Source organism: Salmonella sp. SAL4457 (assembly GCF_046548235.1).
Lineage (GTDB): Bacteria > Pseudomonadota > Gammaproteobacteria > Enterobacterales > Enterobacteriaceae > Salmonella > Salmonella enterica.
Map to the genome: position 1 here is coordinate 1 of NZ_JBGDZO010000005.1, position 114,078 is coordinate 114,078.

Consider the following 114,078-nt stretch of genomic DNA (forward strand, 5'->3'; position numbering starts at 1 on the left):
GTGACGCCCGGCGGGCGGTGATAGAGCGCAGTATCCGGCTGGCGCAGGAGAAATAAGACCCTGACGGCCCGGTGGCGTGGCGCCACCGGGCCTGGCTATCCCAACGATACGCTAAAGCCTGAAAGTGAAGCCCGTGTGCAGTATGATGACGAGCATCGTCTCTTATCAGGACATCCTATGAAACAAATCACCTTTACGCCGCGCCATCACCAGCTTACCAACACCAATACCTGGACTCCTGACAGCCAGTGGCTGGTCTTTGATGTGCGGCCTTCAGGCGCGTCATTTACGGGCAAGACTATTGAGCGTGTCAATGTGCATACCGGCGACGTGGAGGTGATTTATCGCGCCGTGCAGGGCGCGCATGTCGGTGTGGTGACGGTGCATCCTGCCGACAATCACTATGTGTTTATTCATGGCCCTGAAAACCCTGATGAGACGTGGCATTACGATTTCCACCACCGCCGGGGCGTTATTGCAACGCCGGGAGGCGTGACTAACCTCGATGCGATGGATATTACTGCGCCGTATACTCCCGGCGCGCTGCGCGGCGGCAGTCACGTCCATGTGTTTAGCCCGAACGGCGAGCTGGTGAGTTTTACCTATAATGACCACGTTCTGCATGAGCGCGATCCGGCGCTGGATCTGCGTAATGTCGGCGTGGCCGCGCCGTATGGGCCGGTAACGGTGCCGGTTCAGCATCCGCGCGAATACAGCGGTAGCCACTGGTGCGTACTGGTTAGCCGCACGACGCCTGCGCCGAGACCTGGCAGCGATGACATTAACCGCGCCTATGAAGAGGGCTGGGTGGGCAACCGCCAGATCGCCTTTATTGGCGATACGCTGTCGCTGACGGGCCAAAAAGTCCCGGAGCTGTTTATTGTCGATTTACCGTGTCATGAAAACGGCTGGAAACAGGCAGGCGACACGCCGCTGACGGGAACCGAATCAACGATGCCATCGCCGCCGTTGGGCGTAGTTCAGCGGCGTCTTACCTTTACTCACCAGCGTGTTTATCCTGGACTCACTAACGAACCACGCCACTGGGTCCGCAGTAATCCGCAGGCGACGGCGATCGCCTTTTTGATGCGGGACGATAACGGCGTAGCGCAACTGTGGCTGATATCGCCGCAGGGAGGCGAGCCCCGGCAGTTAACGCATCATGCGACCGGCGTACAGTCAGCGTTTAACTGGCATCCGTCGGGTAAATGGCTGGGACTGGTGCTGGAAAATCGGATTGCCTGCTGCGACGCACAAAGTGGGAGGATCGACTTCTTAACCGCCAGGCACGACAACCCGCCGTCTGCGGACGCCGTCGTTTTTTCACCGGATGGGCGACACGTCGCATGGATGGAAGAGGTGAAAGGGTTCCGTCAGCTATGGGTGACGGAAACCGGGCGATAAATCAGGGAGGAGGCATCTTCGCCGGGGGGATGACGGCATTGGTCATTTTCGTCTCCTCCTCGCTTTTCTCTACGCGCGATCTTACCGAACTGTCTTTGCGGAAGATGTCCCACGGCAGAAGGATCGTATCCATCACGGCGGTAAACGGCATATCCAGGATGGCCAACGATTTTGTGCCCCAGTTTGTCTCATCGTTACCGATCATCGTAGCGCTGGCGCGCGTGCCAGGATAAGTACCCTCTTTACCGCCGGTGTGCGACATGACGCTTGAACAACCGCTTAATAAAAGCATCCCATTCCATATTATCAGCGTTAACCACACGTTTTTTATCATCACTCATTCATCTATTGGTTGTCGTTATTTGCATGATGAGTTATAGCGATCCGTTGCTAAAAATAACATCACCAGTACGTGGCACTGTGGCGGTAATCGCACTTTAACAATCAGTGCTGTCCCAACCAGTCTATGCAATAGCCAATAAACTGCAAAAAAAAGTCGGATTAAAATACTTGAAAAGTACGTATTCAGACCCATTTATAAGACGTAGTGAATAGAAGGGCACGCCTGATGGGTGTTCTGGCAATCCTGGCCTGTCCATGATGGAAGGTCTGACATTCTCGCTGATTTCAGGAGTTTATGATTATGCGTAACTTTGATTTATCCCCGCTGTACCGTTCTGCCATTGGTTTTGACCGTCTGTTTAACCTGCTTGAAAATAACCAAAGCCAAAGTAATGGCGGCTACCCTCCGTACAACGTTGAGCTGGTAGACGAAAACCACTACCGCATCGCCATTGCCGTTGCCGGTTTCGCGGAAAGCGAACTGGAGATTACCGCCCAGGATAATTTACTGGTGGTAAAAGGCGCTCATGCGGACGAGCAGAAAGAACGTACTTACCTGTATCAGGGCATTGCCGAGCGTAACTTTGAACGTAAGTTCCAGTTAGCGGAGAACATTCACGTTCGCGGCGCAAACCTGATCAACGGGCTGCTGTATATCGAACTGGAGCGCGTGATTCCGGAAGCGAACAAACCGCGCCGTATCGAAATTAACTGATTCCGTCGGGTCGCGTCGCGCGGCCTGTCATCCCATGCTCGCCGTCAGGGAGCATATTCGCACGTAAAGTGTGAAGGTAAAAACTCGCTTCTTAGAAGGAGAAATGATTATGCGTAACTACGATTTATCCCCACTGCTGCGTCAATGGATCGGTTTTGACAAGCTGGCCAATGCGCTGCAAAACAGCGGCGAAAGCCAGAGCTTCCCGCCCTATAACATCGAAAAAAGCGACGATAACCATTATCGCATTACCTTAGCGTTAGCCGGTTTCCGTCAGGAAGATCTGGATATTCAACTGGAAGGCACGCGCCTGACGGTGAAAGGTACGCCGGAACAGCCGGAAAACGAGCCCAAATGGTTACATCAGGGCCTGGTCATGCAGCCTTTTAGCCTGAGCTTTACGCTGGCTGAGAATATGGAAGTTTCCGGCGCGACGTTTACCAACGGCCTGCTGCATATTGATTTAACCCGTAACGAGCCGGAAACCATTGCGCCGCAGCGTATCGCCATTAACGAACGCTCCGCATTAAATAGCTAATAAGCTCCTTGCCTTGCCCCGCCAGAGATGGCGGGGCTTTTTTGTGCCACGAAAAAGGGTAAGACGCTGCCGAAGTCAGGACGTCTGGGCGGTTTTGTAACATGAGAATGTGCGCCATGCTGTATATATGCCTTAACGGTTCAGTCATAATCCCTATAAATTGAAATGTTACTCACAGGGAAGAAAAGATGAGTGATATCGCATTGACGGTCAGCGTTCTGGCGTTGGTGGCGGTTGTCGGTTTATGGATCGGCAACATTAAAGTGCGCGGTGTCGGCTTTGGTATTGGCGGTGTTCTGTTCGGCGGTATTATCGTCGGCCACTTCGTCGATCAGGCTGGGGTGACGCTGAGCGGCGATATGCTGCACTTTATCCAGGAATTCGGCCTGATCCTTTTTGTTTATACCATCGGCATACAGGTGGGGCCGGGGTTTTTCGCCTCGCTGCGCGTTTCCGGGCTGCGTCTCAATCTGTTTGCTGTTCTGATTGTGATTATGGGCGGGTTGGTCACCGCGATTCTGCATAAAATTTTCGCTATTCCGCTGCCAGTGGTGCTGGGGATTTTCTCCGGCGCAGTCACCAATACGCCTGCGTTAGGGGCGGGTCAGCAAATCCTGCGCGATCTGGGAACGCCAGTGGATCTGGTGGATCAGATGGGGATGAGCTATGCGATGGCGTATCCGTTTGGCATCTGCGGTATTTTGCTCACCATGTGGCTGATGCGGCTGATTTTTCGCGTTAACGTCGAGGCGGAGGCGCAGAAGCACGAATCCTCTCTCGCTAACGGTCATTCATTAATTCAGACAATGAATATCCGTGTCGAGAATCCGAACCTCAATAATATCGCTGTTCAGGATGTGCCGATCCTGAACAGCGATAAAATCATTTGCTCACGCCTGAAACGCGACGACACGCTGATGGTGCCGTCGCCGGGGACGATTATCCAGGCAGGCGACCTGCTGCACCTCGTCGGCCAATCTACCGACCTGCATAACGCGCAACTGGTGATCGGCAAGGAAGTGGACACCTCGTTGTCGACGCGCGGCACGGATTTACGTGTCGAGCGTGTGGTCGTCACCAACGAAAAAGTGCTCGGCAAACGTATCCGCGATTTGCACTTTAAAGAGCGTTATGACGTGGTTATCTCCCGTCTTAACCGCGCGGGCGTTGAGCTGGTCGCCAGCAGCGACGCCAGCCTGCAGTTTGGCGACATTCTCAATCTGGTGGGGCGTCCTGCCTCGATTGATGCGGTAGCCAATGTGGTCGGCAACGCGCAGCAAAAACTCCAGCAGGTGCAGATGCTGCCGGTGTTTATCGGCATCGGATTAGGGGTTCTGCTTGGGTCAATCCCGTTGTTTGTGCCGGGATTCCCGGTCGCGTTAAAACTGGGGCTGGCTGGCGGGCCGCTGATCATGGCGCTAATTTTGGGGCGTATAGGCAGCATCGGTAAGCTGTACTGGTTTATGCCGCCGAGCGCCAACCTCGCGCTGCGTGAGTTAGGCATCGTTTTGTTTCTGGCGGTCGTTGGGCTGAAATCCGGCGGCGATTTTGTCGATACGCTGACGCAGGGCGAAGGATTAAGCTGGATTGGCTACGGTATTTTCATCACCGCTATTCCGCTGATTACCGTCGGTTTGCTGGCGCGGATTTTTGCCAAAATGAACTATCTGACGCTGTGCGGGATGCTGGCCGGTTCGATGACCGATCCGCCAGCGCTGGCATTTGCCAACAATCTTCATGCCACCAGCGGCGCGGCGGCGCTCTCTTACGCGACCGTCTATCCGTTAGTGATGTTCCTGCGTATTATCACGCCACAACTGCTGGCGGTGATTTTTTGGGGAATGGGTTAGCGCCTGATGGCGCGTTGCTTATCCAGCCTACGCACTGTGTTAAATCCAGGCTGGATAACGCGCGCCGCACCGGTCACACTTCTGCTCTTCTTCTTATCTCCTTCCTCAATGAACGTGCTAATCAGCGTAATGGCAATGAGCATAATTCCATTTTATTTCAGTTGGTTATCAATCTTCATCGCCTTTTTTTTCGTCGCGACGGGTGGTTTTTCAGCTTTTAATTCGGCAATAATGCCTTTCCTGGCGGTGGCGTTGAAAAAGGTCGCAACTGAAATGAAAAATAGCGGGAATGAGCGCGGTTGCGCCGAAACGCGTCACCAGTGAACTACAGTTATTTTGCAATAAGATTCCCTTGCTGCGGGATAATGTGAAGCATATCAGCAACAACGTGAGTGGTATTCTGAAAACGAACGGGAATACATAAGAACGTAAAAGGAGTCGTCATGAAGATTTCCCGCCTCGGAGAAGCGCCGGATTATCGCTTCTCACTGGCAAATGAGCGCACCTTTCTGGCGTGGATTCGCACCTCGCTGGGATTTCTGGCGGCAGGCGTCGGTCTTGATCAGCTCGCCCCGGATTTTGCCACGCCGGTGATCCGTGAACTGCTGGCGCTACTGTTGTGTCTGTTTGCGGGCGGCCTGGCGATTTATGGCTATCTACGCTGGTTACGTAATGAAAAAGCGATGCGCCTGAAAGAGGATTTGCCTTATACCCATAGCCTGTTGATCATCAGCGTTATTTTGATGATTGTCGCGGTGATAGTGATGGGGCTGGTACTGTATGCCGGATAGTCGTAAAGCCCGTCGGCAGAACGATCCGGGACTGCAACCGGAGCGTACGTCGCTGGCCTGGTTTCGCACGCTGCTGGGATACGGGGCGTTAATGGCGTTAGCCGTCAGGCACCACTGGCATCAGGCGGGGTTCTTGTTCTGGGTGTCAATCAGCGTTCTGGCGATAGTGGCGGTGATTCTTTGGCGTTATACCCTGAGTCGTAATTTGATGGATGTCGCGCATAGCGATTTTTCCGAAACTCATGTCATGCGTGACAAATTTTTGATCTCCCTCGCGGTGTTGTCGCTCGCAATCCTGTTTGCTGTTACCCATATTCGCCAACTTATTGCATTTATCGGGAATTTTATATGACAGGACGTCAGGACATTGTCGTGAGTGATGACCAGATTCAGGTCGTCGTAAATCGCCAGAATAGCCAGCGCCCTCAGCAACTGTACCGTAACTTACAACGGCTCGGCATTCGCAATGTCCATTTTATCCCATTGTTGGAACATGACCGGAACGGAATGTTGACCGAGGATTCATTGTGTTCAGCAGACTGGGGGCGGTTTTTAAATAGCGTATTTGATATTTGGGTACGTGAAGATATTCAGAGTATCTCGGTCCGCCTTTTTGATGAGACGCTACAGCAGTGGTGCGGCGGCAGGAATAGCGCTGAAGCGCCGGACATGGCGCCGCTAAGCGCTGAATGTCAGAAGTGCTTTTTATTACGATTTTGCGGCGGCGGATGCCCTGAGCATCGGGATAGCCAGGGGAAAAATCAGCTTTGCGAGGGCTACCAGACCTTTTTTAACTACTCCTCGCCGCATATGCGGGTGATGCGGGATTTACTGAAACAGCATCGCTCGCCGGAGGAGTTGATGGCGATGCTGCGTTAACGTTACAGGCCTGATAAGCGTAGCGCCATCAGGCGATGGCGTGCCGGATGGCGCAGCCGTCTTTCCGGCACTGAGCGAGTATTAGCGTCCTTTCGCCAGGTATTGTTCCATTTCATCTTCCGGCACCATGCCGCCCCCGGTTGCCCATACCAGATGCGTCGCGTTGCCGAGCTGCGTCTGACTGAATCCATGCCTTTGCTGATACGTGGCGGCGGCGCAAATGCGCTGTGGCCCGGCCATCCCCGCCAGAGCTGATGGCTCCAGTCGAATTCCTTCCTCCTGCGCCAGCCAGCCCAGCATGTCGTACATTGTTTGATCGTCTAAGGTATAGAGGCCGTCAAGCAGACGCTCCATTGCCCGACCAACAAAACCCGAAGCGCGACCTACCGCCAGGCCGTCAGCCGCCGTCAGGTTATCAATACCGATATCTTGTACTGAGATGGCATCGTGCAGACCGGTATAAACGCCGAGTAACATGCAGGGGGAATGGGTCGGTTCGGCAAAGAAACAGTGGACGTTGTCGCCAAACGCCAGTTTCAGGCCAAAGGCGACGCCGCCAGGGCCGCCGCCAACGCCGCACGGCAGATAAACAAACAGTGGGTGACTGGCGTCAACGACGCGTCCCTGTTGCGCGAATTGCGCTTTCAGGCGCTGGCCCGCTACCGCATAGCCCAGAAATAGCGTGCGAGAGTTTTCGTCGTCGATAAAGAAACAGTTTGGATCGGATTGCGCTGCTTTTCGGCCCTGCTCAACCGCCACGCCGTAATCATCTTCGTATTCCACGACCGTCACGCCGTGGCTACGCAGCTTTGCTTTTTTCCAGGCGCGGGCGTCGGCAGACATATGTACCGTCACTTTAAAACCGATGCAGGCGCTCATGATACCGATCGATAGCCCCAGATTGCCGGTTGAACCGACGGCGATACTGTACTGGCTGAAGAATTGTTTACATTCCGGCGAAAGCAACACGCTATAGTCATCGTCGGTGGTTAACAGACCCGCCTCCAGCGCCAGTTTTTCCGCGTGCGTTAGCACCTCATAGATGCCGCCGCGCGCTTTAATGGAACCAGATATTGCCAGGTGACTGTCTTTTTTTAACAGCATTTCACCGTCGATCGTTTGCCCATACTCTTTTTCCAGCCGTTTTTGCATGGCCGGAATAGCGACCACGTCAGATTCGATTATGCCGCCAGCGGCAGCGGTTTGCGGAAACGCTTTTGCCAGATACGGCGCAAAGCGCGCCAGACGGTCATGGGCGGCGTTTACGTCCTGCTCCGTCAGGCCGACATACGGTAGACCTTGTGCAAGAGAGGTGGCGCCCGGGTTAAACCAGGTGGTTTCTTTGAGGGCGACCAGATCCTCGACCAAAGGATACCGGGCGATGAGCTTTTGTATGTTTTCCATAGTACGTCTCTTTACGATCAGATGATAAAGGAAAGCAGGAATGTGCCAGCCAGTGCAACGACAGATGCGATAAACGTGGCCGTCGTATAGTATTTAAACGTTTCATTCAGCGTAGCGCCGCAATACTGCTTGACCAGCCAGAACAGGGAATCGGTCACGATCGTGCAGCCAATGGCGCCGGAACCAATGGCAATCGCAATGATCTCCGGGCTGACGTCAGGATAGAGCGGCAGCATGGGCGCAACAATCGCGGTGGCGCCCATCATGGCTACCGTCGCAGAGCCGACCGCCGCGTGCAGAATCAGCGCTACCAGCCATGCCAGCAGAATCGGGTGCATATGCATATTTGAGAGGATCACCGCCAGCGTGTCCGCCAGCCCGCTACTTTTGAGAATGGCGTTGAACGCGCCGCCCGCGCCGATAATCAGCAGGATGTTCGCAATGGCGCCAAAGCCGTTTTCGGTGTGGGTAAGTAGTGTGCCCATACCCATATGCTGGCGCAGACCGAGTATGTAATACGCCACAAAGACAGCGATAAACATTGCGGTGATCGGATTACCGATAAACTCCAGCAGCGTATACAACGTGCCGTCTTTCGCCATATTCAGTTCAGCGACGGTTTTCACCAGCATCAGGCCAATCGGCAGCAGAACGGTAAACAGCGTTGCGCCCAGCGACGGCAGGGTGTTTTCGGCGCGCACTTCAAGATCCGCAAACTCTGTCGGTACGGGCTTGAACGGCAGACGATTACCCAGAAACTTTAAGAACAGCGGGCCGCCGACCAATGAGGCCATCAGTCCGACCAGCAGACCGTAGACAATCACCGAGCCGATATCCGCCCCCAGTTTATTTGCGACAAACAGCGCAGCCGGATGCGGCGGTACCACGCAATGGACGGCCATCAGCGCGGTACACAGCGGAATGGCCAGCTTCAGCAGCGAGGTATGGGTCTTTTTAGCGATAGAAAACGCCAGTGGGATGAGCAACACGACGCCCACTTCCACGAACAACGTGATACCGCAAATCAGCCCCACCAGTACCATGATCACGTCAGCAGAGAGCCAGCGGCAGCGCTGGAGCGTAAGCCCGATGCGTTCCGCCGCGCCGGAAACCTCCATCATTTTGCCGAGGATGGTGCCAAGACCGATAACGGCGGCCAGAAAACCGAGCGTACCGCCTATTCCGTTTTCTATCGCCGTGACCATCTCCAGCGGCCCCATGCCCATCATCGCGCCGACAAAGAAACTGGCGAGCAGTAACGCCAGGAAGGGGTGGAATTTAAACTTCACGATGGTCAATACGATTAACACGATGCTGATCAGCAGCGTGCTCACTACCCAGATTTGAGCGTGCATATCTCACCTACCCTGTGATTAATCTGTTCTTATTGGACAGAAAAACAGCGCCCCCTGACAAACGATATAATTTGCCATTCACATGATGTAAATTGAATCAACTATGTGATTTCCATCTAATATTGCCTTTATTTTGCGATATGGTTCATTTTACTTCATCTATGTGCGGATTTTTTCAGCGCGTTTTTTTACACTTCGGGAAATTAAAAGATGACTGAGGTTGCCATGGAACCCCTTCGCAATACCCGAAACCGCTTACTCAACGGCTGGCAGTTATCCAAACTCTATACTTTTGAAGTCGCGGCCAGACACCAGTCCTTTGCTCTGGCGGCAGATGAGCTGTCGTTAAGCCCCAGTGCGGTAAGCCATCGTATCAATCAACTGGAAGCCGAGTTGGGAATCCAGCTATTTGTCCGCTCTCACCGTAAAGTGGAGCTTACCCATGAAGGCAAACGGGTATTCTGGGCGCTGAAATCGTCGCTGGATACGTTGAATCAGGAAATCCTCGATATCAAAAATCAGGAACTGTCCGGCACGCTGACCGTGTATTCCCGTCCCTCTATCGCCCAGTGCTGGCTGGTACCCGCGCTGGGAGACTTTACCCGTCGCTATCCGTCAATTTCTCTCACTATGCTGACCGGCAACGATAACGTTAACCTACAGCGTGCCGGCATTGACCTGGCTATCTATTTTGACGATGCGCCGTCGGCGCAGCTCACGCACCATTTTTTAATGGATGAGGCGATTTTGCCCGTTTGCAGCCCGGATTACGCCCGTCGTTTCGCCTTGCAGGACAACCTGAATAACCTGCGGCACTGTACGCTCTTACACGACAGACAGGCGTGGAGTAACGATTCGGGCACCGATGAGTGGCACAGTTGGGCGCAGCATTTTGCAGTAAATTTGCCGGATTCATCCGGCATTGGCTTCGATCGTTCTGATTTAGCGGTGATTGCCGCGATGAACCACATTGGCGTGGCGATGGGGCGTAAACGGCTGGTGCAAAAGCGTCTCGACAGTGGTGAACTGATTGCGCCTTTTGGTGACATGAGGCTGAAATGTCATCAGCATTATTATGTCACCACTCTGCCTGGCAGGCAGTGGCCGAAAATCGAGGCATTTATTCGCTGGTTGCAGGAACAGGTGTGAAGATTTATTACGCTTTGTCGCTACACCTGCCGGGAGTGAATATGCTAAATACGTGCTATCACCGTGGTAAAAATTTTAGGGGGCGTCGTGTTTAAACCGCTTATTGCCTCTCTCATGCTGACCAGCGCGGTTGTCTATGCGAAACCGATGCCTTTGACGGCGGCGCGCTATGCGCAGCAGCTTGGCGTTGGGATGGATGTTGACTGGGCGCGAACGGAACGGGGTATCCGCGAGTTTGATCCGCTGGTCGTGCGGGATTTTAAGGCAAAAGGGTTAACGCATGTCCGTATTCGTGTGGCAGGCGCGCCGACGGAAGCGCGCCTCATCCATTTGCGTAAGCTGGTAGAGGCCTGCGAATACTATGGCGTCATACCCATTATTGCCTATCAGGCGGATGCGTATAAAACCGATCCCAGCGCCAGCCATGAAAAGGAGCTGATCAACTGGTGGAGCGTGGTCGCGCGCTATTTTGGTCAGACATCCCCGCTTCTGGGGTTCGATCTCATTTATGAGCCTGCCGACAAACTCAATCATAATATGGCGTCGCTGAATCGCGTATATGACAAAACCATCCGCCTGATTCACGCCATTGACCCACAGCGGATGATTTTCGTTGCCCCCCGCATGCGCGCCGCGCCAGAGGATTTGTCGGCGCTTAAACTGCCGGCGCAAAGCCAGAACTATGTACTGGCGGAGTGGCACATCTTCCCGTGGGGGCCACTGAAAAGCGGCGGTAAATATCCGTGGACGTCAGGCACGGCGGCGGAAAAAGCGGCGATTCGGGCACGGATCAACGCTGCGGTTCGCTGGCAGCATAAGACCGGCCATGCAAGCTGGGTGGGCGGATGGGCGCCGGGAGAGTCGATAAAAATGACGCCGGTCGCTTCACAGTTCGCGTTTGCCCGTTTTATGGCCTGCGAGCTGAAAAAAGCGCATATTCCGTATGCGATAAACGCGGACACTCAGTTTTATGACGGCGAAGAAGGAGCGTGGCGTCCGGCGCAGGAGTCCCTGCTCAATGCGATGATCGCGCCGGAATGTGAAACGCCCGGCAAAACGCCGGGCGAGGGAAACGTTAAACCGTCTGTCCCTGATGCGATATCCGTGACGCCAGCGGCAGCCAGCACGCCAGGATCAGCAATCCCATAAGGGTCATCAACAGTCCCAGACTGCCCTGACCGTTTTGCGGCAACATTGCCGAAAGCCACGCCAGTACGCCGGAACCAATATTTTGCAGCCCGCCGACCAGCGCGCCAGCGGTGCCTGCGAGGAACGGAAACGGCTCCATCGCGCCGCTGGTGGCCAGTGGAAATAACATCCCGGCGCCGAAGAAAAACAGCGCAGCGGGGATGAGTAGCGTCCAGACGTTCATCACGCCAAACCAGCCGGGAATCCACATCATAAGGCCTGCCAGCAGACAGCAGATAACTGACTGCCACATCAGGGTTGAGAAGCGTTTATTCGGGCGTCCGGCAAACCAGGCGCCGAAGAACGCCGCCGGAATCGGCAGAATAAACAGAATGCTTACCACCATACTGCTGAGACCTAATACTGCCCCCATCAGCACGCCGGAACAGGCTTCAAAGACCGCAATGCCAGCCAGCCCGCCGATTAGCATCAGCAGGTAACAGTTAAATGCGCCGTTACCAAACAGCGTTTTATAGCTGGCGATCAGCCGTGTGCGCGGCGCGCCGGCGGGGCGGGTTTCCGGCATCCAGCGCGCCATGCTGAAGGTGACGCCAGCGCAAAGCACCAGCAGGAAAGCGTAACACGCGCGCCAGTTCCACAGGGTGTCCAGCAGACCGCCAATCAGCGGCGCTAACAGCGGGCTGACCAGAATCCCCATATTTAACAGACTATTGGCGTGACGAAGTTGCGTTCCTTCATACAGATCGCGCGGGAGCGTTCTCGCCATTACTCCGCCAACGCCGGTTCCCATCCCTTGCATGGCGCTGGCGGCAATCAACACCGTCAAACTATGCGTGGTCATGGCGATCAGAGTCGCTACCATAAAAATAGACATGCCGACGAGGATTACCGGGCGGCGCCCAACCCGGTCGGAAAGCGGGCCGTAAAACAGTTGCGAGACGCCGTAGGTCAGGAGGTAAGCAGCCATTACGCTCTGGACGGCGCCTTCCCGGACGTTTAGCGCTTGTGCCATATCGGCGATGGCGGGAATATAAATGGTTTGCGCCATCTGCCCTACGGCCACCAGTAACACCAACATCAACAACAAATTGACGTTTCTCTGCCTTTTCATTTCGCTGATTACTTTTCAAAAAAAGAAAAAATAAGAATAACTTGCTGCGCATTCCCATAAATGCGAGAGGAATCTATCACACCAGAAAAAGAAGGCCAGACAGCAACCAGCAATGGCAGACGAAGGAACGGCAGGATATGTAAACAAAAGCGGCAACAAATGTTGCCGAGAATGTGTTACGTCTGTGGCTGTTATTGGGCAATCATGACAGACGGAGTAAAATCGCCCCGAGGGCAATCCCGCCTGCCGCCACCAGACGTAGCCCGGCCACTTTCTCTTTAAGCAACAGCCAGGCTATCAGCGCGCCGAATAAAATCGACGTCTCACGCAGCGCGGCGACCACCGCCAGCGGCGCCTGGGTCATGGCCCATAGCGCCAGCCCATAAGATCCCATAGTGCCAATCCCGCCAAAAATGCCTTTTTTCCACTGTTGCGCCAGATAACGCGACGCTTCCCGCCGCCGCGCAATCATCGCCCAGGTTAACAGGCAGGCGCCGTTGAGAAAAAATGACCATAGCGTATAGCCCAGCGCCGTTTCGGAGAGCCTTACGCCGGCCCCGTCCACCAGCGTATATCCGGCAATAAAACAGGCGTTAGTTAATGCCAGCACGACACCACGTTGAGAGCTGGCGCGGCCATTACAGGCCATCCCAAGTATCGCCATGCAGATCACTGCGATGCCGACCCAGGCCATCGACGACAGGCTGTCGCCAAGAAACAGAACGCTAATGAGCGCCACCAGCAGCGGCGCGGTGCCGCGCATAAGAGGATAGGTCTGGCTCATGTCCGAGACCTGATAGGTTTTCGCCACCAGGACGGTATACACCACCTGGAGCGCGGTAGAGGCCGCTAAAAAAGGGATACTGGCGTGAGCTGGCTGCGGCGAGAAGGGCAAAAGGATCAATGCCATGACCGCCGCGGAACCGCTGACGCCGATCGCGGCGTAGAGCTTATCGTTTCCCGCTTTGACAATGGCGTTCCAGCTGGCATGTAGCAGCGCGGCGAACAGCAAAATGCAGAAAACGGAAAGGGTCATAGCGTCAGGCGTCGTTGAGGGTGTCATAAAAACGTAACATACCCGGGAAGCGAAAGACCAGCGGATAAGGTGAAAGGGGAGCGGTTGCCCGCTCCCCTTCGGTGCGGCTTGAATCTGAATTACTTAAGGTATTTCAGAACAGCATCAAGCAGTTGCAGTGCTGCAACAATGAGTTTCAGGATAAGAATGGTGATATCCACTACGCTCATACGCGTCTCCTGTGGTTAAGGAGCACTGCCAGCCGACGTACCTTTCCGCTGCCTGTTGCCAGCTGTTGCGCACGCGATCCCTTTTGCGAGGAATAGTGTGCGTGTTGACATAACACAGTGTGCTCACGAGGGGGTTAAGGCGCTGACGGCACCACCCGTTTCAGCCAGGACTTCGTTGCGCCGGTTTACGATGCGGCCCCCGCATAACACATTGTGTCAAAGACATTATAGTTAAGCACTGTATAAATGAACAGTAATTTATAGACAGAACGGAGCTTCTGATCCATACTCAAATTCATCAAAATTCGCGCCGAAATTGCGCGTTCTGCACAGAACGCGTATACTTCTGCTGTTGACATAACACAGTGTGCTTCGCGGCTACCACCCGCATTACGCTGTAAGAACCTCGCTTCGGCGAGGTTTTTTGTTTTCCGGCATTGTGAAACGCGTAATCATCAATCCCGGCGATTACCGGAGGGCGCTACGCTTATTACGCCTATACTCAAAACGTGTAAATTCGTAGAAAAATGTGATCGCTGACGCATTTTTGTGCAGATGAAAATTTTTCCGTTGTCATGCTGAAAGCGCTGTGCTTGTATAAAACGTGTTAATAACAAACAGACAAGGCCCCTAATGAACCCTTCCATGCTGAACGCGACCCTACTAACAACTGCGCCATCTCGCGCAGTGGTCGTCGTGCGTGTGGTGGTGGTCGTCGGCAATGCGCCGTAGGGTCCGGAACACACACGATTCCAAAACCCCGCCGGCGCAAACCGGGCGGGGTTTTTTGTTTAAGACACCTTCCCGGAACGTCGGCTCAGAATAAAAGGAATGGAGCATGGCAAGTTCGGGCACAACATCTACACCTCAGCGCCTTACGGGCGCGGAATTTATTGTTCATTTTCTGGAGCGCCAGGGGATTCGTATCGTCACCGGCATTCCTGGTGGTTCGATCCTCCCCGTTTACGACGCGTTAAGCCAAAGCACGCAAATTCGTCATATTCTGGCGCGCCACGAACAAGGCGCGGGGTTTATTGCGCAGGGGATGGCGCGAACGGAGGGTAAACCTGCTGTTTGTATGGCCTGTAGCGGGCCGGGCGCGACCAATCTGGTCACGGCCATTGCCGATGCGCGCCTGGATTCCATTCCGTTAATCTGCATTACCGGGCAGGTTCCGGCGTCCATGATCGGTACTGACGCGTTTCAGGAAGTGGATACCTACGGTATCTCTATCCCCATCACCAAGCACAACTATCTGGTCAGAAATATCAATGAGTTGCCTCAGGTGATGAGCGATGCTTTTCGTCTGGCGCAGTCGGGGCGTCCCGGCCCGGTGTGGATAGACGTTCCTAAAGATGTGCAGACGGCGACAATTGAGCTGGATGCGTTGCCGTCGCCGGCGGAAAAATCACCCCCGCCGGAGTTTAGCGCGGAGAGTATCCGCGAGGCCGCCGCAATGATTAACGCGGCGAAGCGTCCGGTGCTGTATCTGGGCGGCGGCGTGATCAATGCGCCGACACGCGTGCGCGAACTGGCGGAAAAAGCGCAACTGCCGACGACAATGACCTTAATGGCGCTGGGAATGCTGCCTAAGGCGCATCCGCTGTCGTTAGGAATGCTGGGGATGCACGGCGCGCGCAGTACCAATTTTATTCTGCAAGAGGCCGATTTACTGATTGTCCTGGGCGCGCGTTTTGATGACCGGGCGATTGGCAAAACGGAGCAGTTTTGTCCGAACGCCAAAATCATCCATGTGGATATCGATCGCGCCGAGTTAGGCAAAATTAAGCAGCCGCATGTGGCTATTCAGGCGGATGTCGATGATGTACTGGCACAGTTAATTCCCCATATCGAGGCACAGCCGCGGGAAGCATGGCATCAGTTGGTGGCGGACTTGCAGCAAGAATTCCCTTGCAGTATTCCCCAGGAAAATAACCCGCTTAGTCACTATGGGCTGATTAATGCGGTCGCCGCCTGTGTGGACGACAACGCGATTATTACCACTGACGTAGGTCAGCATCAGATGTGGACCGCGCAGGCTTATCCGCTCAACCGTCCGCGTCAGTGGCTGACTTCCGGCGGGCTGGGCACCATGGGGTTTGGTCTGCCCGCGGCGATTGGCGCGGCGCTGGCGAATCCGGGCAACAAGGTGCTGTGTTTTTCCGGCGACGGTAGTTTGATGATGAATATTCAGGAGATGGCTACCGCCAGTGAAAACCAGTTGGATGTGAAAATTATCCTGATGAATAACGACGCGCTGGGACTGGTACATCAGCAACAGAGTCTGTTCTATAAACAGGGCGTTTTTGCGGCGACCTATCCGGGAAGCATCAACTTTATGCAGATTGCCGCCGGGTTTGGTCTGGATACCTGTGATTTGAATAACGAAGCCGATCCGCAGGCGGCGTTGCAGGCTATCATTCGTCGTCCTGGACCGGCGTTGATCCATGTGCGCATTGATGCAGAAGAAAAAGTGTATCCGATGGTGCCGCCGGGCGCGGCAAATACAGAGATGGTGGGGGAATAAGCCATGCAGAAACAATCACATGATAACGTTATTCTGGAGCTGACCGTTCGCAACCACCCTGGCGTGATGACCCACGTCTGCGGGCTGTTCGCCCGACGCGCTTTCAACGTTGAGGGTATTCTCTGTTTACCGATTCAGGGTAGCGATCAGAGCCGCATCTGGCTTCTGGTCAATGACGATCAGCGGCTTGAACAGATGATCAGTCAGATCGATAAACTGGAAGACGTGGCGAAGGTGGTACGAAACCAGTCCGATCCCACCATGTTCAATAAAATTGCCGTCTTTTTTGAGTAAGTTATTCACTTTCCGAATCAGGCGTGATGACTTTGACGGAACCATTCCGACAGTGAGCGGCATAATCTGTCGGTAATGGGCGATCGCTAATCAGGACATCAAAGGCAGAAAGCGGACCAATGCTGGCAGGCGCGACCTCATCAAACAGGGCGTGACGCGCCAGCAAAATTTTGCGCAGACCGCGCTCCATCGCTTTACGTTTGGCGGCAAGATCATCCGGGTTAAACCAGCTCACGCCAAAATGTTCATGTACGCCGCTGGCGGAAATAAACACTTTGCGCGGATTGAGCGAATCCAGCGCCGAAGGATTATTGGCATCATAAAAGGCATCGCTCTTGGCCCGATAGGTGCCGCCGCACAAAATCGCCGTGGCATTAGGCTTTTCATTCAGCGCGATAAATACCCGATGCGAGTAGCAAATCCCGGTAAAGGTAATATCATCCGGTATCATGCTGATAACTAATGGCATTTCCGGACCGTTATCAAAAAAAACCAGATCGTTTTCACGCACCAGGCCGGCGGCCAGGATCGCAACGGGAAGGTCGTCCCGATGATGCGTTTTTTTCGCCGGCAGCGGCATATTGGTTGAAGACGCAGGCTTATTTACCATAACGATATAGCCGCCGAGCAGCGTCAGCGGTAAAGGGTCATCATCCTGGCTGAGATCGCGGCGAATGGTCATCACCGAAACTTCCAGCATCCGCGCGGCGTCTTTCAGATGGATTCGATCGGTCTTTTTCAGTAACTCCATCAAGCGTCGGATACGTTCTTTTTGCTTGGTCTCCATTCACCCTCTCCGCAAATCATGTTGTTATGTTCCATCAGTAACATTTATGTGTTTCTGAGAACATTACAGTGTGGCACTACTATACGTCCGGCCGTCAGGAAATAAAAGTGGGTTTATTCGCGTTTTATAACAATAAATAGTTAATTTTCAGTAAATTGTAACCCTAAAAATGATTTAATGCGCGTATGTTCCGCCAGGGGTTGTTCACGAAGTAAATGGCAAAATGATCCTCTAATCGCGATCATAGTCACAAATGATACGGAAGTAACATGATAATGTTATTTTAATATCATTGTCGTGTGACGATTTCTGAGAGGGAGTAAAATGGATATCGCGGTTATTGGCTCTAACATGGTGGACCTTATCACCTACACCAACCAGATGCCCAAAGAAGGGGAAACTCTGGAAGCGCCGGCGTTTAAAATCGGCTGCGGCGGAAAAGGGGCGAACCAGGCCGTGGCGGCCGCTAAGCTCAATTCAAAAGTATTGATGTTGACCAAAGTGGGCGACGATATTTTTGCCGACAACACCATTCGTAATCTCGAATCCTGGGGGATCAATACGACGTATGTAGAAAAAGTACCGTGTACCAGCAGCGGCGTAGCGCCGATTTTCGTCAACGCCAACTCCAGCAACAGCATTCTGATCATCAAAGGCGCCAACAAGTTTCTCTCGCCGGAAGATATCGATCGCGCGGCGGAAGATTTAAAAAAATGCCAGCTTATTGTTCTGCAACTGGAAGTTCAGCTTGAAACGGTTTATCACGCAATAGAATTTGGCAAGAAACATGGGATTGAAGTGTTATTAAACCCTGCGCCAGCATTACGGGAATTAGATATGTCTTATGCCTGTAAATGCGATTTCTTTGTACCCAATGAAACCGAGCTGGAAATATTAACCGGTATGCCAGTGGATACCTATGACCATATTCGCGCAGCGGCACGTTCGCTGGTGGATAAAGGGCTGAACAATATTATCGTCACCATGGGTGAGAAAGGCGCGCTGTGGATGACGCGTGACCAGGAAGTCCATGTTCCGGCGTTTAGAGTGAACGCTGTCGATACCAGCGGCGCGGGCGATGCCTTTATCGGCTGTTTCGCGCATTACTACGTCCAGAGCGGGGATGTGGAAGCCGCCATGAAAAAAGCCGTCCTCTTTGCCGCTTTCAGCGTCACCGGGAAAGGCACCCAATCCTCTTATCCAAGTATTGAGCAATTTAATGAGTATCTTTCGTTGAACGAATAACAATCACCCTGCACTGTTAAAGGTAGCACTATGAACGATAAAAACATCGTTCAGATGCCCGACGGGTATCTGAATAAGACACCTCTGTTCCAGTTTATTTTGTTATCCTGTTTATTCCCATTATGGGGATGCGCAGCCGCGTTAAATGATATTCTGATTACGCAATTTAAAAGTGTATTTTCGCTGAGCAACTTTGCTTCGGCATTAGTACAAAGCGCCTTTTATGGCGGTTATTTTTTAATTGCTATTCCGGCCTCGCTGGTCATTAAAAAAACCAGTTATAAAGTGGCGATACTTATCGGCCTGACGCTATACATTGTCGGCTGTACGCTCTTTTTCCCGGCGTCGCACATGGCGACCTACACCATGTTCCTCGCGGCGATTTTCGCCATTGCGATTGGCCTGAGTTTCCTGGAAACGGCGGCGAATACCTACAGTTCGATGATCGGGCCGAAAGCCTACGCCACGCTGCGGCTGAATATCAGCCAGACCTTTTATCCGATCGGCGCGGCGGCAGGCATTTTATTGGGTAAATATCTGGTCTTTTCCGAAGGGGAAAGCCTGGAAAAACAGATGGCGGGCATGAATGCCGAGCAGGTCCACAACTTCAAGGTGCTGATGCTGGAAAACACTCTGGAACCCTATAAGTACATGATTATGGTTCTGGTAGTGGTGATGGTACTGTTCCTGCTGACGCGTTTCCCGACCTGTAAAGTCGCGCAAACCGCGAGTCATAAACGCCCCTCGGCGCTGGATACGTTACGCTATCTCGCCAGCAACGCCCGTTTCCGTCGCGGTATTGTGGCGCAGTTCCTGTATGTGGGAATGCAGGTGGCGGTCTGGTCGTTCACTATCCGTCTGGCGCTGGAGTTAGGCGATATCAATGAGCGCGATGCCTCAACCTTTATGGTCTACAGCTTCGCCTGCTTTTTTATCGGCAAGTTTATCGCCAACATTCTGATGACACGCTTTAACCCGGAAAAAGTCCTGATCCTTTACTCTGTGATCGGCGCGCTGTTCCTGGCCTATGTGGCGCTGGCGCCCAGCTTTAGCGCGGTATACGTGGCGGTGCTGGTCAGTGTTCTGTTTGGCCCCTGCTGGGCGACCATTTATGCCGGAACGCTCGATACCGTCGATAACGAGCATACCGAAATGGCGGGGGCGGTGATCGTGATGGCGATTGTCGGCGCGGCGGTGGTTCCCGCGATTCAGGGCTACGTGGCGGACATGTTCCACTCGCTACAGCTCTCATTCCTGGTTTCCATGCTGTGCTTTGTTTACGTTGGCGTTTACTTCTGGCGCGAAAGCAAAGTGCGCGGCAACCTGGCTGAAGTCGCCGCGTCCTGAGGAGATCAACCATGACAACACGTATTACATTATGGCGGGAGCTTTTTAGCGAGCAGCCGCGTATCTTGCTGGAAAATGATGATTTTACGGTTACGGCGTTTCGTTACGCCAGCGGCGTGGAAGGACTGAAAATACAAAACAGCCGCGGTCATCTGGTGATTCTGCCCTGGATGGGGCAGATGATTTGGGACGCGCAGTTTGACGGTCATGATCTGACTATGCGCAACATGTTCCGCCAGCCGAAGCCGGCTGCGGAAGTGGTGGCAACGTATGGTTGCTTTGCTTTCCATTCCGGACTATTGGCGAATGGCTGCCCGTCACCAGAAGATACACATCCGCTGCACGGCGAGATGCCCTGCGCTGCCATGGACGACGCCTGGCTGGAGTTAGAGGGCGACAGTCTGCGCGTGACCGGGCGCTACGAGTATGTGATGGGGTTCGGTCATCATTATCAGGCGCAACCTGCGGTGGTAATGCGTAAAACAAGCGCGCTGTTTGATATTCAGATGACAGTGACTAACCTGGCTTCAGTCGCCATGCCGCTACAGTACATGTGCCACATGAACTATGCCTATGTGCCGAACGCCACGTTCCGTCAGAATATCCCGGATACCGCGCTGAAGCTACGCGAGTCGGTGCCGGCGCATGTCAAACCCACGGCGCAGTGGCTGGCGTTTAATCAACGACTTTTGCAGGGTGAAGCCTCGCTGGCAACGCTCAACGAGCCTGGCTTTTACGACCCGGAAATCGTGTTCTTCGCCGATGAACTGGACAAGTACACGGATACCCCGGAATTCAGTATGATCGCCCCGGATGGCACCACGTTCGTGACACGTTTCGCCAGCGCGGAGCTAAATTACATGACCCGCTGGATTCTTTATAACGGCGATCAGCAGGTTGCCGCCTTTGCCCTGCCCGCGACCTGTCGGCCTGAAGGTTTTCTCGCGGCGCAGCGAAATGGAACCTTGCTTCAACTGGAACCGCAGCAAACCCGGACGTTCACCGTCACGACAGGCATTGTCTGACCGCTCAAGGCTTGAACAGCCGCGCGCTTATCGTTAAGGTAAGCGCGTTTTTTTTATCCATCAGGACAGAACCCATGATCACCGTTGCCCTTATCGACGACCACCTTATCGTCCGCTCCGGCTTTGCACAGCTACTGGGGCTGGAACCTGATTTGCAGGTGGTCGCCGAGTTTGGTTCCGGGCGCGAAGCGTTGGCAGGCTTACCGGGGCGCGGCGTACAGGTGTGTATCTGCGATATCTCGATGCCGGATATTTCCGGACTGGAGCTGCTAAGCCAACTGCCAAAAGGGATGGCGACGATCATGCTCTCGGTTCACGATAGCCCGGCGCTGGTGGAACAGGCGTTGAACGCCGGCGCGCGCGGTTTCCTCTCTAAACGCTGTAGTCCGGATGAACTGATCGCCGCGGTGCATACGGTGGCGACGGGCGGCTGCTATTTGACCCCCGATATTGCCGTGAAACTGGCGGCGGGTCGGCAAGATCCGCTGACCAAACGCGAGCGTCAGGTGGCGGAAAAACTCGCCCAGGGTATGGCGGTAAAAGAGATTGCCGCCGAGCTGGGGCTGTCGCCAAAAACGGTGCATGTCCATCGCGCGAATCTGCTGGAAAAATTAGGCGTCAGCAATGACGTTGAACTGGCGCATCGCATGTTTGATGGTTGGTAATGAACACCTTTTTTTCCCGTTTAATCACCGTTGTTGCCTGCTTTTTTATTTTCTCTGCCGCGTGGTTCTGCCTGTGGAGCATCAGCCTGCATCTGGTAGAGCGCCCGGAGCTGGCGGCGCTACTTTTTCCCTTCGGCCTGCGCCTGGGACTTATGCTGCAATGCCCGCGCGGATACTGGCCAGTATTGCTGGGCGCGGAGTGGCTGCTGGTGTACTGGTTGGCGCAGGAAGTTGCGCTGGCCCATCTGCCGCTTTTGATGATCGGTGGTGTGTTGACGCTACTGCCCGTGGCGCTGACTTCGCGTTACCGCCATCAGCGCGACTGGCGCACGTTATTGCTTCAGGGCGCGGCCCTCACCGCCGCGGCGCTACTGCAATCCCTGCCCTGGCTGGGGCAGGGGGAAGCGGCATGGAACGCGCTACTGCTGACCCTCACGGGTGGTCTGACGCTGGCCCCCATCTGCCTGGTTTTCTGGCACTATCTTACCAGCACTACCTGGCTGCCGCTGGGACCATCGCTGGTATCGCAGCCGGTAAACTGGCGCGGGCGGCATCTGATCTGGTATCTGCTGCTGTTTATCGTCAGTCTGTGGCTGCAACTGGGGTTACCTGCTGAACTTTCGCGCTTTACGCCGTTCTGCCTGGCGTTGCCGATTATCGCGCTCGCCTGGCATTATGGCTGGCAGGGCGCGCTCATTGCCACACTGATGAACGCTATCGCGCTGATTGCCAGCCAGACATGGCACGATCATCCCGTCGATTTATTACTTTCGCTGTTGGCGCAAAGCCTGACCGGGCTACTGCTTGGCGCGGGCATTCAGCGTCTGCGCGAGCTGAACCAGTCGTTGCAAAAGGAGCTGGCGCGCAACCATCGGCTGGCGGAGCGTCTTCTGGAGACCGAAGAGAGCGTGCGGCGCGATGTTGCGCGTGAGCTGCACGATGACATCGGACAGACCATCACCGCGATTCGAACCCAGGCGGGCATTGTGCAACGACTGGCGGCGGATAACGGCGGCGTGAAGCAGAGCGGGCAACTTATCGAGCAGCTTTCGCTGGGCGTGTATGACGCCGTGCGTCGCCTGCTGGGGCGCTTGCGCCCGCGCCAGTTAGACGACTTAACGCTGGCGCAGGCCATCCGTTCGCTGCTGCGCGAAATGGAGCTGGAAAGCCGCGGTATTGTCAGTCACCTCGACTGGCGAATTGACGAAACGGCGCTGAGTGAAAGTCAGCGCGTGACGCTGTTTCGCGTCTGTCAGGAAGGGCTGAATAACATCGTAAAACATGCCAATGCCAGCGCGGTGACGCTCCAGGGCTGGCAGCAGGATGAGCGGCTGATGTTGGTGATTGAGGATGACGGCAGCGGCCTGCCGCCGAGCTCTCACCAGCAGGGCTTCGGCCTGACCGGAATGCGCGAACGCGTGTCGGCGCTCGGCGGGACGCTAACCATCTCTTGTACCCACGGTACGCGGGTGAGCGTCTCGTTGCCCCAGCGTTACGTTTAAGGAAGGATAATGCTTTCGTTTTTAAAAGCCCCGGCCAACGCGCCGCTCATCACCGATAAGCACGAGGTTGACGCCCGCTATCGCTACTGGCGGCGGCATATCCTGATCACCATTTGGTTGGGTTACGCGCTGTTCTATTTCACCCGTAAAAGCTTTAACGCCGCCGCGCCGGAAATCCTTGCCAGCGGCATTCTGACCCGCAGCGATATCGGCCTGCTGGCGACGCTGTTTTACATCACCTACGGGGTGTCGAAATTTGTCTCCGGCATCGTTAGCGATCGCTCTAACGCTCGCTATTTTATGGGCATCGGGCTGATTGCGACCGGCGTAGTGAATATTCTGTTCGGCTTCTCGACCTCGCTGTGGGCCTTTGCGCTGCTATGGGCGCTGAACGCCTTTTTCCAGGGGTTTGGATCGCCGGTTTGCGCCCGTTTGCTGACTGCCTGGTACTCGCGTACCGAGCGCGGCGGCTGGTGGGCGTTATGGAACACCGCGCACAATGTCGGCGGGGCGCTGATCCCTCTCGTTATGGCCGCTGTCGCCCTGCATTATGGCTGGCGCGTCGGGATGATGGTGGCCGGATTGCTTGCCATCGGGGTGGGCATGGTCCTCTGCTGGCGGCTGCGCGACCGTCCGCAGGCGATTGGTTTACCGCCGGTAGGCGACTGGCGGCACGATGCGCTGGAGGTCGCCCAACAGCAAGAGGGCGCGGGGCTAAGCCGCAAAGAAATCCTCGCTAAATATGTGCTGTTGAATCCCTATATCTGGCTGCTTTCGTTGTGTTATGTCTTAGTGTACGTGGTGCGCGCGGCGATCAACGACTGGGGCAACCTGTATATGTCCGAGACGCTGGGCGTGGATTTGGTCACGGCCAACACGGCAGTATCGATGTTTGAGCTGGGTGGATTTATCGGCGCGCTGGTGGCGGGCTGGGGCTCGGACAAACTCTTCAACGGCAACCGCGGACCGATGAATTTAATCTTCGCTGCCGGGATTCTGCTCTCTGTGGGTTCGCTGTGGCTGATGCCGTTCGCCAGCTACGTCATGCAGGCGGCCTGTTTTTTCACCACCGGTTTCTTTGTCTTTGGCCCGCAGATGCTCATTGGCATGGCGGCGGCGGAGTGCTCGCATAAAGAGGCGGCGGGCGCAGCCACCGGCTTTGTCGGCCTGTTCGCCTATCTCGGCGCGTCGCTTTCCGGCTGGCCGTTAGCGAAAGTGCTGGAGATCTGGCACTGGACCGGTTTTTTTGCGGTCATCGCCATCGCGGCGGGGATCTCCGCGCTATTGCTGCTGCCATTTCTGAACGCTCAGGCCCCACGCGAGACCAGCGAAGCGTGATGCACCTCACCTTTTTGCGCTGAATGGGGCAAAACTAAGAAATTTTCCCGGTTTTGCCTGGACGCTGTCGCAGGCCACTTTTCCTGTGGATTTTTACAATGCCTGCCATTCGCAGGTATAAAAATTAGCTCAGGAGTAATCCATGCTGGCCTTCTTAAACCAGGTGCGCAAGCCGACCCTGGATCTGCCGCTCGATGTGCGGCGTAAAATGTGGTTCAAGCCGTTCATGCAGTCCTATCTGGTGGTTTTTATCGGCTACCTGACCATGTACCTGATCCGCAAAAACTTTAACATCGCGCAGAACGACATGATTTCTACCTACGGGTTGAGCATGACCGAGCTGGGGATGATTGGCCTGGGCTTCTCGATCACCTACGGCGTGGGGAAAACGCTGGTTTCCTACTACGCTGACGGTAAAAATACCAAGCAGTTTCTACCGTTTATGTTGATCCTCTCCGCTATCTGTATGCTCGGCTTCAGCGCCAGCATGGGCGCGGGGTCAACCAGTCTGTTTCTGATGATCGCTTTCTATGCCCTGAGCGGTTTCTTCCAGAGTACCGGCGGATCGTGCAGCTACTCGACCATCACCAAATGGACTCCGCGTCGTAAACGCGGCACCTTTCTCGGCTTCTGGAATATCTCCCACAACCTCGGCGGCGCGGGCGCGGCAGGCGTGGCGCTGTTCGGCGCCAACTACCTGTTCGACGGTCACGTCATCGGCATGTTTATCTTCCCGTCGATTATCGCGCTGATTGTTGGCTTTATCGGTCTGCGTTTTGGCAGCGACTCCCCGGAGTCTTACGGTCTGGGTAAAGCTGAAGAACTGTTCGGCGAAGAGATCAGCGAAGAGGATAAAGAGACTGAAGAAAACGAAATGACCAAGTGGCAGATCTTTGTTGAATATGTGTTGAAAAACAAAGTGATCTGGCTGCTGTGCTTCTCCAATATCTTCCTGTATGTGGTACGTATTGGTATCGACCAGTGGTCAACCGTCTACGCCTTCCAGGAACTGAAACTTTCTAAAGAGGTGGCGATTCAGGGCTTTACCTTGTTTGAAGTGGGCGCGCTGGTCGGCACGTTGCTGTGGGGCTGGCTCTCTGACCTGGCGAACGGTCGTCGCGCGCTGGTAGCCTGTGTGGCGCTGGCGTTGATCATCGCCACCCTCGGCGTCTACCAGCACGCCAGCAACCAGTATGTCTATCTGGCCTCGCTGTTCGCGCTCGGTTTCCTGGTGTTTGGGCCGCAGCTATTAATTGGCGTGGCGGCAGTCGGTTTCGTACCGAAAAAAGCCATCGGCGCTGCGGACGGTATCAAGGGAACCTTCGCTTATCTTATCGGCGATAGCTTTGCCAAGCTGGGTCTGGGCATGATTGCCGACGGCACCCCCGTTTTTGGTCTGACCGGCTGGGCGGGCACCTTCGCCGCGCTGGACGCCGCCGCGATCGGCTGTATCTGCCTGATGGCGATGGTCGCCGTGATGGAAGAGCGCAAAATCCGCCGTGAGAAAAAAATTCAGCAAGTCAATATCGCTTAAATGTGTGCATTTGGTAACGTTTTGCCCGGCTTAACGCCGGGCTTTTTTATGCCTTGCGTTCGTCAGACAGGACATCCGGCGTCTGGCGTAAATGAAGACAGGCGTTAATAAATCACATCCTGACAGGCCAGAACGTCGACAGTTATAAATTTACCGTTATGATGGGCATCCTGTTTGGTGACGGATGTGCGCATGATTTGGTTGATTCTGGCCACGTTTGTGGTGGTGTTTATTGTGGGTTTTCGGGTGCTGACATCGGATACCCGCCGGGCGATTCGCCGCCTGAGCGAACGTCTGAATATTGATGTAGTGCCGATAGAATCGATGATTGATCAGATGGGTAAAACGGCGGGCGGTGAATTTTTACAGTATCTGCATCGCCCTGATGAGTCGCATTTGCAAAATGCCGCTCAGGTGTTACTTATCTGGCAAATGGTGATTGTCGATGGCGGCGATCAGAATTTGCAGCGGTGGCATCGCTTGCTACAAAAAGCGCGTTTAGCCGCGCCGATCACCGATACACAGGTACGGCTGGCGCTGGGCTTTTTGCGCGAAATGGAACCCGATATGCAGGAGATCAACGCGTTTCAACTGCGCTATAACGCCTTTTTTCAGCCGGAAGAGGGTGTCCACTGGCTGCATTGATACTCTTCACTATCTCGTTAACAAAAGACGAGATGAATGAGGCTGGCAAGGGCGGCGAGCCACGATTAACGGCCTGGAGACGCGATTCATCGTTAGCCAAATAAAGCGTAGCCGCCATCGTATTTGCTAAGGGTGAACCACAGAAGTAACGCACCGAATAACCGCTAACGACGCCAAAACATCAGAGACTTACAGCTCATCATTTCCGTGACATATATCACGGAAATGTGATCTTGTTTTGAACACTAAAACTGTGACTCCTTGCCATACCTCCTGTCTCAAAATTTCTTATCATAAACTCGAAGTTGTACATGATTGTCTATAGACAACTCTAAATGTTTAGGCGCGCACCATGAAAACATTGTAGTGGCACACTGAATTTGCCCACCCCCAGACATCCGACTTAGCCTTAACAGACCATCGGTAAAACCCTCATACCAGCACCTTTAGCCCGTGTTTTTGGACAACATTAAGTAGTTTCAGTGACATCCCGCTGGGACGCTTGGCGCCGCTTTCCCACTTTTGAACCGTTGATACGCTGGTATTCAGGTACCGAGCGAAAACCGGCTGGCTAACGTTGAGTTCTTCTCGTAACGCTTTTATTTCAAGTGGCTGCAGGTCTTTGATGCTGCTTAAGCAGGCCGTGTCAAAACTGCGCATTGTCTCCTGGGGAATGGCATCCACGCTAAATAATCCAGATGCCGCGCTATGAATCGCTTCAAAGGCAAGGCTTTTGAATTTAGTTTTTGCTGACATGGCGCACCTCTACCAGTTCTTTGTTATTAATGAGTGCCGTTATCTGATCTTCGGTCAGGCAAGCATAGTGTTTTGCTAACTCACGGAAACCCGCGAGTTCGCGATAGCTAATGTTGGCCATATCCTGTTTGGCATACAGGAAGGTGTAAAACCAATGTTCGCCTCCCTTTGCCAACACGATTGCGCGATCGCGGTTTTGATTGAGACGTTTTTTATAAACCCCGCCGCCGAGATTATCTGCTTTTCCTTGCAGTACGGCGTTGATGGCCTCGTTTAACTCGTCATCTTTTATCGTGTGGGACTTCGCTTCTCTGCTAAACCACCTGGTTTTGAAGATTCGCATCAGGTTGACATCCTGTAATCTAAAGTATAGCACCAGGTGATACACTATGTCTCACCTTTTGGTTTTGCACGCAGCGAGAGAAGATAATTCTCAACGCTCGACCAGCCTCGCAAAATGCAGCGCAACAATGTCAGTTGCTAAAACGTTAATCAGATCACATTTTGTAATGTTACACTGCATGAATTTTCCGCACTAAAACGACGCAGGTAATCACAATGAATGAAAATATCGCAGAAAAATTCCGCGCTGATGGGGTTGCCAGGCCTAACTGGTCAGCCGTTTTTGCCGTGGCGTTTTGTGTCGCCTGCCTGATTACCGTTGAGTTTTTGCCCGTTAGTCTGTTGACGCCGATGGCGCAGGATCTGGGGATCTCCGAGGGCGTCGCCGGTCAGTCGGTCACCGTTACGGCGTTTGTCGCGATGTTTTCCAGCCTGTTCATTACCCAGATTATTCAGGCGACCGACAGGCGTTATATCGTTATTCTGTTCGCCGTTTTGCTGACGGCTTCTTGTCTGATGGTCTCCTTTGCCAGCAGCTTTACGCTGCTGTTGCTGGGCCGCGCCTGTCTTGGGTTGGCGCTGGGCGGATTCTGGGCGATGTCGGCGTCGCTGACCATGCGACTGGTTCCCGCGCGTACCGTGCCGAAAGCGCTGTCGGTGATTTTTGGCGCGGTTTCCATCGCGTTAGTGATCGCCGCGCCGCTGGGCAGTTTTTTGGGCGGTATTATTGGCTGGCGTAATGTCTTTAACGCCGCTGCGGTGATGGGCGTACTGTGCGTCATCTGGGTGGTGAAATCACTGCCGTCGCTGCCGGGCGAACCTTCTCACCAGAAACAGAATATGTTTAGCCTGTTGCAACGCCCTGGCGTGATGGCCGGGATGATCGCCATCTTTATGTCTTTTGCCGGGCAGTTCGCTTTCTTTACCTATATTCGCCCGGTCTATATGAATCTGGCGGGCTTTGACGTTGATGGTCTGACGCTGGTGTTGCTCAGTTTTGGTATTGCCAGCTTCGTTGGCACTTCTTTCTCCTCTTACGCCCTGAAACGTTCGGTAAAACTGGCGCTGGCCGGTGCGCCGCTGCTACTGGCGCTGAGCGCGCTGACGCTCATTGTGTGGGGAAGCGACAAAACCGTGGCGGCGGCAATAGCGATTATCTGGGGACTGGCGTTTGCGCTGGTGCCGGTGGGATGGTCAACGTGGATCACTCGTTCTCTTGCCGATCAGGCGGAAAAAGCCGGTTCCATCCAGGTCGCGGTGATTCAACTGGCAAATACCTGTGGCGCGGCGGTGGGCGGTTATGCGCTCGACAATTTCGGGCTGCTTTCGCCGCTGGCGCTTTCCGGCGGACTGATGCTGTTGACGGCGTTAGTCGTGGCGGCGAAAGTCCGTATTACGCCAATGAGTTGATATTGCTGCCATTTGTAGGCCGGATACGACGTTAGTCGTTATCCGGCAATAATAAATGCTTAATCAAAACCGTTATGCTCTGCGGTGGCGGCAAACCATTCTCCGCTTTTTTTCACCGTGCGCGTTTGGGTGGCTAAATCCAGTTGTACAAAACCATAGCGATTTTTATAGCCGTTCAGCCATGACCAGTTATCGATAAAGGTCCACATGTGGTAGCCAAGACAGTGACAGCCCTCGCTAATGCCTTTATGCAGCCATTTAAGATGCTCAGAAATAAAGTCAATCCGGTAATCATCGTGAATCTGTCCCGCTTGCACAAAACGCTGCTCGTTCTCAACGCCCATCCCGTTTTCGGAGATAAAACAGCGCGGATTGCCGTAATTATCCCGCAGGTTGGTGATGATGTCGTAAATTCCTGGCGCGTAAATTTCCCAGCCGCGGTAAGGGTTCATCTTGCGCCCCGGCATGTCGTAATAGTCAAATAACCACTCCGGCATAAACGGCGCTTGCGGATTCACCGCCGTATCACGGCATTTCACGCGGCGCGGCTGATAATAGTTAATCCCCAGTAAATCGATTTTGCCGTCGGCAATAAGCTGACGGTCGCCTGGCTGACAGGCAGGCAGCTGGTCATAGGTTTTCAGCAGCGCCACCAAGTCCGCCGGGTATTCTCCCTTTAATACCGGGTCAAGAAAACTGCGGTTGAATAACAGATCCGCATGATGCGCGGCTTGCACATCGGCGGGATGCTGCGAGCGTGGGTAGGACGGCGTCAGATTCAGCACCACGCCGATTTCACCGTCGTAGCGCCCGGCGCGCCAGGCGCGCACGGCGGTCGAGTGCGCCAGCACGGTATGGTACGCCACGGTGGCCGCACGTTTAAAATCCACCACATTGGGATAGTGGAAGTCGTACAAATAGCCGCCTTCCACCGGCACAATCGGCTCATTAAAGGTAAACCAGTGCTTCACGCGGTCGCCAAACAAGGTAAAACACGTTTGCGCGTACCGACCAAACGCCTCTACGACGTCGCGATTTTCCCAGCCGCCTTTCTCCTGCATGACCATCGGCATATCAAAATGGAACAGCGTAATAAACGGCGTGATGCCCTGCGCCAGTAGCTCGTCGATGACGTGATTGTAGAAGCTCACCGCTTGTGGATTCACCTCGCCTACGCCGTCTGGAATGAGCCGCGCCCAGCTTAGCGAGGTGCGAAAACTGTTATGTTTTAACTGTTTCAGTAGCGCGATGTCTTGCTTCCAGTGGCGATAGAACGTTGAGGTTTCCGCTGGACCGACGCCCTGATGAAAACGACCCGGCTGGCGCTCGAACCACACATCCCACGTGGTCTGGCTTTTACCGCCATTCAGACTATCCCCTTCGGTTTGCAACGCTGAGCAGGCGCTGCCCCACCAGAAGTTATCGGGAAAACGGTATCGCATTGTCGTACTCCTTGGTCGCGTAAATTCGCTCCAGAATACGCGCTTTTAGCGAACAGAAACCGGTTACAGTCCGCATTTTCGCGACCAAAAAGCGGAAAAGCGGTGCTACATCTCCGGGCATTCCACCTTGCCGAGAGCCTGCCAGTAGTTATGCTGATTGTTGCGCTCTATCGCGATCATCGCCTCCCGAATATGCTGCTGGTTCCCCTCGCTTGCCATGATTTTTTTCTCCCAGGCTTCATCGGTTAGCGCGCCTTTGGGCGTACACATTTTGCGCAAATCCTTTAAAATCGTATTTTTTTCATGCGCCGACTGGAGTGAGCTAAACGGAGAGTCGGCATACGTGACGCCCGGTAGCGCGACAAGCGCGGCAATAAGCAGAAGCGTTTTTCGTTTCATAAACGGTATCCTTATCGGTTTGCACTTTTTCAAGAGTAAGTGTAGACCGTGCGACGTTCACTCATCGGGGCGTGCTATCCGTTGGCGTTGAAGTCAGGCAAAAGTGGGAAGGCGGTTTCTCGCTGCGCCTTCACTTTCTTGCGTGGCAGAATAGTGTATGTTCTGACTACTCTTTTATTTCGTAAGCGGTAGTGTAATGAGACGTATTGAGATCGTACTGGGAGAGCTGGAACGGCTGACGCGCGGGCTATGCCTTGCCGATTTGGCGCAGGAGACGGCGTTTACGGCGGAGGCGATAGGTTTCAATCTTGGGCTGGCGCGTAACTCCGTCAGCAAAGATCTCAATCAGTTATGGAATGACGGCCTGGCAATCAAAAGCCGTGGCCGCCCGGTCTATTTTCTGCATCGCCAGGCGCTGGAAACGTTGCTGGGACGACAGCTGGAAGAGTCTGAACGCGAAGTGCGGTCGGTGGCGGATGTGCTGCCGCATGAAGAGCATTACGCGCCCGACGATCCGTTTACCAGCCTGATTGGTTACGATCGCAGCCTGCGCGATGCGGTAGAAAAAGGCCGTGCGGCGGTGCTCTATCCGCACGGTTTACACGTTCTGCTTACCGGGCCGTCCGGCGTCGGTAAAACCTTTTTTGCGGAACTGATGCACCGTTTCGCCTGTGAACAGGCGAGCGGCGCTATCCCGCCGCTGGTCTACTTTAACTGCGCGGAATACGCCCATAACCCGGAACTGCTCTCCTCGCATCTGTTTGGTCATCGGCAGGGGGCGTTTACCGGCGCGAATGAACATAAAACAGGCCTCGTGGAGCAGGCGGACGGTGGTTATCTGCTGCTGGACGAGGTGCACCGTCTGTCTTATGAAGGGCAGGAAAAGCTGTTCTCTATTCTGGATAAAGGCGAGTACCGTCCGCTTGGCGTGAGCAGCCAGCCGCGATCAATTTCGGTACGCCTGATTTGCGCCACTACCGAGCCGGTCGGGTCGGCGCTGTTACGTACTTTCCAGCGGCGTATTCAGGTATGCATTGATTTGCCGGGCATTCGCCAGCGCTCCGTTGAAGAACAGATCGAACTGATCGTGGGGTTCTTACAGCGGGAAAGCCGCAAAATAGAACGCACGGTCAGCATTGATAAACCGTTGTTGCTCTGGTTGCTGAATAAACCCCTTGAAGGCAATATCGGTCAGCTAAAAAGCGATATTCAGTTTCTCTGCGCTCAGGCGTGGGCATCGGGAATGACCGAGCATAACGACACGCTACAGCTGGATAAGCGGCTGGCGGAGATGTCGGTTAACCCGACGCCGGAACAGCGTCTATTGGTGGATACTCTGTTTGACGGTAAAGCGCGGCTAAATATAGACGCGCGCACGCTGCCCGCATTGAAGACGTCGCTGGCGACCGGGGCGGAAATTGAAGAGAGCGACCTCTTTTACAGCTTCCTGACGCGCGAATATGTTAATTTGCGCAACAGTAACGTCCCCCCGGCGGAGACGCTGGCGATCCTGAAAAATAAACTCAGCTCGATTTTTGAATACGGTCTCTACAGCCGCGACAGCGTGGCGCATCCGCCGCGCTATGGCGACCAGATTGAAGAGCGCGTGACGCTGCTGATTGGCTGCGTAGAGCAGGTGTTGGGCTTTTCGCTGCCGGAAAATCTGGTTAACCCACTGCGTAAACACTTCCTGGCGCTGATAGGCTACGTGCAGCGCGGCCTGATCCCGCAGCTTTACTCTTCCAGTTTGATCCTGGATCGCTGCAAAGACGAATATGACAACGCCACGCTGCTGTGTCGGAAAATCAACGAACTGCTGCATATTCAGTGTCCGGCGACGGAAGTGGTCTGGCTATGCCTGTTCCTGAAAGAGTGCCGCCATTATCGTCAGCGCATCGATGCCAGCCCCGACTGCGGGGTCATTTTGATCGCCCACGGCGCGACCACCGCCACCAGTCAGGCGCAATATGTCAACCGCGTGCTGGAGCGCGAGTTGTTCAGCGCCATCGACATGCCGTTTGAACAGTCGGTGCATGACACGCTGGAAACGCTGACCCAAATGATTCAAACCCGCCAATATCGGCGGCTTATCCTGTTGGTGGACATCGGTTCATTGATCCATTTCGGCAGCACCATCAGTAAATTATTCCAGATAGATGTTTTGCTCATGCCGAACATCACGCTGACCAGTCTACTGGAAGTCGGGCTGGATTTAAGCTATGAAACCAGCGACTTACCACAGTTGACGGCGCTCCTGCAGAGTAAAAATATCCCCTGCCAGCTTTGTACGCCGCAGCAGGAGAACGGCGGCAAAGTGCTGGTCATCTCCTGTATTACCGGCATGGGAACGGCGGAAAAAATCAAAAAGGTGCTGGAGGAGAGCTTTGGCGAGCTGATGTCGCAGGACACCAGGATGGTGATCCTTGATTATAACGAGGTACGAAGTCTGGAGCGCGTTCAGCAGGCATTGAATGCCAGCGAGCGGCTGGCGGGGATTGTCGGCACTTTCCAGCCGGGGCTGCCGGATATTCCGTTTATTTCGCTGGAAGAGCTTTTCTCCGAACAAGGGCCGGAACTGGTGTTGAGCCTGTTAACGCCCGATCTGTCCAATGCTGAACGCCGTCTGGAGATGGAGCGCAGCGCCATGCGCTTTATCAGCGCGCTAACGATGGAGAGTATCATCAACCATATTTCCGTGCTTAACCCGCAGCGTATTCTGAAAGAGATGGAGGGCGTTTTTAACCATCTGACGTCTTCGCTTTCCCTGAAACCAAGCCGCCAGGTGACACTGCGCTTCCTGATCCACTGCTGCTGTATGGTAGAGCGTATTGTGATTAACCGTAAACCGTTACAGATGGCGCTGGAACGTCAGCCGAATCTGGACGCGCGCGCGTTTAGTGTCATCAAATCCGCTTTTCTGCCGATCGAAGACGCCTACGCCATCCGTTTATCGGATGCGGAATATTTTTATATCTACGAACTGCTCTATAGCTAATCCTTTTACTGGCGGGGCTTCGCGCCTCGCCAGACCTTTCTTCTTCCTCGCGTGACACAAATTCTGGCACAACCTTTGCTTTTCTGATGATGCGTTATGCCAGATAGCGGCGTAAACGCCTTATCCGGCCTACCGGGAGTGTCCTGTAGGTCCGGTAAGCGCAGTGCCACCGGGCAATATATGCCGGTGTTCTCATGTAATTGCGCCAGGAGGCCATTTTGACTACCACACAACCGTTGCCCCACATCCTGCTGCTGACGCATGGCGGCTGGGGACAACCGCTTTGCAACAGCCTGCGTATGGTCACGGGCGAAATTAAAGGCGTGACGGAAATCGCGCTAATGCCTGTCGATACGCTGGGCGAGTTTTATCAACGCGTCGAGGCCGTGGTGAAAACGCTGCCGGAAGGCTCGCTGATCCTGACGGATTTTGTCGGCGGCACGACATCCAACGTCGCGGCGCGACTAAGCGCCGATTATCCGGTGGCGGTGATTGCCGGACTGAATGCGTCGCTACTGCTGGAGGCGCTGGACAGGCGCGAACAAGGGATGCTAACCGCCTGCGTGGACGAGTTAGTTGAGGCCGGGCGCAGTAGCTGCCTGGATGTGGTCGCCCATGTACGTCAGCTACAACAATCACTCTAAGGAAAACATCATGGCCAATATCGTTTTATGCCGCATCGACAGCCGTCTCATTCATGGACAGGTTGTCACGAAGTGGGTCGGACAATCTCAGGCGAACCGGATAGCCGTTGTGAGTGATGAACTGGACGCCGATCCGTTTATGAAAAATATCTACCTGATGGCCGCGCCGCCAAATATCAAAGTGGATTGCTTCGGCAACCAGAGTTTTGCCGCCGCATGGAAAGAAAATCAGCTTGGCGACGGTAACGTGCTGGTGCTTTTTCCCTCACTGGCGGCGGTGCAGGACGCCATACAGCTGGGCTTTGACGTCACCCGCATTCAGGTTGGCGGTCTCGGCGGCGGGCCAAACCGCAAGGCGGTTTTTCAGAATATTACGCTGGATGAAAAAGACGTCGGCATTCTTAACGACCTGAAAAACCGTGGCGTTCAGGTATTTTTCCAGACCATTCCGGAAGATAAGCCGCAGCCGCTCGACGATATCCTGAAAAAATTCTAACCCTTTAATAGACACAAAATCATTCTGGATGCATCGAGGCGGCAACTGAGTGAATCCCCTGGAGCTTACTAAAGTAAGTGACTGGGGTGAGCGAAGGCAGCCAACAAAGAGGCAGCCTGAAGGATGAAGTGTATAGGATAACACTATGGATACCTTACTCTTTGCAAGCCTGATGGGGTTGTATTACTGGTTTGCCCGTTTACGCCTCGGCTACACCTTCTCCGCGATGCTGTTACAACCGGTGGTGATCGCGGTATTTGTCGGGCTTTTGCTTGGCAACATGCAGACCGCGATGATCATCGGCGCAGGGATGCAGCTCGTTTATTTGGGCGTGACCTCAACGCCGGGCGGCAACGTGCCGTCGGACCCGGCGCTGGCGGCCTGTATCTCCATTCCTATCGCGGTGAAGGCCGGTATGGACCCAAACCTGGCGATCGCGCTGGCAATCCCGTTTGGCGTGATTGGCGTGTTTCTCGATCAGCTTAGGCGCACGCTGAACGCCGCCTGGGTGCATATGGCGGATAAACACGCGGAAACGGCAAACATGGCGGGCATCATGCGTTGCGCCTTTCTTTACCCGGCATTGCTGGGGCTGGTGCTGCGCTTCCCGGTGGTCTTTGCCGCTAACTACTTTGGCCAGGATGTGGTGGAAAGTTTCCTTAAACTGATGCCGCACTGGTTAACCCACTCCTTTGAAATCATGGGCGGCATTCTGCCGGCGCTGGGCTTTGCCATCACCATTATGGTGATCGGTAAAAAGAGCCTGTTGCCGTGGTTTATCGGCGGGTTCTTCGCGGTGTTGTACCTCAAGGTCGACATCATGGCGATGGCCATCTTCGGCACCTGTGTCGCCTTCCTGATTAAAGGCCTGGCGAAAAATGAAGGAGCAGCATGATGAGCAGTGACGTAATGCAACATGAACTGGTTGAGCGCGCGCGGGAAAGCGGGGCGCTGACCAAAGCAGACATCACCAAAGCCTGGTTTATCTACTGGCTGGGCGCCGAGGTTTCCAGCTCCTATGAGCGCTTACAAAGCCTGATTTTCTGCGCCTCGATGACGCCGATCATCAAAAAACTTTACCCAAAAAAAGAGGAGCAGGTAGAAGCGCTAAAACGCCACCTTAACTTCTTTAACTCCGAGCAGACCTTCGGCGCGGTGATTCAGGGCATCTCTATTGCCATGGAAGAACAAAAAACGCGCGGCGAGCCGATTAACGACTCGTCTATCACCGGCATTAAAACGGGCCTGATGGGGCCGCTTGCCGGGATGGGCGACTCGATTATCTGGGCGGCGGTGATGCCGCTGTTGATAGCGATCTTTATTCCGTTCGCGGCAAATGGCAGCGCGATGGGCGGTATTATTCCGCTGATTCTCTACCCGGCGATCACCCTGGCGATCAGCTACGGCATGGTCCACAAAGGATATACGCTGGGGCGTGATTCGATTATCGGCCTGCTGCAAGGGGGGCGAATCAAAGAACTGATCTACGGGGCCAACGTGCTGGGTTTGATCATGATGGGCGCGCTTTCCGCCAGCTACGTCAAAATCACCACGCCGTTAAAAATTAGCGCTTTGAAAGGATCTGAAGTGGTGGTTCAGCAGATCCTCGACTCTATCGCGCCGGGCTTACTGCCACTGGCGGCGGTATTCGCCATCTACTTCTATCTGGTAAAAAAAGGGCCGCGCTACACCACCATTTTGCTGTCGATTGTCGCACTGAGCATAGTCTGTTCGTTGTTGGGAGTGCTGTAAATCATGACGCCGAATATCTATCAACAACTGGGGTTGAAAAAGGTCATTAACGCCTGCGGCAAAATGACCATTCTGGGCGTCTCAAGCGTCGCGCCGGAGGTCATGCAGGCCACCGCGCGCGCGGCTTCCGCTTTCGTCGAGATTGACGCGCTGGTGGAAAAAACCGGCGAACTGGTATCGCGCTATACGGGTGCTGAAGATAGCTATATCACCTCGTGCGCCTCGGCGGGTATTGCCATTGCCGTCGCTGCCGCCATCACCCACGGCGAGCGGGCGCGCGTCGCCCTGATGCCGGACAGTAGCGGTATGGCCAATGAGGTAGTGATGCTGCGCGGGCATAACGTTGACTACGGCGCGCCAGTCACCAGCGCCATTCGTCTTGGCGGCGGGCGCATAGTGGAAGTGGGGGCGAGCAATCTGGCGGCCCGCTGGCAACTGGAAAGCGCCATTAACGAAAAGACCGCCGCGCTACTGTATGTGAAATCACACCATTGCGTACAGAAAGGCATGTTGAGCATTGACGATTTTGTACAGGTGGCGCAGGCCAACCACCTGCCGTTGATTGTCGATGCCGCGGCGGAAGAGGATTTGCGCGGCTGGGTGGCGAGCGGCGCGGATATGGTTATCTATAGCGGCGCGAAAGCCTTTAATGCGCCAACCTCCGGCTTTATTACTGGCAAGAAAACGTGGATTGCCGCCTGCAAAGCGCAGCACCAGGGGATTGCCAGGGCGATGAAAATCGGCAAGGAAAACATGGTTGGGCTGGTGTATGCGCTGGAGAATTACCACCAGGGCCAGACGACCGTGACCGCAGCACAGTTACAGCCGGTCGCGGAAGCGATTTCCGCCATCCATGGACTTTATGCCGATATCGAACAGGATGAGGCCGGGCGTGCAATCTGGCGTATTCGTGTGCGGGTGAACGCATCTGAATTGGGGCTGAATGCGCAGGACGTCGAAGCGCAGTTGCGCGGCGGCGAGATAGCGATTTACGCCCGCAAATATCAGCTTCATCAGGGGGTTTTTAGCCTCGATCCACGCACGGTAGCTGAAGGGGAAATGGCATTGATTGTGGCGCGACTCAGGGAGATTGCAGAACATGCAGCAGATTAATTTTTATCGTCAGCGGGTAGCGATTAACGTACTGGCAAAGGATATCGCCAACGCGAAGGCTATCTATGAAGCCGCCGAAGGCCATGCGGTCATTGGCGTACTTTCCGCGCAGTTCGCTACGGTAGAAGAGGGCGTGCCGGAGGTGAAACGCTGGATGGCGGAGGTGCCGTCTATCTCGGTGGGACTGGGCGCAGGCGACCCGGCGCAGTACTACAAAGCGGCGATGATTGCCGCCCATACTCACCCGGCCCACGTCAACCAGACCTTTACCGGCAGCGGCTTCGCAGCGGGCGCACTGGCGGCGACGGGCGGCGAGCAAACGCATATCAACGCCCTGGTCAGCCCGACGGGAACGCCTGGCGAGGTGGTGATTTCTACCGGCGTCAGCAGCAGCCAGGGAACGCCAGCCCGCGTTTCCTGTGAAGCGGCGGTACGCATGATGCAGGATATGGGCGCACATGCGGCGAAGTTTTTCCCGATGGGCGGCGAAAAGTCGTTACCGGAACTCTATGCGCTGGCGACAACCGCCGCCCGCCACGGCATGACGCTCATCGAGCCGACCGGCGGTATCTCACTGGATAATTTCGGTATTATCCTGCAAACCTGCCTGGAAGCAGGCGTGCCGCGCGTCATGCCGCATGTTTACAGCTCGATTATCGATCCGCAAACCGGCAATACGCGCCCCGAAGACGTCATTCGGTTGATGGAGATAGTCAAAGCGCTGGTGTGAGATTTATCGCCGAAGAGCGCTGCGTTTACCTGGCCTACAGATGACGTGTATTTGTAGGCCCGGTTAGCGTTACGCTATCGGGCGATAATGCGTAGCAGGCTGGGCAAAAATGTACGTATTGCAGACGTCAGTGATTCTCTTTCGAGCCCCCTCGCAGGGTTAAATTTTCCTGAATGCTGTCTGTATTTTTGGCGAGTACAGTGGCGTCATCTTATTCCTCAGGTGACGGATCGCCATGAAAAAAAGCCCCACGTCCACGCCTCATGATGCGGTATTCAAAACGTTTTTACGCCATCCGGATACCGCACGGGATTTTCTCAATATTCATCTTCCCCATTCGCTAAGAATACGTTGCGATCTGACGACGTTGAAACTGGCGCCGGACAGTTTTATCGAGAAAAATTTACGCGCGTTTTATTCCGACGTCCTTTGGTCGCTAAAAACGTGTGAAGGCGATGGTTATATCTATGTCGTTATCGAGCACCAGAGTACGCCGGACGCGCATATGGCGTTCCGGTTAATGCGTTACGCCACTGCCGCGATGCAGCGCCATCTGGATGCTGGCCATAAAACGTTACCGCTGGTGATTCCCATGCTGTTTTACCATGGCGCGAAAAGCCCGTATCCCTTTTCGCTTTGCTGGCTGGATGAGTTTGACGATCCTGCACTGGCGCGTCAGCTTTATGCGACGGCATTTCCACTGGTAGACATTACGGTGGTGCCGGATAACGAGATTATGCAGCATCGACGTATCGCGATGCTGGAACTGGTACAAAAGCATATACGTCAGCGCGACCTGATGGGATTGGTCGAGCGTTTAGCGGTACTTCTGATTACGGGAAACGCTAATGACAGTCAGCTAAAAGCGCTGTTTAATTATTTGCTAATACAGCATGGCAGCACGCCTCGTTTTGGCAAGTTTATCCGCGAGGTGGCGCGTCGTGTTCCCCAACACAAGGAGAGATTAATGACGATCGTAGACAGAATACGTGAATCGGGGCGCAGAAAAGGTAAGCGTGAAGGCGTGCAACAAGGTATACATCAAGGTAAGCAGGAGGAAGCCTTGCGTATTGCGCATACGATGCTGGAACAGGGGATCAATCGAGAGATGGTGCTGATGATTACCGGGCTTTCTGACGAAGAGATTAAGGCAAAGCGCCATTAAACTTTTCCCTCTTCCGCCCGGTCATCGTGATTATCAACGGCGTTAAGCGGCCCGCGCGCGTCGACGGGAATCGAGGGAGATCAGAATCACTGACGAGAGAATGAGCAGCGTGCCCAGCCAGTCCGGCAAGGTAAAACTAATCCCCAACAGCAGCAGCGACAGCAGGGCGCTGCTTAACGGTTCCGCGCAGCTTAAAATGCTGGCTTTGGGGCCACCAATCAGTTGCGCGCCTTTCAAATACAGGCTGAACGTCAGCGACGTACCGATCACCACCAGGTAGAAAAAGGCCAGAATCAGGCTGCCGCTCACCGCAAAGTGCGTTCCTTCTTTAGCGTAGAAGGGCAGCAGAATAAGGCCGCCAAAGGACATACTCCAGCCGACCACTGGCAGCGTGCCGTATTGGGCGATTAGCCTGGAAGGCCAGGTCGTATAAAAGGCGGCGGCAAATGCGGAGGCGATACCCCAGAACAGCGCGGCTGAAGAGATCGACAGCGATGTTGGATTGCCGTGAGTCACCAGTAAAAAGGTGCCGATAAGCGATGTAAGAATGGCGGTTAAGACCAGAATGCCTGGTCGTGTTCTTCGCGCTAATGCAAACCACGCTACAATAATGGTCGGCGATAAAAATTGCAGCACTGTCGCGGTGGCGGCATTGGATTTTTCAATCGTGAGCAGGAAGGTTAGCTGAACGGTGAGCGCGCCCACCACGGAGAAAATCAGCAGACTCAGGGCATCTTTGCGGTTTTTAAGAATTGAAAATATCTTATCGCCGTGCATAAAGGAGAAGGTCACCAGTATCAGCCCGGCGAATAACAAACGTATCATCGTCAGGAACTGTGACGACATACGGCTTTGCTCCATGATGTACTGCGCGCAAACGCCTGAACTCCCCCACAATACGGCGGCAATCAGGACGTTTAGCATCCCTTTTCTGGTGGAACCCATTTTTTCCTCGTCATGTTGTTTTATTTTTTTACGTGCAGGCATCATAACAGAGCTATCGCCGGTATTAAGCAGGAATTTATTGTTTAATGATTTCAGACGAGCTTGTTATCGACATAATATTGTCATTTTTTTGTCATAAGAAAAAATATCAAACAAACTTAAACAGAACGTCACTAAACCCGCCTTTGCACTTTACGGAACATATTGGCTGACTATAATAAGCGCAAATTCATGCAGGAGTAATATGTTGGACAGTCACTTTTACGTAAATCATCTGGCAAGTTAACGCACGCTATTCCTGCGCTGCTTGCCGAACCGGTGGGCAGCAATCTCCCCTTGTGACGATTGTCATCCCAATAATGTTACAACACGCGCATTGTCGCGAGGTAATCGTCATGTTCATGTTTAAACACGCTTTATTTCCTCCGCCGTTAACACGACGCTAATTGCCTCAGGGCAGAAATTTGTCGTGTGCTAAATATAGCACGTACTTATTCTTCCAGAAAAAATGGAGGAACGTATGTTAATGTTTCCTTATATTTTAAATTTACTGGCCGCTATGCTGTTGGGCGCGCTGATTGGCGCGGAAAGACAATGGCGTCAACGTATGGCGGGATTACGCACTAATGCGCTGGTGGCGACAGGCGCCGCCGTTTTTATTCTGAGCTCCATGACGACATCGCCAGACAGCCCCGGGCGAATTGCGGCGCAGATTGTCTCTGGGATTGGCTTTCTGGGGGCGGGCGTCATCATGCGCGAAGGGATGAATGTGCGCGGGCTGAACACTGCGGCAACGCTATGGTGTTCGGCGGGCATCGGCGTGTTATGCGGCTTAGGGCAGTTCAAAAATGCGCTGGCGGCGACGATCATTATTCTTTGCGCCAATATTTTACTGCGTGAAGCGGCGCAGCGTATAAATCAACTCCCGGTATCCGCCGAGGGAGAAAAACGTTATATCCTGAAAGTAACCTGTAATAAAGAAGATGAAAGCGAGGTTCGTCAGTGGTTACTGAATATCGTAAAAGAGGCCGCGATCTGTTTACAAGGGTTAGGTTCGGTCCCCGCTCAGGAACAGGGCTATAAAGAAATTCGTGCCGAGCTCGTGGGTCATGCTGATTATCGTAAAACGCGAGAACTGATTATATCCAGAATAGGTGATAACGATAATATCACCGCAATTCACTGGAGCATTGATAGTCAATAATAGTTTTTTATTCAATTGCAACATTACGCCAGGCGTATAAGGAGGGAATGATGGATATTCCCGAGTCGATAAAATAAAACCCACTCAAAATAGTGAGTAAGCAATAACCTTTTTTATGCATAGATAATTCTCCCGGGGCATTCACCTTCAAATCGTGAGTTTACTATTCCCTGGGCGTGATATGCAGGAAACACTACACCTTAATTTTGGGGATTCATCATGACTGACATGAACATTGAAAACCGGAAACTCAATCGCCCGGCGTCAGAAAATGATAAGCAGCATAAAAAAGTATTTCCGATCGAAGCGGAAGCTTTTCATAGCCCGGAGGAGACACTGGCGCGGCTGAACAGCCATCGTCAGGGCCTCACGATAGAAGAGGCCAGCGAACGGTTGAAAGTGTATGGGCGCAATGAAGTGGCGCATGAGCAAGTTCCTCCGGTGCTGGTTCAGCTTCTGCAGGCATTCAATAACCCGTTTATTTACGTTCTGATGGCACTGGCAGGGGTCAGTTTCATCACGGATTACTGGCTCCCGTTACGCCGTGGCGAAGAGACCGATCTCACTGGCGTGCTGATTATTCTGACGATGGTCAGTTTGAGCGGGTTATTGCGTTTCTGGCAGGAGTTTCGCACTAACAGAGCAGCACAGGCGCTGAAAAAGATGGTTCGCACCACCGCCACGGTGTTGCGTCGTGGGCCGGGCAATATAGGCGCGGTGCAGGAAGAGATTCCCATTGAAGAACTGGTGCCGGGCGATGTGGTTTTTCTGGCCGCAGGCGATCTGGTGCCCGCCGACGTTCGACTGCTGGCGTCGCGCGATCTCTTTATCAGTCAGTCAATTCTTAGTGGTGAATCATTACCCGTAGAAAAATACGATGTTATGGCTGATGTGGCAGGTAAAGACAGCGAGCAATTGCCTGATAAAGATAAAAGCCTGCTAGATTTGGGCAATATCTGTCTGATGGGAACCAATGTAACCAGCGGCAGAGCGCAAGCGGTCGTGGTCGCGACGGGAAGCCGTACCTGGTTCGGCTCGCTGGCGAAATCCATTGTGGGTACGCGTACCCAGACGGCTTTCGATCGCGGAGTCAACAGCGTGAGCTGGCTGTTGATACGCTTTATGCTGATCATGGTGCCGGTTGTCCTGCTGATCAATGGTTTCAGTAAGGGAGACTGGGTAGAGGCTTCGCTGTTCGCGCTGGCAGTTGCGGTGGGGTTGACGCCGGAAATGTTGCCCATGATTGTCAGTTCCAACCTGGCAAAAGGCGCGATTGCGATGTCGCGGCGCAAAGTGATCGTCAAACGCCTGAACGCTATTCAAAACTTCGGCGCGATGGATGTGCTGTGTACAGATAAAACCGGTACCTTAACCCAGGACAATATTTTTCTGGAGCATCATCTGGATGTGAGCGGTGTAAAAAGCGGCCGGGTATTGATGCTGGCCTGGCTGAATAGTAGCAGCCAGAGCGGCGCCCGGAATGTGATGGATCGCGCCATACTGCGTTTTGGCGAGGGTCGAATCGCACCATCGACAAAAGCGCGCTTCATTAAACGCGATGAACTGCCATTCGACTTTGTACGTCGCCGGGTATCGGTCCTGGTGGAGGATGCGCAGCATGGAGACAGATGCCTGATCTGCAAAGGCGCCGTTGAAGAGATGATGATGGTAGCCACCCATCTTCGCGAAGGCGATCGTGTGGTGGCGCTGACGGAAACACGCCGCGAGCTACTGCTGGCGAAAACCGAAGATTACAATGCGCAGGGATTCCGTGTATTGCTGATAGCGACACGTAAGCTGGATGGTTCCGGGAACAATCCGACATTAAGTGTGGAGGATGAGACCGAACTTACCATCGAAGGGATGCTCACTTTTCTCGATCCGCCGAAAGAAAGCGCCGGAAAAGCTATTGCCGCGTTGCGGGATAACGGCGTGGCGGTCAAAGTCCTCACCGGCGATAATCCGGTTGTGACGGCGCGTATCTGTCTGGAAGTGGGTATTGATACGCACGATATCCTGACCGGAACCCAGGTTGAGGCGATGTCAGATGCCGAACTGGCGCCTGAGGTGGAGAAACGCGCAGTATTCGCCCGGCTGACGCCGTTACAAAAAACGCGTATTTTGCAAGCGCTACAGAAAAATGGTCATACCGTTGGTTTTCTTGGAGATGGGATCAACGACGCGCCCGCGCTTCGTGATGCGGATGTGGGAATTTCCGTCGATAGCGCCGCCGATATTGCTAAAGAGTCATCAGATATTATTCTGCTGGAAAAAGATCTCATGGTGCTTGAGGAAGGCGTTATCAAAGGGCGGGAAACCTTTGGCAATATCATTAAATACCTGAATATGACCGCCAGCTCTAATTTCGGCAATGTTTTTTCGGTACTGGTAGCCAGCGCGTTTATTCCGTTTCTGCCGATGCTGGCGATTCATCTGTTGATCCAGAATTTGATGTACGACATTTCGCAGTTGTCGTTGCCGTGGGACAAAATGGATAAAGAGTTCCTGCGTAAGCCGCGGAAATGGGACGCGAAAAATATTGGCCGTTTTATGCTATGGATTGGCCCAACGTCTTCTATTTTCGATATCACAACCTTTGCGTTGATGTGGTACGTCTTTGCAGCTAATAACGTAGAGGCGCAGGCGCTCTTTCAGTCCGGCTGGTTTATTGAGGGTCTGCTCTCGCAGACACTGGTCGTGCATATGCTAAGGACGCAGAAAATACCGTTTATCCAAAGTCGGGCGACGTTGCCGGTATTATTGACGACCGGCTTGATTATGGCGATAGGCATTTATATTCCATTCTCACCTCTGGGCGCGATGGTTGGACTGGAGCCGCTGCCACTGAGCTACTTCCCATGGTTGGTGGCGACATTATTGAGCTACTGTCTGGTGGCGCAAGGCATGAAGCGCTTTTATATCAAACGCTTTGGCCAGTGGTTTTAATGATGTTTGAGGATCGCCCAGATGAATCGCTCACCCGATAAAATCATCGCGCTGATATTTTTACTGATTAGCCTGTTGGTGTTGTGTTTAGCCCTCTGGCAAATCGTTTTCTAACGAGGTGACGCCATGCAAAAAAGAGGGTTGGACAAAATTTTTTATCAGGTTGTCCTGATAGCAATCATCCTGATTTTACTGACTATCTGGATACGATAAGCTGCTGTTGGCGAGCCCCGCTTAAAATAAGAATCGATGTAGTTGTTCTTTTTATGGCGGGGCGCTATTTTCATGGTATCCCACATCAGAAGGGCAATATCATGAACAATCGTCGTGGTTTAACCGCCGTCCTGGCGACGTTGATTACGTTTTCCCTGAGCGCTACGCCTGTGCTGGCGAATCCGGGAAATGGCAATGGCGGCGGACATAGTAATAACGCGGCTAATCAAGGTAATAACGGTAACGGGCATAAAGGAAATGCCGGGCAAAGAACGGAACACCGTAAAAATGGCGGTAAACCGGATCACGTCGAGTCGGACATTAGCTACGCTGTCGCCAGGCAACTGGCAGTAAATTTAGGGCTGACGGGTTATCAGTCTTTACCACCGGGGATTGCGAAAAATCTGGCGAGAGGAAAACCGCTGCCGCCGGGAATCGCTAAAAAAACGGTGCCGGCGTCTATGCTGGGACAATTACCTTATTATCCGGGCTATGAGTGGAAAATCGTTGGGGATAATCTGGTGCTGATCGCGCTCAGTACCGCGGTGGTCACGGCGATTATTAATGGCGTATTTGATTAAGAGCCTATCCCACCAGGCGTTATTGGCGCAGCCAGTTTGGACACGGACAGCGCGCAAAAACTGGAGCGTACACGTAGTACGTGAGGTTTGACTCGCTACGCTCGCCCTTCGGGCCGCCGCAAGCGGCGTTCAAAACGCTAATGCGTTTTGGCGAGCACTGCCCAGGACCAAAATGGCAAGTAAAATAGCCCCATTAAATGGGGCTATTTAGCCGCTTCAGGGCGTTATTTATGCGCGTTGAGAATCCAGCAGTTCATTATTTTTTACTACTTCCTGCGCTTTGGTATAACTTTCAATCAGTAGCTGATAGGCCGGGAATATTTTGGTATATACATCCGCCCATTCTGCGGCATCTTCCCTATTCCAGGTACGTTGCAGCTCAGAGGCTACCGCCGCGGTATCCATTGGTACTACGCCCGCCTGCACCACGCGGGCCATCGTAATTTCCTGCGCCATTTTACTGTACGTGCCGGAGGCATCAATTACCGCAAATACCTTGTACCCTTCCGCGACGGCGCTGATGGCTGGAAAAGCCATACAGACACTGGTAATAGTGCCAGCGATGATCAGCGTTTTACGGCCTGTCGCTTTTACCGCTTGTACAAAATCGGCATTATCCCAGGCATTAATTTCCCCTTTACGCGCGACATATTGCGCGTGGGGCGCATTCGCATGGATTTCCGGAATCAGCGGACCATTTGGTCCCTGTGGTACGGATGCGGTAGTAATGACCGGCATATTGCATAAGGTAGCGATTTTAGCCAGCGCCGCGGCGCGCGCGCGTAATTCCGGCATCGGCATGTCGCCGACGGTCTGAAACAGGCCACTTTGGTGGTCAATCAGCAGCATTACTGCGTCGTTAGCATCAATGGCAGGGCGTTGACCGTTAAAATTCGCGGGTGTAGACATAATTCATTCCTTGTTGTTGCCTTTCACTGATAATCACTATCAGTGTTAAAGTCATTAATCGCCGGGGCGATTTCCGTTTTTAAGCTGATGACAGTAATCCGTTGCCGATCCTGGATTACCTTATTGAGTTCTTTCTGAAGGAATATTCATCGGCATCACCTTCAGTCGATTTACTTTCACGCGAATCTGTTATCACAACAATATTCATATTATGAATAAATGTTTCTATTTTACATGTCAGAGAGGATTATTGATTGAAAAAACAAACTATGTCCCTACAAATTGTTTCTGATGGATAGTTTTAAAATTATTTAGTATAAGTTTGAAATATATCAATTAAGAGTTAACTTATTTATATTTAAATAACATAAAGCACAGCTTAAATATTAAGTGGGAAGCGTGCTTTTATTAAGTATGGCTACTGTAACTCTTAATAAATTGGAAACTATCCCTACATAACGAGTGCTGCTTTTTTGGATATTACAAGTCATTATAGAGAACACGTTCAATAAAACCCTCTCTTTCATATGATATAGATTGTCAGGATATATTTTCTCATGATTTATCTATGCGATATTAAAGCGTAGCGGCACAGTAAATTTGGCCACCTGATTAAAGGTGATATTCTCACCTCAATACAAAACAGGAGACTTAACGAACAAGAAAACCAAACGTACTTTCACTCCTGAGTCTGCTATAATGAGAAAAGCGGTGTCTACGCTTACCTGTTAATGTCTTATGCCTCTCGCTCTTCTATATGATCGGTATGTGCAGGGGACAATCCATGTCCTGCTACGCAGCCACAGCATCAGACTATACTCAGTGGTGTCTATTAACCCTCTCCAACTACGTTATGTTTTGGCATGGTAACAATGCGATGTTATGGATAATTAACGATAATATTGAATTTAATCCAGAAATGAATCGCCTGGCGTCATTATCGAGGCCAGATCTCAACATTATTCTGACAACGCCCGCCAGCCGCTGCTTGCGCCTTCTGCTGGAAAACGCCCCCTCCGTCGTCTCACAACAAACATTCTTTCAAAAAGTGTGGGAAGAAGACGGCATGGTGGTGTCGGCAAATACGCTTTATCAGAATATCTCCATTATTCGCCGCGGATTACGTACCGTTGGCGAAAATGAAGATACGCTGATAATCACGGTTCCGCGTAGAGGCTTTCAGATTGAGCCTGGCGTGAGCCTCATGACCATCCGCAAAGACTTCGCTCAGACAATAGAAAAAAAGGGTGAGACGCCACCGCGTATGTCAGGGCGTTGGTTTAAACATTATGTACCTGTACTTTGGATGACCGGGACATTTGCTGTCGGTATTTTGCTTGGCACTATCAGCTGGCAAACCGTTCCCGATAAGGATTTTTACGATCGCTACACGCTGGTTGAAACAACTCAGGGCTGTCATTTTTTCTCGCGGAATGAAGATATCGAAAGCGGCAGCCGCTTTGCAAGCTATAAGTCAATGATTCTAAAAACCGGTATGGATTGTCAGAAATACCCATGGGTCTATTTCCCTTCCAGCAGTCGCACCCCAGCGGTTACGGCATTGATTTGTCAGCAACCTTATAAAACGCGCGGTGATACAGGTTGCGTGACGCTTTTTTTCCGCGGGGTGACACATGGGTAAAAAGGCACTGATGTTAGCCTGCCTGACTCTACTGTTTCTGGGAGTAGGGCTTGGGCATCTTTTTCATTTGTATACGGAAAAGAACCGGGATCCAGAGAAATGTACGGCGCCTGTGATTGTGTTTTATAACAATACTCAGGCTAACCTGACGCTGGACTTTATGTATTCGCTGAAAAAACGCACTGGGGTGGTTTCCATCAGCGGAACATATTACGTCGATAATAAAATGAGCGGCGTGATCCGCCGTGATGTTTCCTATGTATGGAGTGAAAATAAAGACAGCACCCATTTTATATCGACGGATATCAACAAAGTCACGCGTGACGAAACACTGTCCGATGCGGTTATCGAGACGGTTTTACCCGACTTTTATGTCTACCCAGGGAAAAGTATCAGTTACACCATCCTGACTCAGGGCCATCGTGGCTTTATGTTCACCATCGGGAAACGCCCGATATTTTTCTGTACACATTAAGCTGTTTTGGGAGCCGTTCATGGAACGTATCAGCCAAATGAAAGCGCTTCCGGGTAAAAGCCGCTGAAGATCAGCGGCTCTGTTGTTACCTGAATCAAAAACTGTATTTAACCCCCAGTAGGCCTTGGGTATTACTATAGCCCTGGTCACCTACCTGTTGCGCCACGTTACCCCATACGTTCAGGCGCGAGGTAATTTGCCCTTCAATACCCACTTTCAGTTCACCAATATTTTTCGTACCACGCATATCGCTGCTGACATCGTCCATCTTCACGCTGGCAGGCTGCGTATTATGGATCCAGTTCGCCTCCACGAACGGCTGGAACTCTCGAGATTTATTGTCATCAATAGCATTGTGGCCGTTAATATAGGCTTTTACGCCCATGCGGGTTAGCAGATTACCGGCGGTATCATCCTTGACGAGGGTACCATTGGCTTCGCGATTGTCGTCAGCCTGCACGCCCATCCATACCACCTGCGCTTTGGGCTGCAACCAGTAGCTTTGATGCGCGCTTTCACCTAACCTGAAGCTGTAACCGGCTTCAACCGAGGCGGTAATTCCTTTGGATTTATATTTCTCAGCGGCCTGATCCTGACCCATGACCTTGTTATCAAACCAGTTGTACAGCATCCAGGTATCCACATAAGCCCCAGACCGATCGATATTGTTAGCATACCAGGTGCCGTAAAGGCCGACGCTGTAACCGGTGACTTGACCACGGGAATGATAGTCACTCACGGACGACAGCGTGCGGTTCTGGCTGTTGGCATAACCTGCCATTGCACCAATATGCCAACGGTCAAGACCGTCAGTGCTCCACTGTGCCAGATCGCCTCCCAGTTGTAACACATAGCTGTTGATGCGGGTTTTTAGCTGCCCGCTGCCATCGTTGAAGCGAGTATGGGCGCCGACGTTACGCATCCACAGGCTGGTGACCTTCTTCTCACCCGTCAGCATGTCGGTGTACTGGGTTTCACCCAGACGGTCATGGAGACGCGTCATGAACAGCGTATTTGCCGCATAGTTGTTGGCAAGATAGCTGCCCACTTCCGGACGGAACTGATGTTCTGTTATCGGCGGTGTGTCAGATTGCCCTATGTCAGGAATTGTCGGATCAGGGATGACCGGGTCTACTGGCTCAGGGTCTACAGGATCAGGGTCCACCGGATCGGGAATAACAGGGTCAGGGATAACCGGGTCTACAGGATCAGGGTCTACCGGATCGGGAATGACAGGGTCAGGGATAACTGGGTCTACTGGATCAGGAATAATCGGTTCGTCCGGCTCAATGTAGCTGGTCAGATACCAGTTTTTACCTTTCTGCACCACGTTGTAGTCATAGGCTCCGGCAACAATACGGCTTGCTTTTTCGAAAGTACCGTTGGAATTGCCAGCAACGTTAACAATTTCAATACCTTCAATGGTTTGCGCCCCGGCTCCTCCAATATTATTTACTGCAACAAATGTGTTGCCTGAAGTATTGCCGAGAACCTGCAGCCTGTCCGTTTCGGAATCATCATCGTTGAGCACAGTATTAAAGACCAGCTTACCGCCGTTGCCTACATAATCTTCATTGATGGTGAGCGTTTGCCATGGTTCGCCATCTTCATGGCTGAAGTTAATGGTTGCGCCACTATTCAGCGTCAGGTCAGTGAGCGTTGAGCTGCTGGTTATATTCCAGGTCGCATCGCTCATTTGTACAGAGATAACGCCTGTGCCCGCCGTAGCGCTGGTGATGTACGACGCCCCGTCCCATCGCGAGTTGTCCGTCATATTGAGCTTAATTGTACTGTTCTGCTGCGGTAGCGTACCGCTGGCAGCGGTGGCGCCAGCAGCACGAATATCACCGTCGATGACGAAACGACCTCCTGAAGAACCGTCAACAATGCCGCCAGTTTCCGTGCTGATGGCGTAACTTTCGCTACTGTTATCGCCCGCCATAGTAATAGCCGCACCGCCTGCCAGATTAATGGCGCCTCGGGAGAGGGCGTATAAACCGGCAGGGGCTTTACTATAGGATGCAGCCTTACTGGCGCTGTTAACGCTAATAGTGGCATTCTCTCCCAAATTAACGGTAGCGTTAGTTGCATATACCGCGTGTGCGCTGGCACCGTTCACCGTAATAGTAGCGTTGTTGCCAAGCTCGGTTCTGGAGGAGGATGCTGCGTAAATCCCCGTTGAGGATGCGCCGGAGGTTTCGATGGTTGCATCGTCACCCAGACGAATCAAAGAACCGCTTTGTCCGGTACGCAGCCCCTCTGAACTGTCGCCGGTAGTAACAATATGTGCACGATTGCCGACGACAATCGTATTTTTGGCACGTGACGCATCCCGCATGGCGTTAGCTGTAATTCCACGTCCCTGGCTACCTGTTGTTTTGATATACAGATCGTCGCCGACGTAAATATTGGCCGATCCGGTCCAACCCTGGCCCAGTGAGTTATATCCGGCGTTAATACCGTCACCATCCTGACCATCCACGTAGATGTTGGTACGGTCACCGGTAATAATAAATACCGGGTTATCCGGAGTATTTGCGCCGTGAGTACGGATGCCATCGACGTCTCTACCATTATTCGCGGCATTCGCCGACTGCGTCCGAATGGTCAGGTCGTTGCCAAAAATCACGCCCGGACTTCCCGTCCCGCTGTTCTGAATAACCGTGACAGTGTGTTCAAACGCCTCCGCGCCCGGCCCATTAAGCGTGAGGCCATTGCCATAAACCGGGGTGGTGCCGGTGTTCCACTGATAAACGTAGTTGGGCATAGTACCGACTTTGGTGAAACCGGTACTGGCCTGAGCGGGAATAATAGCCTGTAATTCCGGCGGCAACTGGCTGACCAGCCCACTGGATGGCAGACTATCAACGTCAACCCAGGCCGCCTGGGAGGGAAATACCATAGAGGCTAACGCTGCTGATACCGCTATGGCGATGAATGAGTAATTTTGGGGAGTTGGCATTCTGCCTCCTGCATTATGGCGTAAAGCGTCTTCCACATCGCAATAATATGGAAATAATAAAAATGGAAACGGACCTATAAAATATTTGATATTATTTTATGAATGCTATGCCCTAGCTTATTTTCAAGCCGCAGCTTATGCACATAAAGTTTCTTAATATCAATATTGTCAATATTTACAATCTGCTGAATACTTATTCCTGATACAAAGCGCTTCAGTAATATAAATTCCGTATAGTTAAGCGTTCGTCCACGTTTACTGTTGGCAAGCCGACCGGTAAACAAGCGGTGCATCTTTTGCTGTTGCACAATATCATCGTCATCGGAATAAATAATTCCTTGTATTTTATTGCTTTTCAAAATCCAGTAATTGGCCAGCGGAGTTAAACTTCTGTCAGAAATCAGGACAATATGCATGCCACTGTCTGCCAGACTGTCAGCCCATTGCAAATCGGTAAATCGTCGAAGATTCGGGAAAGAAAAATCAACAAAGATAAAACCGCTGGATAAATGATTGTGTCTATCAAGCAATAACTTTTCAATAAACCCTTTTTTCAGGAAAGCATTACCATCTGGCCAGATGGAAAATGCCGCATTATGACAGTATTGCACCCGTACTGCGCTGTCAGGAAATAATTGACAGGATAAATCGCAACTAATGCAATGGACAATTTGTGAAGGCTTTCTCATCATCCTGAACGACTCCTGTCGATGTTTCTATTAATATTTCATTGGTAAATAAATGTGTCAATCCAGATAATATAAAGTACTACGACTGTCAAAAGTCGCGAAATATTGTCAGTGTCATAAACTCCTGGAAAGCACTAAAATACAGCTTTAAAAAACCATGACAGATCCGACAGTCGTAATACATCATTTCGGATTTGTATTTCACCCATTGAGATTTTTATACAGTATCTCCAGTATCATAAAAAATCTTAAAACAGCACTATTTGCTAAATCATGAGAGTGATAAATAACGGTTCTCAATACCAGCTGTCTGCTGCCTTTGTCACTATCGGGGTGATGTGATGAAATATAAAAGTAATTCCTGTAAACCTGTAATGAATTCTTATTATTAAAAGCTAATTTAAGATTTTTTCTTTTATTGCATTGTTATTCAATGACTTAATGGTGATATTTGTGCTCTCATCAACTTCTTATATACAAATTTAAGACTATTTTATAGAGACGCATGTAAACTTTAAGAGGGTGTAATGCTAATGCCATGAGAAAATTTTGTAACTTAACGCCGGGAGTCATACCTTGCCAATAAGTTGATCTGACTTAATTCTGATCGTGACAGTCTGAGCAAGTGACAGACTTATTGGTCGAAGCAACTTCAGCTTCTGGCTTCTCTTTTCAATCGCTCATCTGATGAAAACTCTTTCCCGGAGCACATTAGTGAGAAACAGGATGTGGTGAAACCCAATGTCCATAGATATAGTCAGTCACTTCACAAATATCCGCCTCAGGGCAGATATCTTTAACCATTCATCCGGCTTCGACCAACTTAATTACGGCGATGTTTTGATGCTCAGTAAGACGGACTTTACGCATAGAGATTCCTTCGTCAGCAGATCGATTACGTGATCTCTAAATGTGAGTAGCACGATTATGTGGGATACGTACAAAAAATTAAACTAACTGCCAGTAAAAAGCAAACGCGCATGCCGGGAGTGGCAGACACATTATGCGGTGAAATAAAGTTGAATAAATCTTGCGGGTGTAACTCAGGAAGGCGACTCACAATAAATCACGCTGTCGCCCTGAATCAGGAATAGTGGTGTTAAATTAATGCTGGGGCGTGGATCTGTAATACCTGTTCAGCTTCTTGCTGGAAAAACTGGCGTGTAATGCTGAAGAATTCATGCAGTTTATGATCTAGCGAAGGGACCAGCTCAAGCTGAAGTAATTGTTGCAGATCCCAGCCTTTTTCAATATGTTCCTCAAAAAGCTGTTCCAGCTCTTCCCAATGATTACGACGTTCCGTTTGAAGGAATCCGCTGTTCAGATTTAGTAGATCAATGGTGTACTCTGCCCTCTCCATTTCCTGGGCATTTAGCTCATCAGCCGGTACTATTCGGCCATCAGAAAGGTAAGCAAAATAACGAGAACAGTCAGGGAGGTGACAATGAATAAACTTTGCCATATCCACGGCCTCTTGTTTTCCTCTTGCGTGACCGCCGAAAGCGTTGATACCAAACAGGTGCAAACCATTCTCAGAGTCTAACGCGCTGGCGGCGAGATTTTGATAATCGAAGGTTCGCCCTGGCTGCTGACTTTTATTTTCGACGTGTTCAATGTGATAGCCGAGGCCACGCAAATCAGCACGGATTTCGCTGTAACAGCAAAGGTGATATTGCTCATTGAGAAGCAGAGTCATTAAGGCTGCTTTATTCTCACGACCAAAGTGCTGCCAGCGACGAGTTGATTGATCTGAATTTTGTGGTGGTTGCTCATGTGCAGTGAGTAAGGCATCTGTTCCACGTCGGGTTTTTATCACATGCCTCATTGCGCTTTCCCTTTCAGCATGTTCTGCCGGGCAATGCTGCGCTGTAAGCGTTGGAGTTGTGGATGTTGATCACCCAGCGCCGCCTGTAATGCAGCCATCAGTTGCTGTGCTTCTGGCTCGTCGTACTTCCCTTGATCTACCCAAGCCGTCAGCTTTTGTAGGTCAGCCTTCTCCTTAACCGGAGGTTGCGGATCGACACCCATCACACTTTGTAGCACGTCGTTACTCGGCTCGCCGTAGGTCGCTCCGAGCGGCATCAACGCTTTCCCGTTGCCATTCTCATCCTGCTCAAGCAGACGAATGGATTCACGTTTTACCGTGCTGATAACCTGCGGGCTATGGGTAGTGACAATAAACTGGATTAGTGGAAATGCGCTGCGCAAAGACTGGATAATTTGCTGCTGCCAGGCTGGGTGCAGGAACATATCGACTTCATCGATCAGCACAATCCCCTGTGTTTTTAAGGCGGCTTCATCGCGTAAATGGGGGTTGAGTTTGACACAGCGAAACGCGATATCCGCTACCATCGCAACCGCATTACGCAGGCCGTCGCTGAGCTGGGATAAGGGAATCTTACCGTGCTGTGGATGGTTCATCACCAATTGCTGGTTATGGCTGGAGCTGTATTCCAGATCGTGCCAGCCAGTCACTTCCTGCGTCAGACAGTTAATGGCTTGCTGGATGGCTTGAATAGCTTCTTTCATCCGCTGAACACGAACACCTTCTTTTAACTTTGCTGAAGGTGATTCAAGTTGTGTGATTTGATGTTCACGGTAGCTAAGCCATAACCAGCTATACCATTGTTCAAATTGCTTATAATTTGATGTGGCAGAAAGGCAATCGTCATAACCAGACAAACGTGAAAAGGCGCTGTTATCCAGACGCTGTTCAGTAGGCTGTGTCTCATAACGTTCCTGATACCACAAGCGAGCAGTCCCCAGATAAAGCATTAGGGGAAGCTCAACCTGCTGCAAATTATGCTCTTCACGCACCAGCGTCTGAAGTTGTTCACCCCAACGGGTAAGCTGCGCCGCTGTCTTATCTTCATGCGGCGGCTGTTCTCCTCGCTTGTCGAGCATCCAGGTTGCCGTTTTTCCACTTTCCCATTCCCCGGTAGCCGTAATCATGGCCGGAGACGACATTTCCATGTTCAGCGCTTCGGGGCGGAAAACCAGACGTACATCTTCTGTACGGATCGCCAGCGATTTATCTTTTACGTAGAGGCTGGCATCAAAACCACGAATAAAGGGAAACAGCGCCAGGCGTATCGCATCCAGCACTGTCGTCTTGCCCGCGCCATTCGGTGCAACCAGAATCGTAATGTGCTCATCAAAAGTAATATCGAGCTGTCTGAAGCAACGAAAGTTAAGCAGTGAAAGTTTGTCGATTCTCATTACACCAGCCTCACCTGTTTTTATGTTTTAGTATAATAACATCTCTTGCCTGCAATCTTGCCCGCTTTAAGCGGGCAAAGGTTACGCCTTTTATCACGTTTTAACTATTTATCCTGTTGATTAACATGGTTTTTCTAAGGAATTAATAAAATCCTTTCCTGTCGTGTCCGTAGAATATCGACAGCCTGGAGACAAGGTGACTGTTGCTGGTAACCATATTCTTTGCGTTCGATACCAACTCGTTCATGTTTTTTCTTCAGAAAGTTACGGCATCGACAAACGTAGCGCCTGCGTTGATAAACGTAAGGCTATAGTGCCTTCAAGTAGATGAGTAAGCTGCGACGTTACTGCTCGTATGAACACCATCCACCCTTATGATGTGAGCCTGTACCCCCATGTGGATGTTGACCCTTTGGGCAGGCAAGCGCACTGGATGATGCCGTGACGGTAATAAAAGCGATAATCATCGCTGTAAATAATCTCTTCATATATAACTCACATTAATAAATTAGAACATATTACTACCTACTACAGAATACGCATACTTGATACGGACTTAGGGGATAATATAACGCGTACTTTAGTTTAAATTGTATCCTTCATGTGGCATAGGTTATCAGGATAGGTTTTCGTTATGAATTTTATCTGGGATATTGAAGCAACATATTGGGGGGGATATGAGTTATAAATATGTTGGTAAGCATGGCTGTGATGTTGCATTGCGGATGGGCTATAAAGAATGCCCCGATGAAAATGCTTATGGTGATGCCTATTATATTAAAGATGGGTTAAAATGGATATTTAATATAACAGGCTTAAAAAAACGGCTTGGCGTATACAGCGACGACGATCTCCGTAAACAGAACTATGATGTAGATACCTATTATCGAGTTGAAAACCAACCGGAAGAAAGTGCAGATGATGAAATGCAATCGCTATATCATAATTTAGCGGTAGAAGAAGGAGAACCCGTGTATCTGGAGGGAGGCATGTATCTTTATCCGGATGGCTCTATACGTTGATCTCATAATTTTGGCCTGGTAAGCGTTACCTCTTTTGAGAAAGGATGAGCCTGTAAGTATGACCCACAAGTTCGTTTGGTGATTAGTTAAGTCCCGCCCGCGTTAGTTCTGGCGTACTTTTATCCCTTCTTTGCGGACGATATCCCACAATAAATGGACGTTTGGTTTTAGCAATCGGTAAATGGTGATTAATAAAATAATATTCCACTTTCTCTCTCCACCTTTCCTTTCGTATTATATGCAAGAACTGGTCTTAATAATAAGCAAATACTTTGTCCCGAAATAGAGGACGAATGGTGGGCATGAGAGAAGGATTTTGGCGGAAGATCACAGGAGTCGAACCTGCCCGGGACCGCTGGCGGCCCCAACTGGATTTGAAGTCCAGCCGCCTCACCGGAGACGACGATCTTCCGCGCCTCGATTGCTACATGGAGGCGCGCGCATTATAGCTACTTCCTGGCGTTTCCACATCCCCTCCCGTGCTTTTTTAACTTCCCTTTCCTTCTGCCATGATCGGTTTCATATAAACCCCCATAAAATCCATTAGTTACATTTCATCACACTTTTTGACGCTACCCTGATCACAGAAAACAAGAATCGTAATTTGATAACCAAATAACGGAATATTCACGCTCGCAGGGAAGGTTTACAAAAACTGTAACCGGTATCAGTGAGCGTTGTGAGCGTTAAGGATGCGTAATGAAAAGTGAAATTCTCTCCGTTAAGGAGAAGATTGGCTATGGTATGGGCGATGCCGCCAGCCACATCATCTTTGATAACGTCATGTTATATATGATGTTCTTCTATACCGATATTTTCGGCATTCCCGCTGGTTTTGTTGGCACCATGTTTTTACTGGCGCGTGCGCTTGATGCCATCTCCGACCCTTGTATGGGCCTGCTGGCCGACCGCACCCGCTCTCGCTGGGGCAAATTCCGACCCTGGGTGCTGTTTGGCGCGTTGCCGTTTGGTATCGTTTGTGTGCTGGCTTATAGCACGCCGGATCTCAGTCTGAACGGCAAAATGATTTATGCCGCCATCACCTACACGTTGCTCACCCTTCTGTACACTGTGGTCAACATCCCTTACTGCGCGTTGGGGGGTGTAATAACCAATGACCCAACGCAGCGTATCTCCCTGCAATCCTGGCGCTTTGTGCTGGCAACGGCGGGCGGAATGCTTTCTACCGTACTGATGATGCCTCTGGTGAAACTGATTGGCGGCGAGAATAAGGCGCTGGGCTTCCAGGGGGGTATCGCAGCGCTCTCGGTGGTGGCGTTCCTGATGCTGGCGTTCTGCTTCTTTACCACCAAAGAGCGCGTTGAAGCGCCTGCCACCCATACCTCCATGCGTGAAGACCTGCGTGATATCTGGCACAACGACCAGTGGCGCATAGTCGGCCTGCTCACCATCCTGAATATTCTGGCGGTATGCGTGCGCGGCGGGGCGATGATGTATTACGTCACCTGGATATTGGGCAAACCGGGCGTGTTTGTCGCCTTCCTCACCACCTATTGTGTCGGCAACCTGATTGGCTCGGCGCTGGCAAAACCGTTGACCGACTGGAAATGCAAAGTGAGCGTTTTTTGTTGGACCAACGCTTTACTCGCAGTAATCAGCGTGGCGATGTTCTTCGTACCGATGCACGCCACGATCGCTATGTTCGTCTTTATCTTTGTGATTGGCGTATTGCACCAGTTAGTCACGCCTATCCAGTGGGTGATGATGTCTGACACCGTCGACTACGGCGAATGGTGTAACGGCAAACGCCTGACGGGGATCAGTTTTGCCGGCACGTTGTTCGTGCTGAAACTGGGTCTTGCCCTCGGCGGGGCGCTGATTGGCTGGATGCTGGCAGGCGGCGGTTACGACGCGGCGGCGAAAACGCAAAACAGCGCCACGATCAGCATCATCATCGCTCTGTTCACTATCGTTCCGGCCATCTGTTATCTGCTGAGCGCCGCGATCGCTAAACGCTACTACACCCTGAAAAGCCCGTTCCTGAAAACCATTCTGGAACAACTGGCGCAGGGCGCACACCGCAACGAACAAGAATTTACCCATAAAGAATTGCAGAACTAAAGGAACAGACTATGAAAATTAGCGACGGAAACTGGCTGATCCAGCCTGGCCTTAATTTGATTCACCCGGTTCAGGTGTTCGACGTTGAACAGCACGGGAATGAGATGGTGGTCTATGCCGCGCCGCGCGATGTCCGCGAACGAACCTGGCAACTGGATACCCCGTTGTTTACCCTGCGCTTTTTCTCGCCGCAGGAAGGAGTGATAGGTGTACGGATGGAACACTTCCAGGGCGCTTTGGATAACGGCCCACATTATCCGCTCAATGTCTTGCAAGATATCAACGTGGAGATGCAGAACAACGCCGAATTTGCCGAACTCAAGAGCGGCAGCCTGAGCGTGCGCGTCACCAAAGGCGAGCTCTGGTCACTGGATTTTCTGCGCAACGGTGTACGTATCACCGGTAGTCAGTTGAAAAATAACGGCTATGTGCAGGATACCAACAGCGGGCGCAACTACATGTTCGAGCGTCTGGATCTCGGCGTGGGCGAAACCGTCTACGGGCTTGGCGAGCGTTTTACCGCGCTGGTGCGCAACGGTCAGACGGTGGAGACCTGGAACCGTGACGGCGGCACCAGTACCGAGCAGTCTTACAAGAACATCCCGTTCTATATCACCAACCGTGGCTACGGTGTGCTGGTGAATCATCCGCAGTGCGTGTCGTTTGAAATTGGCTCCGAGAAAGTCTCCAAAGTTCAGTTCAGCGTTGAGAGCGAGTATCTGGAATACTTCGTCATCGACGGCCCGACCCCGAAAGACGTGCTGAACCGCTATACCCAATTTACGGGTCGTCCGGCGCTGCCGCCCGCCTGGTCGTTTGGCCTGTGGCTGACCACCTCATTCACCACCAACTACGACGAAGCGACCGTTAACAGCTTTATCGATGGTATGGCCGAGCGCAATCTGCCGCTGCACGTCTTCCACTTCGACTGTTTCTGGATGAAGGCTTTCCAGTGGTGCGATTTTGAATGGGACCCGGTGACTTTCCCCGATCCGAAAGGGATGATTCGCCGCCTGAAAGCGAAAGGGCTGAAAGTCTGCGTGTGGATTAACCCCTACATCGGCCAGAAATCCCCGGTTTTCCAGGAGCTGAAAGAGAAAGGGTATTTACTTAAACGCCCGGACGGCTCCTTGTGGCAGTGGGATAAATGGCAGCCGGGACTGGCGATTTACGACTTCACCAACCCGCAAGCCTGCGAATGGTATGCCGACAAGCTGAAGGGCCTGGTGGAGATGGGAGTGGACTGCTTCAAAACTGACTTCGGCGAACGCATTCCAACGGATGTGCAGTGGTTTGATGGTTCAGATCCACAGAAAATGCACAACCATTATGCCTACATCTACAACGAACTGGTGTGGAACGTGCTGAAAGAGACCGTGGGCGTTGAAGAGGCGGTGCTGTTCGCCCGTTCCGCCTCGGTGGGCGCGCAACAGTTCCCGGTGCACTGGGGCGGCGACTGCTACGCCAACTACGAATCGATGGCGGAAAGCCTGCGCGGCGGGCTGTCCATCGGCCTGTCAGGGTTTGGCTTCTGGAGTCACGATATTGGCGGATTCGAGAATACCGCGCCGGCGCATGTCTACAAGCGTTGGTGCGCATTCGGCTTGCTCTCCAGCCACAGCCGCCTGCACGGTAGCAAATCCTACCGGGTTCCGTGGGCCTATGACGACGAGTCCTGTGACGTGGTGCGCTTCTTCACCGAACAGAAGTGCCGGATGATGCCGTATCTGTATCGGGAAGCGGCGCGCGCCAACGAAGCCGGCACGCCAATGATGCGGGCGATGATGCTGGAGTTTCCGGACGATCCGGCGTGTGATTATCTTGATCGCCAGTACATGCTGGGAGATGCGGTCATGGTAGCGCCGGTATTTAGTGAAGCGGGCGACGTGGAGTTCTACCTGCCAGAAGGACGCTGGACGCACCTGTGGCGCAACGATGAAGTGCAGGGCAGCCGCTGGCATAAACAGCAGCATGACTTCCTGAGCCTGCCAGTGTACGTGCGTGACAATACACTACTGGCGCTGGGCAACAATAGCCAGAAGCCCGATTACGCCTGGCATGAGGGTACGGCCTTCCAGTTATTCCATCTGGATGACGGTTGCGAAGCGGTCTGCGAAGTCCCTGCTACGGATGGTTCGACAATCTTTACGCTGCAGGCGAAACGCACAGGCAATACCATTACGGTGAGCGGCGAAGGCGAGGCGCGCAACTGGACGCTGTGTCTGCGTAATATTACGCAGATTAGCGGTACCAAATGCGGCTCATATGCGGGAAGTGAACTGGGCGTAGTGGTCACCCCGCAGGGAAATGAAGTGGTGATTACGCTTTAAATCTGAATCGCCGGATGGCGCCGTGAGCTGCGCTTATCCGGCCTACAAATGAGCAAGAACCGTAAGCCCGGTAAGCGCCATCGCCACCGGGCAAGCCCTCAATTACAGCGCTGGCTCCGTTGACGTAACTTCACCGCCGGACACCACGCCCGCTTGCATCGTCTGTGTTATCTGCTGCTTTTGTGCGTTGACCGCGTGTAATTGCCCGTTTACCGTCGGTTTCAACGGCGCATCGGCCTGAATATTGCCGCTGGCCGTGAGCTGAATATTGCCATCGCCAGCAATCGGTAATGCCGGCCAGCCCCACTGCTGTAGCACATCCATTGGTACGCCGCGTCCGTTCAGGCTGATTTGCGTCTGACGCTGCGGCAGTTGCGATACGCTGGCAGTGGCTTCCAGTATCCCTTTTCCAGTAAACGCGCTCAGATCGCTGATGTTGACCGTGCTGGCATTAGCCGTCAACGACAGCGACGGGCGGCGCACGTCCACACGGTTAAAGGTTGCCGCTGCGGCGTTGAGGGTCGCATTGCCGCTCCAGACGCCCCATTGATGATGTTGTACCAGCTCCAGGTTTGCGCCGTAGCCGTCCAGAGCGGTGATTTGCCACGGGAAGGCCGGGTCGATATCGATCACCAGATTGCGGCTGGCGCTGAATTTTTTCAGCGTCAGGCTGTTCAACCAGTCGGGCAACGGCTTCATCCATAACTGCTTCCAGTTTTCCGGCAGCGTATACTCCAGCCCGGCGATAGCGGTATCGTCCAGAATCAGCGCTTTGCTCTCGCGTAACCAGGCGCCGGAGGTTCTGACCATACCGCCTTCCCAGCGGGTGGTGAACTGGCGTAGCGCAACGCCCTGTGGTGAAAATTCGGCGTTCAGGATTGGATCGAGCAAGTGCAGTGAGCCGTAAATAAACTCACTGGCGTTCATCGATAATTTACCTTCCTGACTTTGCCAGTCTTCTTTGCGCAGAGTCAGATTGCGCAAACTCAGGTCAAGATCGGTGACTGCCCAGCCTGGTCCTTGCAGGCTGGAGTCCGTCACTTCAAGACGACCAATCTGCAAAGATGGAACCGTAGTCAGCGGCGCGAAAAACTCGCTCAGGGATTTATCGCTTTGTAACCGAATATCATTCAGCCGCAGATTTTCAACGACCCAACTACCATCAGCGTTACGTCGGGCGACGCCGGTTAACGCTCCGCGCGCCATATCGGCGCCGACGGTGTTTAACATCACCTGATTATGGTCGATACTGCCTTCAATAAGCACATTAGTGGCGGGAACGTCGTTTAACGTCAGCGAACCGGCGCTCAGTTGGATCTGGGCTTTATTGCCTAATACCCGACCGGCTTCGGGGCGCCAGGGCATAACGCCGCCGTTAACGCGCTGGGCGCTCAACCGCCATTCGCTGCCGGGACTATTGAGCGCCATATTGCGAAGTTGCAGGCGGTCGGCCTCAAACGGGAAAGGGGCGGTTTGCACTGAAATATTCAGCGTGCCGTCCTGTAACAGGATCGTGTCGACATGCAGCGGCGCGGTTAACTGGCGAATGCTCAGACCGATATCTACGGTTTTCGCGACCAGGGTAGCAGGCTGACCATCACGACCAAAGGTCACATTCTCCAGTAAAAGATGGGATGGGGCGGAAAAACGATGATCCATCACGTCGAATGTGAGGTGATAACCGCTGTTCTCTGATACCCAGTTGCTGACATGATCTGCGCCCCAGCGCGTTTGCAGCAGAAAATAAAAGCCGAAAATCACCACTACACAGGCGATCAGCACGTAGAGAAGCAACCTCCCAATCAATTTCATGGTCTTCCATCCCGTGAAATGCACATAGGGGATTTATGCACGATTTGCGTGCAATCCTCAAGACAGGAATGGTGAAAGAGCGTTACAGCAGCGGCGAATCGTGTCGCCGCCGCAGGGTTTTTACGGTTTTTCCGGCGGGAGAATCAGGTTCAGCACGATAGCCGTGATGCCGCCAGCGGCAATTCCGGATGAGAGCAGATTTTTCACCCATTCCGGCGCGAACTGCAGGATCTGCGGCTGTTGCGAGACGCCAAGACCCACGGCCAGCGACAGGGCGATAATCAGAATCGCGCGGCGGTTCAGCGGCTCACGCGAGACAATACGCACCCCGGAGGCGGCAATGGTGCCGAACATCACCAACGTGGCGCCGCCGAGCACCGGTTCCGGGATATGCTGCACAAAACCGCTTACCGCCGGGAACAGGCCGAGCACAATCAGCATCAGCGCGACGACAAATCCCACATAGCGACTGGCGACGCCAGTCAACTGAATTACGCCGTTGTTCTGACCGAAACAGGAATTCGGGAACGTATTAAATACCGCTGAAACAAATGAGTTCAGGCCGTTAGCCAGTACGCCGCCCTTTAGCCGTTTCATGTACAAGGGGCCGGATACCGGCTGCTCGGAGACATCAGAGGTGGCGGTGATGTCTCCGATGGTCTCCAGCGACGTAATCATAAAGACCAGCATCAACGGCAGTAACAGGTTCCAGTCAATGCCCAGACCATAATACAGCGGGGTCGGCACCATCAGGATGTCCTGCGAGACCGGCGCGTTATTCTCAGGCAACATGCCCATAAACCAGGCCAAAAGATAGCCTGCCGCCATGGCAATAACCAAAGAAGCCACGCGCAGGTAGGGATTACGTTGCCGATTCAGCAGGATGATAATGGCCAGGACGACGCCGGCCAGTAACAGGTTTTTCGGTGCGCCAAAGGTGTTGTCGCTCATGGCGGCATAGCCGCCGCCGATGGAAGTTAGCCCCACCTGAATCAGCGACAGGCCAATAATCATCACCACGACGCCGGAGACTAACGGCGTGATAATCCGGCGCGCCAGATGTAGAATGCGAGAAAGCACCATCTCGGTGCAGCTTGCCAGCATCAGCGTGCCGAACAGCGCCGCCATCATCGTCGGGACGTCCGCGCCGCCGGTTTTCAGCGCGGTACCGCCCATAATCAGCGGGGCGACAAAGTTAAAACTGGTTCCCTGGATGGATAACAGCCCCGATCCTACCGGCCCCCACGCTTTGATTTGAATAATAGAGGCTACGCCGGAGGCGAACAGCGACATGCTGATAATGTGCTGCGTATCCTGCGCCGGTAAACCCAACGCCTGGCAGATTAACAGCGCTGGCGTGATTACCGCGACAAACATGGCCAGCAGATGCTGACAAGCGGCAAAAAGGGTTTGAGGGAGCGGCGGGCGATCTTCAAGACGGTAAATTAATTCGCTGTTTTGCGTCTGCGCAACCGGTTGCGCATCTGCCGGCTCGATGGCGTTAACGGACATCAGGGACATTCTCGTGGTGGAAAAGCGGTGATTTTATCTGACCAGATGGTAAAAGCAAACGATTGCGAGCGAATATTCTTAATATTTAAAAAAGATAAATGCACCTTTTTATATAACTTTTTGCCTTTTTCTGCTTAAAATCCATGCCGAAGACTCGCAAAGAGCTAAAAAACTGACTCAGGAAATGATTTGTGCGCACGTGTCACAGCGCACTACAGGAGCTTTAAATGTTTGAACTCGATACCTTATCGACCCTTGTCGCCGCCACGCTGGTGCTGCTACTGGGTCGCAAGCTGGTCCAGTCTGTCTCCTTACTGAAGAAATATACGATTCCGGAACCGGTGGCGGGGGGGTTACTGGTCGCGGTTGCTCTGCTTGTGCTGAAAAAAAGCGTCGGTTGGGAGGTCAACTTTGATATGACCCTGCGCGATCCGTTGATGCTGGCGTTTTTCGCGACGATCGGCCTTAACGCTAACCTTGCCAGCCTGCGCAAGGGGGGACGCGTTGTTGGCGTCTTCCTGGTCGTCGTGGTCGGATTACTGCTGATGCAGAATGCCATCGGTATCGGCATGGCGAGTCTGTTGGGGCTGGACCCGTTAATGGGGCTGATTGCCGGGTCAATTACGCTGTCCGGCGGACACGGTACCGGCGCGGCGTGGAGTAAACTGTTTGTCGAACGTTATGGTTTTGCCAATGCCACCGAAGTTGCGATGGCATGTGCAACCTTTGGCCTGGTGCTGGGCGGGTTGATTGGCGGCCCGGTAGCGCGTTATCTGGTGAAACACTCCACCACGCCGGATGGAATGCCTGACGATCAGGCCGTGCCGACAGCCTTTGAAAAGCCGGATGTGGGTCGTATGATCACCTCTCTGGTGCTAATCGAAACTATCGCCCTGATTGCTATCTGTCTGACCGTGGGCAAAATCGTAGCGCAGCTACTGGCGGGAACGGTGCTTGAACTGCCGGTCTTCGTTTGTGTGCTATTTGTTGGGGTGATCCTCAGCAATGGCCTGGCGCTGGTGGGTTTTTATCGCGTATTTGAGCGTGCTGTTTCGGTGCTGGGGAACGTGAGTTTGTCACTGTTCCTGGCAATGGCGCTGATGAGCCTGAAGCTGTGGGAACTGGCGTCGCTGGCGCTGCCGATGCTGGCGATTCTGGTGGTACAGACCATCTTCATGGCGCTGTACGCGATCTTCGTCACCTGGCGCATGATGGGGAAAAACTACGATGCGGCGGTGCTGGCGGCGGGTCACTGTGGTTTTGGCCTGGGCGCAACGCCGACCGCCATTGCTAATATGCAGGCGATTACCGACCGTTTTGGCCCCTCGCATATGGCGTTCCTGGTGGTGCCGATGGTCGGCGCGTTCTTTATCGATATCGTCAATGCGTTGGTGATCAAGCTGTACCTGATGTTACCGATTTTCGCGCAATAAGGGTTTGTACGGCGGCATTAAAGCCGCCGTGCTCACTAGGCGTTGGAATAACGTTCGGTTTCCGGCATCCAGCGCTCAATCAGCGCTTGTGCCTGCTGCGGATAACGTTCGTGAATATGACGGGCAATACGCTGAACTTCGGGGATTATGGCTTGATCGCGCAGTAAATCCGCAACTTTAAATTCGGCGTTCCCTGTCTGGCGCGTGCCCAGTAATTCCCCCGGGCCGCGAATCTCTAAATCTTTTTGCGCAATCACAAAGCCGTCGTTGCTGTCGCGCAATACCTGTAAACGCTTCTGCGCCGTTTTCGACAACGGCGATTTATAGAGCAGCACGCAGTGCGACGCGACCGAGCCACGGCCAACGCGTCCTCTGAGCTGGTGTAATTGCGCCAGGCCCAGTCGCTCCGGGTTTTCAATAATCATCAGGCTGGCGTTAGGAACATCGACCCCCACCTCAATCACCGTAGTGGCGACCAGCAGATGCAGTTCGCCCTGCTTAAAGGCCTGCATCACCGCCTGTTTTTCGGCGGGCTTCATGCGGCCGTGTACCAGGCCGATATTCAACTCCGGTAACGCCAGCTTGAGCTCCTCCCAGGTGGCTTCCGCCGCCTGCGCTTCCAGCAGGTCAGATTCTTCAATCAGCGTACAGACCCAGTAGGCCTGACGGCCTTCGGTTGTGCAGGCGTTGCGCACACGATCAATGATTTCATGGCGACGGGTATCCGGAATCGCAACGGTAGTGACAGGGGTACGGCCCGGCGGTAGCTCGTCAATCACCGAGGTATCGAGATCGGCGTAGGCAGTCATCGCCAGGGTGCGCGGAATGGGCGTTGCGGTCATAATCAACTGATGCGGATGAAAGCCCTGTTGTTGGCCTTTTTCCCACAATGCCAGCCGCTGGTGGACGCCAAAGCGGTGCTGCTCATCGATAATGACCAGCGCCAGCCCGTTAAACTGCACCTGTTCCTGAAAGATAGCGTGGGTGCCGACAATCATCTGCACCTGACCGCTGGCAATAGCCTCTTGCTGCGCCTGACGCGCTTTACCTTTTTGCTTACCGGCCAGCCAACCCACCTCAACCCCCAGCGGTGCAAACCAGCTACGGAAGTTGTTAGCGTGCTGTTCGGCGAGCAGTTCGGTCGGCGCCATCAGCGCCACCTGCTTACCGTGGGCAATAGCGCGCAAGGCGGCAAGCGCCGCAACCAACGTTTTACCGGAACCCACGTCGCCCTGAACCAGACGCATCATTGGCACATCGAGCGCCATATCACGTTCGATCTCTGCCACCACCCGCGCCTGCGCGCTGGTGGGTTTAAACGGCAACGACGCCAGCAGCTTGTCTTTCAATATGTTGTTGGTACTTAGCGGCTGCGCGTGATAGCGCTGCGCGCCTGCGCGAAGCGCCAGCATACTGAGATTATGCGCCAGTAGCTCTTCAAGAATAAGCCGCCGCTGCGCCGGGTGTTTGCCGGTTTCTAAATCGGCGAGCTGGAGCGTCGGCGGCGGGCGATGCAAGGTACGTAGAGCCTCCGGCAGGCTCATCATACCCTGCGCCAGTTCCGGTGGCAGTAGTTCGGCAATGGCGCAGGTGTCGAGCAACTCCAGCGCCTGATCGGTAAGCTTGCGCAGTGTCGCTTGCTTCACGCCCTCGGTGGTCGGATAGACGGGGGTGAGCGTTTCCTGAAGTTCCGGCGTGCTGAGATCGCCCTGCAGGCGATATTCCGGATGGATCATCTCTGCGCCATACTTGCCGCGCTTCGCTTCCCCGTAGGCCAGCACACGTCGTCCCGTCGCCAGGCTGTTTTTCATCGCCGCGTTAAAATTGAAAAAGCGCATGGTAAGAATGCCGGAACCGTCGCTAATCTGGCAGGTCATCATCCGACGACCGCCGAAAGTGATATTGCAGTTCAGCACTTCACCTTCAACGGTGGCGTAGATGCCAGGTAGCAGTTCGCCAATAGGGTAGAGATGGGTACGGTCTTCGTAACGCAGAGGGAGGTGGAGCAGGAGGTCCTGCACGGTATGCAGGCCAATTTTCGCCAGTTTACTGCTTTGCGCTGCGCCGACGCCTGTCAGGGAATTGAGCGGAACAGCGTCTAACAAGCGGCCTGACATGGTGATTACCCTGCCGCCTGCATCGTCGTCCACCAGTCAGCATCGGCGTCTATTTCGCCCTGCTGATTGACGCGAGGATAAGGCAGACCTTTACGTTTAGCGACTTTCGCCAGCACCGGATAACCACCCTCAAACAGCAGGCGCTGCTGTTCATCTTCCGGCAACATGCTATTTTCACGCAGATACATGCCCGCGTTCTGCCGCTGGCGCTGGGCTTCATAAAGAATGAGCGCGGAGGCGACGGAAACGTTCAGCGACTGTACCATGCCGATCATCGGAATGATGATATCCCGATCCGCCAGGGCTAATGCTTCCTGAGTAATACCGGTTTTCTCCTGACCCATCAGAATACAGGTCGGGCGCGTGTAATCAATCTCGCGAAAGTCTACGGCCTTATCAGAAAGATGGGTTGCCAGAATCTGCATTCCCCGTCCTTTCAAATGGGCTACCGCATCGCCAATGGTACGGTGAGTTTTCACCTGTACCCAACTGTTGCTGCCCGCCGCCGCGGAAGCCATGGTGCGCATCCGGCTACCTGGCCAGATAGCATGGACTTCATGGACGCCAACGGCATCTGCGGTACGAATGATTGCAGAAACGTTATGAGGTTTGTGGACTTGCTCCATGCAGACCGTGAGATCAGGCTGACGCCTGGCGAGCATTTCGCATATACGCGCATAACGTTTTGGATTCATAGCGCTAGTTTCGGTTACGGGTGACTTTAATGACGTCTGGCATCACGCGGATTTTGCGCATGATATTCGCCAGATGTACGCGATCGCGTGCGGTAAGGCGAATAAAGGTACTATAGACGCGACCATCTTTTTCTTCAGTATTCAGGCTTTGAATATTGGAGGTGGTGGTATTAATCGCCGCCGTCAGGTTAGCCAGCGCGCCCTGATGGTTAAACATTTCCACCTTGATTTCGGTAATGAATTCCTGCTCCGTCTCTTTGTCCCATTCGACCGCCATAAATTTCTCTGGCTCTTTCTGGTATCCACGGATATTACGGCAGGATTCATGGTGGATCACCAGTCCTTTACCTGGGCTTACGTGAGCGATGATCGGGTCGCCTGGGATCGGACGACAACACTTCGCAAAGGTGATAAGCACGCCATCCGCGCCTTTAATCGGCAGGTGGCCGTGATTCGATTGCGCAACGGTCGGCACCACGGCTTCGCCTTGCTGCAGATTTTTCGCGACCACTACGCTCATCGCGTTGCCGAGACCGATTTCCGCCAGCAGATCGTCAAGCGTTGCCAGCTTCATACGATCCAATTCGCGCTGAATATTTTCCTGCGGAATTTCCGCCAGCTTACGACTGCCGCCTAAAGCATGGTTAAGCAGACGACGGCCCAGGCTTACGGAGTCATCACGTTTGAGGTTTTTCAGCAACTGACGAATTTTAGCGCGCGCTTTAGAGCTGACGACAAAGTTCAGCCAGGCGGCGTTGGGGCGCGCGCCCGGCGCGGTAATAATTTCGACGGTCTGACCGCTGCTAAGCGGCTGCGACAGCGGATAAGGCTGGCGGTCGACACGCGCGCCGACGCAGGCGTGACCGATGTCGGTATGCACTGCATAGGCAAAATCCACCGGCGTAGCGCCAGCGGGCAGTTCGACAATACGCCCTTCCGGGGTGAAAACGTAAATCTCATCCGGGAAGAGATCGGATTTTACGCTTTCGATAAATTCAAACGAACTACCGGCGCTCTGTTGTAGCTCCAGCAGGCTCTGCATCCAGCGCTGGGCGCGGATCTGCGCCGTGGTGCTGGTCTCACCGTGTTCTTTATACGCCCAGTGCGCCGCGACCCCCATTTCCGCCATCTGATCCATGTCTTCGGTACGGATCTGGACTTCAACAGGAACGCCGTGCGGGCCGATCATTGAGGTGTGCAAAGACTGATAGCCGTTCGCTTTGGGAATGGCAATATAGTCTTTCACCCGTCCCGGACGCGGCTTATAGAGACTGTGCATCTGGCCGAGTACGCGATAGCAGGTATCGGAGTCATGAACGATGACGCGGAAAGCGTAAATGTCCATGATCGAGTGAAAACGCTGCTCTTTGAGCACCATTTTGCAGTAGATCGAGTAAAGATGTTTTTCGCGACCGCTAACGCGACACGGAATTCCCGCCTCTTGCAAACGTCCTTCGATTTCAGAGAGGATTTTTTGGATCATCTCCTTACGGTTGCCGCGCGCCGCTTTTACCACTTCTTTGATGACGCGGTAACGATTGGGATACAGCGCTTCAAAACCCAGCTCTTCCAGCTCGGTTTTGATGTGATGAATACCTAAACGGTGCGCCAGAGGACTGTAGATTTCCAGCGTTTCACGGGCAATACGACGACGTTTATCCGGGCGTAACGAGCCCAGCGTGCGCATGTTATGGGTACGGTCAGCAAGCTTAATGAGAATGACGCGGATATCCTGCACCATCGCCATAATCATTTTGCGAAAGTTTTCGGCCTGCGCCTCTTTCTTATCGCGGAACTTGAGCTTATCAAGTTTCGACACCCCCTCTACCAGCTCGGCAACGCTTTTACCGAAAAGCTGTTCCATGTCCTGATAGGTGGCGGGGGTATCTTCAATCACGTCATGCAGCAGAGCGGCCATCAGCGTTTCGTAGTCGAGTTTCATCTCGGCCAGAATACAGGCCACCGCTACCGGGTGCGTGATATAGGGTTCACCGCTTGAACGTGTCTGGCCCTCGTGAGCGTCACGTGCAACGAGATACGCCTGCCGAAGACGCTTAATCTGGTCTTCCGGCAGGTAGGTTTGAATCAGTTGATTCAGGCTTTCAAACAGATACAAGGGCGACCCGCTTTGTGATTAACGACGACCTTCAGCAATAGCGGTAACGGCTTGTAATTCAGCGGCTTCCTGCTCTTGCTGTTCCTGGCGCTCGCGGACGTCGAGGATCTGGTTGTTAATCAGACCTTCTTCGATTTCGCGCAGCGCGATAACGGTAGTTTTATCGTTTTCTTCCGGTACCAGCGGATCCTTTCCGCCTACCTGCATCTGACGAGCGCGACGCGCGGCGACCAGTACCAGGTCAAAACGGTTACCAATTTTCTCTACAGCGTCCTGAACAGTTACGCGTGCCATACTTAAAATGCTCCACAGGTGAAGAAATGACTGGGCATGATACTGAAAGTGGGTTCAGTCTGCCAACAATTTGCTGATTAAAGCGTCATGACGCTGCTTTTGGCGGCTCATACGCAGACGTTCAGCGCGAATGATGGTTTTCAAGTCGCTTAACGCGGTATCAAAGTCGTCATTCACAATAAGATAATCATATTCGGCGTAATGGCTCATTTCTGCAACCGCTTGCGCCATTCGTTTGGCAATGACTTCTTCGCTATCTTGCCCGCGGCCGCGTAAACGGCGATCCAATTCGATCTTTGACGGCGGCAAAATAAAAATGCTGCGTGCTTGCGGCATCTTTTCGCGAATTTGCTGGGCGCCCTGCCAGTCGATATCCAGAAAAACATCAACGCCGGTTGCCAGCACTTGCTCAATGGTTTCGCGCGAAGTGCCGTAGTAATTGCCAAACACTTCCGCGTGCTCCAGAAACGCCTCCCTGCCAATCATGGTTTTAAACTCATCATGATTTACAAAGAAATAGTGCTCACCGTGCACTTCACCCGGACGCGGCGCGCGCGTGGTATGTGAAACGGAAACCTGAGTGTCATACAACGGTTGGGTTTTTAATAAAGCCTGAATCAGGCTGGATTTACCCGCGCCACTGGGGGCAGAAACAATATAAAGCGTACCTTGAGCCATGAGTATCTTACGTCTGTGATTATCGAAATAGAGCCTTAATACGGGCTTATTATACACATCGCCGTTATGCGACGTAGTCTTTGTCACACTTTTTGCGCCAGATTATTGCATTTTGCGTCCCTTTTTCCGCTTTTATCGCGTCGTTGCAGCAACCCACCAAAAAATCTGGAAAGCGGCTCGGATGGTGCATTTTTACCTGTCGGTTTTTATTCACTAAAGCGCTATACCTGCCGGGCAATGTGCGCAGGAGGTTGTGATGAGATTATGGAAAAGTATGGCGTGGGGAATTTTATTGTGGCATTCGCAGAGTGGGGCGCTTTGCCCGGCCTGGCCGCCAGCAAGGGCCGCTGAAGAAATCACCCGTTTACAGCAACAGCTCGCTGACTGGAATGACATCTACTGGAAACAAGGTGTTAGCGCGGTTGACGATAGTGTGTACGACCAGCTCAGCGCAAGGCTGGTTCAGTGGCAACGCTGTGTTGGTCAGGATGTTTCATCTACTCCGGTTTCACCGCCGTTAAACGGTACAACAATGCACCCTGTTGCGCACACGGGCGTACGTAAACTCGCGGACCGACAGGCGGTAGAACAGTGGATGCGCGGGCGCAGCGAGCTTTGGGTACAGCCAAAAGTGGATGGCGTAGCGGTAACACTGGTTTATCAAAACGGTAAACTGACCAGGGCCATTAGCCGGGGTAACGGACTACAAGGCGAGGACTGGACGCCAAAAATTCGCCTGATCCCCTCTATACCGCAGACAACACAAGGCGCGCTTGCTAACGCGGTGTTACAGGGCGAAATCTTTCTACAGCGCGAGGGACATATCCAGCAACGGATGGGCGGGATGAATGCGCGCTCGAAAGTCGCAGGAATGTTAATGCGCCAGGATAACGCCTCCGCGCTAAATTCGTTGGGTATTTTTATTTGGGCGTGGCCGGACGGTCCGGCAAATATGCCCGAAAGATTAAGCCAACTTGCTAAGGCTGGATTCAGTCTGACGAATAAATATACCCTGGCGGTAAAAGATGCCAGCGAGGTCGAGCGGGCGCGCCAGTCATGGCTGACGTCAGCATTACCCTTTGTAACGGATGGCGTAGTGATACGCATGGCTAAAGAACCTGCGTCACAACACTGGCGACCCGGGCAGGGCGACTGGCTGGCAGCATGGAAATATCCGCCAGTAGCGCAGGTCGCGCAAGTGAGCGCTATTCAGTTCTCGGTGGGGAAAAGCGGCAAAATTACCGTAGTAGCGTCGCTTGTCCCCGTTATATTGGATGATAAGCGGGTTCAGCGGGTCAATATCGGTTCTGTGAAACGTTGGGAAGCGTGGGATATCGCGCCGGGCGATCAGATCCTGGTGAGTCTGGCCGGGCAAGGCATTCCCCGGCTTGATGAGGTCATCTGGCGGAGTCGTGAGCGGAGTAAGCCTGTACCGCCTGATAGCCATTTCAACTCGCTGACCTGCTTTTACGCGTCGGCAACGTGTCAGGAACAGTTTATCTCCAGGCTGATATGGCTGGGGTCACGGTCGGCGTTGGGTCTGGACGGAATGGGCGAAGCCAGCTGGCGGGCCTTGCATCAGACGCATCGCTTTGAGCATATCTTCTCCTGGCTTGCCCTGACGTCAGCGCAAATAGCCAACACGCCAGGCTTTGCTAAAGGAAAAAGCGAGCAGATATGGCGGCAATTTAACCTGGCGCGCCGGCAGTCGTTTACCCGCTGGATCATGGCGATGGATATCCCCTTAACGCAGGCTGCATTACAGGCCAGCGGCGATCGTTCATGGGAGCAGTTATTAATGCGAACAGAGCAACACTGGCGGCAGTTACCAGCGACGGGCGAGCGTCGTGCCGGGAGAGTCATCGACTGGCGGAATAATCCGCAGATCAAAACGCTGAGCAGATGGCTGGCTGCTCAGCATATTCCCGGATTTGGGTCTTAGTGCCCTTCATGGCGGTAATAAAATACCGGCAGGCCAAGTTTAAGACGTAGCGCTAATAACCTTGCTGTAAAGCCAAACAGTAACGTAGAGATAACGACGACATCCGGATTCATGACGTAATGTTGCAGCGCAATATAGAGCACCGCCGAGGCGAACGAAATGCCGGCATATAGCTCTTTTTGAAACACCAGTGGAATGCGTTTGCAGAACATATCGCGGAGCACGCCGCCAAAGACGCCGGTAGTGACGGCGGCTACCACGGCGATAATTGGCCCTTCGCCCATATCAAGGGCTATCTGAGCGCCAATAATAGAGAAAACCACCAACCCCAGCGCGTCAAGTACCAGGAAAAGCTTGCGTAAATAGGGCATGACGGGGGCAACAATGGTGGTCAATACAGCGGCAGTCGCCACAATAATGACATATTCGGGATGCTTCACCCAACCCAGCGGATAGTGACCGAGCAGAATGTCGCGAACCGAGCCTCCACCAATGGCGGTGGCGGTAGCAATAATAATTACGCCGAATGTATCCATGCGACGACGACCCGCAGCGAGTGCGCCCGTCATGGCCTCGGCAGTGATGCCAATTAAATAAAGAACGTGCAACAGCATGATTTCCCCCTAATTTACTGGGGGCGAAGATTAACGATTTGTGCGCTGTATCACGATTGAGATTTTCTAAGGCATTACGCGATTAATAAATTTTAGTAATGATTTTAAATTTATAATTAATAATTATTTATTATAAATATCAATAAATTGAACATCATTTTTGTGGTTTATTGTATGCGAGGTTTTTCTGTTTTGACTTAGATAATTTAAAAGAACGGCGCCCTGGACGCGCCGCCGGTGAGTCATTTCATTATGGCTGCTGTGCGGTAAGTTGTGTGATGAAGCGCTGACGCGAGCGTTCCACATACTGTTGCAACCCATTGGAATCAAAGAATGCGTGTGTATCGCCGTTGCGAAGTTGCTGTCGTTTCTCCAGTAGCCCGAAGCGGTCACCTTTGTTGGCAATAAAGATATCAACATGCTGGGCGGCCAGTGTCTTAAAGCTACTCTGAATATCAGTAACCAGGTCAGGGTAATTTTTGTTGTTAATCAGCAGATAGTCAGGTGTGGCGAGACTATCTGCGTAAATTAGCGTCTTGCCGTTGCGGAGCGTTACGCGCCAGGAAGTTGAGCCGGGCAGATGTCCAGGCGTGAATAGCGCTGTCACGGTTATCCCTCCGAGGATGATGCTTTCCTGGTGGTGGATAATTTTATCGGTGGTGACGGGCGGGAAGGGGAGCGCATCGCCAAGCGCAAAATCCTGTCGTCCACCCCTCGCCATCTGATCGGCGTTGGGTTGGCTGGCGACCAATTGTGCGCCGCTCCACGCTTTCAAACGTGCCATGCCCCCCGCTTGATCCAGCCGCGCATGGCTGTTCAACAGATAGCGCACGTCTGTGAGGCGGAATCCTGCCGCTTCAATATTCGCTTTAATTTGCGGTGCGCTTTCATCCAGCCCCGCATCAATAAGAATATGCCCTGCCGGAGTGGTCAGCAGAATAGAAGAGAGATTTTTCGTACCGACATACCACACGCCTTCTGTGATTTGAAACGGCTTTATAGGCTTAGCCCACGCTTTAAACAGTGATAACGGAGGCGCGGGTGATAACGGTTGTGAAGGATCTAATGCCGCCATGGCAGGAAGTGCTGATGTTGAAAATATACATACAAGGAATAATGCATAGCGATTCATAATGTTCTCCTGATTGAAGCGCCCGCAGTATACCTGGCAGTAATTTAGCCAGGTTCAATAAGAGAGACGTTTAATGAACTTGCTGCAAATGGATATGAACCTGTTAAAAGTACTGTATGTGCTGCTGGAGACGAGCTCTACGGGGAAAACGGCGCAAAAGCTGGCTTTATCGCCTTCTGCGGTAAGTCATGCGTTAATGAGATTGCGCGATGCGCTAAACGACCCGTTGTTTCGACGGGAAGGGAACCGCCAGATTGCTACGCCTTATGCGCAGGCGCTGCGTGACAAATTGGCGCCTGTGTTTGTTTCGCTTAATGAGGAGCTGTTTGGCGATAAAGAGAACGGCTCCCGTTGTTTCCGGGTGGTACTTCCTCCCGCATTGAACGCGCTGCTTACGCCCGTTCTCGCAGAGAAAGGTCATCTTCATCAGGCGGTGATCGAGTGCCTTCCTTTTGCCCGCCGACCCTGGCGTGATGAACTGTTGGATAGCTCGGTTGATTTGGTGCTGGCAATTGGCGACCATCAAAAGCAGGTCAGCGCTCTGCATTACGAGCGGGTGGGGACTACGCGTTTGATCGCGGTTTATGGCGCGCCATTGCGTTCACGTCTGGAGAATGCCACAGCGTTGAATTTTGCTGATCTACAGCATTATCAACACATTTACTGTTTGCCGTGGACAAAAGAGAACAACGAACTGGACAGGCAGCAGGCTCGTGCCGGGTTTGAACGTCCGCTGGCGTTTGTTTGTCATGATTACAGTCAACTGGCGCCTGCTGTCCAGTCGGCGCCGCTAATGGCGATTGTACCGCGCCCCTGGTATGAAAATTTATCCGATAAGCGCGGTCTTTTTGTCCTGCCGCTTGCCGGGGAGCAGGCGGAAGGCGCTATTTTTATGCAGTATCGGGCTTCAACGGTAGAGTGGAAGCGACGCCTTATCGACGCTATTCGCCGGAAATTAAAAACGTACTACCGATAAACGCGAGAGCCCGCATAAGGCGGGCTCTGTGACATATTGAGCGCCAGAATTATTCAATATTCTGGATTTGCTCGCGCATTTGCTCGATCAACACTTTTAATTCAATAGCGGAGTTAGTTACATCAGCGTTGATGGATTTGGAGGCCAGGGTGTTCGACTCACGGTTAAATTCTTGCATCATGAAGTCCAGACGGCGACCTACCGCCTCTTTTTTCTTCAGAATGTTGTAAGTCTCTTTGACGTGCGCTTCCAGACGATCCAGCTCTTCCGCCACATCAATGCGCTGCGCCATCATCACCAGCTCTTGCTCCAGACGGTTGTTTTCCAACTGAACCTGAGCATCTTCCAGCTTCGCGACCAGGCGTTCACGCTGCCATTGCAGGATTTCCGGCATATGCGCGCGGACTTTCGCTACTTCGGCGCTGACGCCTTCCAGACGTTGTTCAATCAGCGCTTTCAGCGCCTGGCCTTCCGTTTCGCGCGCGACGATAAAGTCATCCAGGGTACCGTCCAGCGCGGCTAAAATTTCTGCGGCAATCGCGTCCAGATCCTGCTCTTGCGCCGCCATGACACCTGGCCAGCGCAAAATATCAACCGGATTGATTTCCCCTTCGTCGCTCTGCATTTTGACCCAGTTTGCGGCGCTAACTAATTGTTTCGCGAGCTTTTCATTCAGAATAAGCTCGCCTTGCGCGCTGGCATCGGGTTCAAAACGCAGCATACATTCGACTTTGCCGCGCGTCAGGCGTGTACGAATGCGTTCGCGCACGACGGGTTCAAGACTACGGAACTGTTCCGGCAGACGAAAGTAAGTTTCCAGATAACGCTGGTTTACCGAGCGCATTTCCCAGGTCGCGCTACCCCATTCACCCTTGATTTCACGCCGGGCGTAGGCGGTCATACTGCGGATCATAGATGTTCCCGTTTTTAAAGGAGAGATGAGGGGATTATAGCTATCCAGGCCTTGTCAGGATAGGAATAACCATCGGAAGTCCGTATAATGCGCAGCCACATTCGTTTTAAGCCGGAGATCTCAATATGCGTCCAGCAGGCCGTAGCGCTAATCAGGTGCGTCCCGTAACCCTGACCCGTAACTATACAAAACACGCTGAAGGCTCGGTACTGGTCGAATTTGGAGATACCAAAGTGTTGTGCACTGCCTCCATTGAAGAGGGCGTTCCACGTTTTCTGAAAGGACAAGGCCAGGGGTGGATCACCGCAGAGTATGGCATGTTGCCTCGCGCTACCCATACCCGTAACGCGCGCGAAGCGGCAAAGGGTAAGCAGGGCGGTCGTACTATGGAAATTCAGCGTTTGATCGCGCGTGCGCTGCGTGCGGCGGTCGATCTGAAAACGCTCGGCGAATTTACCATTACGCTGGACTGCGATGTAATCCAGGCCGATGGCGGTACGCGTACAGCGTCTATTACCGGTGCCTGCGTGGCGTTGGCGGATGCGCTGAATAAATTGGTTGCCAACGGTAAGCTGAAAACCAATCCGATGAAAGGCATGGTGGCGGCGGTTTCCGTAGGCATCGTTAACGGCGAAGCGATCTGCGATCTGGAATATGTTGAAGATTCCGCCGCAGAAACCGACATGAACGTCGTGATGACTGAAGACGGCCGCATTATTGAAGTACAGGGTACCGCGGAAGGCGAGCCGTTCAGCCATGAAGAACTTCTCACTTTGTTGGCGCTGGCCCGAGGGGGAATTGAATCCATTGTGGCGACGCAGAAGGCGGCGTTAGAAAATTGATTTTAAGGCGACTGAAAAGTCGCCTTTTTTTTGTCCGTAAATTTCGTAAATGATGAAAGTAAGAAAAGGAGCGAATCCATGAAACCGTATCAGCGCCAGTTTATTGAGTTTGCGCTTAACAAGCAGGTACTAAAGTTTGGCGAGTTTACGCTGAAATCCGGGCGCAAAAGCCCCTATTTCTTCAACGCCGGGCTGTTTAATACCGGGCGCGACCTGGCGTTGTTAGGCCGTTTTTATGCCGAAGCGCTGGTGGATTCCGGTATTGAATTTGATCTGCTGTTTGGCCCCGCGTACAAAGGTATTCCGATCGCGACGACGACGGCGGTTGCGCTGGCGGAACATCACGATAAAGACCTGCCGTACTGCTTTAACCGCAAAGAGGCAAAAGATCATGGCGAAGGCGGGAGTCTGGTGGGCAGCGCGCTACAGGGCCGCGTGATGCTGGTGGATGACGTGATTACCGCAGGTACGGCGATTCGCGAGTCGATGGAGATTATTCAGGCGCACGGGGCTACACTGGCTGGCGTACTGATTTCGTTGGATCGTCAGGAACGTGGCCGCGGCGAGATTTCCGCGATTCAGGAAGTGGAGCGCGACTATGGCTGTAAGGTTATCTCCATCATTACGCTGAAAGACCTGATTGCCTATCTGGAAGAAAAACCTGATATGGCTGAGCATCTGGCGGCTGTGCGAGCATACCGGGAAGAATTTGGCGTGTAAGCGAATTGCCCGGTGGCGCTTTACCGGGCCTATGTTTCTGTCGCCTGGATAAGGCGTGAGCCACTATCCAGTCAGCGTTACTGTAGCTGAGCGGCAATGAGCGGCCAGCGGGCGTCGAAATCGTCCGTTGGGCGGTATTTAAATTCGCTACGCACGAACCGTGAAAGCATACCTTCACAGAAGGCTAACAGCTGGCTTGCCAGCAGATTTTCATCCGTCGTGTAGCCTTCGCCTTCACGCATTCTTTTTTCTCGTAGCACCTGGCGGAGCTGCGCTTCGATGCGTTCAAAAAGCTGATTAATGCGCCCCTGCAGGCGATCCTGTTCAAACATCAGCGCGTGCCCGGTAAGAATGCGCGTCAGGCCAGGGTTGCGTTCGCCAAAACCCAGAATCAGCAACACAATCAGGCGCAAACGCGTGCTGGTGTTTTTTTCATCTTTTAAAATCAGATTGATACGGGTAATCAGACTATCTTCGATAAACTCAATCAGGCTATCGAACATGCGGGTCTTGCTGGGAAAATGGCGGTATAGCGCCGCTTCGGAAACGCCGACCGAGGCCGCCAGTTTTGCCGTCGTGATGCGTTGGCTTCCATCGCTGGATTCAAGCATCAGCGCCAGTGACTGAAGTATTTCTTCGCGACGATTCCTTTTCGCAGTTTGTTTTTCTGCCATGTTACAAAATACCCCTGAAAATAAGCACTTGCCAGGCGAGCACCCACGCTATAACCGCAAACTCAGCGCTTGCGGCAGTATTATGACGTTATGGGGATGCGTAAAATTTACTTACGGCCAGAATGACCGAAGCCGCCCTCGCCACGTTCGGTGGCGTCAAATGCTTCCACCAGATTAAATTCGGTCTGAACGACCGGAACAAACACCATTTGCGCGATACGTTCGCCCGGTTCAATGGTAAAACTGTCCTGACCACGGTTCCAGATCGAAACCATCAGTTGCCCCTGATAATCGGAATCAATCAGCCCGACCAGGTTGCCCAGCACGATACCATGTTTATGGCCCAGGCCCGAACGCGGCAACATGACTGCCGCCAGTGATGGATCGGCGATATGAATGGCCAGTCCGGTAGGTACCAACGTCGTTGCGCCAGGCGCCAGTTCTACGGCGTCGTCGAGACAGGCGCGCAGGTCAAGCCCGGCAGAACCAGAAGTAGCATAAGTCGGCAGCGGAAACTGCTGACCAACACGCGGGTCCAGAATCTTAACGTCGATTTTTTTCATCATAACGGGTCACGATCTCGTCGAGTAATAATTGGCCCAGGAGTTCTTTTCGCTCAAGCGGTAAGACTTTATCTCCATCCTGCCAGAAAAGGTGTAAAGCGTTTTTATCGCTATTAAATCCTTGATTTGAAAGTGAAACATCATTTGCACAAATCAGGTCAAGGTTTTTACGGATACGTTTTTGCCGGGCGTATTCTTCCACATTATTCGTTTCCGCGGCAAACCCAACAACGTAGGGTCGATTGTCACTGAGTGCGGCCACCCCGGCGACAATGTCCGGGTTTTTGACCATTTTTATTAGTAATTCATCACCTTGCGCCGCCTGTTTTTTGATTTTTTCACTGGCGATAGTCTCTGCGCGATAGTCAGCCACGGCGGCGCAGCTAATGAAAATGTGCTGCTGTTGAACGGCGGCCTGAACAGCGGCTTCCATGTCCAGCGCGGTTATGACATCAACCCGTTTTACAAAAGGCGGCGTCGGTAACGAAACGGGACCGGAGACCAGCGTGACATTTGCGCCGCGACGCGCTGCGGCCGCCGCAATAGCGAAGCCCATTTTACCGGAGCTGTGGTTGGAAATATAACGCACCGGGTCGAGCGGTTCGCGCGTCGGACCTGCCGTAATCATGATATTAAGATGTCGCAAATCGTTGACGGCAGCGAAATGCGCGGCGGCCTTATCAACGATAACTAATGGGTCCAGCATTCGGCCTGGGCCTACGTCGCCGCACGCCTGACTGCCGCTATCCGGCCCCCAAATGAACAGGCCGCGAGAGGCGAGCACCTCCAGATTATGTTGCGTGGCGGCAGCGCGGTACATCTGTTGGTTCATGGCCGGAAGAACGGCCACCGGGGCTGGCGTCGCCAGGCAGATGGTGGAGACTAAATCATTGGCCATACCCGATGCTACACGGGCGATCAGATCGGCGGTCGCGGGGGCAAGAATCACCAGGTCGGCCCATTTCCCCAACTCGATATGCCCCATCGCGGCTTCGGCGGCAGGGTCAAGCAGACTGTCGGATACGGGATAACCCGACACTGCCTGTAAGCTCAGGGGGGTAATAAAGGCTTTTGCCGCCTCGGTCATTGCCACGCGCACGTCAGCGCCGCGCTCACGTAAACGGCGCACCAGTTCCGGCGTTTTATACGCAGCGATACCGCCGCTAACGCCGAGAACAATTTTTTTACCGGCCAGGCTCATCATGTCTTTCCTGTTGGGTGACTTTGAAAGGCGGCTATTTTATCACAATCTCTACGGCGTCGTGTCTTTGCCTGCGCTCCACTTTGCGAGGCGCTACGCAAGAACAAAATCGGGGCGTCGATCTCTCCCAAAGGCTGTGCCACTATGCCGCTTCCTTAAAAAAGGAGGTGCGCGTATGGATACGTTGGACGAATTATTACCGCGTGAAAAAATGCTCAGATCCGGCATTGCTTCCCTCAGCGACGTGGAGCTGCTGGCGCTTTTTTTACGTACCGGCACGCCGGGAAAAGATGTTATGACGTTGGCAAAAGAGATATTGCAGCACTTTGGGTCGCTGTATGGCCTGCTGTCGGCGGACTTTGCGCAGTTTCGCGGCGTAAACGGCATCGGCCTGGCGAAATTCGCGCAGTTGAAAGGCATTGCTGAGCTGGCAAGGCGCTATTACAGCGTGCGCATGAATGAGGAAAGTGCGTTGCTGAGTCCGGAAATGACGCGGGAATTTCTGCAAAGCCAACTGACGGGCGAAGAGCGTGAGATCTTTCTGGTGATCTTCCTAGATGCCCAGCACCGGGTGCTTCAGCACAGCCGCCTGTTTTCCGGCACGCTTAACCACGTAGAGGTGCATCCGCGTGAGATTGTTCGGGAAGCGATTAAATTCAATGCTTCAGCGGTCATTCTGGCGCATAATCACCCTTCAGGCTGCGCAGAGCCAAGTAAAGCAGATAAACTTATCACTGAGCGCGTGATAAAGTGTTGCCAGTTTATGGATATCCGGGTGCTCGATCACCTGATAATTGGGCGCGGAGAGTACGTTTCTTTTGCCGAACGCGGCTGGATTTAAGACTCTTTGCGCGATCCATCGGGATCTTTGTCTGTTCGGGACTTGAGCATATCGCCGGGTCAGCGTATACTACGCCACCTTTGAGAATCTCGGGTTTGGCATTTGGGCCTGGCAATCGAGAGTTCAATAGAACTGCGCGATGACCAGGCTGTAAAGCCTGACGAGGCGCCGATACCCCATACGAAGCTCGAGCTAATTTGATTTTTGGAGAATAGACATGTCCCGAGTCTGCCAAGTTACTGGCAAGCGTCCGGTGACCGGTAACAACCGTTCCCACGCACTGAACGCGACTAAACGCCGTTTCCTGCCTAACCTGCACTCTCACCGTTTCTGGGTTGAGAGCGAGAAGCGTTTTGTCACCCTGCGTGTATCTGCTAAAGGTATGCGTATCATCGATAAAAAAGGCATCGAAACAGTTCTGTCTGAACTGCGTGCCCGTGGCGAAAAGTACTAAGTACTAAGAGGAAATAAATCATGGCTAAAGGTATTCGTGAGAAAATCAAGCTGGTTTCTTCTGCTGGTACTGGTCACTTCTATACCACTACGAAGAACAAACGTACTAAACCGGAAAAACTGGAACTGAAAAAATTCGATCCAGTTGTCCGTCAGCACGTGATCTACAAAGAAGCGAAAATCAAATAATTCTCGCTTTGATGTAACAAAAACCTCGCTTCGGCGGGGTTTTTTGTTTTCTGGCCGTCCCCATATTAATGAGACCTGCCACACAGCCGGAGACGTTATGCCTGAATTACCCGAAGTTGAAACCAGCCGCCGGGGTATTGAACCCCATTTAGTTGGCGCTACTATCCTGCACGCCCATATCCGTAACGGCCGTCTGCGCTGGCCGGTTTCAGATGAAATTTATCGTCTGAGCGATACACCCGTCCTTAGCGTTCAGCGTCGTGCTAAATATCTACTGCTGGAGCTGCCTGACGGCTGGATAATTATTCACCTGGGGATGTCGGGAAGCTTGCGGATACTGTCGGAAGCGCTGCCGGCGGAAAAGCACGACCATGTCGATTTGGTGATGAGCAACGGCAAAATTCTACGTTATACCGATCCTCGCCGCTTTGGCGCCTGGTTATGGACCAAAGAGCTGGAAGGGCATAACGTACTGGCGCATCTGGGACCGGAGCCGCTAAGCGATGAGTTTAATGGCGAATATTTGCAGCAGAAATGCGCGAAGAAGAAGACGGCGATTAAACCCTGGCTGATGGATAACAAGCTGGTGGTCGGCGTGGGGAATATCTACGCCAGCGAGTCGCTGTTTGCCGCTGGTATTCACCCTGACCGCCTGGCGTCGTCACTCTCGACAGAGGAGTGCGACCTGCTGGCGCGGGTGATTAAAGCCGTTTTGCTGCGCTCTATTGAACAAGGCGGGACAACGCTGAAGGATTTTCTGCAAGGCGATGGGAAACCGGGCTATTTTGCGCAGGAGTTGCAGGTGTACGGGCGCAAAGGCGAGCCGTGTCGGGTATGCGGTACGCCGATAGCCGCAACGAAACACGCACAGCGTGCGACGTTCTATTGCCGTCACTGTCAGAAGTAAAACGCCAGGCCCGGCAGGGAAGGAAACTTATTTCAACTTATCCATTAGCGCCTGATGCACATTGTCCGGCAGAAAGTGGGTCACATCGCCCTGATGGCGCGCCACTTCTTTGACCAGCGACGATGAAATAAACGACCACTCTTTGGACGGCATCAGGAAAACGCTTTCCAGTTGCGGCATCAGATGGCGATTCATATGCGCCAACTGCATTTCATATTCAAAATCCGCCACCGCGCGCAGACCACGAATCAGGATATTCGCCTGTCTGTCGCGGGCGAAATTGGCCATCAGGTCGCTAAAGCCTACCACCTCTACGTTACCCAGGTGTGCGGTCGCTTTTTGCGCCAGCGCCACACGTTCGTCCAGGGTGAACATGGGTTTCTTGCCGGGGCTGGCGGCGATAGCCAGAATGACATGGTCGAACATCTGCGTTGCGCGCGTCACAATATCGAGATGACCGTTAGTAATCGGATCAAACGTACCTGGATAAATCGCCCGTTTTTGCATGACAGTCCTCAATGCGTTTTCGGTGGCAGATAAGGTTCCAGCAGTTGCAGCAGACGCTGGAGCGCGCCCTGATTTTGATACAGCACTTCAACTGCGTGACGTCCGTAGAAATTACGATAATCAGCGTCGGTCAGTAAAGAGGAAACTTCTTTTGCCAGCGTAGCCGCATCGGTAATCGTGATAAGTCCGCTCGCCTGATCCAGACGGGCGCAAATATCTTTAAAGTTAAAGGTATGCGGACCCATCAGTACCGGAATCGCATGAGCGGCGGCCTCCAGCGGGTTATGACCGCCGCGTTCAACCAGCGAACCACCAACAAAGGCGAGATCGGCAATGCCATAGAGCAACATTAATTCGCCCATGGTATCGCCTACCACGACCTGGGTGCTGGCGGACGGTACTTCGCCCGAAGAACGAGTGATGTAGCTTAACCCTGCCTGACGCACAAGATTGATAGCATCCGGGAAACGCTCCGGATGGCGGGGCACCAGAATCAGTAATAAATTCGGGAATTGATGTAATAACGCCTGGTGAGCGGCGATAACGATACTCTCTTCGCCATCGTGGGTGCTGGTGGCAATCCAGACCGGACGGTGCGGCGCCCACTGGCGGCGTAGCGTAACGGCTTTAGCCGCCAGCTGCGGCGTAACTGAAATATCAAATTTCAGACTGCCGGTGACCGTGACCTGATTGTTCTTCGCGCCCAATGCCACAAAGCGTTCGCCATCTTCTTCGTTTTGCGCGGCAATCAGGGTGATACGGCGCAAGAGCGTACGGACAAACTTGCCAAGCTTCGCATAACCCGCGGCGGAGCGGGCGGAAAGCCGCGCATTAGCGATAACCAGCGGAATATGACGTTTGTGCAGCGCAGCAATCAGATTTGGCCAGAGCTCAGTCTCCATGATCAATACCAGCTTAGGATCAATCTTATTGAGGAAACGATTGAGCGCATCGGGCAAATCATAAGGCAAGTAAACGTGCTGAACATCGTTGCCAAAGGCGGACTGGACGCGCTCCGAGCCGGTCGGCGTCATGGTCGTTACGGTAATAGGCAGATCGGGATAGCGATGACGTAGAGCGCGGACCAATGGGATGGCCGCCAGAGTTTCGCCCACCGAGACGGAATGCAGCATGATTCCGCCCGGTTTCAACGGACGGCGGTAGAATCCGTAGCGTTCACCCCAGCGTTTACGATAGGCCGGCGCTTTACGTCCACGCACCCAAAGCCGTATCCAGATCAGAGGCTGAATAAGGTAGAGAAGAGCGGTGTAAAGCAATTCGAGCATAGTAAATAGCTGACTTATGGATGTGCTGGGGATTCTATGTATTTAGCCTGGGCTTTACCATTACTTTTCCCATTTTTGCGCCAAATTGGCTCAGAAGCGAGGATTCCAGGCGCTGAACCCCATTATTTTTGCATTTTTACGCAATCCATTGAAATTTGCCGCCCTTGTCGCCCCAGACAATGGGAATGACCATTCACAAGAGAGGGATAAATTAATATCTCTTTGAATTTATGATTAAAAAAATGATTGTGTATAAAAATTATTCGTATCGGATTGCTGCGAAAGAAGTGTTACACTAGCGCATCTAAAATGAGTGCGGTATTAGCCATCGGGTTGCTGTGAAGCCTGGGGCGGTAGCGTGCTTTTTTCTGCTTATTTATCCGGACAATTTCAACCAAAGAGTCGCTTGTGGAAAAGCCATTTCGAAGAATTCTGATTATAAAAATGCGTTTTCATGGAGACATGTTACTTACCACCCCTGTCATCAGCACGCTGAAGCAGAATTATCCCGATGCAAAAATCGATGTGCTTCTTTACCAGAACACCATACCGATATTGTCGGAAAATCCGGAGATTAATGCACTCTACGGCATCAGTAACAAAGGCGCAGGAACAAAAGAGAAGATCAAAAACGCGCTATCGCTAATCAAAAAATTGCGTGCTAACTCGTATGATCTGGTCGTCAATCTCACCGATCAGTGGAGCGTGGCGCTTATTGTGCGTTTTTTAAACGCAAAAATAAAAATCTCGCAGGATTTCGGTAATCGTCAGTCTGCTTTATGGAAAAAGAGCTTTACGCATTTAGTACCTTATGCGGGAGAACATGCTGTTGAGCGCACATTATCCGCGCTAAAGCCGTTAGCGCTAAAACAGTATGTCACGGAAACCACCATGAGCTATCGCCCGGAACATTGGGAAAACATGCGACAACAGCTCAAACAACTTGGTGTGACCCGACAATATGTTGTTATTCAGCCTACGGCACGGCAGCTATTTAAGTGCTGGGATAATGATAAATTCTCGCAGGTTATTGATGCCGTGCAGCGCCGCGGTTATCAAGTTGTACTGACGTCAGGCCCGGCCGCAGACGAGATGGCCTGCGTGGATGCTATTGCACGCGGCTGTGAAACAAAACCGGTTACTGGTCTGGCGGGTAAAACTCGCTTTCCTGAATTGGGCGCGTTGATTGACCATGCGGATCTCTTTATCGGCGTTGATTCGGCCCCTGGTCATATTGCCGCAGCAGTCAAAACGCCGGTCATTTGCCTTTTCGGCGCGACGGATCATGTGTTCTGGCGTCCCTGGACCGACGACATCATTCAGTTTTGGGCAGGAAATTATCAGCCGATGCCTGAACGGCATGAGCTTGATCGTAATAAAAAATACCTTTCCGTGATTCCGGCTGAAGATGTTATCGCCGCGACGGAAAAAATGCTGCCGCATGAGGCACGCGCCATAGATTTGGACAGCCTGCTATGAGAGTTGCCTTTTGCTTATATAAGTATTTTCCTTTTGGCGGTCTGCAGCGTGATTTTATGCGCATTGCCCAAACCGTGGCGGCGCGAGGGCATCAGGTTCGTGTTTATACTCAGTCATGGGAAGGGGAATGCCCGGATAACTTTGAATTAATCCGCGTGCCGGTTAAATCCCGGACGAACCACGGTCGTAACGCAGAATATTATGCCTGGGTGCAACACCATTTGCGCGACCATCCTGTCGATCGGGTGGTTGGGTTCAATAAGATGCCAGGCCTTGATGTGTATTACGCCGCAGACGTGTGTTACGCCGAAAAAGTCGCACAGGAAAAAGGTTTTTTCTATCGCCTGACATCACGCTATCGGCATTATGCTGCTTTTGAACGCGCCACGTTTGAACACGGCAAGCAGACGCAACTATTAATGCTGACGAATAAGCAGATTGCTGACTTCCAAAAACATTATCAGACTGAAGCGGAGCGTTTCCATATTCTTCCTCCGGGGATTTACCCGGACAGAAAATATAGCCAACAGATCCCGAACAGTCGTCAAATTTATCGTCAGAAAAATGGTATCTCAGAACAGCAAAAATTACTGTTGCAAGTAGGGTCTGACTTCACCCGTAAAGGTGTGGATCGCTCTATTGAAGCGCTGGCATCGCTACCCGAATCTTTACGGCAAAATACGGTGCTCTATGTTGTCGGGCAGGATAAGCCGAAGAAGTTTGCAGCACTAGCTGAAAGAAGCGGCGTCGGCACGAATGTACATTTTTTCTCCGGACGTAATGATATCGCGGAGTTAATGGCGGCAGCCGACCTTTTACTGCACCCAGCCTATCAGGAAGCTGCTGGTATTGTTTTGCTGGAAGCCATTACTGCTGGTTTGCCGGTGCTGACAACTGCGGTGTGCGGTTATGCACATTATATTGTGGATGCAAACTGTGGCGAAGCGATGACTGAACCATTCCGCCAGGATGCGCTAAATGAGGTTTTACTCAAAGCGCTGACACAGCCTTCCTTACGCAACGCCTGGGCTGAAAATGCGCGGTATTATGCTGATACCCAGGATTTATACAGCTTACCGGAGAAGGCCGCAGATATTATTACAGGTGATTTAGATGGTTGAGCTGAAAGCGCCGTTAACCACACTATGGCGCGGTAAAGATGCTTTTGAGGAAGTGAAAACGTTACAGGGCGAAGTGTTCAGAGAGCTGGAGACGCGTCGAACATTGCGGTTTGAGCTGGACGGCAAAAGTTACTTCCTGAAGTGGCATAAAGGCACTTCGCTGAAAGAAATTGTGAAGAACCTGATTTCGTTACGTATGCCTGTTCTGGGCGCTGACAGAGAATGGCACGCCATTCATCGTCTACATGAGCTGGGCGTTGATACGATGCACGGCGTTGGTTTTGGTGAAAAAGGCGTAAACCCGCTAACCAGAACATCATTTATTATCACCGAAGATTTAACGCCCACCATTAGCCTTGAAGACTACTGTGCTGACTGGGCTGTTAATCCACCGGACGCGCAGGTGAAGTGGATGATCATTAAGCGTGTTGCGACTATGGTACGTAAAATGCACGCCGGGGGAATTAACCATCGCGACTGTTATATTTGCCACTTTCTTCTGCATTTACCTTTCACTGGTCGCGAAGAGGATTTAAAAATCTCCGTAATTGACCTGCATCGCGCGCAGATACGTCAGCACGTTCCCCTTCGCTGGCGTGACAAAGATTTAATTGGGCTTTATTTTTCTTCAATGAATATTGGCCTGACTCAGCGAGATATATTCCGGTTTATGCGTGAGTATTTCTCTCTCCCCCTGCGAGAGATTTTGCAAAAAGAATCGGGGTTGATTCATCAGGCGGATGTTAAAGCCGCTCGAATTAAAGAAAGAACAATAAGAAAAAATCTGTAATTATAATAATTATGCACTCAGTGAGTAATTTATGAGTGAGACAAGGATAGACAGAATGTCTGTCATTAAAAGTTATATTTCAAACCAAAAAAACGTAATTCAACATGATGATTTTTTTGGAAGAAGACTGGACATTGCTCTTTGCTTTGATCATGGTTTTATAATGCCAGCAGGTGTGGCAATATATTCCATTATCGAAAATAATAAAGATATTGAATACGCCTTAAAGACAAAAGAGAGATGTCAGGTAAAAATTACTCTATAGGGTTATATTACTATTTTTGCTATTTAATATCTAAAGTCTTTAGATTAAAGTTTTAACTCTGGAGTATATATGAAAATAGCTTTTATTGGCGAAGCGGTATCCGGTTTTGGAGGGATGGAAACCGTTATTAGCAACGTTATCCATACGTTTGAAAATAGCTCTCCGAAGATCAACTGTGAAATGTTTTTCTTTTGTCGTAATGACAAAATGGATAAAGCATGGCTAAAAGAGATTAAATATGCGCAATCATTCTCAAATATAAAATTAAGTTTTCTTCGTCGAGCTAAACATGTTTATAATTTTAGTCAGTGGCTGAAAGAAACGTCACCGGATATTGTGATATGTATCGATGTCATCTCATGTCTTTATGCCAATAAAACACGAAAGAAAAGTGGTAAACAGTTTACTATTTTCTCGTGGCCGCATTTTTCGCTCGACCATAAAAAACATGCAGAATGTATAACGTACGCGGATTATCATCTGGCCATCAGTAGTGGTATTAAAGAACAGATCATGGCACGGGGTATCTCAGCGCAAGATATTAGCGTCGTTTATAATCCTGTCTCTATTAAAACAGTCATTGTGCCGCCGCCTGAGCGCGATAAACCCGCTGTATTTCTCTATGTAGGGCGTCTTAAATTTGAAGGGCAGAAAAGAGTTAAAGATTTATTTGATGGCTTAGCTCGTACGACAGGGGAATGGCAGCTACATATTATTGGTGATGGCTCAGATTTTGAAAAGTGCCAGGCCTATAGTCGGGAGCTTGGTATTGAGCAGCGTGTGATCTGGTATGGTTGGCAAAGCGCGCCGTGGCAAGTCGTACAGCAAAAAATAAAAAATGTCACCGCGTTACTACTTACCTCTGCATTTGAGGGATTTCCTATGACCCTGCTGGAAGCAATGTCATATGGAATTCCGTGTATTAGTTCTGATTGTATGTCTGGTCCGCGCGATATGATTAAACCCGGTTTGAATGGTGAGCTTTACACTCCGGGTGCTATAGATGATTTTGTAGGACACCTTAATCGCGTTATTTCTGGTGAAGTAAAATATCAGCATGATATTATTCCCGGCACGATTGAGAGATTTTACGATGTGCTATATTTTAAAAATTTTAATAATGCAATATTCTCGAAATTACAAAAGTGATCACTATGAGCAGAAAATATTTTGAAGAAGAAGTCATTCAACAGACTTTAGATTATAACTATGCACAACATAGTGATGCTGATAAATTTAATATAGCTTATGGGATTGATAAAAACTTTCTTTTTGGCTGTGGTGTCTCTATTGCATCGGTTCTCCTCGCTAACCCAGAGAAGGCGTTAGCTTTCCATGTTTTTACCGATTTCTTTGGCTCTGAAGATCAGCAGCGATTTGAGGCATTAGCAAAACAGTACGCTACGCAGATTGTTGTTTACCTAATCGACTGTGAGCGCTTAAAATCGCTACCCAGTACCAAAAACTGGACCTATGCAACATACTTTAGATTCATTATCGCCGATTATTTTTCAGATAAAACAGATAGAGTACTTTATCTGGATGCAGATATTGCATGTAAGGGGAGTATTCAGGAACTTATTGATCTTAATTTTGCTGAAAATGAGATTGCGGCTGTCGTTGCTGAAGGCGAGTTGGAATGGTGGACTAAGCGCTCGGTTAGCCTGGCAACGCCTGGGCTGGTTTCTGGCTATTTTAATGCCGGTTTTATTTTAATTAACATACCTCTTTGGACCGCAGAAAATATCTCTAAGAAAGCGATTGAAATGCTAAAAGATCCAGAGGTAGTACAGCGCATAACGCACCTTGATCAGGATGTATTAAATATATTGTTAGTGAATAAAGCGCGTTTTGTTGATAAAAAATTTAATACACAATTTAGTCTTAACTATGAATTAAAAGATTCAGTTATTAATCCAGTCGATGCTGAGACTGTATTTGTTCATTATATCGGACCAACGAAGCCCTGGCATAGTTGGGGGGCTTACCCCGTGTCACAATATTTTTTACAGGCTAAGAGCAACTCACCATGGTCTCATTGTGCACTTTTAAATCCAGTCACTAGCCATCAATTACGTTATGCGGCAAAGCATATGTTTAATCAGAAGCATTATACTTCGGGTATAAATTACTATATAGCCTACTTTAAACGTAAACTTCTTGAATAAAACCCATAGGTGATGTAATGGATTCATTTCCTGAGATAGAAATAGCTGAATATAAAGTTTTTGATGAAAGTAATAATAATGATAATAACGTATTAAACATTTCTTATGGCGTTGATGAAAACTATCTTGATGGTGTGGGGGTATCAATCGCTTCAGTTGTATTAAACAATAATATCCCGCTCGCTTTTCACATTATTTGTGATTCATACTCCCCGTGTTTTGTAAAGTATATAGAGCGTTTAGCCGTACAGCATCACATAAAAATTTCTCTTTATCTTATTAAAGTAGAAAGCCTTGAGGTATTGCCTCAAACTAAAGTATGGTCGAGAGCAATGTATTTTCGTTTATTTGCTTTCGATTATCTCAGCAAGAAGGTAAACACCTTACTTTATTTGGATGCCGATGTTGTATGCAAAGGATCTTTGCAAGATCTTTTACAGCTTGATCTGACAGAGAAGATCGCTGCGGTCGTAAAAGATGTTGATTCCATCCAGAATAAGGTAAATGAGAGATTAAGCGCTTTTAATTTACAAGGTGGTTATTTTAACTCCGGCGTGGTTTTTGTTAACCTGAAATTATGGAAAGAGAATGCCTTAACTGAAAAGGCATTTTTACTTCTGGCAGGTAAAGAAGCTGACTCTTTTAAATATCCCGATCAGGATGTTTTGAATATTCTCCTACAGGACAAAGTCATTTTTCTGCCGCGACCGTATAATACCATTTATACTATCAAAAGTGAGTTGAAAGATAAGTCACATAAAAAATATAGCAATATAATTAATGATAATACTATTTTAATTCATTATACGGGCGCTACAAAACCATGGCATGCCTGGGCAAATTATCCTTCAGTTATCTATTATAAAAATGCACGACTGAACTCGCCCTGGAAGGATTTTCCCGCAAAAGATGCGCGTACCATAGTCGAATTTAAGAAGCGATATAAACATCTTCTCGTGCAGGGGCATTATTTTAAAGGCCTTCTGGCTGGAAGCGCATATCTTTATCGTAAACTTTTCCAAAAATAATTCCCTTCCCTAAATCTCCATTATGATTATTGAAAAAAAGGTTAAAAACTATACCGTCTTTGTCAAAAAAGACGGTGAAAAATACATTGAGATATTCAAAGATTTTCTATCTTATAATCATCAGGTTATTAAAGTCTTCCGTAATATAGAAGATACAAAAGTTGTATTGATTAATACAAACTACGGAAAATATATTCTCAAAGTATTTAGTCCAAAAGTAAAAAATACTGAACGATTTTTCAAATCGTTAGTAAAAGGAGATTACTACGAAAAGCTTTTTCATCAGACAGATCGCGTGCGGCGTGAAGGGTTTGCGGCGCTTAATGATTTTTACCTGCTGGCGGAAATTAAAACATTACGCTATGTAAAAACATACGTGATGATAATTGAGTATATTGAAGGTATTGAACTTGTTGATATGCCAGAAATTTCTGACGAAGTGAGAGGGAAAATCAAACAGTCGATATATTCTCTGCATCAGCATGGTATGGTTTCGGGCGATCCCCATAAAGGTAACTTTATCCTACAAGGCAATGAGATCAGAATTATCGATTTGTCCGGAAAAAGACCTTCCAGACAACGAAAAGCAAAGGATCGTATTGATTTAGAAAGACATTATGGTATCAAAAATAATGTGAGAGATATCGGATTTTACTTATTGATTTATAAGAAAAAACTTCGAAATTTCTTGCGTCGTATTAAGGGTAAGGAAAAGCGCTGATCAATGTAGCACGTTTGGTTTAATTTAAGGGACTGACTGACTTTTATTTGCTGCAGCGTTATGACATACTTGAGAGAATTTGAGATGTAATATTAGTTATTGAATATAACATTTATTTATAGGTTGCATGATAAACATACGAGTTTTTTATGGGCAGCGTTAACTTCATAACTCACGCCGATGTTCTGCAACTTATTGCGAAAAGAACGGCTGAAGATTGTATTATTTTTCTTTCTGGTCCTACGTCCAGAAAGACGCCGCTGTCCTTGTTACGAATGAAAGATGTCATTGCAGTCAATGGTTCTGTTCAATATTTGCTAAACAATAACGTCAAGCCATTTTTGTACCTTCTGACGGATGTTCGCTTCCTCCATCGCCGGCGCGAAGATTTTTATAACTTTAGCCGTAACAGTCAGTTCACTATCGTCAATCTTGATGTGTATGAACAGGCTTCAGTGGATGATCAAAAATATATTGAAGAAAAGTGTTTAATTATTCGCTCCTTTTATCGCCGAGAAAAAGGGGGCTTTTTAAAGAAAATTAAATTTAATATCCTCAAGCGGGTTCATAAAGCATTACTTATTTCAGTTCCTCTTTCGAAAAGAGGACGACTGGCTGGATTTTGCAAGGATATCAGCATCGGGTATTGCTCTTGCCATACTATTGCTTATACCGCTATTCAGGTTGCTTATTCCCTCAAGTATGGCCGTATTATATGTTCTGGGCTTGACTTAACAGGGAGTTGCCCACGTTTCTATGACGAATCTACCAGCCCTATGCCATCTGAGCTTAGTAAAGACCTGTTTAAAATACTGCCATTTTTTACTTTTATGAGAAAAAATGTGAGTGATTTAAATATCTTTAATTTATCAGATGATACTGCAATTCATTACGATATTATTCCATATATTACAGCCTCGGAACTTGAGGATGAAATATATTACGATAAAATTGTCTAGACACTAGATACATCATTGTTTTGAGTTGCTTCGGCACGCATTTCTTTTTCTATAACATTTCTTTTTCTATAAAGTTAACTATTCTGGATTATAGCTATTATGATTAAAAAAATCATATTTACTGTTACTCCTATATTTTCAATTCCTCCACGTGGCGCGGCTGCGGTAGAAACCTGGATTTACCAGGTTGCAAAACGACTATCAATACCGAATGCTATTGCTTGTATAAAGAATGCTGGCTATCCTGAATATAATAAAATAAACGATAACTGTGATATTCATTACATCGGGTTTAGTAAAGTTTATAAGCGTCTTTTTCAGAAATGGACTCGTCTCGACCCACTACCCTATTCCCAGCGCGTCCTTAATATTAGAGATAAAGTGACTACCCAGGAAGATAGCGTCATTGTTATTCATAATAGTATGAAACTGTATCGGCAGATCAGAGAGCGCAATCCGAATGCAAAACTTGTTATGCACATGCATAACGCATTTGAACCAGAACTTCCTGATAAGGATGCAAAAATTATCGTGCCCAGTCAGTTTCTTAAAGCGTTTTATGAAGAAAGATTGCCCGCCGCTGCTGTTAGTATTGTGCCTAATGGTTTTTGTGCTGAGACTTATAAAAGAAACCCACAAAATAACCTCCGTCAGCAATTAAATATTGCGGAAGATGCCACCGTTCTCTTATATGCCGGGAGAATTTCGCCTGATAAAGGCATCCTGTTGCTTTTGCAGGCGTTCAAAAAATTACGTACCTTAAGAAGTAATATTAAACTTGTCGTTGTTGGCGATCCTTATGCAAGCCGCAAGGGTGAAAAAGCAGAGTATCAAAAGAAAGTACTGGACGCCGCAAAAGAGATTGGAACTGATTGTATTATGGCTGGGGGGCAATCTCCTGACCAGATGCATAACTTCTATCATATAGCCGATCTGGTTATTGTGCCATCTCAGGTTGAAGAAGCATTTTGCATGGTGGCTGTAGAAGCGATGGCAGCAGGAAAAGCGGTTCTTGCCAGCAAAAAAGGGGGGATTAGCGAATTTGTGTTAGATGGCATAACGGGCTATCACCTCGCAGAGCCTATGTCGAGCGACAGTATAATTAATGATATTAACCGTGCGCTTGCTGATAAGGAACGCCACCAGATTGCCGAAAAAGCAAAATCCCTGGTGTTTTCAAAATACAGTTGGGAAAATGTAGCGCAGCGTTTCGAGGAACAAATGAAAAGCTGGTTTGATAAGTGATTGAGTTCTGATGATGAAAAACGCGCTGATACCGTAATAAGTATCAGCGCGTTTTTTTATCTATTTCTTAGCGCCAGCAGAAAACCAGTAATGATACCAATTTGAGCAATATCGACCTGTTCAAAATTGCCACGAACGATATAAAAACCGACGAAAGATAAAAATAGCAAGAGATGAGCATTGTAGGGGCTTATCTCTACTTTCCTGAAGGTAGAGCTGGCTGTTTCCCTGATGATAGCGCCATATAAATAGACCAGGCTCGCCAGACCCAATATGCCTGCACTAAACCAGATGTACAGAATGGTATTATGCGGACCGATAGATTCTTTAAAGGTCCACGTTGGATAATCGACAACGCGTTTATTATAAACACCATCATACACATCATTACCATAGCCGTAGCCCTTGATCGGGTTTTCCTGAATCAGTATCCACGCGGTGCCCTGGGTTCCGTTAGTATAACGATATGAGCTATCTGTCTGCTGTAATTTATACAGTAAATGTTCTGGGTCTGGTTTGTTATTATGTTGAGTGATAACCAAAGCGCCGATAATGGCTAATAAAATGGCACCAACTCCTATTAACTTCCATTGGCGGTTCAGTATTGCCCACAGAACACCTACTATAAGCACCGCCAACCATGCCCCTCGCGATAGGGTTCCCAGGATAAAGAAAAGGTAGATAGCGCTAAGCACCAAAAAAACCAACTTAATTGCATTTTTTCTAAACAGCCAAATATTCAATAATGCTGGAAATAAGAAAACCATGGAATCGGACATATGTCGATGCGCATAGCTTATGAATGGCATAATCCCTTTATTATAGTCCTCGATATACAGAATACTCTCTGCAAGGCAGCGAAGTCCTAAACTTGTTAAAAAGGAGAAAAGTACTATTTTCGCAACCGTTTCTTTTGTTTCATCTTTTAATAGTACGGGAATTAATAAAGTATATAATAAGAAACCCTCCAGTACCGTATTTTCAAATTCCTTGAAACTTTCTTTCATATCTGGCGATATGAGTATGGAATAAACAAGGATTAATGATAATACTGCTACGCTATAAAATACGCTATTTTTGAAAAGAGGAGAAAAACTTTTCGGTGAGCGTGAGACATGGTAAATCGCGGTGATAACCATAAGTATGATTATCAAATGTTTATAACGCGTAATACCATCCAGAAAATACGTGGCAACAAAAAGAAAAACCAGCGCTTTATTCCAGATCGGCTTCCATTTCTCTTTATTTAACGTTAATGATGTGGTTAGCATCTTTTCTCCACAATAGGTTTGGGATGAGACAGAGTCTCTTTAATGAATCTTTCCAAATACGCTTGTGGCATCTAAATTCGCCAAGTTCTGTTCTGGTGAGCAGCATGCCATTTGGTTCTTCCCATAACCTCCAATTAACCCAGGGTCCGTTGGGCCATATAGCGTAATATTCGGTCTGTCGAGCGCGGCGGTGAGATGGCTCAGGCCGGTATCAACCGATACGACAAATTTTGCGCCAGCCAGCACTCTGGCGACCTCCTCCAGGCTCATGCGCGGTAACACATCCACATAGTCAAAGCCTTCGGCCAGTCGTTTAGCCCGGGCCTCCTCATGAGGCGCGCCCCAGGGAAGTTTTATCCGTAATCCGGTGTTGCCCACCATACCGATAAGCTCGCGCCAGTTTGCTTCCGGCCAGTGTTTATCATCGCGGGTCGTGGCATGTAAAAACACCGCATACGGATCGCTAACCGCCTGCTGGCAATGCAGAAAATGTTTTGCGATGGCATAATCGCCCTGCGATTGCGGTTTATCGTATCCTAGGCTTTTGGCGAACAGCTCGCGCGTCCGTTCAACCGCATGTTGTTGCTTTGCGATATGGTGTTTACGGTTATAAAACAGGCTGGCCAGCGGTTCGCGGGCGGTACTCCAGTCCATACCGTGCTTTATCCCATGCGCCAGACGCGTCACCAGCACCGCGCTTTTTACCAGCCCCTGCGCATCAATCACAGCGTCGTATTGGTATGCGCATACCGCCCGATGAAAGGCTGTGCGTTCCGCTTTAATGGGCGCGGAAAACCAGGCTTTGCGCCAACGGCGAATAGCGACGGGAATCACGCGATCGACAGCACTGTGCCAGGACGGAATTTGCGCAAACCCTTCTTCGACAACCCAATCAAATTGAATCCCCGGAATCGCCTGTTGCGCGTCGGTAAGCGCAGGCAGGGTATGTAATACGTCGCCCATTGATGATGTTTTAACGATCAAAACCCGCATTAAACGCCCTCTTCCGACAACAGCGAATGAAGCTCTTCCAGAACCCGCTGCGGCGTGATATCGATCAGGCTCTGGTGATAGCCTTGCGCCGTATCACCTTTACGCACTTTGTGATAACCCGTAATGAGACGAATCACCCGGGCCTTATGAGACAGCGGCGGCGTGAAATCCGGGCTACTTGGGCCATACAAGGCGACCAGCGGGCGGTCGAGCGCCGCCGCGACGTGCATCAGTCCGGAATCGTTGGTGACGATGGTTTTACAGGCGGCTATCAGAATGACGGCCTGTTCCAGCTGGGTTTCCCCCGCCAGGTTGCGACACCATGCCTGCTGCTCGCTATTCAGCGCCGCCAGGATCTCATTTCCGGCTTCATGGTCTTTTGCCGAGCCAAACAGTACGACCTGATACCCTTCGTTAATGAGCTGCTTTGCCAGTTCGGCGTAGTGATAGTGCGGCCAACGTTTTGCCGGGCCAAATTCCGCGCCGGGGCAAAAGCCGATCAGAGGACGTTCAGAAGATAGTGAAAAGTCGCTGCACATCAGCGACTTTTCACCCTCGCTAACCTGGAGCTGCGGCCAGAGTAGCGGCTGCGGCAGATCTTTCGCCGTGCGCATCACGCCCTTGTCATAAGCCAGCGCCACGTAGCGCTCCACCATCAGTGGCCAAGCGTCCTTATCAAGGACGCGCGCATCGTTCAGCAGGCCATAGCGCATTTCGCCGCGCCAGCCGGTACGGTGCGGGATATTGGCAAAGAAAGGAATCAGCGCCGATTTAAACGAATTTGGCAACACCCAGGCGCGATCGTAGCGCTTCTCTCGCAGGCTATGGCCCAATCTGCGGCGCTCGCCGATTTCCAGCGCGCCGTGGCCCAGCGGCATGGGTATCGCCTCGTTAACTTCCGGCATACGCGATAACAACGGACGGCACCAGGCTGGCGCCATCACGTCGATTATCGCCTGGGGATAGCGCGCTTTAAGCGTGCGATAGAGACTTTGCGACATCATCATGTCGCCCACCCAGGACGGGCCAATGACCAAAATTTTCATACTTACGCGTCGCGGTTCAGCCAGGCCATATACTCCGTGACGCCTTCGGCGACGGTCTTAAAGGGTTTGTCGTAGCCCGCGTTGCGTAGATTGGTTAAATCCGCCTGCGTAAACGCCTGATAGCGGCCTTTCAGCTTATCCGGGAACGGAATGTATTCAATGCTGCCTTTTTTATGGTATGCCAGCGTCGCGTCGGCGACGGCCTGGAAAGATTCCGCGCGGCCTGTGCCCAGGTTAAAGATGCCGGACTTGCCGCTTTCCAGGAACCACAGGTTAACGGCGGCCACATCGCCCACGTAAACGAAGTCGCGCTTGAAGTTTTCGCTGCCTTCAAACAGTTTCGGGCTTTCGCCGTTGTTTAACTGTGTATTCAGATGAAATGCCACGCTTGCCATGCTGCCTTTATGGCCTTCACGTGGTCCATAGACGTTGAAATAGCGGAAACCGACAATCTGCGAGTTCGCTTCTGGCAGGATCTGGCGCACATATTCATCAAACAGGAATTTAGAATAGCCGTAAACGTTAAGCGGTTTTTCGTATTCGCGCGATTCGATGAAATCAGACGTGCGACCGCCATAGGTGGCGGCAGAAGAGGCATAGAGGAACGGGATTTCGCGCTCAAGACAATAGTGCAGCAGCTCTTTGGAGTATTGATAGTTATTATCCATCATATACTTGCCGTCCCACTCGGTGGTGGAAGAGCAGGCGCCTTCATGGAAAATAGCTTCGATATCGCCGAGCTCTTCTCCGGACATAATCTGGATCAGGAAATCTTCCTTATCCATATAGTCAGCAATGTTCAGATCCACCAGGTTTACAAACTTGGTGCCGTCTTTCAGGTTATCCACCACCAGAATATCGGTGATACCTTTATCATTCAGGGCTTTAACGATATTGCTGCCGATAAAGCCCGCGCCGCCGGTAACGATGATCATAACTGTAACCTTTGAATTATGGTGTCAGAGACTGTCTCAGACATGAATGCTCTTATCATAACACTATTCATCCATTCACTGATAACCCGTGAGGATACGCGTGATTTATGCTGCATTTTAAAGAAGTGATGACGCGTCATCTCGTATCAACGTATCGCTTTGGGTAATATGTGCTGAAATTTGCCCAGTCTGGAGAATCGCAATGCGTGGGGATTTTTACAAACAGTTAACCAACGATCTGGAAACCGCCCGAGCGGAAGGATTGTTTAAAGAAGAGCGCATTATTACGTCTGCGCAGCAGGCGGATATCACCGTGGCGGATGGAAGCCACGTTATTAACTTTTGCGCCAATAACTATCTCGGGCTGGCGAATCACCCTGAGCTGATTAATGCCGCAAAAGCGGGCATGGACAGCCACGGTTTCGGTATGGCGTCCGTGCGTTTTATCTGCGGCACCCAGGACAGTCACAAAGCGCTGGAGCAAAAGCTGGCAAGCTTCCTCGGCATGGAAGATGCGATTCTGTATTCCTCCTGTTTCGACGCTAACGGCGGCTTGTTTGAGACGTTGCTGGGCGCGGAAGACGCCATTATCTCCGACGCGCTGAACCACGCGTCTATCATTGACGGCGTGCGTTTGTGTAAAGCGAAGCGCTATCGCTATGCCAACAACGATATGGCAGAGCTGGAAGCGCGGCTGAAAGAGGCGCGTGAGGCCGGCGCGCGTCATGTCCTGATCGCCACCGACGGGGTGTTCTCAATGGATGGCGTCATCGCCAATCTGAAAGGCGTCTGTGATCTGGCCGATAAATACGATGCGCTGGTGATGGTTGATGATTCTCACGCGGTAGGCTTTGTCGGCGAAAACGGTCGCGGTTCCCATGAATACTGCGACGTAATGGGCCGCGTAGATATTATTACCGGTACGCTGGGCAAAGCGTTAGGCGGCGCATCCGGCGGTTATACCGCGGCGCGTAAAGAGGTCGTTGAGTGGTTGCGTCAGCGTTCCCGCCCATATCTGTTCTCCAACTCCCTGGCGCCGGCAATCGTGGCGGCTTCTATTAAAGTGTTGGAGATGGTGGAAGCGGGCGCAGAACTGCGCGATCGCTTGTGGGCGAACGCCCGGCAGTTCCGTGAGCAGATGTCTGCCGCGGGATTTACGCTGGCAGGCGCGGATCACGCCATCATCCCGGTAATGCTGGGAGATGCGGTTGTCGCGCAGAAATTTGCCCGCGAACTGCAAAAAGAGGGCATTTACGTTACCGGTTTCTTCTATCCGGTCGTACCAAAAGGTCAGGCGCGTATTCGTACCCAGATGTCTGCGGCGCATACGCCTGAGCAAATTACGCGTGCGGTAGACGCGTTCACGCGTATTGGTAAACAACTGGGCGTGATTGCCTGAGGATGTAAGATGAAAGCGTTATCCAAACTGAAAGCGGAAGAGGGCATCTGGATGACCGACGTTCCGGAACCGGAAGTCGGCCATAACGATTTGCTGATTAAAATCCGTAAAACAGCCATCTGCGGTACTGACGTTCACATCTATAACTGGGATGACTGGTCGCAAAAAACCATCCCGGTTCCGATGGTCGTGGGGCATGAATATGTCGGCGAAGTGGTCGGCATCGGTCAGGAAGTGAAAGGCTTTAAAATCGGCGATCGCGTCTCCGGCGAAGGTCATATCACCTGCGGTCATTGCCGCAACTGCCGTGGTGGTCGTACTCACCTGTGTCGCAACACCACCGGCGTGGGCGTCAACCGTCCCGGCTGCTTCGCGGAATATCTGGTCATCCCGGCGTTCAATGCGTTTAAAATCCCGGATAACATTTCTGATGATTTAGCCTCTATTTTCGACCCGTTTGGTAATGCGGTGCATACGGCGCTGTCTTTCGATCTTGTCGGCGAAGATGTACTGGTATCGGGGGCGGGGCCAATCGGCGTAATGGCCGCCGCGGTGGCGAAACATGTTGGCGCGCGTCATGTGGTGATTACTGACGTCAATGAATACCGTCTGGAGCTGGCGCGCAAAATGGGCGTCACCCGCGCGGTCAACGTCGCGAAAGAGAGCCTGAACGACGTCATGGCGGAGCTGGGAATGACCGAAGGATTCGATGTGGGTCTGGAGATGTCCGGCGCGCCGCCGGCGTTTCGTACCATGCTGGACACCATGAATCACGGCGGTCGTATTGCGATGCTGGGGATTCCGCCATCAGATATGTCTATCGACTGGACAAAAGTCATCTTTAAGGGCTTGTTCATTAAAGGTATTTATGGTCGTGAGATGTTCGAAACGTGGTACAAAATGGCGGCGCTGATCCAGTCCGGTCTGGATCTGTCACCGATTATCACCCATCGTTTCTCTATTGATGATTTCCAGAAAGGTTTTGATGCCATGCGTTCAGGCCAGTCAGGAAAAGTTATTCTGAGCTGGGATTAATATGTATATACCCAAAATAATTCGAGTTGCTTAAAGGCGGCAAGGGAGTGAGTCCCCAGGAGCATAGATAACTATATGACTGGGGTGAACGACAAATCTGCCGGGAGCAGATTTGAACGTCGCTTGCGACGGCCCGTCAGGGCGAGGCCCATGGATGGGCCGAGTAATCCGTAGCCAACACATAAGCAACTTGAAGTATGAAGGGTATAGAGACCCGATAATTTTATCGGGTCTGATATACGTTTCATCGTAAAAGGTTGGTGTCATTCGCCAACCTTTTTTGTTAGGGAAAATCTGGAAAGCCGTAAAGAATTGTCATAGACATCAAGCATTCGTAATTGCGCTTTACTCTTATTTTACTCGCTAACGTCACGCTCTACTCTGAGTTTTGTGCTTGCTTTTTACTGTAAAAATTAATTATGGCGGCTTAATAGTTTCTTAATAGAGCCACAGTATAAAGGCAGGGTAAATTAAGGTTTTTCTGGTAATCGTTATGAAAAATAGTAAAACCAAAGTGAGTATCATTGTCCCGTTATATAATGCGGGAGCGGATTTTAATGCTTGCATGGCGTCGTTAATCGCGCAAACGTGGTCGGCGCTGGAAATTATTATTGTGAATGATGGATCGACGGATCATTCCGTTGAGATAGCAAAACATTACGCGGAACATTACCCACATGTTCGACTGCTTCATCAGGCCAATGCTGGCGCATCTGTCGCCCGTAATCTTGGCCTGCAAGCGGCGACCGGCGATTATGTCGCCTTTGTCGATGCGGATGACCAGGTCTACCCGAAGATGTATGAAACGCTGATGACTATGGCGCTTAACGATGATCTGGACGTTGCGCAGTGTAATGCGGACTGGTGCGTCCGAAAAACCGGGCACGCCTGGCAATCTATTCCGACCGATCGTCTGCGTTCCACCGGGGTATTAAGCGGACCGGATTGGTTGCGTATGGCGTTGGCCTCGCGACGCTGGACGCATGTTGTCTGGATGGGCGTTTATCGACGCGCGTTAATTACCGATAACAATATTACTTTCGCTCCCGGACTACATCATCAGGACATATTATGGTCGACGGAAGTTATGTTTAATGCCACGCGCGTACGTTATACCGAACAATCATTATATAAATATTTCCTGCATGATAATTCGGTAAGCCGTTTGCAAAGACAAGGCAATAAAAATCTTAATTATCAGCGGCATTATATTAAAATTACGCGGTTATTAGAAAAGCTCAATCGTGATTATGCCTGTCGTATTCCGATTTACCCGGAATTTCGCCAGCAAATTACCTGGGAAGCGTTACGCGTTTGTCATGCGGTACGTAAAGAGCCTGATATTTTGACCCGCCAGCGTATGATTGCCGAAATTTTTACTTCTGGCATGTATAGACGGATGATGGCTAACGTACGCAGCGCGAAAGCGGCTTATCAGACGCTGCTCTGGTCTTTCCGGCTGTGGCAATGGCGCGACAAAACCTTGTCGCACCGTCGTATGGCCCGTAAGGCGCTCAATCTGTCTTAGCGCTCACGTTTTTAGGCGCGGCGATTTTCCCCCAGCCTTGCCACTGATGCTGAAACCAGACAACCACGGAACTTTGCGTAATGCTCTCGCCGATGACGCTGAAAAAGCGCGTAGCGTAGACCGGTTGCAGCGGTTTTTTCGGCTTGCACATCTTCACGCCGCGGAAGGGATTGCGCGGTGCGTCAATTTTCTGCGGCGTTACACCAGGTCGGGACGTATCTACCTGCGGTTCGTTGAGCAGGCTGCCTGGGCGTACCAGGGTGATATCCGCCGGCAGGCGATAAACCATCTGTTGCAGCACGCGAACCGTTGCGGGATGCGGATGTCCAATCGCGATAGCGGAACCGTTGCGACGGGCCAGTTCGATAGCGCGATTAAACTGACGGCGAATATCCGCCTCGTTTTGCGTATCGTCGAGGAACACTTTGCGCTTGATCACTTTCACACCCGTACCGGATGCCGCGCGCATCGCCTGGCTATTGCCAATCGTCATGCTGTCGAGAAAATAGAGATTGTAATGTTCCAGCGCCTGCATAACTTTTTGCATACCGAACAGGCTGGAAGTCATTGCACTGCCCATGTGGTTATTAAGCCCGACGGCATACGGCACGTTGTTTACCGCCTCGCGGATAATGCGCTCGATCTCATCGCTGCTCATATCTGGTCGCAGCGTATCCTTCTCCAGCGGCTGTTTGCTTAGCGGCGCCATCGGCAGGTGGATTAACACCTCATGCCCGCTATTGTGCGCTTTAGTTGCCATTTCGCGCGCGTGCGGCGCGTTGGGCAGTACGGCGACGGAGATGTTTGGCGGCAGCGCCAGAACCTGGTTTTCCGTATGCGGGCGATAGCCAAAATCATCAATCACGATGGCGAGCTTGCCAGCGAAAACGGGATGTGCAAACGCCAGCAAAGTGGCCAGCGTGAGAATGGAGCGACGAAACTGAGGCAAAACTTATCTTCCCAACCACGGCTGTGGATTGACGGCCTGACCCTGGCGACGAATTTCGAAATAAAGCGAAGGTCTGCCCTGACCGCCGCTACTGCCCACAAGGGCGATAGGTTGTCCGGCGCGCACCTGCGCGCCTACGCTGACCAGCGCGCTCTGGTTATAGCCGTAAAGGCTCATATCACCTTTACCATGCTCCACGACCACCACCAGGCCATAGCCTTGCAGCCAGTCCGCCAGAATCACCCTGCCGTCGGCGATGGCTTTGACCTCGGTGCCTTCCGACGCGCCGATCACCATCCCCTTCCAACGTAGCTCACCCTGCAGCCGTTCGCCATAGCGATGTAATATCGGGCCGCGTACCGGCCAGTATGCCTGACCGCGTGGCGCGCCCAGACCGCCGGTGCGGGACATTAGCGAACGCTCGCTTTCCGTCGGCTTATAGGTGCTGCCTTTACGCGAGGCTTCCTGCTGCTTATCGCGTACCGCCTGCGCTTCGCGGGCTTCACGCTCCGCTCGCGCTTTGGCCGCCGCTTCCGCCCGCGCGATACTGTTGCGTAGGCGTGATTCGTTGGCGCGTAGTTCGCTTAACTGTTGCTGGCCTTGCTGAATAGACGACTCCAGTCCGGCAAGCGTTTTCTTACGTTCATTACGCGCCTGCTCCAGCTTCGCCTGCTGGGCGCGCTGCTCATACAGCAACGTTTGTTGTTGGCTTTGCTTCTCTTCCAGCTCGGCTTTTTGCGTGGCGACCTGTTCGCGAGTCTGTTTCAGCTCGGCGATAGTCTCCTGGCGCGCCTGGTTCAGATAGCCGAAGTAGGCCTGCAGGCGTTGCCCACGCTGGCTTTCTTCTCCGCTAAGAATAAGCTGAATGCCGGTGTGTTCGCCCTGGCGGAAAGCGGCGTCCAACTGCGCGGCAAGATTACGCTCCTGGCTGGCTTTTTGCTGCTCCAGTTTGGCAATTGAGGCGTTCATCTCATCAATTTGCGCGTTTAACTGATCCAGGGTGCTTTGCGTTTCGTGCAGCTTACGTGCTGCGGCCGAGATGGCCTCTTCCTGGGCTTTCAGTTGTGCCAGGAGGCTGGCGCGTTGTTGCTGCTGCTGGCGTACGTCGCGTTCTTTCGCGGCGATATCGGCCTGAATAGATTTGAGTTGATCGCGGTCATCCGCGTGGGCGGAAAAGGCGCACAACAATACGCCAGCGCTAAGTACGCTGGCGTAGAACAAAGGCCTGACTGAAAACGTTCTTGGTTTCACGGCCTGTTGAATGGTGTTAATCGCCTTTCCCCTCATGGGGAGGGATTATTCCACGATGAACAGCGGCTTACCAGTCATCTCTTGCGGGATTTCCATCCCCATCAGCGACAGCATGGTAGGCGCAATGTCTGAAAGTTTGCCGCCTTCGACCGCCTTCACGTTTTTCTCGCCGACATAAATCAGCGGCACCGGCAGGTTGGTGTGGGCGGTATGCGCCTGACCGGTCGCCGGATCGCGCATCTGCTCCGCGTTGCCGTGGTCCGCGGTAATCAACAGTTGTCCACCAACGGACTCAACCGCTTTTGTTACCTGTTCAATGCAGTTATCCAACGCTTCCACCGCTTTGATGGCGGCTTCCATCACGCCGGTATGACCGACCATATCGCCGTTTGGATAGTTACAAATGATGGTGTCGTACTTACCGCTTTCGATCGCCGCGACCAATTTTTCAGTCAATTCTGCAGAGCTCATTTCCGGTTGCAGGTCATAAGTGGCCACTTTCGGGGAGTTGATCAGAATGCGCTCTTCACCAGCAAACGGTTCTTCTACGCCGCCGTTAAAGAAAAAGGTTACGTGCGCATATTTTTCCGTTTCGGAAATACGCAGCTGAGTTTTGTCGTTTTTCGCCATCCATTCGCCAAAGGTATTCGCCAGCGACGCTGGTGGGTAGGCAACGGCAGTTTTGATGTCGGCAGCGTATTCGGTCAGCATCACGAAGTTCAGATTAACCACTTTCTTACGCGCAAAGCCGTCGAAATCAGCGTTAACGAAAGCGCGGGTAATTTCGCGCGCGCGGTCAGCGCGGAAGTTCATGAAAATCAGCGTGTCGCCGTCTTCCATCGCCGCATCAGCCTGGCCCTCGGCGCGGATAACGGTCGCTTTGACAAACTCATCGTTTTCATCACGAGCGTAAGCGGCCTGCAGGCCAGCCACAGCGGTATCTGCCTGGAATTCGCCCTGCGCCAGGGTCATCAGATCATACGCTTTTTCCACGCGATCCCAACGGTTGTCGCGGTCCATAGCGTAGTAACGACCGACGATAGACGCCACGCGGCCTTTGCCCAGCGCGGCGAATTTGTCTTCGAATTTTTTCAGCGAGGCTTCAGCGCTGCGCGGCGGCGTGTCGCGACCGTCGAGGAAGGCGTGCAGATAGATTTTTTCTGCGCCTCGCTCTGCGGCCAGTTCCACCATCGCCATAATGTGATCTTCGTGGCTGTGGACGCCGCCCGCGGACAGCAGACCCATAATATGAACCGCTTTACCGGCGTTTTTCGCCTGGTCTACCGCATTGGTCAGGACTGGGTTAGCAAAGAAAGTACGCTCTTTAATTTCAACGTCCAGACGCGTCAGGTCCTGATAAACGATGCGACCTGCACCCAGGTTAACGTGGCCCACTTCGGAGTTGCCCATCTGGCGGTCAGGCAGACCCACTTCCAGACCGGATGCGTCGATCAGGGTATGCGGACGTTTTGCCCACAGAGCATCCATCACCGGGGTTTTGGCGTTTAAGATAGCGTTATCCTGCTGTTCTTCACGGTAGCCGTAGCCATCCAGAATCACCAGTACCATAGGTTTTTTAGAAACCGACATTGCGACAACCTCATACTCAATAGACAAAATAATTGCGTAATTTTACTACAGCTGAATCGATAAAATAGCCTCAGAAGATCAAAGAAAGGGATCGCGCTGGCGTGAGAAGGCAAGTAATAGCGTGATTTTTTTTCGTAGCGCCCCGCAAAAATGCATTCCAGTGCACGCTCTGGCTGTATTTGCGCCACTGCGCAGGTATACTCCTTTCCTGGTTTTTTAATCACTACGTCGGGAGTTGTTACCCCCCATGCAAGAAATTATGCAATTTGTTGGCCGTCATCCCATACTGAGTATCGCCTGGATTGCGTTACTGGTGGCGGTTTTATTTACCACGTTCAAAGGTCTGACTTCAAAAGTTAAGGTGATTACACGCGGCGAAGCCACGCGCCTTATCAACAAAGAGGACGCCGTTGTTGTGGATTTACGTCAACGTGACGATTTCCGTAAAGGCCATATCGCTGGCGCGACCAATTTGCTGCCGAGCGAAATCAAAGCCAACAATGTTGGCGAACTGGAAAAGCACAAAGACAAGCCGATTATCGTGGTCGACGGTTCTGGTATGCAGTGCCAGGAATCCGCTAACGCGCTGACAAAAGCCGGCTTTGAAAAGGTCTTTGTGTTGAAAGAAGGCGTAGCAGGCTGGAGCGGCGAGAATCTGCCTCTGGTGCGCGGTAAGTGATTACCCGTCGTTTTCATGGCGCAAGGGGAATGACTTGCCTTTGCGTCGACATGAAATCCATCGGGTAAAAAAACAGGAGCGAAGTCATGGCCAATATTGAAATCTACACCAAAGCAACCTGCCCGTTTTGCCATCGTGCAAAGGCGCTGTTAAACAGCAAGGGCGTGAGTTTCCAGGAAATTGCGATTGACGGCGACGCCGTGAAGCGTGAAGAGATGATCAAACGTAGTGGCCGAACGACGGTTCCGCAAATTTTTATTGATGCACAGCACATTGGCGGTTGTGACGACTTGTATGCGCTGGATGCGCGTGGTGGACTGGATCCGCTGTTGCGTTAAGGCGTACTCAAGTATTTAAGGACAACACTAAAGGGTTTTACACATGTCAGAACAAAATAACACTGAAATGGCTTTCCAGATCCAACGTATCTATACCAAGGATGTTTCTTTCGAAGCGCCAAACGCACCGCATGTTTTCCAGAAAGATTGGCAGCCAGAGGTTAAACTGGATCTTGATACGGCATCTTCCCAACTGGCGGATGACGTTTATGAAGTTGTGCTGCGTGTTACCGTAACGGCTTCCCTGGGGGAAGAAACCGCGTTCCTGTGCGAAGTTCAGCAGGCCGGTATTTTCTCCATCAGCGGTATTGAAGGTACTCAGATGGCGCATTGCCTGGGCGCATACTGCCCGAACATTCTGTTCCCGTATGCTCGCGAGTGCATCACCAGCCTGGTTTCACGCGGTACGTTCCCGCAACTGAACCTTGCGCCGGTCAACTTTGATGCGCTGTTCATGAACTATTTGCAGCAGCAGGCTGGCGAAGGTACTGAAGAACATCAGGATGCCTGATGAACCAAAGTAATGCGTCAATGACAGTCATCGGTGCCGGCTCGTACGGCACCGCTCTCGCCATCACTCTGGCGAGAAACGGCCACCAGGTTGTCCTGTGGGGCCACGACCCAAAACATATCGCGACCCTGGAGCACGATCGCTGCAACGTCGCGTTCCTTCCCGATGTGCCTTTTCCCGATACGTTACACCTGGAAAGCGACTTAGCAACCGCGCTGGCGGCCAGTCGTAACATTCTGGTGGTGGTGCCAAGCCATGTTTTCAGCGACGTGCTGCGGCAGATTAAACCGCTGATGCGTCCGGATGCGCGTCTGGTATGGGCGACCAAAGGCCTGGAAGCGGAAACGGGGCGCCTGTTGCAGGATGTCGCTCGCGAGGCGTTAGGCGATCAAATCCCGCTGGCGGTGATTTCCGGTCCGACGTTCGCTAAAGAGCTGGCGGCGGGTTTGCCGACGGCAATCTCGCTGGCCTCAACCGATGAGACCTTTGCCGACGATCTCCAGCAACTGTTGCACTGCGGAAAAAGTTTTCGCGTCTATATCAATGCGGATTTTATCGGCGTGCAGCTTGGCGGCGCGGTGAAAAACGTGATTGCGATTGGCGCGGGGATGTCTGACGGCATCGGCTTCGGCGCGAACGCCCGCACGGCGCTAATCACGCGTGGACTGACCGAAATGTCGCGGCTTGGCGCAGCGCTTGGCGCCGATCCCGCCACCTTTATGGGGATGGCGGGTTTAGGCGATCTGGTGCTGACCTGTACCGACAACCAGTCGCGCAACCGTCGTTTTGGCATGATGCTTGGCCAGGGCATGGACGTTAAAGGCGCGCAGGATAAGATTGGCCAGGTGGTCGAAGGCTATCGCAATACGAAAGAAGTTCGTGAATTGGCGCACCGTTTTGGTGTTGAAATGCCAATAACCGAGGAAATTTATCAAGTATTGTATTGCGGAAAAAACGCGCGCGAGGCAGCATTAACGTTATTAGGTCGCGCCCGCAAGGAAGAGCTGAGTCGCCACTAGCCGTAAGGAACTGTTTGCATAAACGACCCAACCCGCACAGAACGGGTTGGTCGTTTTCTGCCCGTCTGGAGTAAGCCATGCCGTGTGAAGAACTGGAAATCGTCTGGAAGAATATTAAAGCTGAAGCCCGCGCTTTAGCTGACTGTGAGCCTATGTTGGCCAGTTTTTATCACGCCACGCTACTCAAGCATGAAAATCTGGGCAGTGCGCTGAGCTATATGCTGGCAAATAAACTGGCTTCGCCCATCATGCCCGCTATCGCTATCCGTGAAGTAGTTGAAGAAGCCTATGCCGCCGACCCGGAAATGATCGCGTCGGCAGCCTGCGATATTCAGGCCGTGCGCACTCGCGATCCGGCGGTGGATAAATACTCCACGCCGCTGTTATATCTGAAAGGCTTTCATGCGCTACAGGCCTACCGCATTGGTCACTGGTTGTGGAATAAAGGTCGCCGCGCGCTGGCTATCTTCCTGCAAAATCAGGTTTCGGTCTCGTTTCAGGTGGATATTCACCCGGCAGCGAAAATTGGCCGCGGGATTATGCTCGACCATGCCACCGGTATTGTGGTGGGGGAGACGGCGGTTATTGAGGATGATGTGTCGATCCTGCAATCCGTCACCCTGGGCGGTACCGGGAAAACGAGCGGCGATCGCCATCCTAAAATCCGCGAAGGCGTGATGATTGGCGCGGGCGCGAAAATTCTCGGCAATATCGAGGTGGGGCGCGGCGCGAAAATTGGCGCAGGTTCCGTTGTTTTACAGCCTGTCCCGCCGCACACTACCGCCGCAGGCGTTCCGGCGCGTATTGTCGGCAAGCCGGGCAGCGATAAGCCGTCGATGGATATGGACCAGCATTTCAACGGGATACACCATACGTTTGAGTATGGCGACGGCATCTGAATTGCGCGGTACAACTAAAAAACGCTGTTCCGATGGAGTGCAATCCCGGAACAGCGGAGCGAAGAATTCGCAATGTGGACAATCAGGCTGCGGATGATGTCAGCGTGATGCGATCCAGCGGGCCGACGATAAACAGATATGAAATGAGACCAATAAGTCCCATCGAGCCAACGTATAAAATGGCAAAGTCGAACGACTGAGTATTGGCAAGAATCACGCCGATGACCAGCGGCGTAACGATGCTTGCCATATTGCCGCACATGTTAAATACGCCGCCGGCAATACCCAGAACTTCCTTCGGCGAGGTGTCGCTGAGTACGCACCAGCCCAGGTTACCAAACCCTTTGGCAAAAAAGGCCAGACTCATCGCCGCAATGACCACAAATTCTGAAGAGGTGTAGTTGGCGATCACAATTACGCAAGAGAGCAACATACCGCAGATAACAGGCAGTTTCCGCGCGACGGTAAGGCTATAGCCGCGTTTGAGTAGCCAGTCGGAGAACACGCCGCCGAGCAGGCCGCCAATAAAACCGGCAATGGCTGGAATACTGGCCACAAAACCGACTTTCAGAATCGACATGCCTTTCGCCTGGTACAGGTAGGTCGGGAACCAGGTCAGGAAGAACCAGGTGATAGAGGTGACGCAGAATTGCCCGATGTAAACACCGATCATCATCCGGTTAACACAGACGGTTTTAATCTGCGCGAACGTTATTTTCTGCGGCTCCTTTTTACAGCCCAGAGAGGGCTCGCCACCACCGCTACGAATATAGTCAATTTCCGCTTGATTAACTTTTGGGTGGTGCATCGGATCTTTGACTTTCATTAACCAGAATATACCGAGCATCACGCCAATAGCGCCAATATAATAGAAGACAAAATGCCAGCTTAAATTATGCAGAATGATCGTCATTAGCGGGGTGATAATGCCCAGCGAGATATATTGCGCAGCCTGATAAACTGAAGTAACGAAACCTCGTTCATTATTGGGAAACCATTGTACGCTTAAACGACTGTTCGCCGGAAAGGCAGGCGCTTCAATCGCGCCCATCAGCAGACGTAGAATAACCAGTACAATTAATGGGCTGCCATACAGATAGATCGTTCCCTGAAACATGGTTACTAACGACCAGCCAATCAATGCGCAACCGTAAACCAGTCGTGAACCGTAGCGGTCTAATAGCCAACCACCGGGTAGTTGCATAATGACATAGGCGATACCAAATGAGGAGAAGGCCAGGCCCATCGCTTCCGGATCAAAACCTAATTCTTTACTCATTATTGGGGCAACTACGGATAGAGTTGCGCGATCCGCATAATTAAATACGGTAGCAAGAAATAAAAATATAAGAATGGTATGACGCACTTTTGTGCGCTTTATTATTGTGTTCATTATCTACTCCTCAGATAAGGGCAGAATGCATCCTGTAAGGTAAGAGAGGCGGGACGGATTCCCGCCAGTCGGGTTAAGGGCGTTTGCCAAATTCACATGTTAATTGTGTCCAGCGGCGCGCTTGTTCACTGAGCGTAAAACCCAGACCATGACGATCGGAAATCCACATGCGGCCATCGCGCAGCTCAAGTTGCTCGTTGAATAATGGGTTCAGCCACTCGAAATGTTCCAGCCACGGCTCCAGGGGATACGCTGCGGAAAGGTGCAGGTGTACTTCCATCGCAAAGTGCGGCGCCAGCTTACGCCCGTGTTTCGCCGCCAGATCCATAATCTTCAGGAACGGAGAGATACCGCCGACACGCGGCGCATCTGGCTGAACGAAATCGCTGGCATTGCCCAGAATCAACTGCTCGTGTTCCCGGAAACTGGTCAGCATTTCCCCGGTGGCGATAGGCGTATCCAGCGCGGCAGCAAGCTGGGCGTGGCCTTCGATGTCGTAAGCATCTAGTGGTTCTTCAATCCAGATAAGATTGAACTGTTCCATTTTACGCCCCATGCGGATAGCCGTTTCGCGATCCCACTGCTGGTTAGCGTCAACCATTAACGGGAACTCATCCCCAAGCGCTTCACGTACTGCGGTTAAGCGGCGAATATCCTCAGCGCAGTTGGGTTGTCCGACTTTCAACTTAATACCGCCAATGCCATTTTCGCGGGAAATCACCACATTTTTCAGCACTTGATCGAGCGGTGTATGCAAGAACCCCCCTGAGGTGTTGTAACACTGAACGGAGTCGCGGTGCGCGCCCAACAGTTTTGCCAGTGGCAGACCGGCACGTTTAGCCTTCATATCCCATAAGGCGATATCGATAGGGGAGATAGCCTGTACCGCCATCCCGCTACGCCCCACCGAGGCTCCGGCCCACAGCAGCTTGGTGTATATTTTGTCGATATCATTGGGGTCTTCGCCCAGTAGATTGTCGGCTATCTCTTTGGCGTGAGCATAAATACCCTGGCCGCCAGCACGTTTGGAGTAGCTAAAACCAACGCCCTCAAAGCCATCGCGACTGCGGATTTCGGCAATGATGATTGCCACTTCGGTCAAAGGTTTCTGGCGACCGGTCAGTACCTTCGCGTCACTCACTGGCGTCGCCAGCGGTAGAAAAGCCAGTGATAGCTTCACCCATTCGATACGATCGCCGGTTTCTGCCGCGGTTCTGGTATTCGCCGCTTTTGCATACGTTACGGCGTCGGAATTCGCGCTTAAAGCCATTTTTTTTCTCCTGATAAACACAAAATGATTGCGCTAACATTTTTATTATTAAGCGAACGCAGGATCCAGAAAGTTGATGTTGATTTGAACATTTGATCACATATGTCGTATAAAAAGCAGGATTTATTGCAAAATGGATCACGATCCAAAAATATCTGGGGAAATGCATAATACAAAATGATGGCGCTATCATTTTGTAATGACTGAGCTTGATAAGCTACTGTATTTACGGCCTTTCCTGATGCGAAGCTGGCAATAGCCGCAGGCATGATGAATAATGCGCGGATAAATCAGCCAATCTTTGCAGGGGCATCAGACGTGAAGAGAACCAAATCACCTCGTGCGCCGACGCTGGAAGATGTAGCACGTAGCGCCGGGCTGTCTCCGATGACAGTCAGCCGGGCATTGAATTCGCCACAACTGGTTCGCCCCAAAACGGTTGAGAAAGTCATGCAGGCGGTTCGCGTCACAGGCT

108 protein-coding genes, 1 tRNA gene, 4 pseudogenes and 1 other annotated feature (1 of these 114 only partly in view) are annotated in these 114,078 nt (G+C 51.7%); of the genes and pseudogenes, 68 read left to right on the forward strand and 45 right to left on the reverse strand.

Annotated elements, in window-relative coordinates; translation table 11 throughout:
• Window positions 1-177 precede the first annotated feature (177 nt).
• Window positions 178-1,404 (forward strand): DUF3748 domain-containing protein, encoded by a 1,227-nt coding sequence (locus ACLJNW_RS16180; RefSeq protein ID WP_000809937.1) that lies wholly within the window; start codon window positions 178-180, stop codon window positions 1,402-1,404.
• Between the two features lies 1 nt (window position 1,405).
• Here ACLJNW_RS16180 and ACLJNW_RS16185 read toward each other — a convergent pair whose 3' ends face one another.
• Window positions 1,406-1,738, reverse strand: coding sequence for a YceK/YidQ family lipoprotein (locus tag ACLJNW_RS16185; protein ID WP_001581211.1), 333 nt, complete (start codon window positions 1,736-1,738; stop codon window positions 1,406-1,408).
• A gap of 242 nt (window positions 1,739-1,980) precedes the next feature.
• Window positions 1,981-2,054, forward strand: a sequence feature (ROSE (Repression Of Heat Shock gene Expression) occurs in the 5'-region of heat shock genes and acts as an RNA thermometer to modulate expression.).
• Between ACLJNW_RS16185 and ibpA the strand changes: the two genes are divergently transcribed.
• From ibpA to ACLJNW_RS16220, 7 genes are all read left to right on the forward strand, one after another.
• Window positions 2,048-2,461 carry a small heat shock chaperone IbpA gene (gene ibpA / locus ACLJNW_RS16190; protein WP_023204772.1) on the forward strand — a complete coding sequence of 138 codons (414 nt, stop codon included), beginning with the start codon at window positions 2,048-2,050 and terminating at the stop codon, window positions 2,459-2,461. (Overlaps the previous feature by 7 nt.)
• Before the next feature lie 109 nt (window positions 2,462-2,570).
• Window positions 2,571-2,999 (forward strand): small heat shock chaperone IbpB, encoded by a 429-nt coding sequence (ibpB, locus tag ACLJNW_RS16195; protein ID WP_001246919.1) that lies wholly within the window; start codon window positions 2,571-2,573, stop codon window positions 2,997-2,999.
• A gap of 188 nt (window positions 3,000-3,187) precedes the next feature.
• Window positions 3,188-4,849, forward strand: a complete 1,662-nt coding sequence (locus ACLJNW_RS16200; RefSeq protein ID WP_024154663.1) for a putative transporter — start codon at window positions 3,188-3,190, stop codon at window positions 4,847-4,849.
• Between the two features lie 6 nt (window positions 4,850-4,855).
• A complete protein-coding gene (locus ACLJNW_RS16205) occupies window positions 4,856-5,173 on the forward strand; it encodes a hypothetical protein (RefSeq protein WP_137975247.1) in 318 nt (105 codons plus the stop codon).
• Window positions 5,174-5,292: 119 nt separating this feature from the next.
• Window positions 5,293-5,640, forward strand: a complete 348-nt coding sequence (locus ACLJNW_RS16210; protein WP_000703964.1) for a YidH family protein — start codon at window positions 5,293-5,295, stop codon at window positions 5,638-5,640.
• A complete protein-coding gene (locus tag ACLJNW_RS16215) occupies window positions 5,630-5,992 on the forward strand; it encodes a DUF202 domain-containing protein (RefSeq protein ID WP_001113452.1) in 363 nt (120 codons plus the stop codon). The genes ACLJNW_RS16210 and ACLJNW_RS16215 overlap by 11 nt, the downstream gene beginning before the upstream one ends.
• Complete coding sequence (locus tag ACLJNW_RS16220; RefSeq protein ID WP_024154664.1) at window positions 5,989-6,519, forward strand: radical SAM protein; 531 nt, start codon at window positions 5,989-5,991, stop codon at window positions 6,517-6,519. Before ACLJNW_RS16215 ends, ACLJNW_RS16220 begins: the two co-directional genes overlap by 4 nt.
• An 81-nt stretch (window positions 6,520-6,600) precedes the next feature.
• On the opposite strand, the gene dsdA is transcribed toward ACLJNW_RS16220, so the two are convergent.
• Both dsdA and dsdX read right to left on the reverse strand, forming a co-directional pair.
• Window positions 6,601-7,923: a D-serine ammonia-lyase gene (gene dsdA, locus ACLJNW_RS16225; protein ID WP_023204774.1), complete on the reverse strand. Its 1,323-nt coding sequence runs from the start codon at window positions 7,921-7,923 to the stop codon at window positions 6,601-6,603.
• 17 nt (window positions 7,924-7,940) lie between these two features.
• Entirely contained in the window at window positions 7,941-9,278 is a 1,338-nt protein-coding gene (dsdX, locus tag ACLJNW_RS16230; protein ID WP_000543314.1) for a D-serine transporter DsdX, read from the reverse strand.
• Between the two features lie 225 nt (window positions 9,279-9,503).
• Here dsdX and dsdC point away from each other — a divergent pair, with 225 nt between their 5' ends.
• Together dsdC and ACLJNW_RS16240 are read left to right on the forward strand one after the other, a co-directional pair.
• Window positions 9,504-10,427, forward strand: coding sequence for a DNA-binding transcriptional regulator DsdC (gene dsdC / locus ACLJNW_RS16235; protein WP_023204775.1), 924 nt, complete (start codon window positions 9,504-9,506; stop codon window positions 10,425-10,427).
• 63 nt (window positions 10,428-10,490) lie between these two features.
• Window positions 10,491-11,576: a cellulase family glycosylhydrolase gene (locus ACLJNW_RS16240; RefSeq protein WP_023204776.1), complete on the forward strand. Its 1,086-nt coding sequence runs from the start codon at window positions 10,491-10,493 to the stop codon at window positions 11,574-11,576.
• Here the strand turns inward: ACLJNW_RS16240 and emrD are convergent.
• From emrD to ACLJNW_RS16260, 4 genes and pseudogenes are all read right to left on the reverse strand, one after another.
• Complete coding sequence (gene emrD / locus ACLJNW_RS16245; RefSeq protein ID WP_000828743.1) at window positions 11,503-12,687, reverse strand: multidrug efflux MFS transporter EmrD; 1,185 nt, start codon at window positions 12,685-12,687, stop codon at window positions 11,503-11,505. The genes ACLJNW_RS16240 and emrD overlap by 74 nt on opposite strands.
• A 202-nt stretch (window positions 12,688-12,889) precedes the next feature.
• Window positions 12,890-13,750 (reverse strand): DMT family transporter, encoded by an 861-nt coding sequence (locus ACLJNW_RS16250; protein WP_072102951.1) that lies wholly within the window; start codon window positions 13,748-13,750, stop codon window positions 12,890-12,892.
• Window positions 13,751-13,842: 92 nt separating this feature from the next.
• The gene (tisB, locus tag ACLJNW_RS16255) at window positions 13,843-13,932 is read right to left on the reverse strand and encodes a type I toxin-antitoxin system toxin TisB (RefSeq protein WP_000117642.1); all 90 of its coding nucleotides are present in this window, start codon (window positions 13,930-13,932) and stop codon (window positions 13,843-13,845) included.
• A pseudogene (locus tag ACLJNW_RS16260) lies at window positions 13,929-14,043 on the reverse strand (hypothetical protein). The gene tisB and the pseudogene ACLJNW_RS16260 overlap by 4 nt, the downstream one beginning before the upstream one ends.
• A gap of 522 nt (window positions 14,044-14,565) precedes the next feature.
• Here ACLJNW_RS16260 and ivbL point away from each other — a divergent pair.
• The 3 genes from ivbL to ilvN all read left to right on the forward strand — a co-directional run bounded on the left by ivbL (window position 14,566) and on the right by ilvN (window position 16,753).
• Window positions 14,566-14,664 carry an ilvB operon leader peptide IvbL gene (gene ivbL / locus ACLJNW_RS16265; protein ID WP_001541152.1) on the forward strand — a complete coding sequence of 33 codons (99 nt, stop codon included), beginning with the start codon at window positions 14,566-14,568 and terminating at the stop codon, window positions 14,662-14,664.
• Between the two features lie 106 nt (window positions 14,665-14,770).
• Window positions 14,771-16,459, forward strand: coding sequence for an acetolactate synthase large subunit (ilvB, locus tag ACLJNW_RS16270; RefSeq protein WP_023204777.1), 1,689 nt, complete (start codon window positions 14,771-14,773; stop codon window positions 16,457-16,459).
• A gap of 3 nt (window positions 16,460-16,462) precedes the next feature.
• A complete protein-coding gene (gene ilvN, locus ACLJNW_RS16275) occupies window positions 16,463-16,753 on the forward strand; it encodes an acetolactate synthase small subunit (protein WP_001171826.1) in 291 nt (96 codons plus the stop codon).
• Between the two features lies 1 nt (window position 16,754).
• Here ilvN and ACLJNW_RS16280 read toward each other — a convergent pair whose 3' ends face one another.
• Entirely contained in the window at window positions 16,755-17,540 is a 786-nt protein-coding gene (locus ACLJNW_RS16280) for a DeoR family transcriptional regulator (protein WP_000448637.1), read from the reverse strand.
• Window positions 17,541-17,864: 324 nt separating this feature from the next.
• Here ACLJNW_RS16280 and rbsK point away from each other — a divergent pair, with 324 nt between their 5' ends.
• From rbsK to ACLJNW_RS16320, 8 genes are all read left to right on the forward strand, one after another.
• Window positions 17,865-18,785: a ribokinase gene (gene rbsK / locus ACLJNW_RS16285; RefSeq protein ID WP_000350272.1), complete on the forward strand. Its 921-nt coding sequence runs from the start codon at window positions 17,865-17,867 to the stop codon at window positions 18,783-18,785.
• A gap of 30 nt (window positions 18,786-18,815) precedes the next feature.
• Entirely contained in the window at window positions 18,816-20,132 is a 1,317-nt protein-coding gene (gene fucP, locus ACLJNW_RS16290) for an L-fucose:H+ symporter permease (protein ID WP_000998359.1), read from the forward strand.
• 11 nt (window positions 20,133-20,143) lie between these two features.
• The gene (locus tag ACLJNW_RS16295) at window positions 20,144-21,157 is read left to right on the forward strand and encodes an aldose 1-epimerase family protein (RefSeq protein WP_000213212.1); all 1,014 of its coding nucleotides are present in this window, start codon (window positions 20,144-20,146) and stop codon (window positions 21,155-21,157) included.
• A gap of 74 nt (window positions 21,158-21,231) precedes the next feature.
• On the forward strand, window positions 21,232-21,822 hold the full coding sequence (uhpA, locus tag ACLJNW_RS16300) for a transcriptional regulator UhpA (protein WP_000633672.1): 591 nt from the start codon (window positions 21,232-21,234) through the stop codon (window positions 21,820-21,822).
• The gene (uhpB, locus tag ACLJNW_RS16305; protein ID WP_024154665.1) at window positions 21,822-23,324 is read left to right on the forward strand and encodes a signal transduction histidine-protein kinase/phosphatase UhpB; all 1,503 of its coding nucleotides are present in this window, start codon (window positions 21,822-21,824) and stop codon (window positions 23,322-23,324) included. The genes uhpA and uhpB overlap by 1 nt, the downstream gene beginning before the upstream one ends.
• A gap of 9 nt (window positions 23,325-23,333) precedes the next feature.
• Window positions 23,334-24,662, forward strand: a complete 1,329-nt coding sequence (locus ACLJNW_RS16310) for an MFS transporter (protein WP_000948174.1) — start codon at window positions 23,334-23,336, stop codon at window positions 24,660-24,662.
• Window positions 24,663-24,804: 142 nt separating this feature from the next.
• Complete coding sequence (gene uhpT, locus ACLJNW_RS16315; RefSeq protein WP_000879181.1) at window positions 24,805-26,196, forward strand: hexose-6-phosphate:phosphate antiporter; 1,392 nt, start codon at window positions 24,805-24,807, stop codon at window positions 26,194-26,196.
• Window positions 26,197-26,388: 192 nt separating this feature from the next.
• A complete protein-coding gene (locus ACLJNW_RS16320; protein ID WP_001519640.1) occupies window positions 26,389-26,841 on the forward strand; it encodes a DUF1198 domain-containing protein in 453 nt (150 codons plus the stop codon).
• A gap of 432 nt (window positions 26,842-27,273) precedes the next feature.
• Here the strand turns inward: ACLJNW_RS16320 and ACLJNW_RS16325 are convergent, their stop codons facing one another.
• The gene (locus ACLJNW_RS16325) at window positions 27,274-27,597 is read right to left on the reverse strand and encodes a helix-turn-helix domain-containing protein (protein ID WP_023204781.1); all 324 of its coding nucleotides are present in this window, start codon (window positions 27,595-27,597) and stop codon (window positions 27,274-27,276) included.
• On the reverse strand, window positions 27,581-27,940 hold the full coding sequence (locus ACLJNW_RS16330; RefSeq protein ID WP_023204782.1) for a type II toxin-antitoxin system RelE/ParE family toxin: 360 nt from the start codon (window positions 27,938-27,940) through the stop codon (window positions 27,581-27,583). The genes ACLJNW_RS16325 and ACLJNW_RS16330 overlap by 17 nt, the downstream gene beginning before the upstream one ends.
• A gap of 215 nt (window positions 27,941-28,155) precedes the next feature.
• Between ACLJNW_RS16330 and nepI the strand changes: the two genes are divergently transcribed.
• Window positions 28,156-29,349: a purine ribonucleoside efflux pump NepI gene (gene nepI / locus ACLJNW_RS16335; RefSeq protein WP_023204783.1), complete on the forward strand. Its 1,194-nt coding sequence runs from the start codon at window positions 28,156-28,158 to the stop codon at window positions 29,347-29,349.
• 59 nt (window positions 29,350-29,408) lie between these two features.
• Here the strand turns inward: nepI and ACLJNW_RS16340 are convergent, their stop codons facing one another.
• Together ACLJNW_RS16340 and ACLJNW_RS16345 are read right to left on the reverse strand one after the other, a co-directional pair.
• Window positions 29,409-30,791 (reverse strand): glycoside hydrolase family 1 protein, encoded by a 1,383-nt coding sequence (locus ACLJNW_RS16340; protein WP_020838462.1) that lies wholly within the window; start codon window positions 30,789-30,791, stop codon window positions 29,409-29,411.
• Between the two features lie 105 nt (window positions 30,792-30,896).
• Window positions 30,897-31,190, reverse strand: coding sequence for a YicS family protein (locus ACLJNW_RS16345; protein WP_000824212.1), 294 nt, complete (start codon window positions 31,188-31,190; stop codon window positions 30,897-30,899).
• Window positions 31,191-31,386: 196 nt separating this feature from the next.
• Between ACLJNW_RS16345 and dagR the strand changes: the two genes are divergently transcribed.
• The 8 genes from dagR to ACLJNW_RS16385 all read left to right on the forward strand — a co-directional run bounded on the left by dagR (window position 31,387) and on the right by ACLJNW_RS16385 (window position 40,085).
• Complete coding sequence (gene dagR, locus ACLJNW_RS16350) at window positions 31,387-34,185, forward strand: transcriptional regulator DagR (protein WP_023137574.1); 2,799 nt, start codon at window positions 31,387-31,389, stop codon at window positions 34,183-34,185.
• Window positions 34,186-34,403: 218 nt separating this feature from the next.
• Window positions 34,404-34,829 (forward strand): PTS sugar transporter subunit IIA, encoded by a 426-nt coding sequence (locus ACLJNW_RS16355; RefSeq protein WP_000214106.1) that lies wholly within the window; start codon window positions 34,404-34,406, stop codon window positions 34,827-34,829.
• Window positions 34,830-34,839: 10 nt separating this feature from the next.
• Window positions 34,840-35,325 (forward strand): PTS system mannose/fructose/N-acetylgalactosamine-transporter subunit IIB, encoded by a 486-nt coding sequence (locus tag ACLJNW_RS16360; protein WP_001284295.1) that lies wholly within the window; start codon window positions 34,840-34,842, stop codon window positions 35,323-35,325.
• A gap of 145 nt (window positions 35,326-35,470) precedes the next feature.
• Window positions 35,471-36,220 (forward strand): PTS mannose/fructose/sorbose/N-acetylgalactosamine transporter subunit IIC, encoded by a 750-nt coding sequence (locus tag ACLJNW_RS16365; RefSeq protein ID WP_000380259.1) that lies wholly within the window; start codon window positions 35,471-35,473, stop codon window positions 36,218-36,220.
• Window positions 36,217-37,077, forward strand: coding sequence for a PTS system mannose/fructose/sorbose family transporter subunit IID (locus ACLJNW_RS16370; protein WP_001541140.1), 861 nt, complete (start codon window positions 36,217-36,219; stop codon window positions 37,075-37,077). The genes ACLJNW_RS16365 and ACLJNW_RS16370 overlap by 4 nt, the downstream gene beginning before the upstream one ends.
• A gap of 3 nt (window positions 37,078-37,080) precedes the next feature.
• On the forward strand, window positions 37,081-38,190 hold the full coding sequence (gene dgaE, locus ACLJNW_RS16375) for a D-glucosaminate-6-phosphate ammonia lyase (protein ID WP_000188473.1): 1,110 nt from the start codon (window positions 37,081-37,083) through the stop codon (window positions 38,188-38,190).
• On the forward strand, window positions 38,177-38,920 hold the full coding sequence (gene dagF / locus ACLJNW_RS16380) for a 2-dehydro-3-deoxy-phosphogluconate aldolase (protein ID WP_001186147.1): 744 nt from the start codon (window positions 38,177-38,179) through the stop codon (window positions 38,918-38,920). The genes dgaE and dagF overlap by 14 nt, the downstream gene beginning before the upstream one ends.
• Before the next feature lie 235 nt (window positions 38,921-39,155).
• Entirely contained in the window at window positions 39,156-40,085 is a 930-nt protein-coding gene (locus tag ACLJNW_RS16385; protein WP_000749537.1) for an Rpn family recombination-promoting nuclease/putative transposase, read from the forward strand.
• A 42-nt stretch (window positions 40,086-40,127) separates the two neighbouring features.
• On the opposite strand, the gene ACLJNW_RS16390 is transcribed toward ACLJNW_RS16385, so the two are convergent.
• The gene (locus ACLJNW_RS16390) at window positions 40,128-41,030 is read right to left on the reverse strand and encodes an EamA family transporter (RefSeq protein WP_001682335.1); all 903 of its coding nucleotides are present in this window, start codon (window positions 41,028-41,030) and stop codon (window positions 40,128-40,130) included.
• A 508-nt stretch (window positions 41,031-41,538) separates the two neighbouring features.
• On the opposite strand from ACLJNW_RS16390, the gene ACLJNW_RS16395 reads away from it, so the two are divergent.
• The 5 genes from ACLJNW_RS16395 to cigR all read left to right on the forward strand — a co-directional run bounded on the left by ACLJNW_RS16395 (window position 41,539) and on the right by cigR (window position 45,974).
• Window positions 41,539-42,234 carry an MgtC family protein gene (locus ACLJNW_RS16395; protein ID WP_000392700.1) on the forward strand — a complete coding sequence of 232 codons (696 nt, stop codon included), beginning with the start codon at window positions 41,539-41,541 and terminating at the stop codon, window positions 42,232-42,234.
• Window positions 42,235-42,453: 219 nt separating this feature from the next.
• Window positions 42,454-45,180: a magnesium-translocating P-type ATPase gene (gene mgtA, locus ACLJNW_RS16400; protein WP_000131298.1), complete on the forward strand. Its 2,727-nt coding sequence runs from the start codon at window positions 42,454-42,456 to the stop codon at window positions 45,178-45,180.
• Window positions 45,181-45,201: 21 nt separating this feature from the next.
• Complete coding sequence (mgtR, locus tag ACLJNW_RS16405; RefSeq protein WP_001082117.1) at window positions 45,202-45,294, forward strand: protein MgtR; 93 nt, start codon at window positions 45,202-45,204, stop codon at window positions 45,292-45,294.
• Window positions 45,295-45,306: 12 nt separating this feature from the next.
• Entirely contained in the window at window positions 45,307-45,393 is an 87-nt protein-coding gene (gene mgtU / locus ACLJNW_RS16410) for a magnesium transporter protection protein MgtU (protein WP_252515021.1), read from the forward strand.
• Between the two features lie 101 nt (window positions 45,394-45,494).
• Entirely contained in the window at window positions 45,495-45,974 is a 480-nt protein-coding gene (gene cigR, locus ACLJNW_RS16415) for an anti-virulence regulatory inner membrane protein CigR (protein ID WP_001065327.1), read from the forward strand.
• 228 nt (window positions 45,975-46,202) lie between these two features.
• Here cigR and ACLJNW_RS16420 read toward each other — a convergent pair whose 3' ends face one another.
• Complete coding sequence (locus tag ACLJNW_RS16420) at window positions 46,203-46,883, reverse strand: isochorismatase family protein (protein ID WP_000106461.1); 681 nt, start codon at window positions 46,881-46,883, stop codon at window positions 46,203-46,205.
• Between the two features lie 784 nt (window positions 46,884-47,667).
• On the opposite strand from ACLJNW_RS16420, the gene ACLJNW_RS16425 reads away from it, so the two are divergent.
• On the forward strand, window positions 47,668-48,525 hold the full coding sequence (locus tag ACLJNW_RS16425; RefSeq protein WP_001278065.1) for a transcriptional regulator: 858 nt from the start codon (window positions 47,668-47,670) through the stop codon (window positions 48,523-48,525).
• 10 nt (window positions 48,526-48,535) lie between these two features.
• Window positions 48,536-49,000 (forward strand): hypothetical protein, encoded by a 465-nt coding sequence (locus ACLJNW_RS16430; protein WP_001521985.1) that lies wholly within the window; start codon window positions 48,536-48,538, stop codon window positions 48,998-49,000.
• A gap of 94 nt (window positions 49,001-49,094) precedes the next feature.
• Here ACLJNW_RS16430 and misL read toward each other — a convergent pair whose 3' ends face one another.
• From misL to ACLJNW_RS16460, 6 genes and pseudogenes are all read right to left on the reverse strand, one after another.
• Window positions 49,095-51,962, reverse strand: a complete 2,868-nt coding sequence (gene misL / locus ACLJNW_RS16435) for an intestinal colonization autotransporter adhesin MisL (protein WP_024154667.1) — start codon at window positions 51,960-51,962, stop codon at window positions 49,095-49,097.
• A gap of 74 nt (window positions 51,963-52,036) precedes the next feature.
• Window positions 52,037-52,654, reverse strand: a complete 618-nt coding sequence (locus tag ACLJNW_RS16440) for a helix-turn-helix transcriptional regulator (protein ID WP_000984806.1) — start codon at window positions 52,652-52,654, stop codon at window positions 52,037-52,039.
• A gap of 1,096 nt (window positions 52,655-53,750) precedes the next feature.
• Window positions 53,751-54,476 carry a retron system putative HNH endonuclease gene (locus ACLJNW_RS16445; RefSeq protein ID WP_024146321.1) on the reverse strand — a complete coding sequence of 242 codons (726 nt, stop codon included), beginning with the start codon at window positions 54,474-54,476 and terminating at the stop codon, window positions 53,751-53,753.
• A complete protein-coding gene (locus ACLJNW_RS16450; protein ID WP_125541612.1) occupies window positions 54,473-54,682 on the reverse strand; it encodes a hypothetical protein in 210 nt (69 codons plus the stop codon). Before ACLJNW_RS16450 ends, ACLJNW_RS16445 begins: the two co-directional genes overlap by 4 nt.
• Window positions 54,679-55,870, reverse strand: a pseudogene (locus ACLJNW_RS16455) (AAA family ATPase). The gene ACLJNW_RS16450 and the pseudogene ACLJNW_RS16455 overlap by 4 nt, the downstream one beginning before the upstream one ends.
• A gap of 134 nt (window positions 55,871-56,004) precedes the next feature.
• A pseudogene (locus tag ACLJNW_RS16460) lies at window positions 56,005-56,136 on the reverse strand (TA system toxin CbtA family protein); the annotation flags it as partial.
• Window positions 56,137-56,547: 411 nt separating this feature from the next.
• Here ACLJNW_RS16460 and ACLJNW_RS16465 point away from each other — a divergent pair.
• Window positions 56,548-56,892 carry a hypothetical protein gene (locus tag ACLJNW_RS16465; protein ID WP_000120776.1) on the forward strand — a complete coding sequence of 115 codons (345 nt, stop codon included), beginning with the start codon at window positions 56,548-56,550 and terminating at the stop codon, window positions 56,890-56,892.
• A 317-nt stretch (window positions 56,893-57,209) separates the two neighbouring features.
• On the opposite strand, the gene ACLJNW_RS16470 is transcribed toward ACLJNW_RS16465, so the two are convergent.
• Window positions 57,210-57,304, reverse strand: a tRNA-Sec gene (locus ACLJNW_RS16470).
• Between the two features lie 287 nt (window positions 57,305-57,591).
• Here ACLJNW_RS16470 and ACLJNW_RS16475 point away from each other — a divergent pair.
• Both ACLJNW_RS16475 and yicI read left to right on the forward strand, forming a co-directional pair.
• The gene (locus ACLJNW_RS16475) at window positions 57,592-58,974 is read left to right on the forward strand and encodes a glycoside-pentoside-hexuronide family transporter (protein WP_000834256.1); all 1,383 of its coding nucleotides are present in this window, start codon (window positions 57,592-57,594) and stop codon (window positions 58,972-58,974) included.
• Window positions 58,975-58,985: 11 nt separating this feature from the next.
• Complete coding sequence (gene yicI / locus ACLJNW_RS16480; protein WP_000703003.1) at window positions 58,986-61,304, forward strand: alpha-xylosidase; 2,319 nt, start codon at window positions 58,986-58,988, stop codon at window positions 61,302-61,304.
• Between the two features lie 102 nt (window positions 61,305-61,406).
• Here yicI and ACLJNW_RS16485 read toward each other — a convergent pair whose 3' ends face one another.
• Together ACLJNW_RS16485 and xanP are read right to left on the reverse strand one after the other, a co-directional pair.
• Entirely contained in the window at window positions 61,407-63,116 is a 1,710-nt protein-coding gene (locus ACLJNW_RS16485; protein ID WP_023204174.1) for an AsmA family protein, read from the reverse strand.
• A gap of 120 nt (window positions 63,117-63,236) precedes the next feature.
• Window positions 63,237-64,628, reverse strand: a complete 1,392-nt coding sequence (gene xanP / locus ACLJNW_RS16490) for a xanthine/proton symporter XanP (RefSeq protein WP_000115428.1) — start codon at window positions 64,626-64,628, stop codon at window positions 63,237-63,239.
• 227 nt (window positions 64,629-64,855) lie between these two features.
• On the opposite strand from xanP, the gene gltS reads away from it, so the two are divergent.
• Window positions 64,856-66,061 (forward strand): sodium/glutamate symporter, encoded by a 1,206-nt coding sequence (gene gltS, locus ACLJNW_RS16495; protein WP_000462250.1) that lies wholly within the window; start codon window positions 64,856-64,858, stop codon window positions 66,059-66,061.
• A gap of 35 nt (window positions 66,062-66,096) precedes the next feature.
• On the opposite strand, the gene recG is transcribed toward gltS, so the two are convergent.
• The 5 genes from recG to gmk are packed head-to-tail and all read right to left on the reverse strand — an operon-like array spanning window position 66,097 to window position 71,961.
• The gene (recG, locus tag ACLJNW_RS16500; protein ID WP_000016753.1) at window positions 66,097-68,178 is read right to left on the reverse strand and encodes an ATP-dependent DNA helicase RecG; all 2,082 of its coding nucleotides are present in this window, start codon (window positions 68,176-68,178) and stop codon (window positions 66,097-66,099) included.
• Between the two features lie 5 nt (window positions 68,179-68,183).
• A complete protein-coding gene (gene trmH, locus ACLJNW_RS16505; protein ID WP_001068434.1) occupies window positions 68,184-68,873 on the reverse strand; it encodes a tRNA (guanosine(18)-2'-O)-methyltransferase TrmH in 690 nt (229 codons plus the stop codon).
• A gap of 4 nt (window positions 68,874-68,877) precedes the next feature.
• Window positions 68,878-70,989 (reverse strand): bifunctional GTP diphosphokinase/guanosine-3',5'-bis pyrophosphate 3'-pyrophosphohydrolase, encoded by a 2,112-nt coding sequence (spoT, locus tag ACLJNW_RS16510; protein ID WP_000280481.1) that lies wholly within the window; start codon window positions 70,987-70,989, stop codon window positions 68,878-68,880.
• 18 nt (window positions 70,990-71,007) lie between these two features.
• Window positions 71,008-71,283 (reverse strand): DNA-directed RNA polymerase subunit omega, encoded by a 276-nt coding sequence (gene rpoZ, locus ACLJNW_RS16515; protein WP_000135058.1) that lies wholly within the window; start codon window positions 71,281-71,283, stop codon window positions 71,008-71,010.
• 54 nt (window positions 71,284-71,337) lie between these two features.
• Window positions 71,338-71,961 (reverse strand): guanylate kinase, encoded by a 624-nt coding sequence (gmk, locus tag ACLJNW_RS16520; RefSeq protein ID WP_000046966.1) that lies wholly within the window; start codon window positions 71,959-71,961, stop codon window positions 71,338-71,340.
• Between the two features lie 256 nt (window positions 71,962-72,217).
• Between gmk and ligB the strand changes: the two genes are divergently transcribed.
• Entirely contained in the window at window positions 72,218-73,903 is a 1,686-nt protein-coding gene (gene ligB / locus ACLJNW_RS16525; RefSeq protein ID WP_023204171.1) for an NAD-dependent DNA ligase LigB, read from the forward strand.
• Here ligB and ACLJNW_RS16530 read toward each other — a convergent pair.
• Window positions 73,900-74,517, reverse strand: coding sequence for a trimeric intracellular cation channel family protein (locus ACLJNW_RS16530; protein ID WP_000924334.1), 618 nt, complete (start codon window positions 74,515-74,517; stop codon window positions 73,900-73,902). The genes ligB and ACLJNW_RS16530 overlap by 4 nt on opposite strands.
• A 250-nt stretch (window positions 74,518-74,767) precedes the next feature.
• A complete protein-coding gene (locus tag ACLJNW_RS16535; RefSeq protein WP_023204170.1) occupies window positions 74,768-75,649 on the reverse strand; it encodes an HARLDQ motif MBL-fold protein in 882 nt (293 codons plus the stop codon).
• A gap of 73 nt (window positions 75,650-75,722) precedes the next feature.
• On the opposite strand from ACLJNW_RS16535, the gene ACLJNW_RS16540 reads away from it, so the two are divergent.
• Window positions 75,723-76,625, forward strand: a complete 903-nt coding sequence (locus ACLJNW_RS16540) for a LysR family transcriptional regulator (protein ID WP_001050866.1) — start codon at window positions 75,723-75,725, stop codon at window positions 76,623-76,625.
• 49 nt (window positions 76,626-76,674) lie between these two features.
• Here the strand turns inward: ACLJNW_RS16540 and ACLJNW_RS16545 are convergent, their stop codons facing one another.
• Window positions 76,675-77,538 (reverse strand): YicC/YloC family endoribonuclease, encoded by an 864-nt coding sequence (locus tag ACLJNW_RS16545; RefSeq protein ID WP_000621352.1) that lies wholly within the window; start codon window positions 77,536-77,538, stop codon window positions 76,675-76,677.
• Window positions 77,539-77,663: 125 nt separating this feature from the next.
• Between ACLJNW_RS16545 and rph the strand changes: the two genes are divergently transcribed.
• Both rph and pyrE read left to right on the forward strand, forming a co-directional pair.
• On the forward strand, window positions 77,664-78,380 hold the full coding sequence (gene rph, locus ACLJNW_RS16550) for a ribonuclease PH (protein WP_001247078.1): 717 nt from the start codon (window positions 77,664-77,666) through the stop codon (window positions 78,378-78,380).
• 78 nt (window positions 78,381-78,458) lie between these two features.
• A complete protein-coding gene (gene pyrE, locus ACLJNW_RS16555; protein WP_000806167.1) occupies window positions 78,459-79,100 on the forward strand; it encodes an orotate phosphoribosyltransferase in 642 nt (213 codons plus the stop codon).
• Window positions 79,101-79,177: 77 nt separating this feature from the next.
• Here pyrE and slmA read toward each other — a convergent pair whose 3' ends face one another.
• The 3 genes from slmA to coaBC form a co-directional block, all read right to left on the reverse strand.
• A complete protein-coding gene (slmA, locus tag ACLJNW_RS16560) occupies window positions 79,178-79,774 on the reverse strand; it encodes a nucleoid occlusion factor SlmA (protein WP_000818607.1) in 597 nt (198 codons plus the stop codon).
• Window positions 79,775-79,881: 107 nt separating this feature from the next.
• Window positions 79,882-80,340, reverse strand: a complete 459-nt coding sequence (gene dut / locus ACLJNW_RS16565) for a dUTP diphosphatase (RefSeq protein ID WP_024154668.1) — start codon at window positions 80,338-80,340, stop codon at window positions 79,882-79,884.
• Window positions 80,318-81,538, reverse strand: coding sequence for a bifunctional phosphopantothenoylcysteine decarboxylase/phosphopantothenate--cysteine ligase CoaBC (coaBC, locus tag ACLJNW_RS16570; RefSeq protein WP_000050176.1), 1,221 nt, complete (start codon window positions 81,536-81,538; stop codon window positions 80,318-80,320). The genes dut and coaBC overlap by 23 nt, the downstream gene beginning before the upstream one ends.
• A 175-nt stretch (window positions 81,539-81,713) precedes the next feature.
• Here coaBC and radC point away from each other — a divergent pair, with 175 nt between their 5' ends.
• The 4 genes from radC (at window position 81,714) to mutM (ending at window position 83,928) form a co-directional block, all read left to right on the forward strand.
• Window positions 81,714-82,379, forward strand: a complete 666-nt coding sequence (gene radC / locus ACLJNW_RS16575; RefSeq protein WP_000380128.1) for a RadC family protein — start codon at window positions 81,714-81,716, stop codon at window positions 82,377-82,379.
• 217 nt (window positions 82,380-82,596) lie between these two features.
• A complete protein-coding gene (gene rpmB, locus ACLJNW_RS16580; protein WP_001519051.1) occupies window positions 82,597-82,833 on the forward strand; it encodes a 50S ribosomal protein L28 in 237 nt (78 codons plus the stop codon).
• Between the two features lie 20 nt (window positions 82,834-82,853).
• A complete protein-coding gene (rpmG, locus tag ACLJNW_RS16585; RefSeq protein ID WP_001051798.1) occupies window positions 82,854-83,021 on the forward strand; it encodes a 50S ribosomal protein L33 in 168 nt (55 codons plus the stop codon).
• A gap of 97 nt (window positions 83,022-83,118) precedes the next feature.
• Complete coding sequence (gene mutM, locus ACLJNW_RS16590; RefSeq protein ID WP_001114513.1) at window positions 83,119-83,928, forward strand: bifunctional DNA-formamidopyrimidine glycosylase/DNA-(apurinic or apyrimidinic site) lyase; 810 nt, start codon at window positions 83,119-83,121, stop codon at window positions 83,926-83,928.
• 27 nt (window positions 83,929-83,955) lie between these two features.
• Here the strand turns inward: mutM and coaD are convergent, their stop codons facing one another.
• Both coaD and waaA read right to left on the reverse strand, forming a co-directional pair.
• A complete protein-coding gene (gene coaD / locus ACLJNW_RS16595; RefSeq protein ID WP_001171884.1) occupies window positions 83,956-84,435 on the reverse strand; it encodes a pantetheine-phosphate adenylyltransferase in 480 nt (159 codons plus the stop codon).
• A gap of 8 nt (window positions 84,436-84,443) precedes the next feature.
• Entirely contained in the window at window positions 84,444-85,721 is a 1,278-nt protein-coding gene (gene waaA, locus ACLJNW_RS16600; RefSeq protein WP_000891582.1) for a lipid IV(A) 3-deoxy-D-manno-octulosonic acid transferase, read from the reverse strand.
• Window positions 85,722-86,129: 408 nt separating this feature from the next.
• Between waaA and rfaQ the strand changes: the two genes are divergently transcribed.
• The 10 genes and pseudogenes from rfaQ (at window position 86,130) to ACLJNW_RS16650 (ending at window position 95,497) form a co-directional block, all read left to right on the forward strand.
• On the forward strand, window positions 86,130-87,200 hold the full coding sequence (rfaQ, locus tag ACLJNW_RS16605) for a lipopolysaccharide core heptosyltransferase RfaQ (RefSeq protein WP_001519059.1): 1,071 nt from the start codon (window positions 86,130-86,132) through the stop codon (window positions 87,198-87,200).
• Window positions 87,197-88,321: a glycosyltransferase family 4 protein gene (locus tag ACLJNW_RS16610; protein ID WP_001261581.1), complete on the forward strand. Its 1,125-nt coding sequence runs from the start codon at window positions 87,197-87,199 to the stop codon at window positions 88,319-88,321. The genes rfaQ and ACLJNW_RS16610 overlap by 4 nt, the downstream gene beginning before the upstream one ends.
• The gene (gene rfaP, locus ACLJNW_RS16615; protein WP_000229825.1) at window positions 88,314-89,111 is read left to right on the forward strand and encodes a lipopolysaccharide core heptose(I) kinase RfaP; all 798 of its coding nucleotides are present in this window, start codon (window positions 88,314-88,316) and stop codon (window positions 89,109-89,111) included. Before ACLJNW_RS16610 ends, rfaP begins: the two co-directional genes overlap by 8 nt.
• A 55-nt stretch (window positions 89,112-89,166) precedes the next feature.
• Window positions 89,167-89,328, forward strand: a pseudogene (locus tag ACLJNW_RS16620) (glycosyltransferase family 8 protein); the annotation flags it as partial.
• Between the two features lie 117 nt (window positions 89,329-89,445).
• On the forward strand, window positions 89,446-90,525 hold the full coding sequence (gene waaB, locus ACLJNW_RS16625; protein WP_000683989.1) for a lipopolysaccharide 1,6-galactosyltransferase: 1,080 nt from the start codon (window positions 89,446-89,448) through the stop codon (window positions 90,523-90,525).
• Window positions 90,526-90,530: 5 nt separating this feature from the next.
• A complete protein-coding gene (gene waaO, locus ACLJNW_RS16630; protein WP_000088487.1) occupies window positions 90,531-91,544 on the forward strand; it encodes a lipopolysaccharide 3-alpha-galactosyltransferase in 1,014 nt (337 codons plus the stop codon).
• 17 nt (window positions 91,545-91,561) lie between these two features.
• The gene (rfaJ, locus tag ACLJNW_RS16635) at window positions 91,562-92,572 is read left to right on the forward strand and encodes a lipopolysaccharide 1,2-glucosyltransferase RfaJ (RefSeq protein ID WP_024154669.1); all 1,011 of its coding nucleotides are present in this window, start codon (window positions 91,562-91,564) and stop codon (window positions 92,570-92,572) included.
• Between the two features lie 22 nt (window positions 92,573-92,594).
• The gene (gene rfaY, locus ACLJNW_RS16640; protein WP_000582823.1) at window positions 92,595-93,293 is read left to right on the forward strand and encodes a lipopolysaccharide core heptose(II) kinase RfaY; all 699 of its coding nucleotides are present in this window, start codon (window positions 92,595-92,597) and stop codon (window positions 93,291-93,293) included.
• A gap of 149 nt (window positions 93,294-93,442) precedes the next feature.
• Window positions 93,443-94,252 carry a 3-deoxy-D-manno-oct-2-ulosonate III transferase WaaZ gene (gene waaZ / locus ACLJNW_RS16645; protein WP_023193299.1) on the forward strand — a complete coding sequence of 270 codons (810 nt, stop codon included), beginning with the start codon at window positions 93,443-93,445 and terminating at the stop codon, window positions 94,250-94,252.
• Between the two features lie 99 nt (window positions 94,253-94,351).
• The gene (locus ACLJNW_RS16650) at window positions 94,352-95,497 is read left to right on the forward strand and encodes a lipopolysaccharide N-acetylglucosaminyltransferase (RefSeq protein WP_000591821.1); all 1,146 of its coding nucleotides are present in this window, start codon (window positions 94,352-94,354) and stop codon (window positions 95,495-95,497) included.
• A 56-nt stretch (window positions 95,498-95,553) separates the two neighbouring features.
• On the opposite strand, the gene rfaL is transcribed toward ACLJNW_RS16650, so the two are convergent.
• Genes rfaL through rfaD form a run of 4 tightly spaced genes read right to left on the reverse strand, consistent with a single transcriptional unit; the run spans window position 95,554 to window position 99,742 of the window.
• Window positions 95,554-96,768, reverse strand: coding sequence for an O-antigen ligase RfaL (gene rfaL, locus ACLJNW_RS16655; RefSeq protein ID WP_000958443.1), 1,215 nt, complete (start codon window positions 96,766-96,768; stop codon window positions 95,554-95,556).
• Between the two features lie 39 nt (window positions 96,769-96,807).
• A complete protein-coding gene (rfaC, locus tag ACLJNW_RS16660; protein WP_001264618.1) occupies window positions 96,808-97,761 on the reverse strand; it encodes a lipopolysaccharide heptosyltransferase RfaC in 954 nt (317 codons plus the stop codon).
• Window positions 97,761-98,807, reverse strand: coding sequence for an ADP-heptose--LPS heptosyltransferase RfaF (gene rfaF, locus ACLJNW_RS16665; RefSeq protein ID WP_000699199.1), 1,047 nt, complete (start codon window positions 98,805-98,807; stop codon window positions 97,761-97,763). Before rfaF ends, rfaC begins: the two co-directional genes overlap by 1 nt.
• Before the next feature lie 2 nt (window positions 98,808-98,809).
• Entirely contained in the window at window positions 98,810-99,742 is a 933-nt protein-coding gene (rfaD, locus tag ACLJNW_RS16670) for an ADP-glyceromanno-heptose 6-epimerase (RefSeq protein ID WP_000587771.1), read from the reverse strand.
• A 202-nt stretch (window positions 99,743-99,944) separates the two neighbouring features.
• Between rfaD and kbl the strand changes: the two genes are divergently transcribed.
• The 3 genes from kbl (at window position 99,945) to ACLJNW_RS16685 (ending at window position 103,704) form a co-directional block, all read left to right on the forward strand.
• Window positions 99,945-101,141 (forward strand): glycine C-acetyltransferase, encoded by a 1,197-nt coding sequence (kbl, locus tag ACLJNW_RS16675; RefSeq protein ID WP_001213790.1) that lies wholly within the window; start codon window positions 99,945-99,947, stop codon window positions 101,139-101,141.
• A 9-nt stretch (window positions 101,142-101,150) separates the two neighbouring features.
• Window positions 101,151-102,176 (forward strand): L-threonine 3-dehydrogenase, encoded by a 1,026-nt coding sequence (gene tdh, locus ACLJNW_RS16680; RefSeq protein ID WP_000645990.1) that lies wholly within the window; start codon window positions 101,151-101,153, stop codon window positions 102,174-102,176.
• A 493-nt stretch (window positions 102,177-102,669) separates the two neighbouring features.
• Window positions 102,670-103,704 (forward strand): glycosyltransferase, encoded by a 1,035-nt coding sequence (locus ACLJNW_RS16685; protein ID WP_023204167.1) that lies wholly within the window; start codon window positions 102,670-102,672, stop codon window positions 103,702-103,704.
• Here ACLJNW_RS16685 and ACLJNW_RS16690 read toward each other — a convergent pair.
• From ACLJNW_RS16690 to gpmM, 3 genes are read right to left on the reverse strand one after another with little or no spacing between them, the layout of a single operon-like run.
• Window positions 103,691-104,653 (reverse strand): divergent polysaccharide deacetylase family protein, encoded by a 963-nt coding sequence (locus ACLJNW_RS16690; protein WP_001135519.1) that lies wholly within the window; start codon window positions 104,651-104,653, stop codon window positions 103,691-103,693. The genes ACLJNW_RS16685 and ACLJNW_RS16690 overlap by 14 nt on opposite strands.
• 3 nt (window positions 104,654-104,656) lie before the next feature.
• Entirely contained in the window at window positions 104,657-105,916 is a 1,260-nt protein-coding gene (gene envC / locus ACLJNW_RS16695; RefSeq protein ID WP_235645586.1) for a murein hydrolase activator EnvC, read from the reverse strand.
• A 33-nt stretch (window positions 105,917-105,949) separates the two neighbouring features.
• Window positions 105,950-107,494: a 2,3-bisphosphoglycerate-independent phosphoglycerate mutase gene (gene gpmM / locus ACLJNW_RS16700; protein ID WP_000116576.1), complete on the reverse strand. Its 1,545-nt coding sequence runs from the start codon at window positions 107,492-107,494 to the stop codon at window positions 105,950-105,952.
• Window positions 107,495-107,741: 247 nt separating this feature from the next.
• On the opposite strand from gpmM, the gene ACLJNW_RS16705 reads away from it, so the two are divergent.
• The 5 genes from ACLJNW_RS16705 (at window position 107,742) to cysE (ending at window position 110,940) form a co-directional block, all read left to right on the forward strand.
• A complete protein-coding gene (locus tag ACLJNW_RS16705) occupies window positions 107,742-108,173 on the forward strand; it encodes a rhodanese-like domain-containing protein (RefSeq protein ID WP_001156179.1) in 432 nt (143 codons plus the stop codon).
• 86 nt (window positions 108,174-108,259) lie between these two features.
• Complete coding sequence (gene grxC / locus ACLJNW_RS16710) at window positions 108,260-108,511, forward strand: glutaredoxin 3 (RefSeq protein ID WP_001273795.1); 252 nt, start codon at window positions 108,260-108,262, stop codon at window positions 108,509-108,511.
• 43 nt (window positions 108,512-108,554) lie between these two features.
• Entirely contained in the window at window positions 108,555-109,022 is a 468-nt protein-coding gene (gene secB, locus ACLJNW_RS16715) for a protein-export chaperone SecB (protein ID WP_000003370.1), read from the forward strand.
• Complete coding sequence (gpsA, locus tag ACLJNW_RS16720) at window positions 109,022-110,041, forward strand: NAD(P)H-dependent glycerol-3-phosphate dehydrogenase (protein ID WP_001076596.1); 1,020 nt, start codon at window positions 109,022-109,024, stop codon at window positions 110,039-110,041. The genes secB and gpsA overlap by 1 nt, the downstream gene beginning before the upstream one ends.
• 77 nt (window positions 110,042-110,118) lie before the next feature.
• On the forward strand, window positions 110,119-110,940 hold the full coding sequence (gene cysE, locus ACLJNW_RS16725; RefSeq protein WP_001112113.1) for a serine O-acetyltransferase: 822 nt from the start codon (window positions 110,119-110,121) through the stop codon (window positions 110,938-110,940).
• Between the two features lie 82 nt (window positions 110,941-111,022).
• Here cysE and ACLJNW_RS16730 read toward each other — a convergent pair whose 3' ends face one another.
• The gene (locus ACLJNW_RS16730) at window positions 111,023-112,333 is read right to left on the reverse strand and encodes an MFS transporter (RefSeq protein ID WP_001092104.1); all 1,311 of its coding nucleotides are present in this window, start codon (window positions 112,331-112,333) and stop codon (window positions 111,023-111,025) included.
• 73 nt (window positions 112,334-112,406) lie between these two features.
• A complete protein-coding gene (locus ACLJNW_RS16735) occupies window positions 112,407-113,603 on the reverse strand; it encodes an L-talarate/galactarate dehydratase (protein WP_001218249.1) in 1,197 nt (398 codons plus the stop codon).
• Window positions 113,604-113,921: 318 nt separating this feature from the next.
• Between ACLJNW_RS16735 and ACLJNW_RS16740 the strand changes: the two genes are divergently transcribed.
• Window positions 113,922-114,078: the beginning of a LacI family DNA-binding transcriptional regulator gene (locus tag ACLJNW_RS16740; protein WP_001537635.1), read on the forward strand. The gene runs 848 nt beyond the window's last position; only the first 157 of its 1,005 coding nucleotides appear in the window; it begins with the start codon at window positions 113,922-113,924; the stop codon falls past the right edge of the window.

What these genes read in the sequence shown, in the direction of transcription:
- ACLJNW_RS16610 (WP_001261581.1), top strand. Translation starts at nt 87,197, where the DNA reads ATGAGAGTTGCCTTTTGCTTATATAAGTATTTTCCTTTTGGCGGTCTG.
- ibpA (WP_023204772.1), top strand. Translation starts at nt 2,048, where the DNA reads ATGCGTAACTTTGATTTATCCCCGCTGTACCGTTCTGCCATTGGTTTT.
- tdh (WP_000645990.1), top strand. Translation starts at nt 101,151, where the DNA reads ATGAAAGCGTTATCCAAACTGAAAGCGGAAGAGGGCATCTGGATGACC.
- dsdA (WP_023204774.1), bottom strand. Translation starts at nt 7,923, where the DNA reads ATGGAAAACATACAAAAGCTCATCGCCCGGTATCCTTTGGTCGAGGAT.
- rfaF (WP_000699199.1), bottom strand. Translation starts at nt 98,807, where the DNA reads ATGAAAATTTTGGTCATTGGCCCGTCCTGGGTGGGCGACATGATGATG.
- dsdX (WP_000543314.1), bottom strand. Translation starts at nt 9,278, where the DNA reads ATGCACGCTCAAATCTGGGTAGTGAGCACGCTGCTGATCAGCATCGTG.
- ACLJNW_RS16465 (WP_000120776.1), top strand. Translation starts at nt 56,548, where the DNA reads ATGAGTTATAAATATGTTGGTAAGCATGGCTGTGATGTTGCATTGCGG.
- ACLJNW_RS16250 (WP_072102951.1), bottom strand. Translation starts at nt 13,750, where the DNA reads ATGACACCCTCAACGACGCCTGACGCTATGACCCTTTCCGTTTTCTGC.
- waaB (WP_000683989.1), top strand. Translation starts at nt 89,446, where the DNA reads ATGAAAATAGCTTTTATTGGCGAAGCGGTATCCGGTTTTGGAGGGATG.
- ibpB (WP_001246919.1), top strand. Translation starts at nt 2,571, where the DNA reads ATGCGTAACTACGATTTATCCCCACTGCTGCGTCAATGGATCGGTTTT.
- ACLJNW_RS16295 (WP_000213212.1), top strand. Translation starts at nt 20,144, where the DNA reads ATGACAACACGTATTACATTATGGCGGGAGCTTTTTAGCGAGCAGCCG.
- uhpT (WP_000879181.1), top strand. Translation starts at nt 24,805, where the DNA reads ATGCTGGCCTTCTTAAACCAGGTGCGCAAGCCGACCCTGGATCTGCCG.
- ACLJNW_RS16220 (WP_024154664.1), top strand. Translation starts at nt 5,989, where the DNA reads ATGACAGGACGTCAGGACATTGTCGTGAGTGATGACCAGATTCAGGTC.
- kbl (WP_001213790.1), top strand. Translation starts at nt 99,945, where the DNA reads ATGCGTGGGGATTTTTACAAACAGTTAACCAACGATCTGGAAACCGCC.
- rfaP (WP_000229825.1), top strand. Translation starts at nt 88,314, where the DNA reads ATGGTTGAGCTGAAAGCGCCGTTAACCACACTATGGCGCGGTAAAGAT.
- ACLJNW_RS16475 (WP_000834256.1), top strand. Translation starts at nt 57,592, where the DNA reads ATGAAAAGTGAAATTCTCTCCGTTAAGGAGAAGATTGGCTATGGTATG.
- rpmB (WP_001519051.1), top strand. Translation starts at nt 82,597, where the DNA reads ATGTCCCGAGTCTGCCAAGTTACTGGCAAGCGTCCGGTGACCGGTAAC.
- ACLJNW_RS16430 (WP_001521985.1), top strand. Translation starts at nt 48,536, where the DNA reads ATGTTAGCCTGCCTGACTCTACTGTTTCTGGGAGTAGGGCTTGGGCAT.
- ACLJNW_RS16205 (WP_137975247.1), top strand. Translation starts at nt 4,856, where the DNA reads ATGGCGCGTTGCTTATCCAGCCTACGCACTGTGTTAAATCCAGGCTGG.
- tisB (WP_000117642.1), bottom strand. Translation starts at nt 13,932, where the DNA reads ATGAGCGTAGTGGATATCACCATTCTTATCCTGAAACTCATTGTTGCA.
- ACLJNW_RS16535 (WP_023204170.1), bottom strand. Translation starts at nt 75,649, where the DNA reads ATGAATCGCTATGCATTATTCCTTGTATGTATATTTTCAACATCAGCA.
- dagF (WP_001186147.1), top strand. Translation starts at nt 38,177, where the DNA reads ATGCAGCAGATTAATTTTTATCGTCAGCGGGTAGCGATTAACGTACTG.
- ACLJNW_RS16215 (WP_001113452.1), top strand. Translation starts at nt 5,630, where the DNA reads ATGCCGGATAGTCGTAAAGCCCGTCGGCAGAACGATCCGGGACTGCAA.
- gltS (WP_000462250.1), top strand. Translation starts at nt 64,856, where the DNA reads ATGTTTGAACTCGATACCTTATCGACCCTTGTCGCCGCCACGCTGGTG.
- ACLJNW_RS16530 (WP_000924334.1), bottom strand. Translation starts at nt 74,517, where the DNA reads ATGCTGTTGCACGTTCTTTATTTAATTGGCATCACTGCCGAGGCCATG.
- ACLJNW_RS16180 (WP_000809937.1), top strand. Translation starts at nt 178, where the DNA reads ATGAAACAAATCACCTTTACGCCGCGCCATCACCAGCTTACCAACACC.
- ilvN (WP_001171826.1), top strand. Translation starts at nt 16,463, where the DNA reads ATGCAGAAACAATCACATGATAACGTTATTCTGGAGCTGACCGTTCGC.
- slmA (WP_000818607.1), bottom strand. Translation starts at nt 79,774, where the DNA reads ATGGCAGAAAAACAAACTGCGAAAAGGAATCGTCGCGAAGAAATACTT.
- ACLJNW_RS16425 (WP_001278065.1), top strand. Translation starts at nt 47,668, where the DNA reads ATGTCCTGCTACGCAGCCACAGCATCAGACTATACTCAGTGGTGTCTA.
- ACLJNW_RS16485 (WP_023204174.1), bottom strand. Translation starts at nt 63,116, where the DNA reads ATGAAATTGATTGGGAGGTTGCTTCTCTACGTGCTGATCGCCTGTGTA.
- ACLJNW_RS16185 (WP_001581211.1), bottom strand. Translation starts at nt 1,738, where the DNA reads ATGATAAAAAACGTGTGGTTAACGCTGATAATATGGAATGGGATGCTT.
- ACLJNW_RS16395 (WP_000392700.1), top strand. Translation starts at nt 41,539, where the DNA reads ATGGAGGAACGTATGTTAATGTTTCCTTATATTTTAAATTTACTGGCC.
- ACLJNW_RS16365 (WP_000380259.1), top strand. Translation starts at nt 35,471, where the DNA reads ATGGATACCTTACTCTTTGCAAGCCTGATGGGGTTGTATTACTGGTTT.
- ACLJNW_RS16320 (WP_001519640.1), top strand. Translation starts at nt 26,389, where the DNA reads ATGATTTGGTTGATTCTGGCCACGTTTGTGGTGGTGTTTATTGTGGGT.
- yicI (WP_000703003.1), top strand. Translation starts at nt 58,986, where the DNA reads ATGAAAATTAGCGACGGAAACTGGCTGATCCAGCCTGGCCTTAATTTG.
- ACLJNW_RS16310 (WP_000948174.1), top strand. Translation starts at nt 23,334, where the DNA reads ATGCTTTCGTTTTTAAAAGCCCCGGCCAACGCGCCGCTCATCACCGAT.
- rbsK (WP_000350272.1), top strand. Translation starts at nt 17,865, where the DNA reads ATGGATATCGCGGTTATTGGCTCTAACATGGTGGACCTTATCACCTAC.
- ACLJNW_RS16445 (WP_024146321.1), bottom strand. Translation starts at nt 54,476, where the DNA reads ATGAGGCATGTGATAAAAACCCGACGTGGAACAGATGCCTTACTCACT.
- ACLJNW_RS16325 (WP_023204781.1), bottom strand. Translation starts at nt 27,597, where the DNA reads ATGTCAGCAAAAACTAAATTCAAAAGCCTTGCCTTTGAAGCGATTCAT.
- mgtA (WP_000131298.1), top strand. Translation starts at nt 42,454, where the DNA reads ATGACTGACATGAACATTGAAAACCGGAAACTCAATCGCCCGGCGTCA.
- rfaJ (WP_024154669.1), top strand. Translation starts at nt 91,562, where the DNA reads ATGGATTCATTTCCTGAGATAGAAATAGCTGAATATAAAGTTTTTGAT.
- rfaD (WP_000587771.1), bottom strand. Translation starts at nt 99,742, where the DNA reads ATGATCATCGTTACCGGCGGCGCGGGCTTTATCGGCAGCAATATCGTT.
- mgtR (WP_001082117.1), top strand. Translation starts at nt 45,202, where the DNA reads ATGAATCGCTCACCCGATAAAATCATCGCGCTGATATTTTTACTGATT.
- ACLJNW_RS16345 (WP_000824212.1), bottom strand. Translation starts at nt 31,190, where the DNA reads ATGAAACGAAAAACGCTTCTGCTTATTGCCGCGCTTGTCGCGCTACCG.
- pyrE (WP_000806167.1), top strand. Translation starts at nt 78,459, where the DNA reads ATGAAACCGTATCAGCGCCAGTTTATTGAGTTTGCGCTTAACAAGCAG.
- cigR (WP_001065327.1), top strand. Translation starts at nt 45,495, where the DNA reads ATGAACAATCGTCGTGGTTTAACCGCCGTCCTGGCGACGTTGATTACG.
- uhpA (WP_000633672.1), top strand. Translation starts at nt 21,232, where the DNA reads ATGATCACCGTTGCCCTTATCGACGACCACCTTATCGTCCGCTCCGGC.
- ACLJNW_RS16545 (WP_000621352.1), bottom strand. Translation starts at nt 77,538, where the DNA reads ATGATCCGCAGTATGACCGCCTACGCCCGGCGTGAAATCAAGGGTGAA.
- ACLJNW_RS16730 (WP_001092104.1), bottom strand. Translation starts at nt 112,333, where the DNA reads ATGAACACAATAATAAAGCGCACAAAAGTGCGTCATACCATTCTTATA.
- ACLJNW_RS16370 (WP_001541140.1), top strand. Translation starts at nt 36,217, where the DNA reads ATGATGAGCAGTGACGTAATGCAACATGAACTGGTTGAGCGCGCGCGG.
- coaBC (WP_000050176.1), bottom strand. Translation starts at nt 81,538, where the DNA reads ATGAGCCTGGCCGGTAAAAAAATTGTTCTCGGCGTTAGCGGCGGTATC.
- gpsA (WP_001076596.1), top strand. Translation starts at nt 109,022, where the DNA reads ATGAACCAAAGTAATGCGTCAATGACAGTCATCGGTGCCGGCTCGTAC.
- emrD (WP_000828743.1), bottom strand. Translation starts at nt 12,687, where the DNA reads ATGAAAAGGCAGAGAAACGTCAATTTGTTGTTGATGTTGGTGTTACTG.
- ACLJNW_RS16540 (WP_001050866.1), top strand. Translation starts at nt 75,723, where the DNA reads ATGAACTTGCTGCAAATGGATATGAACCTGTTAAAAGTACTGTATGTG.
- gmk (WP_000046966.1), bottom strand. Translation starts at nt 71,961, where the DNA reads ATGGCTCAAGGTACGCTTTATATTGTTTCTGCCCCCAGTGGCGCGGGT.
- ACLJNW_RS16705 (WP_001156179.1), top strand. Translation starts at nt 107,742, where the DNA reads ATGCAAGAAATTATGCAATTTGTTGGCCGTCATCCCATACTGAGTATC.
- ACLJNW_RS16210 (WP_000703964.1), top strand. Translation starts at nt 5,293, where the DNA reads ATGAAGATTTCCCGCCTCGGAGAAGCGCCGGATTATCGCTTCTCACTG.
- ACLJNW_RS16390 (WP_001682335.1), bottom strand. Translation starts at nt 41,030, where the DNA reads ATGGGTTCCACCAGAAAAGGGATGCTAAACGTCCTGATTGCCGCCGTA.
- ACLJNW_RS16280 (WP_000448637.1), bottom strand. Translation starts at nt 17,540, where the DNA reads ATGGAGACCAAGCAAAAAGAACGTATCCGACGCTTGATGGAGTTACTG.
- uhpB (WP_024154665.1), top strand. Translation starts at nt 21,822, where the DNA reads ATGAACACCTTTTTTTCCCGTTTAATCACCGTTGTTGCCTGCTTTTTT.
- ACLJNW_RS16360 (WP_001284295.1), top strand. Translation starts at nt 34,840, where the DNA reads ATGGCCAATATCGTTTTATGCCGCATCGACAGCCGTCTCATTCATGGA.
- waaA (WP_000891582.1), bottom strand. Translation starts at nt 85,721, where the DNA reads ATGCTCGAATTGCTTTACACCGCTCTTCTCTACCTTATTCAGCCTCTG.
- ACLJNW_RS16735 (WP_001218249.1), bottom strand. Translation starts at nt 113,603, where the DNA reads ATGGCTTTAAGCGCGAATTCCGACGCCGTAACGTATGCAAAAGCGGCG.
- dgaE (WP_000188473.1), top strand. Translation starts at nt 37,081, where the DNA reads ATGACGCCGAATATCTATCAACAACTGGGGTTGAAAAAGGTCATTAAC.
- mgtU (WP_252515021.1), top strand. Translation starts at nt 45,307, where the DNA reads ATGCAAAAAAGAGGGTTGGACAAAATTTTTTATCAGGTTGTCCTGATA.
- radC (WP_000380128.1), top strand. Translation starts at nt 81,714, where the DNA reads ATGGATACGTTGGACGAATTATTACCGCGTGAAAAAATGCTCAGATCC.
- ACLJNW_RS16685 (WP_023204167.1), top strand. Translation starts at nt 102,670, where the DNA reads ATGAAAAATAGTAAAACCAAAGTGAGTATCATTGTCCCGTTATATAAT.
- rfaC (WP_001264618.1), bottom strand. Translation starts at nt 97,761, where the DNA reads ATGCGGGTTTTGATCGTTAAAACATCATCAATGGGCGACGTATTACAT.
- rfaY (WP_000582823.1), top strand. Translation starts at nt 92,595, where the DNA reads ATGATTATTGAAAAAAAGGTTAAAAACTATACCGTCTTTGTCAAAAAA.
- secB (WP_000003370.1), top strand. Translation starts at nt 108,555, where the DNA reads ATGTCAGAACAAAATAACACTGAAATGGCTTTCCAGATCCAACGTATC.
- ACLJNW_RS16440 (WP_000984806.1), bottom strand. Translation starts at nt 52,654, where the DNA reads ATGATGAGAAAGCCTTCACAAATTGTCCATTGCATTAGTTGCGATTTA.
- ivbL (WP_001541152.1), top strand. Translation starts at nt 14,566, where the DNA reads ATGAACCCTTCCATGCTGAACGCGACCCTACTAACAACTGCGCCATCT.
- rfaL (WP_000958443.1), bottom strand. Translation starts at nt 96,768, where the DNA reads ATGCTAACCACATCATTAACGTTAAATAAAGAGAAATGGAAGCCGATC.
- ACLJNW_RS16200 (WP_024154663.1), top strand. Translation starts at nt 3,188, where the DNA reads ATGAGTGATATCGCATTGACGGTCAGCGTTCTGGCGTTGGTGGCGGTT.
- xanP (WP_000115428.1), bottom strand. Translation starts at nt 64,628, where the DNA reads ATGTCCGTTAACGCCATCGAGCCGGCAGATGCGCAACCGGTTGCGCAG.
- ACLJNW_RS16340 (WP_020838462.1), bottom strand. Translation starts at nt 30,791, where the DNA reads ATGCGATACCGTTTTCCCGATAACTTCTGGTGGGGCAGCGCCTGCTCA.
- ilvB (WP_023204777.1), top strand. Translation starts at nt 14,771, where the DNA reads ATGGCAAGTTCGGGCACAACATCTACACCTCAGCGCCTTACGGGCGCG.
- gpmM (WP_000116576.1), bottom strand. Translation starts at nt 107,494, where the DNA reads ATGTCGGTTTCTAAAAAACCTATGGTACTGGTGATTCTGGATGGCTAC.
- ACLJNW_RS16330 (WP_023204782.1), bottom strand. Translation starts at nt 27,940, where the DNA reads ATGCGAATCTTCAAAACCAGGTGGTTTAGCAGAGAAGCGAAGTCCCAC.
- trmH (WP_001068434.1), bottom strand. Translation starts at nt 68,873, where the DNA reads ATGAATCCAAAACGTTATGCGCGTATATGCGAAATGCTCGCCAGGCGT.
- coaD (WP_001171884.1), bottom strand. Translation starts at nt 84,435, where the DNA reads ATGCAAAAACGGGCGATTTATCCAGGTACGTTTGATCCGATTACTAAC.
- waaO (WP_000088487.1), top strand. Translation starts at nt 90,531, where the DNA reads ATGAGCAGAAAATATTTTGAAGAAGAAGTCATTCAACAGACTTTAGAT.
- misL (WP_024154667.1), bottom strand. Translation starts at nt 51,962, where the DNA reads ATGCCAACTCCCCAAAATTACTCATTCATCGCCATAGCGGTATCAGCA.
- rpoZ (WP_000135058.1), bottom strand. Translation starts at nt 71,283, where the DNA reads ATGGCACGCGTAACTGTTCAGGACGCTGTAGAGAAAATTGGTAACCGT.
- ligB (WP_023204171.1), top strand. Translation starts at nt 72,218, where the DNA reads ATGAGATTATGGAAAAGTATGGCGTGGGGAATTTTATTGTGGCATTCG.
- waaZ (WP_023193299.1), top strand. Translation starts at nt 93,443, where the DNA reads ATGGGCAGCGTTAACTTCATAACTCACGCCGATGTTCTGCAACTTATT.
- fucP (WP_000998359.1), top strand. Translation starts at nt 18,816, where the DNA reads ATGAACGATAAAAACATCGTTCAGATGCCCGACGGGTATCTGAATAAG.
- ACLJNW_RS16385 (WP_000749537.1), top strand. Translation starts at nt 39,156, where the DNA reads ATGAAAAAAAGCCCCACGTCCACGCCTCATGATGCGGTATTCAAAACG.
- grxC (WP_001273795.1), top strand. Translation starts at nt 108,260, where the DNA reads ATGGCCAATATTGAAATCTACACCAAAGCAACCTGCCCGTTTTGCCAT.
- rpmG (WP_001051798.1), top strand. Translation starts at nt 82,854, where the DNA reads ATGGCTAAAGGTATTCGTGAGAAAATCAAGCTGGTTTCTTCTGCTGGT.
- cysE (WP_001112113.1), top strand. Translation starts at nt 110,119, where the DNA reads ATGCCGTGTGAAGAACTGGAAATCGTCTGGAAGAATATTAAAGCTGAA.
- rph (WP_001247078.1), top strand. Translation starts at nt 77,664, where the DNA reads ATGCGTCCAGCAGGCCGTAGCGCTAATCAGGTGCGTCCCGTAACCCTG.
- nepI (WP_023204783.1), top strand. Translation starts at nt 28,156, where the DNA reads ATGAATGAAAATATCGCAGAAAAATTCCGCGCTGATGGGGTTGCCAGG.
- dagR (WP_023137574.1), top strand. Translation starts at nt 31,387, where the DNA reads ATGAGACGTATTGAGATCGTACTGGGAGAGCTGGAACGGCTGACGCGC.
- dsdC (WP_023204775.1), top strand. Translation starts at nt 9,504, where the DNA reads ATGGAACCCCTTCGCAATACCCGAAACCGCTTACTCAACGGCTGGCAG.
- ACLJNW_RS16420 (WP_000106461.1), bottom strand. Translation starts at nt 46,883, where the DNA reads ATGTCTACACCCGCGAATTTTAACGGTCAACGCCCTGCCATTGATGCT.
- dut (WP_024154668.1), bottom strand. Translation starts at nt 80,340, where the DNA reads ATGATGAAAAAAATCGACGTTAAGATTCTGGACCCGCGTGTTGGTCAG.
- ACLJNW_RS16650 (WP_000591821.1), top strand. Translation starts at nt 94,352, where the DNA reads ATGATTAAAAAAATCATATTTACTGTTACTCCTATATTTTCAATTCCT.
- mutM (WP_001114513.1), top strand. Translation starts at nt 83,119, where the DNA reads ATGCCTGAATTACCCGAAGTTGAAACCAGCCGCCGGGGTATTGAACCC.
- recG (WP_000016753.1), bottom strand. Translation starts at nt 68,178, where the DNA reads ATGTCAGGCCGCTTGTTAGACGCTGTTCCGCTCAATTCCCTGACAGGC.